The organism is Pseudomonas sp. TWP3-2 (assembly GCF_049897765.1).
GTDB lineage: Bacteria > Pseudomonadota > Gammaproteobacteria > Pseudomonadales > Pseudomonadaceae > Aquipseudomonas.
On sequence record NZ_JAFCWW010000022.1, the window covers coordinates 1 to 84,955 of the forward strand.

At 59.9% G+C, this 84,955-nt stretch carries 82 protein-coding genes, 1 rRNA gene and 2 pseudogenes; 49 read left to right on the plus strand and 36 right to left on the minus strand.

The features are described from left to right. The 3 genes from ACP7EE_RS23285 to ACP7EE_RS23295 form a co-directional block, all read right to left on the minus strand. Positions 1-194, minus strand: a 16S ribosomal RNA gene (locus ACP7EE_RS23285); the annotation flags it as partial. A gap of 585 nt (positions 195-779) precedes the next feature. Then, positions 780-2,000: a CaiB/BaiF CoA transferase family protein gene (locus tag ACP7EE_RS23290; RefSeq protein ID WP_426237042.1), complete on the minus strand. Its 1,221-nt coding sequence runs from the start codon at positions 1,998-2,000 to the stop codon at positions 780-782. 13 nt (positions 2,001-2,013) lie between these two features. Continuing rightward, complete coding sequence (locus ACP7EE_RS23295; protein ID WP_420649962.1) at positions 2,014-3,195, minus strand: acyl-CoA dehydrogenase; 1,182 nt, start codon at positions 3,193-3,195, stop codon at positions 2,014-2,016. Between the two features lie 158 nt (positions 3,196-3,353). Here ACP7EE_RS23295 and ACP7EE_RS23300 point away from each other — a divergent pair, with 158 nt between their 5' ends. The 10 genes from ACP7EE_RS23300 to ACP7EE_RS23345 all read left to right on the plus strand — a co-directional run bounded on the left by ACP7EE_RS23300 (position 3,354) and on the right by ACP7EE_RS23345 (position 13,192). Continuing rightward, entirely contained in the window at positions 3,354-4,253 is a 900-nt protein-coding gene (locus ACP7EE_RS23300; protein ID WP_426203746.1) for a LysR family transcriptional regulator, read from the plus strand. Positions 4,254-4,687: 434 nt separating this feature from the next. Next, positions 4,688-5,809, plus strand: a complete 1,122-nt coding sequence (locus ACP7EE_RS23305) for a Re/Si-specific NAD(P)(+) transhydrogenase subunit alpha (protein WP_426203744.1) — start codon at positions 4,688-4,690, stop codon at positions 5,807-5,809. 15 nt (positions 5,810-5,824) lie between these two features. Next, positions 5,825-6,145 carry an NAD(P) transhydrogenase subunit alpha gene (locus ACP7EE_RS23310; protein WP_003187417.1) on the plus strand — a complete coding sequence of 107 codons (321 nt, stop codon included), beginning with the start codon at positions 5,825-5,827 and terminating at the stop codon, positions 6,143-6,145. Next, on the plus strand, positions 6,145-7,578 hold the full coding sequence (locus tag ACP7EE_RS23315; RefSeq protein WP_420649965.1) for an NAD(P)(+) transhydrogenase (Re/Si-specific) subunit beta: 1,434 nt from the start codon (positions 6,145-6,147) through the stop codon (positions 7,576-7,578). The genes ACP7EE_RS23310 and ACP7EE_RS23315 overlap by 1 nt, the downstream gene beginning before the upstream one ends. A gap of 214 nt (positions 7,579-7,792) precedes the next feature. Continuing rightward, positions 7,793-9,286: an acetyl-CoA hydrolase/transferase family protein gene (locus ACP7EE_RS23320; protein ID WP_426203742.1), complete on the plus strand. Its 1,494-nt coding sequence runs from the start codon at positions 7,793-7,795 to the stop codon at positions 9,284-9,286. A 321-nt stretch (positions 9,287-9,607) separates the two neighbouring features. Then, on the plus strand, positions 9,608-9,823 hold the full coding sequence (locus ACP7EE_RS23325; RefSeq protein WP_007902752.1) for a DUF1127 domain-containing protein: 216 nt from the start codon (positions 9,608-9,610) through the stop codon (positions 9,821-9,823). Between the two features lie 330 nt (positions 9,824-10,153). After that, positions 10,154-10,471 (plus strand): DUF2388 domain-containing protein, encoded by a 318-nt coding sequence (locus ACP7EE_RS23330; protein WP_426203740.1) that lies wholly within the window; start codon positions 10,154-10,156, stop codon positions 10,469-10,471. A 105-nt stretch (positions 10,472-10,576) separates the two neighbouring features. Further along, positions 10,577-10,885, plus strand: a complete 309-nt coding sequence (locus ACP7EE_RS23335) for a DUF2388 domain-containing protein (RefSeq protein WP_426237045.1) — start codon at positions 10,577-10,579, stop codon at positions 10,883-10,885. A 28-nt stretch (positions 10,886-10,913) separates the two neighbouring features. Beyond that, positions 10,914-11,234 carry a DUF2388 domain-containing protein gene (locus tag ACP7EE_RS23340; RefSeq protein WP_426237047.1) on the plus strand — a complete coding sequence of 107 codons (321 nt, stop codon included), beginning with the start codon at positions 10,914-10,916 and terminating at the stop codon, positions 11,232-11,234. Then, the gene (locus ACP7EE_RS23345; RefSeq protein WP_426237049.1) at positions 11,231-13,192 is read left to right on the plus strand and encodes a DUF4105 domain-containing protein; all 1,962 of its coding nucleotides are present in this window, start codon (positions 11,231-11,233) and stop codon (positions 13,190-13,192) included. Before ACP7EE_RS23340 ends, ACP7EE_RS23345 begins: the two co-directional genes overlap by 4 nt. A 50-nt stretch (positions 13,193-13,242) precedes the next feature. Here the strand turns inward: ACP7EE_RS23345 and ACP7EE_RS23350 are convergent, their stop codons facing one another. The 3 genes from ACP7EE_RS23350 to trpB form a co-directional block, all read right to left on the minus strand. After that, a complete protein-coding gene (locus ACP7EE_RS23350) occupies positions 13,243-13,698 on the minus strand; it encodes an anti-virulence regulator CigR family protein (RefSeq protein ID WP_426237050.1) in 456 nt (151 codons plus the stop codon). Positions 13,699-13,820: 122 nt separating this feature from the next. Then, positions 13,821-14,633 (minus strand): tryptophan synthase subunit alpha, encoded by an 813-nt coding sequence (gene trpA, locus ACP7EE_RS23355; protein WP_426203731.1) that lies wholly within the window; start codon positions 14,631-14,633, stop codon positions 13,821-13,823. Continuing rightward, positions 14,633-15,865 carry a tryptophan synthase subunit beta gene (trpB, locus tag ACP7EE_RS23360; protein WP_426237052.1) on the minus strand — a complete coding sequence of 411 codons (1,233 nt, stop codon included), beginning with the start codon at positions 15,863-15,865 and terminating at the stop codon, positions 14,633-14,635. Before trpB ends, trpA begins: the two co-directional genes overlap by 1 nt. Positions 15,866-15,978: 113 nt before the next feature. Here trpB and ACP7EE_RS23365 point away from each other — a divergent pair, with 113 nt between their 5' ends. Beyond that, positions 15,979-16,896 carry a LysR family transcriptional regulator gene (locus tag ACP7EE_RS23365; RefSeq protein WP_426237054.1) on the plus strand — a complete coding sequence of 306 codons (918 nt, stop codon included), beginning with the start codon at positions 15,979-15,981 and terminating at the stop codon, positions 16,894-16,896. Here ACP7EE_RS23365 and ACP7EE_RS23370 read toward each other — a convergent pair. After that, entirely contained in the window at positions 16,869-17,195 is a 327-nt protein-coding gene (locus tag ACP7EE_RS23370; RefSeq protein ID WP_420649975.1) for a DUF883 family protein, read from the minus strand. The genes ACP7EE_RS23365 and ACP7EE_RS23370 overlap by 28 nt on opposite strands. Before the next feature lie 155 nt (positions 17,196-17,350). On the opposite strand from ACP7EE_RS23370, the gene ACP7EE_RS23375 reads away from it, so the two are divergent. Next, positions 17,351-17,566 (plus strand): dodecin, encoded by a 216-nt coding sequence (locus ACP7EE_RS23375; RefSeq protein ID WP_420649976.1) that lies wholly within the window; start codon positions 17,351-17,353, stop codon positions 17,564-17,566. Between the two features lie 126 nt (positions 17,567-17,692). After that, a complete protein-coding gene (locus tag ACP7EE_RS23380; protein ID WP_426237056.1) occupies positions 17,693-17,914 on the plus strand; it encodes a DUF1161 domain-containing protein in 222 nt (73 codons plus the stop codon). A gap of 131 nt (positions 17,915-18,045) precedes the next feature. Here ACP7EE_RS23380 and ACP7EE_RS23385 read toward each other — a convergent pair whose 3' ends face one another. After that, complete coding sequence (locus tag ACP7EE_RS23385; RefSeq protein WP_426203724.1) at positions 18,046-19,047, minus strand: LLM class flavin-dependent oxidoreductase; 1,002 nt, start codon at positions 19,045-19,047, stop codon at positions 18,046-18,048. A 241-nt stretch (positions 19,048-19,288) separates the two neighbouring features. Between ACP7EE_RS23385 and ACP7EE_RS23390 the strand changes: the two genes are divergently transcribed. Together ACP7EE_RS23390 and ACP7EE_RS23395 are read left to right on the plus strand one after the other, a co-directional pair. Beyond that, complete coding sequence (locus ACP7EE_RS23390) at positions 19,289-19,720, plus strand: OsmC family protein (protein ID WP_420649979.1); 432 nt, start codon at positions 19,289-19,291, stop codon at positions 19,718-19,720. A gap of 101 nt (positions 19,721-19,821) precedes the next feature. Continuing rightward, positions 19,822-20,061, plus strand: coding sequence for a DUF1161 domain-containing protein (locus tag ACP7EE_RS23395; RefSeq protein ID WP_426203722.1), 240 nt, complete (start codon positions 19,822-19,824; stop codon positions 20,059-20,061). A gap of 6 nt (positions 20,062-20,067) precedes the next feature. Here the strand turns inward: ACP7EE_RS23395 and ACP7EE_RS23400 are convergent, their stop codons facing one another. Together ACP7EE_RS23400 and ACP7EE_RS23405 are read right to left on the minus strand one after the other, a co-directional pair. Beyond that, positions 20,068-20,487: a hypothetical protein gene (locus ACP7EE_RS23400; RefSeq protein WP_426237058.1), complete on the minus strand. Its 420-nt coding sequence runs from the start codon at positions 20,485-20,487 to the stop codon at positions 20,068-20,070. 40 nt (positions 20,488-20,527) lie between these two features. Further along, a complete protein-coding gene (locus ACP7EE_RS23405) occupies positions 20,528-20,950 on the minus strand; it encodes a hypothetical protein (RefSeq protein WP_426237060.1) in 423 nt (140 codons plus the stop codon). Positions 20,951-21,009: 59 nt separating this feature from the next. Here ACP7EE_RS23405 and ACP7EE_RS23410 point away from each other — a divergent pair, with 59 nt between their 5' ends. Further along, on the plus strand, positions 21,010-22,086 hold the full coding sequence (locus tag ACP7EE_RS23410) for an aminopeptidase (protein WP_426237062.1): 1,077 nt from the start codon (positions 21,010-21,012) through the stop codon (positions 22,084-22,086). 123 nt (positions 22,087-22,209) lie between these two features. On the opposite strand, the gene ACP7EE_RS23415 is transcribed toward ACP7EE_RS23410, so the two are convergent. Both ACP7EE_RS23415 and ACP7EE_RS23420 read right to left on the minus strand, forming a co-directional pair. After that, positions 22,210-22,860, minus strand: coding sequence for an HAD family hydrolase (locus tag ACP7EE_RS23415; RefSeq protein ID WP_426237064.1), 651 nt, complete (start codon positions 22,858-22,860; stop codon positions 22,210-22,212). Positions 22,861-22,888: 28 nt separating this feature from the next. Next, entirely contained in the window at positions 22,889-23,434 is a 546-nt protein-coding gene (locus tag ACP7EE_RS23420; protein ID WP_426237066.1) for a gamma carbonic anhydrase family protein, read from the minus strand. A gap of 62 nt (positions 23,435-23,496) precedes the next feature. On the opposite strand from ACP7EE_RS23420, the gene prlC reads away from it, so the two are divergent. The 3 genes from prlC to ACP7EE_RS23435 all read left to right on the plus strand — a co-directional run bounded on the left by prlC (position 23,497) and on the right by ACP7EE_RS23435 (position 28,001). Further along, a complete protein-coding gene (gene prlC / locus ACP7EE_RS23425; protein ID WP_426237068.1) occupies positions 23,497-25,575 on the plus strand; it encodes an oligopeptidase A in 2,079 nt (692 codons plus the stop codon). Continuing rightward, positions 25,572-25,856, plus strand: a complete 285-nt coding sequence (locus ACP7EE_RS23430) for a YheV family putative zinc ribbon protein (RefSeq protein WP_420649987.1) — start codon at positions 25,572-25,574, stop codon at positions 25,854-25,856. Before prlC ends, ACP7EE_RS23430 begins: the two co-directional genes overlap by 4 nt. 117 nt (positions 25,857-25,973) lie before the next feature. After that, positions 25,974-28,001 carry a M3 family metallopeptidase gene (locus tag ACP7EE_RS23435; protein ID WP_426237070.1) on the plus strand — a complete coding sequence of 676 codons (2,028 nt, stop codon included), beginning with the start codon at positions 25,974-25,976 and terminating at the stop codon, positions 27,999-28,001. Here ACP7EE_RS23435 and ACP7EE_RS23440 read toward each other — a convergent pair. Further along, entirely contained in the window at positions 27,988-28,623 is a 636-nt protein-coding gene (locus tag ACP7EE_RS23440; RefSeq protein ID WP_426203699.1) for a dual specificity protein phosphatase family protein, read from the minus strand. The genes ACP7EE_RS23435 and ACP7EE_RS23440 overlap by 14 nt on opposite strands. A 304-nt stretch (positions 28,624-28,927) precedes the next feature. On the opposite strand from ACP7EE_RS23440, the gene ACP7EE_RS23445 reads away from it, so the two are divergent. The 3 genes from ACP7EE_RS23445 to ACP7EE_RS23455 are packed head-to-tail and all read left to right on the plus strand — an operon-like array spanning position 28,928 to position 32,772. Continuing rightward, positions 28,928-29,671: a gluconate 2-dehydrogenase subunit 3 family protein gene (locus ACP7EE_RS23445; RefSeq protein ID WP_426237072.1), complete on the plus strand. Its 744-nt coding sequence runs from the start codon at positions 28,928-28,930 to the stop codon at positions 29,669-29,671. A 2-nt stretch (positions 29,672-29,673) separates the two neighbouring features. Then, positions 29,674-31,458, plus strand: coding sequence for a GMC family oxidoreductase (locus ACP7EE_RS23450; RefSeq protein WP_426237074.1), 1,785 nt, complete (start codon positions 29,674-29,676; stop codon positions 31,456-31,458). Positions 31,459-31,470: 12 nt separating this feature from the next. Continuing rightward, complete coding sequence (locus ACP7EE_RS23455; protein ID WP_426237077.1) at positions 31,471-32,772, plus strand: c-type cytochrome; 1,302 nt, start codon at positions 31,471-31,473, stop codon at positions 32,770-32,772. A 61-nt stretch (positions 32,773-32,833) separates the two neighbouring features. Here ACP7EE_RS23455 and ACP7EE_RS23460 read toward each other — a convergent pair whose 3' ends face one another. Continuing rightward, on the minus strand, positions 32,834-33,136 hold the full coding sequence (locus ACP7EE_RS23460) for a hypothetical protein (RefSeq protein WP_426237079.1): 303 nt from the start codon (positions 33,134-33,136) through the stop codon (positions 32,834-32,836). A gap of 234 nt (positions 33,137-33,370) precedes the next feature. Here ACP7EE_RS23460 and ACP7EE_RS23465 point away from each other — a divergent pair, with 234 nt between their 5' ends. From ACP7EE_RS23465 to ACP7EE_RS23475, 3 genes are all read left to right on the plus strand, one after another. Beyond that, positions 33,371-34,429 (plus strand): PA0069 family radical SAM protein, encoded by a 1,059-nt coding sequence (locus ACP7EE_RS23465; protein ID WP_426237081.1) that lies wholly within the window; start codon positions 33,371-33,373, stop codon positions 34,427-34,429. A 237-nt stretch (positions 34,430-34,666) separates the two neighbouring features. Further along, the gene (locus tag ACP7EE_RS23470; protein WP_420649995.1) at positions 34,667-35,398 is read left to right on the plus strand and encodes a carbonic anhydrase; all 732 of its coding nucleotides are present in this window, start codon (positions 34,667-34,669) and stop codon (positions 35,396-35,398) included. 90 nt (positions 35,399-35,488) lie between these two features. Beyond that, complete coding sequence (locus ACP7EE_RS23475; protein ID WP_426203687.1) at positions 35,489-37,015, plus strand: SulP family inorganic anion transporter; 1,527 nt, start codon at positions 35,489-35,491, stop codon at positions 37,013-37,015. Positions 37,016-37,157: 142 nt separating this feature from the next. Here ACP7EE_RS23475 and ACP7EE_RS23480 read toward each other — a convergent pair. Further along, positions 37,158-37,789: pseudogene (locus tag ACP7EE_RS23480) on the minus strand (hypothetical protein). Positions 37,790-38,157: 368 nt separating this feature from the next. Here ACP7EE_RS23480 and coxB point away from each other — a divergent pair. From coxB to ACP7EE_RS23500, 4 genes are all read left to right on the plus strand, one after another. Further along, positions 38,158-39,285 (plus strand): cytochrome c oxidase subunit II, encoded by a 1,128-nt coding sequence (coxB, locus tag ACP7EE_RS23485; RefSeq protein WP_420649998.1) that lies wholly within the window; start codon positions 38,158-38,160, stop codon positions 39,283-39,285. Between the two features lie 82 nt (positions 39,286-39,367). Further along, positions 39,368-40,954: a cytochrome c oxidase subunit I gene (ctaD, locus tag ACP7EE_RS23490; protein ID WP_420649999.1), complete on the plus strand. Its 1,587-nt coding sequence runs from the start codon at positions 39,368-39,370 to the stop codon at positions 40,952-40,954. Between the two features lie 132 nt (positions 40,955-41,086). After that, positions 41,087-41,638, plus strand: coding sequence for a cytochrome c oxidase assembly protein (locus ACP7EE_RS23495; protein WP_420650000.1), 552 nt, complete (start codon positions 41,087-41,089; stop codon positions 41,636-41,638). 25 nt (positions 41,639-41,663) lie between these two features. Further along, positions 41,664-42,551, plus strand: coding sequence for a cytochrome c oxidase subunit 3 (locus ACP7EE_RS23500; protein ID WP_426237084.1), 888 nt, complete (start codon positions 41,664-41,666; stop codon positions 42,549-42,551). Between the two features lie 7 nt (positions 42,552-42,558). On the opposite strand, the gene ACP7EE_RS23505 is transcribed toward ACP7EE_RS23500, so the two are convergent. After that, complete coding sequence (locus ACP7EE_RS23505; protein ID WP_420650002.1) at positions 42,559-42,762, minus strand: twin transmembrane helix small protein; 204 nt, start codon at positions 42,760-42,762, stop codon at positions 42,559-42,561. Between the two features lie 70 nt (positions 42,763-42,832). On the opposite strand from ACP7EE_RS23505, the gene ACP7EE_RS23510 reads away from it, so the two are divergent. The 5 genes from ACP7EE_RS23510 to ACP7EE_RS23530 are packed head-to-tail and all read left to right on the plus strand — an operon-like array spanning position 42,833 to position 46,741. Continuing rightward, positions 42,833-43,573: an SURF1 family protein gene (locus ACP7EE_RS23510; RefSeq protein WP_426237086.1), complete on the plus strand. Its 741-nt coding sequence runs from the start codon at positions 42,833-42,835 to the stop codon at positions 43,571-43,573. Continuing rightward, entirely contained in the window at positions 43,539-44,132 is a 594-nt protein-coding gene (locus tag ACP7EE_RS23515) for a hypothetical protein (RefSeq protein ID WP_426237088.1), read from the plus strand. Before ACP7EE_RS23510 ends, ACP7EE_RS23515 begins: the two co-directional genes overlap by 35 nt. 10 nt (positions 44,133-44,142) lie before the next feature. Further along, the gene (locus ACP7EE_RS23520) at positions 44,143-45,222 is read left to right on the plus strand and encodes a COX15/CtaA family protein (RefSeq protein ID WP_426237089.1); all 1,080 of its coding nucleotides are present in this window, start codon (positions 44,143-44,145) and stop codon (positions 45,220-45,222) included. Further along, positions 45,210-46,109 (plus strand): heme o synthase, encoded by a 900-nt coding sequence (gene cyoE, locus ACP7EE_RS23525; RefSeq protein ID WP_426237091.1) that lies wholly within the window; start codon positions 45,210-45,212, stop codon positions 46,107-46,109. The genes ACP7EE_RS23520 and cyoE overlap by 13 nt, the downstream gene beginning before the upstream one ends. After that, entirely contained in the window at positions 46,106-46,741 is a 636-nt protein-coding gene (locus ACP7EE_RS23530) for an SCO family protein (RefSeq protein ID WP_420650007.1), read from the plus strand. The genes cyoE and ACP7EE_RS23530 overlap by 4 nt, the downstream gene beginning before the upstream one ends. Positions 46,742-46,954: 213 nt before the next feature. Here ACP7EE_RS23530 and ACP7EE_RS23535 read toward each other — a convergent pair whose 3' ends face one another. The 3 genes from ACP7EE_RS23535 to ACP7EE_RS23545 all read right to left on the minus strand — a co-directional run bounded on the left by ACP7EE_RS23535 (position 46,955) and on the right by ACP7EE_RS23545 (position 49,485). Continuing rightward, the gene (locus ACP7EE_RS23535; protein ID WP_420650008.1) at positions 46,955-47,728 is read right to left on the minus strand and encodes a MetQ/NlpA family ABC transporter substrate-binding protein; all 774 of its coding nucleotides are present in this window, start codon (positions 47,726-47,728) and stop codon (positions 46,955-46,957) included. A gap of 75 nt (positions 47,729-47,803) precedes the next feature. Continuing rightward, entirely contained in the window at positions 47,804-48,478 is a 675-nt protein-coding gene (locus ACP7EE_RS23540) for a methionine ABC transporter permease (protein WP_426203661.1), read from the minus strand. Next, complete coding sequence (locus tag ACP7EE_RS23545; protein WP_426203659.1) at positions 48,478-49,485, minus strand: methionine ABC transporter ATP-binding protein; 1,008 nt, start codon at positions 49,483-49,485, stop codon at positions 48,478-48,480. Before ACP7EE_RS23545 ends, ACP7EE_RS23540 begins: the two co-directional genes overlap by 1 nt. A 262-nt stretch (positions 49,486-49,747) precedes the next feature. Between ACP7EE_RS23545 and katE the strand changes: the two genes are divergently transcribed. Next, positions 49,748-51,889 carry a catalase HPII gene (katE, locus tag ACP7EE_RS23550; protein ID WP_426237094.1) on the plus strand — a complete coding sequence of 714 codons (2,142 nt, stop codon included), beginning with the start codon at positions 49,748-49,750 and terminating at the stop codon, positions 51,887-51,889. Between the two features lie 95 nt (positions 51,890-51,984). Here katE and ACP7EE_RS23555 read toward each other — a convergent pair whose 3' ends face one another. From ACP7EE_RS23555 to ACP7EE_RS23570, 4 genes are read right to left on the minus strand one after another with little or no spacing between them, the layout of a single operon-like run. Further along, positions 51,985-52,695 carry a PA5502 family lipoprotein gene (locus ACP7EE_RS23555; RefSeq protein ID WP_426237096.1) on the minus strand — a complete coding sequence of 237 codons (711 nt, stop codon included), beginning with the start codon at positions 52,693-52,695 and terminating at the stop codon, positions 51,985-51,987. 37 nt (positions 52,696-52,732) lie between these two features. Beyond that, positions 52,733-53,521, minus strand: a complete 789-nt coding sequence (gene znuB / locus ACP7EE_RS23560; protein WP_426237098.1) for a zinc ABC transporter permease subunit ZnuB — start codon at positions 53,519-53,521, stop codon at positions 52,733-52,735. Continuing rightward, positions 53,514-54,299 (minus strand): zinc ABC transporter ATP-binding protein ZnuC, encoded by a 786-nt coding sequence (gene znuC / locus ACP7EE_RS23565; protein ID WP_426237100.1) that lies wholly within the window; start codon positions 54,297-54,299, stop codon positions 53,514-53,516. Before znuC ends, znuB begins: the two co-directional genes overlap by 8 nt. Further along, entirely contained in the window at positions 54,299-54,781 is a 483-nt protein-coding gene (locus ACP7EE_RS23570; protein ID WP_420650015.1) for a Fur family transcriptional regulator, read from the minus strand. The genes znuC and ACP7EE_RS23570 overlap by 1 nt, the downstream gene beginning before the upstream one ends. Before the next feature lie 66 nt (positions 54,782-54,847). Here ACP7EE_RS23570 and ACP7EE_RS23575 point away from each other — a divergent pair, with 66 nt between their 5' ends. Then, a complete protein-coding gene (locus ACP7EE_RS23575; RefSeq protein WP_426237102.1) occupies positions 54,848-55,768 on the plus strand; it encodes a zinc ABC transporter substrate-binding protein in 921 nt (306 codons plus the stop codon). A gap of 125 nt (positions 55,769-55,893) precedes the next feature. Here ACP7EE_RS23575 and ACP7EE_RS23580 read toward each other — a convergent pair whose 3' ends face one another. Together ACP7EE_RS23580 and ACP7EE_RS23585 are read right to left on the minus strand one after the other, a co-directional pair. Continuing rightward, complete coding sequence (locus tag ACP7EE_RS23580; protein WP_426237104.1) at positions 55,894-56,847, minus strand: homoserine kinase; 954 nt, start codon at positions 56,845-56,847, stop codon at positions 55,894-55,896. Positions 56,848-56,907: 60 nt separating this feature from the next. Next, a complete protein-coding gene (locus tag ACP7EE_RS23585) occupies positions 56,908-57,198 on the minus strand; it encodes a DUF2782 domain-containing protein (RefSeq protein ID WP_420650018.1) in 291 nt (96 codons plus the stop codon). Between the two features lie 74 nt (positions 57,199-57,272). Between ACP7EE_RS23585 and polA the strand changes: the two genes are divergently transcribed. Continuing rightward, complete coding sequence (gene polA, locus ACP7EE_RS23590) at positions 57,273-60,077, plus strand: DNA polymerase I (protein WP_426237106.1); 2,805 nt, start codon at positions 57,273-57,275, stop codon at positions 60,075-60,077. A 285-nt stretch (positions 60,078-60,362) separates the two neighbouring features. Here polA and yihA read toward each other — a convergent pair whose 3' ends face one another. Continuing rightward, a complete protein-coding gene (gene yihA / locus ACP7EE_RS23595; protein WP_420650020.1) occupies positions 60,363-61,007 on the minus strand; it encodes a ribosome biogenesis GTP-binding protein YihA/YsxC in 645 nt (214 codons plus the stop codon). Between the two features lie 191 nt (positions 61,008-61,198). On the opposite strand from yihA, the gene ACP7EE_RS23600 reads away from it, so the two are divergent. From ACP7EE_RS23600 to ACP7EE_RS23630, 7 genes are all read left to right on the plus strand, one after another. Next, entirely contained in the window at positions 61,199-61,489 is a 291-nt protein-coding gene (locus ACP7EE_RS23600) for a c-type cytochrome (RefSeq protein ID WP_420650021.1), read from the plus strand. A gap of 45 nt (positions 61,490-61,534) precedes the next feature. Next, a complete protein-coding gene (locus tag ACP7EE_RS23605; RefSeq protein ID WP_420650022.1) occupies positions 61,535-62,146 on the plus strand; it encodes a c-type cytochrome in 612 nt (203 codons plus the stop codon). Positions 62,147-62,334: 188 nt separating this feature from the next. Further along, the gene (locus ACP7EE_RS23610; protein ID WP_426203640.1) at positions 62,335-62,976 is read left to right on the plus strand and encodes a thiol:disulfide interchange protein DsbA/DsbL; all 642 of its coding nucleotides are present in this window, start codon (positions 62,335-62,337) and stop codon (positions 62,974-62,976) included. 14 nt (positions 62,977-62,990) lie between these two features. Further along, on the plus strand, positions 62,991-63,869 hold the full coding sequence (locus tag ACP7EE_RS23615; protein ID WP_420650024.1) for an endonuclease/exonuclease/phosphatase family protein: 879 nt from the start codon (positions 62,991-62,993) through the stop codon (positions 63,867-63,869). Then, positions 63,866-65,950: a diguanylate cyclase gene (locus ACP7EE_RS23620; protein ID WP_426237109.1), complete on the plus strand. Its 2,085-nt coding sequence runs from the start codon at positions 63,866-63,868 to the stop codon at positions 65,948-65,950. The genes ACP7EE_RS23615 and ACP7EE_RS23620 overlap by 4 nt, the downstream gene beginning before the upstream one ends. 102 nt (positions 65,951-66,052) lie before the next feature. Continuing rightward, the gene (locus ACP7EE_RS23625; RefSeq protein ID WP_426237111.1) at positions 66,053-66,832 is read left to right on the plus strand and encodes an N-acetylmuramoyl-L-alanine amidase; all 780 of its coding nucleotides are present in this window, start codon (positions 66,053-66,055) and stop codon (positions 66,830-66,832) included. Between the two features lie 72 nt (positions 66,833-66,904). Beyond that, a complete protein-coding gene (locus ACP7EE_RS23630; RefSeq protein WP_426237113.1) occupies positions 66,905-68,521 on the plus strand; it encodes an EAL domain-containing protein in 1,617 nt (538 codons plus the stop codon). Here the strand turns inward: ACP7EE_RS23630 and ACP7EE_RS23635 are convergent. Together ACP7EE_RS23635 and algB are read right to left on the minus strand one after the other, a co-directional pair. Beyond that, positions 68,518-70,305 carry an ATP-binding protein gene (locus ACP7EE_RS23635; protein WP_426237115.1) on the minus strand — a complete coding sequence of 596 codons (1,788 nt, stop codon included), beginning with the start codon at positions 70,303-70,305 and terminating at the stop codon, positions 68,518-68,520. The two genes, ACP7EE_RS23630 and ACP7EE_RS23635, sit on opposite strands and share 4 nt — an antisense overlap. A gap of 10 nt (positions 70,306-70,315) precedes the next feature. Further along, complete coding sequence (gene algB / locus ACP7EE_RS23640) at positions 70,316-71,662, minus strand: sigma-54-dependent response regulator transcription factor AlgB (RefSeq protein WP_420650029.1); 1,347 nt, start codon at positions 71,660-71,662, stop codon at positions 70,316-70,318. 428 nt (positions 71,663-72,090) lie between these two features. Between algB and ACP7EE_RS23645 the strand changes: the two genes are divergently transcribed. The 5 genes from ACP7EE_RS23645 to ACP7EE_RS23665 all read left to right on the plus strand — a co-directional run bounded on the left by ACP7EE_RS23645 (position 72,091) and on the right by ACP7EE_RS23665 (position 76,454). Next, positions 72,091-72,375: a hypothetical protein gene (locus tag ACP7EE_RS23645; protein ID WP_426237117.1), complete on the plus strand. Its 285-nt coding sequence runs from the start codon at positions 72,091-72,093 to the stop codon at positions 72,373-72,375. Between the two features lie 64 nt (positions 72,376-72,439). Next, entirely contained in the window at positions 72,440-72,604 is a 165-nt protein-coding gene (locus tag ACP7EE_RS23650; protein ID WP_003380232.1) for a DUF1328 domain-containing protein, read from the plus strand. 2 nt (positions 72,605-72,606) lie between these two features. Then, positions 72,607-73,071: an inhibitor of vertebrate lysozyme family protein gene (locus ACP7EE_RS23655; RefSeq protein ID WP_426237119.1), complete on the plus strand. Its 465-nt coding sequence runs from the start codon at positions 72,607-72,609 to the stop codon at positions 73,069-73,071. Between the two features lie 719 nt (positions 73,072-73,790). Next, complete coding sequence (gene gltP, locus ACP7EE_RS23660) at positions 73,791-75,122, plus strand: glutamate/aspartate:proton symporter GltP (RefSeq protein ID WP_420650032.1); 1,332 nt, start codon at positions 73,791-73,793, stop codon at positions 75,120-75,122. Positions 75,123-75,224: 102 nt separating this feature from the next. Beyond that, the gene (locus tag ACP7EE_RS23665) at positions 75,225-76,454 is read left to right on the plus strand and encodes a nucleoside recognition domain-containing protein (protein WP_426203622.1); all 1,230 of its coding nucleotides are present in this window, start codon (positions 75,225-75,227) and stop codon (positions 76,452-76,454) included. A 148-nt stretch (positions 76,455-76,602) separates the two neighbouring features. On the opposite strand, the gene ACP7EE_RS23670 is transcribed toward ACP7EE_RS23665, so the two are convergent. The 8 genes and pseudogenes from ACP7EE_RS23670 to ACP7EE_RS23705 form a co-directional block, all read right to left on the minus strand. Continuing rightward, complete coding sequence (locus ACP7EE_RS23670; RefSeq protein ID WP_426237121.1) at positions 76,603-77,229, minus strand: ABC-type transport auxiliary lipoprotein family protein; 627 nt, start codon at positions 77,227-77,229, stop codon at positions 76,603-76,605. Further along, complete coding sequence (locus tag ACP7EE_RS23675) at positions 77,226-78,164, minus strand: MlaD family protein (protein ID WP_426237123.1); 939 nt, start codon at positions 78,162-78,164, stop codon at positions 77,226-77,228. The genes ACP7EE_RS23670 and ACP7EE_RS23675 overlap by 4 nt, the downstream gene beginning before the upstream one ends. A 1-nt stretch (position 78,165) precedes the next feature. Next, entirely contained in the window at positions 78,166-78,969 is an 804-nt protein-coding gene (locus tag ACP7EE_RS23680) for an ABC transporter ATP-binding protein (RefSeq protein WP_426203616.1), read from the minus strand. Then, positions 78,966-80,114 carry an MlaE family lipid ABC transporter permease subunit gene (locus ACP7EE_RS23685; protein WP_426237125.1) on the minus strand — a complete coding sequence of 383 codons (1,149 nt, stop codon included), beginning with the start codon at positions 80,112-80,114 and terminating at the stop codon, positions 78,966-78,968. The genes ACP7EE_RS23680 and ACP7EE_RS23685 overlap by 4 nt, the downstream gene beginning before the upstream one ends. 55 nt (positions 80,115-80,169) lie before the next feature. Next, positions 80,170-81,198 (minus strand): DUF5924 family protein, encoded by a 1,029-nt coding sequence (locus ACP7EE_RS23690; RefSeq protein ID WP_426237127.1) that lies wholly within the window; start codon positions 81,196-81,198, stop codon positions 80,170-80,172. Positions 81,199-81,353: 155 nt separating this feature from the next. Next, positions 81,354-82,742: a M16 family metallopeptidase gene (locus ACP7EE_RS23695; protein WP_426237129.1), complete on the minus strand. Its 1,389-nt coding sequence runs from the start codon at positions 82,740-82,742 to the stop codon at positions 81,354-81,356. A gap of 177 nt (positions 82,743-82,919) precedes the next feature. Continuing rightward, a complete protein-coding gene (locus ACP7EE_RS23700; RefSeq protein WP_426237131.1) occupies positions 82,920-84,578 on the minus strand; it encodes a Na/Pi cotransporter family protein in 1,659 nt (552 codons plus the stop codon). A 219-nt stretch (positions 84,579-84,797) separates the two neighbouring features. Further along, positions 84,798-84,955 (minus strand): annotated as a pseudogene (locus tag ACP7EE_RS23705) (IS110 family transposase); the annotation flags it as partial.

Here is an 84,955-nt window from a genome sequence, read left to right on the forward strand (position 1 = left end):
TGCTTTCTCCCGTAGGACGTATGCGGTATTAGCGTTCCTTTCGAAACGTTGTCCCCCACTACCAGGCAGATTCCTAGGCATTACTCACCCGTCCGCCGCTGAATTCAGGAGCAAGCTCCTGTCATCCGCTCGACTTGCATGTGTTAGGCCTGCCGCCAGCGTTCAATCTGAGCCATGATCAAACTCTTCAGTTCAAACATCTTTGGGTTTTTAAGAAACCCTAAACTTGGCTCAGCAATCGTTGGTTACATCTTTGATTTCTCGCGGAGTAACTTGTGATGCTGATAATCTTGTTGACTATCAGTCTGACTCCACAAGCACCCACACGAATTGCTTGATTCAGTTGTTAAAGAGCGGTTGGTTAAGATCTTTCGTCTCAACCGAGGCGCGCATTCTACAGCAGCCTCATTTGCTGTCAAGTGATTATTTTCAGAAGTTTTCGAAGAATTCTTCAACAACTTCAACCACTTGCGCTTCCGATCTCTCGTCAGCGGGAGGCGAATTCTACAGCGTTACACGCTGCTGTCAACACCTCTTTTTCAGCCACTTCCCAACTTCGATAAACTGAAGCCCTGCACTGCCGAAACCTACGCAACTCATTGAATCTCAAGGAGTTTTCCGTTTCGACTGCGCCGGAAGTGGGGCGAATTATAGACGTCTGGAATCTGCCGTCAACCCCTAATTTCGTTTCTCTTTCAATAACTTGCAGATTGGTCAAAAGACAACCAGCCCTATCTATATAGAAGACACCAAACAGCCCCCTCTATATAGAAGCACCGTCATAGCACCCCACCTTCTTTCAACGCAGCCACTGCACCAGCCCCCAAACCCAGCACCCGCTGCAACACTTCAAGGGTATGCTCACCCAATAAAGGAGGAGCACGAAGATACTCGACCGGCGTTTGCGACAGCCGAATCGGACTCGCCACCTGCGGCACCATCCCCGCCAACGGGTGTGGCATTTCAATCGCCAGACCGCGCGACTGCACCTGCGGATCAGCAAACACTTGCGAAAGATCGTTGATAGGCCCACACGGCACGCCCGCCTGCTCCAACTGAGCGACCCACTCGGCCGTGGTCTTGAACACAGTTGCCTGACGAATCAGCGGAATCAGCGTCGCCCGGTTCGCCACCCGCAGCTTGTTAGTCGCAAAGCGCGGATCATCTGCCCACTGCGGCTGCCCCGCCACTTCGGCAAACTTGCGGAACTGGCCGTCATTACCCACGGTAAGGATGAAATCGCCGTCAGCCGTAGGAAAGTCCTGATACGGGACGATGTTCGGATGAGCGTTGCCCAAACGCGTCGGCGCATTGCCCGTAGTCAGGTAGTTCATCGCCTGATTGGCCAGGCAAGCAACCTGAACGTCCAGCAATGCCATATCTATATGTTGCCCGCCGCCATCGTGATCACGATGCGCCAAAGCCGCCAGAATCGCGACCGTCGAGTACAGACCGGTAAGAATGTCGGTCAGTGCTACACCAACCTTCACCGGCCCCGCGCCCTCATCACCCTCAGGACGACCGGTCAGACTCATCAACCCGCCCAGCCCCTGAATCATGAAGTCATAACCGGCGCGCTTGGCATACGGCCCGGTCTGACCGAAACCAGTGATCGAGCAGTAGATCAGATTCGGATTGATCGCCTTCAGCGACTCGTAATCCAACCCATAAGCCGCCAGACCGCCAACCTTGAAGTTCTCGATCAGGATGTCCGACTTGGCCGCCAGCTCGCGCACCAGCTTCTGCCCCTCGGGACGCGTGAAGTCGATGGTCACCGATTGCTTGTTACGGTTGGCCGACAGGTAATAGGCGGCCTCAGTAGTATTCTCGCCGTAAGCGTCTTTAAGGAAGGGCGGCCCCCAGGCACGAGTGTCGTCGCCGTTACCGGGGCGCTCAACCTTGATCACCTCGGCCCCAAGGTCGGCGAGGATCTGGCCGGCCCAAGGCCCGGCCAGTACTCGCGATAAATCCAGTACCCGCAGATGCGACAGCGCGCCCATGGTCGCTCTCCTGTTAGTAGAACGCCTGCAGACCGGTTTGCGCACGGCCAAGGATCAGCGCGTGAACGTCGTGCGTACCTTCATAGGTATTCACCACTTCCAGGTTGACCAAGTGACGCGCCACGCCGAATTCGTCGGAGATGCCGTTACCGCCCAACATGTCGCGAGCCATGCGCGCGATGTCCAGCGACTTGCCGCAGGAATTACGCTTCATCATCGAAGTGATTTCAACAGCAGCGGTGCCCTCATCCTTCATACGACCCAGACGCAGGCAACCTTGCAGGGCCAGCGTGATCTCGGTCTGCATGTCTGCCAGCTTCTTCTGGATCAACTGTGTCGCGGCCAATGGACGACCGAACTGCTTGCGATCGAGGGTGTACTGGCGAGCGGTGTGCCAGCAGAACTCGGCAGCGCCCAGCGCTCCCCAGGAAATGCCATAACGTGCGGAGTTGAGGCAGGTGAACGGGCCTTTCAAACCACGCACGTCCGGGAAGATGTTCTCTTCCGGCACAAATACGTTGTCCATCACGATCTCACCGGTGATCGAGGCGCGCAGGCCGACCTTGCCATGAATCGCCGGAGCGCTGAGGCCTTTCCAGCCTTTTTCCAATACGAAGCCACGGATGTCGCCGGCATCATCTTTGCCCCAGACCACGAACACGTCGGCGATCGGGCTGTTGGTAATCCACATCTTGGCGCCGGTCAGGCTGTAGCCGCCTTCGACCTTGCGTGCACGAGTAATCATCGCCCCCGGGTCGGAACCGTGATCAGGCTCTGTCAGACCGAAGCAGCCAATCCACTCGCCGGACGCAAGTTTCGGCAGGTATTTCTGTTTCTGAGCCTCAGTGCCGAATTCATTGATCGGCACCATGACCAGCGAAGACTGCACGCTCATCATCGAGCGATAGCCGGAATCAACGCGCTCCACTTCGCGGGCAATCAGACCGTAGCTCACGTAATTGAGACCGCTGCCACCGTACTGCTCAGGAATGGTCGCGCCCAACAGGCCGACTTCACCCATTTCGCGGAAGATCGCCGGGTCAGTCTTTTCATGGCGGAAAGCTTCGAGCACACGCGGCGCAAGCTTCTGCTGAGCGAACTGCTCGGCAGTGTCGCGGATCATGCGCTCTTCTTCGGTGAGCTGTTGATCCAGCAGCAGGGGATCGATCCAGTTGAAGCTAGCTTTGCCGGCCATGAGTGAGTCCTCGCAAATCGGGTGAATAAACGTGGCATTGATCCTAGGCGCGGTTCGCCGTCGCGGCAAACGAGGATTTCGCATCCTGTTGTGCTAATTTCTCACTCCGAAACGTCGCCAAGTGCCAGCTATGCGATGTATTAGTGAGGTGGACGTACATGCGCAGAAAGATACCCAGCACCACGGCCCTGATTAGTTTTGAAGCGGCCGCTCGCCACGAGAGCTTCACCAAGGCTGCCGAAGAACTCTCCCTCACCCAAGGCGCAATTTGCCGACAAATCGCCAGCCTTGAGGACTTCCTCAGCGTGGAACTGTTCCGACGCTCGCGACGCGGTGTGAAGCTGACCGAAGCCGGACTTTCCTACAGCCGTCGGGTCGCCACTCAACTGGACGCTGTCGAGCGCGACACGCTTTCAGTGATGGGCCAGCAAGGCGCCAATGTGATCGAACTGGCGGTGGTGCCGACCTTTGGCACCCAATGGCTGCTGCCACGACTCAAGGATTTCCAGCTCAAGCACCCGGAAGTAACGGTCAACCTGACCAACCGTACGCGCCCCTTCCTGTTCGCCGACACCGAGTTCGATGCGGCGATCTATTTTGGTGACGCGGATTGGTCGGGTACCGAATCCCACAGACTGATGGGAGAGAATCCGATGCCGGTATGCAGCCCCGTCCTACTTGGCGACAGGACGCATCTGACAGCGGAGCAGATTGCCGAACTACCGCTCCTGCAACAAACCACCCGCCCCTACGCCTGGCGCCAGTGGTTCAACTCGCAACAGTTGAATATCCCCCGCGACATGACAGGCCCGCGCTACGAGCTATTCTCCATGCTGGCCCAAGCGGCCATGCACGACATGGGCGTTGCGTTGATCCCGCCGTTCCTGATTCAGCGCGAATTGGCCGAGAAACGCCTGGTGGTTGCCAACCCGAATGCGCTGTCCAGCATCAAGGCGTATTACCTGATGATTCCGGAGCGAAAAGTCGAATCAGCGTCACTCAAGGCATTTCGCGACTGGCTGGTGAATCAGGCACACAGCTACAACCCAGAAGACTAAAGGCTTGCGACAATACTTAACCCGGTAGTCAGAACATTCAAAGCCCTACAGATATAACTATTTGTCGCAAATCAGAAGACTGTATCCAAAAGTCGTACAGACGTCCCACAAGCGCCTGGCGACGTGGCTTTGCGCCTTGATCAACGACTCATTACTGCCTATTCACGCCACCGATGCGAAAAATTTCAATAACCAGCCAAAATCCATACAGAGCACGGCCTGTAAGGGATTAAGCCGGTCATCTGCGACATTCGGTCACGGCATGACTTGTAGTTAATTTTCCGTCACCCGTCATAATCCCTTGAAGGGCTGAAAGTTCGCCTGCAAAATGCCGCGCCCCGCCCTGATTTGGCGGGATCGTGCTGATCGGCCGCCCCAGTCGCACCATCCGCAGTGCCTGGGTTTACTCAATAAGATCACGCAGGAGATTTGACGTGCACATTGGTGTTCCTCTCGAAACCCAGACAGGTGAAACGCGGGTTGCTGCAACCCCGGAAACCATCAAAAAGCTGATCGGCCAAGGTCATCAGGTCACAGTGCAAAGCGGCGCCGGCATCAAGGCCAGTGTTGTCGACAGTGCCTATGAGGCGGCAGGCGCAACCATTGGCAGCGCCAACGATGCGTTTGGTGCCGAGCTGATTCTCAAAGTGGTTGCCCCGAGCGACGCCGAACTGCCGCTAATCAAGCGCGGTGCCGTGCTGGTGGGCATGCTCAATCCGTTCAGCAATGAAACCATCGCCAAACTGGCCGAGTGCGGGATCACCGCGTTCGCCCTGGAAGCGGCGCCACGCACTTCGCGGGCGCAGAGCCTCGATGTGTTGTCGTCGCAGGCAAACATCGCCGGCTATAAGTCGGTGCTGTTGGCCGCCCACTACTATCCGCGTTTCATGCCGATGCTGATGACCGCTGCGGGCACTGTGAAAGCGGCGCGCGTGCTGATTCTCGGCGCGGGCGTGGCCGGATTGCAGGCGATTGCCACGGCGAAACGTCTGGGCGCAGTCATCGAAGCGTCCGACGTGCGTCCGGCCGTGAAGGAGCAGATCGAATCCCTCGGCGCCAAGTTCGTCGACGTGCCGTACGAAACCGATGAAGAGCGCGAATGCGCCGTCGGTGTCGGCGGTTACGCGCGGCCGATGCCGGCGAGCTGGATGCAACGTCAGGCGCTGGCGGTGCACGAACGCGCCAAGCAGGCCGATATCGTCATCACCACCGCACTGATCCCGGGCCGCAAGGCACCGACGCTGCTCAGCGCGGAAACCGTGGCGCAGATGAAACCCGGTTCGGTGGTCATTGACCTGGCAGCCGCGCAGGGCGGCAACTGCCCGCTGACCGTGGCTGATCAGGTGGTGATCGAGAACGGCGTGACCATCATCGGCCCGACCAATCTTGCCGGTGAAGTCGCCGCAGACGCTTCGGCGCTGTACGCACGCAACCTGCTGGACTTCCTGAAACTGGTATTCACCAAAGAAGGCCAGTTTGAAGTGAACCTCGAAGACGACATCGTCGCCGCGTGCCTGATGTGCCGCGACGGCCAAGTCATCCGCAAAAACGCCTAAGCAGGGATTCAGAAGATGGAAGAGCTTATCTCCCCCGGTATCTACAACCTGATCATCTTCGTGCTGGCGATTTATGTCGGTTACCACGTGGTCTGGAACGTTACGCCTGCGCTGCACACGCCGCTGATGGCAGTGACCAACGCCATTTCGGCGATCGTGATCGTCGGCGCGATGCTCGCAGCCGCGCTGACGGTTACGCCGCTGGGCAAAACCATGGGCACCCTCGCCGTGGCGCTCGCTGCGGTCAACGTGTTCGGTGGCTTTCTGGTCACCCGCCGCATGCTTGAGATGTTCAAGAAGAAAGCCCCGAAAGTAAAAGAAGAGGCGCCGAAGTAATGAGCATGAATCTCGTCACGACGCTCTACCTGATCGCGTCGATCTGCTTCATCCAGGCCCTCAAAGGCCTGTCGCACCCGACCACCTCACGCCGCGGCAACCTGTTCGGCATGCTCGGCATGGGTCTGGCGATTATCACTACGGTGGGCCTCATCTATAAGCTCGGAGCTGAGCTGGCTACTGCCGGCATCGGTTACGTGATTGTCGGCCTGCTGGTCGGCGGCACTGCCGGTTCGATCATGGCCAAACGTGTGGAAATGACCAAGATGCCGGAACTGGTCGCCTTCATGCACAGCATGATCGGCCTCGCGGCGGTGTTCATCGCCATCGCTGCCGTGGTTGAGCCGCAGTCGCTGGGCATCGTCAAACACTTGGGCGACGCGATTCCGGCGGGCAACCGTCTGGAACTGTTCCTTGGCGCGGCGATTGGTGCAATTACCTTCTCCGGTTCGGTGATCGCCTTCGGCAAGCTCTCGGGCAAGTACAAGTTCCGTCTGTTTCAGGGCGCACCGGTACAGTTTGCCGGTCAGCACAAGCTGAATGCGGTGCTCGGTCTGGCGACGCTGGCGCTCGGCCTGACCTTCATGTTCACCGGCAACCTCACCGCGTTCGCGCTGATGCTGGCACTGGCGTTCGTGATGGGCGTGCTGATCATCATCCCGATTGGTGGCGCGGACATGCCGGTGGTGGTGTCGATGCTCAACAGCTACTCGGGCTGGGCTGCGGCGGGGATTGGTTTCTCGCTGAATAACTCGATGCTGATCATCGCTGGTTCGCTGGTGGGTTCGAGCGGTGCGATCCTCTCGTACATTATGTGCAAGGCGATGAACCGTTCGTTCTTTAATGTGCTGCTCGGTGGTTTCGGCAACACCGTGGATGCTGGCCCGGCCGGCGCGAAAGAAGCGCGTCCGGTGAAATCCGGTTCGGCTGACGACGCGACCTTTCTGCTGACCAACGCTGACACCGTGATCATCGTTCCGGGCTATGGCCTGGCGGTGGCGCGGGCACAGCACGCGCTGAAAGAGCTGACCGAGAAACTGACCCATCGTGGCGTGACCGTGAAGTATGCGATCCACCCGGTGGCCGGTCGCATGCCCGGACACATGAACGTATTGCTGGCCGAGGCCGAGGTGCCGTACGACCAGGTGTTCGAGATGGAAGACATCAACTCCGAATTCGGTCAGGCCGACGTGGTGCTGGTGCTCGGCGCCAACGACGTGGTCAACCCCGCGGCGAAGAACGATCCGAAATCGCCGATTGCCGGCATGCCGATTCTCGAAGCGTTCAAGGCCAAGACCATCATCGTCAACAAGCGCTCGATGGCCAGCGGCTATGCCGGTCTGGACAACGAACTGTTCTACCTGGACAAGACCATGATGGTGTTCGGCGACGCGAAAAAAGTCATCGAAGACATGGTCAAAGCAGTCGAGTAAATTTCGCCCGCAATGCCCAACGCCCCGACTCGTCGGGGCGTTTTTGTTTACGCAAATTGCCGGACAATTTGCCGCGTTGTTACCGATCCGGTAATGGTGTTTTACTTGAAACCCGCTGAATAGACGCCTCGTTTGCGACCTTGGTAGCGGGACAGGCGCCCGTCCAATTCACTAGACTGCGCATCCTGCTACTCGCTACCCGAGATAAACATCCATGTACCGTGACCGTATTCGCCTGCCTTCGTTGTTGGACAAAGTGATGAGCGCCGCCGACGCCGCAGCTCTGATTGAGGACGGCATGACCGTCGGCATGAGCGGCTTCACCCGCGCCGGCGAAGCCAAAGCCGTGCCCCATGCGCTGGCCGAGCGAGCCAAGGTCACGCCGCTGAAGATCACTTTGATGACCGGCGCCAGCCTCGGTAACGACCTCGACAAGCAACTGACCGAGGCCGGCGTGCTGTCGCGGCGCATGCCGTTCCAGGTCGACAGCACTCTGCGCAAGGCAATCAACGCCGGCCAAGTGATGTTCATCGACCAGCATCTGTCGGAAACCGTCGAGCAACTGCGCAATCAGCAATTGAAGCTGCCGGACATCGCGGTGATCGAAGCAGTGGCGATCACCGAGCAAGGTCATATCGTACCGACCACCTCCGTGGGCAACTCGGCGAGCTTCGCGATTTTCGCCAAACAAGTGATCGTCGAGATCAACCTGGCGCACAACGCCAACCTCGAAGGCCTGCATGACATCTATATCCCGACCTACCGCCCGACTCGCACGCCGATCCCGCTGGTAAAAGTCGACGACCGTATCGGCAGCACCGCGATCCCGATTCCGCCGGAGAAGATCGTCGCCATCGTCATCACCCAGCAGCCGGACTCGCCATCCACCGTGTCAGCGCCAGATGCCGATACCAACGCCATCGCCGATCACCTGATCACCTTCTTCAAACAGGAAGTCGACGCCGGGCGCATGACCAACAAGCTCGGCCCGTTGCAGGCCGGCATCGGCAACATCGCTAACGCGGTGATGTGTGGCCTGATCGATTCACCGTTCGAAGACCTGACCATGTACTCCGAAGTGTTGCAGGACTCCACCTTCGACCTGATCGATGCCGGCAAGCTGAGCTTCGCTTCGGGCAGCTCGATCACGTTGTCGGAACGACGCAACACTGACGTGTTCGGCAATCTGGAGAAGTACAAAGACAAACTGGTGCTGCGCCCGCAGGAGATTTCCAACCATCCGGAAGTCGTCCGGCGGCTGGGCATCATTGGTATCAACACTGCACTGGAGTTCGACATCTACGGCAACGTCAACTCGACCCACATCTGCGGCACGCGGATGATGAACGGCATCGGCGGCTCGGGCGACTTCGCGCGCAATGCGCATCTGGCGGTGTTTGTGACCAAGTCGATTGCCAAGGGTGGCGCGATTTCCAGCGTGGTGCCAATGGTCAGCCATGTTGACCATACCGAGCATGACGTCGACATTCTGGTGACCGAGGTTGGCCTGGCGGATCTGCGTGGACTGGCTCCGCGCGAACGCGCCCGCGTGATCATCGATAATTGCGTGCACCCGGACTATCGCCAGGCGCTGAATGATTACTTCACAGCGGCTTGCGCGATTGGCGGGCACACCCCGCACATCCTGCGTGACGCGCTGAGCTGGCACATCAATCTGGAAGAGACCGGGCGCATGCTTAAGGTCTGATTCACACAGATATCCCGCTGACGCAAACACAGTTTTATCAGTGGGATATCGCAAAGCTTCTTTCTTGGCAAAAACTGTACTGCTGTACCGGTCATTTCCTACAGACTCTGCCCACATATCTTGGTTAATTCGCCAAAAACGCACCACTTGAGGGCAGACAGGTACAGTTTGCACAATTTCGACCCGTACACCCCCTATAAACAGTTAACTGCTCACTCACAATACAGGTGAACTGTATCTAGAGAGTCTGGCCAAACGAGAGGATCATGGGCACCAGTCAAACCACTACCTGATCCCGCCACAAGCGGAAGGATGTCAACCATGGAACGTACACTCAGTTCCGAACTGTTCTTCGAAGACACTGCAGCAAAAACCCAGGCTTCCATGCCTTTGCGCGTTATCGCCAACCTGATGCTGTGGCAGCGCCGCATCTCCAGCCGCCATCAACTGGCTCGTCTGGATTCGCGTCTGCTGGCTGATGCCGGGATTAGCGAAGCACAACGCTACGAAGAGCTGAGCAAGCCGTTCTGGCGCTAAACAGCGTCGCTGGCTCTGGTCGTCAGACCCACCGCCAGCACCCGAATTGAACAAACAAAACCCGTCGTGGGAAACCGCGACGGGTTTTGTCGTTTCAGAGGTCTGGAAGCGCGAAGCAAGCACTCAAGAGAGCTGACAGATACAGTTTCCGGATGAGTGATATCAATAGGTACAGTTAAGAATCTTGGATTCATTCGGCATTTCAGCGCTGTGCGAACTGCACAGAGCAGCCTAATATTCATTCAGTAAGTGGCGAATGCTGCGCCGATGGCGTCTGACTCCCAGACACCGTGCCACCTCTCAAAACGGTTTATCCACAGGAGTTATCCCATGACACGTCTTCGCCTGCTCAGCGCCGCTGCCCTGTTGGCCGTGGCTGCCAACGCCAGCGCCACCAGCTTCATCGTTACCACCGACTCTATCGTCGGCGCTCTGAAAGCTTCCTCGGACGCAACCTCTGACGTGACCTCGTCGTTCCGTGACGACAAAATCGTACTCGCCGCCCGAGATGACGCTGCCAGCTTCGTCGCAAGCGAAGGCGAGATCCGTGGCGTGAAACTCGAAAGCGCACTGGATCACATCCGCCACCAGGCGCCACAATTGAACGCGACCGATGCGCAGTTGGCCCAAGCCATTCTGACTATCTGAATCGGCGCATGACGGGGCACGCTCGGTCGTGTCCCGATGTTTCGGCGCTGGCTCTGGCCCGGGCATTACGCTAGCCTTGCGGCTTGCCAACTGTTGCCGAGTCCCATGCGTTTTCTTTCAAATCTGCTCATCCCTTCTATCTTGCTGACCGCCTGTTGGGCGACGTCGGTGAATGCCTTTGATCTGTCCACGCAAAACACCGTCGTCAGCGTTTGGGCGACTGGCATGGTGTCTTCGGCGCCATTCGACCGTAAACTGCTGCTCGCCGCGCACGACGATGCGGCGGCGTTCGTTGCCAGCGACGGTCAACTGCGAGGCCCACGGCTGGAATCCGCGCTGCATTACCTGCGCAAATCCCGGCCAAAACTTCATGCTGGTGACCTTGAACTGGCAGAAGCAATTCTCGTCCAATAGCTATCTTTGTCCCTTTCGGAGTCGTTCCATGCGTAGCCCGCTGATTGCTGCCGCCCTTGGCCTGTTGTTGTTGGCCGACATGGCCCAGGCGCACACCCTGGTAGCCACCAGTAACATCATCGTTCGCGCGTCTCAGCGCACGATCGATTTCACTTCCGATACCACCACTTCGATCCGCGATTCGAAAATCATCCGTGAAGCCCACGACGACGCTGCCAGTTTTGTCGCCAGCGACGGCGATATCCGTGGCGCGCACCTCGAAGCCGCGCTCAACACGCTGCGCACCCGCGTTCCGGAAGCCCGTGACGCCAGTGATCAGGTACTCGCCGAAGCCATCCTCGCACTGTGAAGTCAGTCGGCGCCTGGCTAATGGCCGGGGCGTTGTTGCTGCTTGGCAACAGCGCCCATGCGGGCCTGCAATTACGGCTCAAGGCCGAGGGTCTGAACCCCGCTCAACAGCAGGCCAGCCAGACGCTGCTGGATGAAGCCATGCAGGCATTGCCGCCAAGCTTCATCGAGCGGCTGGATCGACGCATCGATGTCGGCTGGACCGACGACATGCCCTCCAACGCTTACGGCCAGGCAACGCTGGTCTCCGAGCTCGATCTCAATCGCAAGTTGCTCGCCGGCCTCACCGACGGCAGCGCGGCGAAGGAAAAAACCAGTCGCCCCCACGGTACCGTGCGCCAGGAACTGCTCGCCACGGTGCTGCACGAAATCACCCACATTTACGATCGCGCGCGCTTATGGCCAGACGCCGAGCGCACGCTGATCCAGCGCTGCACCCGTCGCAGCAACAGTGCCGGACTGATCGGCATCCCCGACGACTGTCGGGGCCAGAACGGCCGGCGCTTCACCCTCAGCGATGACCCGCGTCTGCTCGACCTCGCCGGTTGGCAGCAATACGTCGGCCGTCGCGGTGAACGTGAACAGCACAACCGGCAGATCGTCCGTAGTCCGGATCTGTACGAGATCTCCAGTCCGAAAGAGTTTGTCGCGGTCAATATGGAGTATTTCCTCCTCGACCCAAGCTATGCCTGCCGCCGCCCGGCGCTGTATCGCTATTACCAACAGCACTTCGGCTGGGCACCACCGGCCAAGGACGAGTGCAGCAAATCGTTCTCCTTCCTCAACGCTGGCAACGATTTTGCCAAACAGCCGTTGGGCCAAGTCGATCCGGAACGCGTTTACGCCGTCGATTACCTGCTGGCCGAGGCCAACCAGAACTGGGTCAGCCGTTGGGGTCACAGCATGCTGCGGCTGGTGATCTGCGCGCCGGGACGGCCACGCGGCCCGGATTGCCGACTCGATCTGGATCAGCATCTGGTGCTGTCCTACCGCGCCTTCGTCGGTGATGTGCAGTTGTCGAGCTGGGACGGACTGGTCGGCAAGTACCCCTCGCGACTATTCGTGCTACCACTGGCGCAGGTGATCGATGAATACACCAAGACCGAACTGCGCAGCCTCGCCTCGGTGCCGCTGAACCTGTCGCGCAGTGAAATTGAAGGCGTGGTCGAACACGCCGCCGAAATGCACTGGAGCTATGACGGCAACTACTTCTTCCTGTCCAACAACTGCGCGGTCGAGGGCCTGAAACTGCTGCGCAGCGGCACCGACAACGCCAAGCTCGTGGGCCTCGACAACATCATGCCCAACGGTTTGCTGGAAGTGCTCAAGGGCCGAGGCCTGGCGGACACCAGCGTGCTGGATGATCCGAAAGAAGCGCTGCGTCTGGGTTATCGCTTCGACTCTTTCCGTGATCGCTATCAGGCGATGTTCGATGTGCTGAAAAAGCAGCTGCCGATCAAACAGAACACGGTCGAGGAATGGCTTTCGTTGACTGCCGAAGAACGCCGAGCGTGGTTCGAGCGCGCCGACCTGCGCACCAGCGCGGCGTTGTTGCTGCTGGAGCAGGCGAGTTTCCGCCGTCAGTTGCTGCTGGCGCAGGATGAGGTCAAGCAACGCTACCTCGGCGCCCGCGAGCTGGAGAACGGCGGAATGGACAAGGCCAACGCGACGTTGCAGCAGATCCTCGCCAACAGCGGCTTCCTCAGCCGCCCGGCGGAATTGCTCGACAGCCGCGGTTATGGTCTGCCGCAGCCGGATGAGTTCAAGCGACTGGAAGCGGAAAGCAGCCAGCGTCAGAAACAGTTGCTGGCGCTGACCGGGGATCTGGACAAGGAAGTACGCAAGTTGCTGGAGCCCCAGCGTGCTGCCGAGATCGCCGCAAGCGAGGCCAATGTGAAGCAGATCGGCGAGCATCTGCGCAAATTGCACAAGGCCTCGGGTGGGTTGGAATTGCCGTAGAACAGCAGCTTCGGAGTTATCCGAATGATGTGGCGAGGGATCTTGTCAGATCAGTACAAAACGCCATCCAGAATTTCATAGACGATCCCGGTGCCCACCGCGATCAGCACAATATCGCCACCGGCCCGGCGCCATTCATAGCCTGGGTAATACGGCAGGCGCTCCAGCGCGCGGTTATCCAGACGCTCGCCGTAATAGCCATGCGGTAACGGCCGACCGCGCTCCAGGCGCATACCCGGCGGCGGCGGTGCACCACGCACGAAGTAGCCATGGTTATCGCGAATGGTCTGCCGCACCGGCCCAAAGTCGCGCGGCGGCGGGCCACCTCGGTGGTTGTTTTGCGGGCCACGGTGATCGTTACCGCGATAGTCAGGTTGGCCCTGCTGCGGGCCGCCGCGGTCGTGATCGTTGCGTTGATCATCACGCTGATCGGCGCTGGCCAGCAGCGGCGTCGCACTGATCATCAGGATGCCCAAGCTGGCAATCAGACGTTTCGGCATTTTCATCGAGTCTTTCCTCACTGCACTGACAGCAAAAAGGGATCCAGAACGTGGTTCTGAATCCCTCGGTCTTGCTGGATTAGTCTGTGCCGCGAGGGGCTAATTCCTCTGTATCAGGAACTTTACCTTCAGCTGACGCGGGCCTTACGCACGCCTTCGGACAATGCCGAACACAGGCTCAGCACGCCGTCGATGGCTTGCGCCGGAGTGGTCGCGTTGGCGATGTGATCGATCAGCGCCGAACCCACCACCACGCCGTCCGCCAGCCGCGCGATTGCCGCTGCTTGCTCCGGCGTGCGGATGCCGAAACCGATGCTGATCGGCAGATCGGTATGCCGACGCAGACGCGCCACGGCTTCTTCGACATGTTCCAGAGTCGCGGCACCGGCGCCAGTCACGCCGGCCACCGACACGTAATATACAAACCCGGAACTGCCATTGAGCACGCGCGGCAAACGCGCATCATCGGTGGTCGGTGTGGTCAGGCGGATGAAGTCGATGCCCGCGGCCTGGGCCGGGTCGCACAGTTCTTCGTTATGTTCCGGCGGCATGTCGACCACGATCAGACCGTCAACGCCGGCCTCCTTCGCGTCAGCAATGAAACGAGGCACACCGTACATGTGAATCGGGTTGAAGTAGCCCATCAGCACCAGTGGGGTTTCGCTGTTTTCCTGACGGAACTCGCGAACCATTTGCAGGGTTTTGAGCAGATTCTGCTTGGCGCCCAAGGCGCGGATGTTCGCCAGTTGGATCGCCGGTCCGTCGGCCATCGGATCGGTGAACGGCATGCCCAACTCGATCACATCGGCGCCGGCCTTCGGCAGGCCCTTGAGGATCGCCAGCGAAGTGTCGTAGTCCGGGTCACCGGCCGTGACGAAGGTCACCAGTGCGGCGCGATTTTGTTGTTTGAGTTCGGCAAAACGGGTTTGCAGGCGGCTCATCAGTGTTTCTCCTGCTTAGCGGTTTCCATATGGTGCATGACGGTCTGCATGTCTTTGTCGCCGCGACCGGACAGGTTGACCACCATCAGGTGATCCTTCGGCAGCTTCGGTGCGCGTTTGAACACTTCAGCCAGCGCGTGAGCGCTTTCCAGTGCAGGAATGATCCCTTCCAGACGGCAGCATTTGTGGAACGCATCCAGCGCTTCGTCGTCAGTCACCGAGGTGTACTGGACGCGGCCGATGTCATGCAACCATGCGTGCTCAGGGCCGATGCCGGGATAGTCGAGGCCGGCGGAAATCGAATGCGCGTCGATGATCTGGCCATCGTCGTCTTGCAGCAGGAAAGTGCGGTTACCGTGCAACACTCCCGGTACGCCGCCGTTGAGGCTGGCCGCGTGCTTGCCGGTTTCGATGCCATAACCGGCAGCTTCGACGCCGATGATTTCCACGCTCTTGTCATCAAGGAACGGGTGGAACAGGCCCATGGCGTTGGAACCGCCACCGATGCACGCCACCAGACTGTCCGGCAGACGACCTTCCTGCGCTTGCAACTGATCGCGGGTTTCCTTGCCGATCACGGCCTGGAAATCACGCACCATGGCTGGATACGGATGCGGGCCGGCCACGGTGCCGATCAGGTAGAAGGTGCTGTCGACGTTGGTCACCCAGTCACGCAACGCTTCGTTCATCGCATCTTTCAGAGTACCGGTGCCGGCGACTACCGGGATCACTTCGGCACCGAGCAGTTTCATGCGGAACACGTTGGCCTGCTGGCGCTCGATGTCGGTGGTGCCCATGTAGATCACGCAATCCAGACCGAAACGCGCAGCCACGGTCGCAGTTGCCACACCGTGCATGCCGGCGCCGGTCTCGGCGATGATGCGTTTTTTGCCCATGCGCCGCGCCAGCAGGATCTGGCCGATGCAGTTGTTGATCTTGTGCGCGCCAGTGTGATTAAGCTCTTCGCGCTTGAGGTAAATCTTCGCGCCGCCGCAGAACTCGGTCAGACGCTCGGCGTAATACAGCGGGCTAGGACGTCCGACGTAATCGCGCTGGAAGTAGGCCAATTCCTCTTTGAACGCCGGATCTTCCTTGGCCACTTCGTACTCACGGGCGAGGTCGAGGATCAACGGCATCAGGGTTTCAGCTACGTAGCGGCCACCGAACGAGCCAAACAGGCCGTTGGCGTCAGGGCCGTTACGCAGGTCGGAAGTGTTCGAAGTCTGGGTCATGGGTCGCTCCAGCTGATTTTCAAAAGAAGGCAATGGCGCCCACTCTACCCCTGACCTTCCAGACTGAAAACCGATAAGATCGCCGCAACCTGTCAGGAAAACTCACAGATCCCATGAGCCACGACCTTCCCCCGCTGAACGCCCTGCGCGCCTTCGAAGCCACCGCCCGTCTGAATAGCGTCAGTCAGGCTGCTGAACAGCTGCACGTTACTCACGGTGCAGTCAGCCGTCAGCTCAAGGTGCTTGAAGAACACCTCGGCGTCAGTCTGTTCATCAAAGATGGCCGCGGCCTGAAACTCACAGATGCCGGCATTCGCCTGCGTGACGCCAGCGGCGAGGCTTTCGAGCGTTTGCGCAGTGTTTGCGCAGAGCTGACCCAAAGCACCGCGGATGCGCCGTTCGTGCTCGGCTGCTCCGGTAGCCTGTTGGCGCGCTGGTTCATTCCACGTTTGGGACGCTTGAATGTTGATCTGCCGGATTTGCGCCTGCACCTGTCGGCCGGCGAAGGCGATCTCGATCCACGCCGTCCCGGATTAGACGCGTTGCTGCTGTTCGCAGAGCCGCCATGGCCAGCGGACATGCAGGTTTACGAACTGGCGAGCGAACGCATCGGCCCGGTCATGAGCCCGCTGTTTGGCGGTTACCGACAGCTCAAAGACGCCCCCGCCAGCGCATTGCTCGGCGAACCGTTGCTGCACACCACTTCGCGCCCGCAAGCCTGGCCAAGCTGGGCACAGCAAAGCGGCCTGGACGCCAAGGCGTTGAAGCTCGGGCAAGGGTTTGAGCATTTGTATTATTTGCTGGAAGCAGCGGTCGCTGGCCTCGGGGTGGCAATTGCACCCGAGCCGCTGGTGGCGGAGGACTTGAAGGCCGGTCGCCTGGTTGCGCCGTGGGGCTTCTGTGAAACCCCGGCGCAACTGGCGTTGTGGCTACCCAAGCGCGCCGCGGACGGGCGCGCTCGGCAACTGGCGCAATGGCTCAAACATGAGCTGCGCCAGACGGATCACTCGCCGCGTTTGAACAGCAAGTAAGCAGCGACCAGACCCAGGGCGCCGACGGCTACACCGGCGGTGGTCCATGGATGTTCCTGAGCGTAATCACGGGTGGCGATCCCGGTTTCGCGGGTTTTCACTTTGACTTCTTCGTAGGCATCGCTGAGCAAGCTGCGCGAATGCTTCAGCGCGCTTTCAGCATTGCCTTTGAGCGCCTTGAGGGTCTTGCGCGACTCGTCCGAAGCGTCATCTTTGAGGCTTTCCAACGACTTGAGCAGACTCTCGATCTCCGCTTCCATGCTTTGCAATGAGGCTTTACGTAGAGAAGTGTTGGCCATGGTGGCTCTCCTGCATTGGTGATGAGTGGCGTGTGTTGATTGGGACTTCAGCGGTTCGAGAAAGTGCAGAAAATCTGAACTTACCTTCGCCGGAGCCACCGAAATCAACACGGCAAATCGCTGCTAGGCTTTATTCACACTTCAAGGAGAACACCATGAGTGACCATCACACGTACAAGAAAGTCGAGCTGGTCGGGTCGTCCGAGAACAGCATCGAAGAGGCAATCAACAACGCGTTGGCCGAAGCCAACAAGAGCATCAAACATCTGGAATGGTTTGAAGTGACCGAGACCCGTGGCCACATCAAGGATGGCAAGGCTGCGCACTTTCAGGTGACCCTGAAAGTCGGGTTCCGGATCGCCAGCAGCTGAGTTTGGTCAGTCTTCTGAACTTGCGCGCTGGCGGAGTGCCATAGGAATGGCAAAGCGCTACAGGGTGGCCGCGTCGGGTGAACAACCCGATGCCCGCCTCTTTTAATCCGACCAGGGGTGCGACCGATGAAGAAGTTTATGTTGGCTGTAGGTTTGTTGAGCCTTGCGGGTGGTGCGTTTGCTGCCGGCAAGCCTTGTGAAGAGCTGAAAGCCGAGATCGCGGCGAAGCTGGATGCCAAGGGTGTTTCCGGGTATTCGCTGGAGGTTGTGGACAAGGGCGCAGCGGCTGACGGCAAAGTCGTCGGCACCTGCGAGGCCGGTGCCAAGGAAATCGTTTACAAACGATAAGTCCAGATCACCTCTGTGGCGAGGGAGCTTGCTCCCGCTGGACTGCGAAGCAGGCCCCTGTTTTGGGGTCGCTGCGCAACCCCGCGGGAGCAAGCTCCCTCGCCACAATTCATTCAGAGGCCGCGCAAACATCAGCCCTTCATGACTTGCGCCAACAGCTCATAAGAACGCAGCCGATCCCCATGCTCATACAGGTCGCTGGTAAAAATCAGCTCATCAGCCTGAGTCTGCTCAACCAGCACCTCCAGCTTCGCGCGGATTTTTTGCGGGCCACCGACCATCGCCAAGCCAAGGAAATCCCCCACCGCCTCGCGTTCATGCGGCAACCACAAGCCATCCATCGTTTTCACTGGCGGACGCTGAACCAGACTCTGTCCACGCATCAGCGCCAGAATCCGCTGGTACACCGAGGTCGCCAGATAGTCAGCCTGCTCATCAGTATCTGCAGCCACCAGTGGCACACCGAGCATCACGTACGGTTTATCCAGCACCGCCGACGGCTTGAAGTGATTGCGGTACACGCGAATCGCCTCGTGCATGAAGCGCGGGGCGAAATGGGAGGCAAAGGCGTAGGGCAAACCGCGCTCACCGGCCAGCTGCGCACTGAACAGACTCGAGCCGAGCAGCCAGATCGGCACGTTGGTGCCGGTGCCCGGCATCGCGATGACTCGTTGATCCGGAGTGCGCGGGCCGAGGAAGCGTGCCAGTTCGGCAACGTCTTCGGGAAAGTCATCCGAGCTGCCGGAACGCTCGCGGCGCAAGGCACGGGCGGTCATCTGATCGGAACCGGGCGCGCGACCCAGACCGAGATCGATACGCCCCGGATACAGGCTTTCGAGGGTGCCAAACTGCTCGGCGATCACCAGCGGCGCATGATTGGGCAACATCACCCCGCCGGAGCCGACGCGGATGGTCGAGGTGCCGCCGGCCAGATAACCGAGCAGCACCGAGGTGGCGGAACTGGCGATGCCATCCATGTTGTGGTGCTCGGCGACCCAGAACCGCGTGTAGCCGAATTTCTCGACATGCTGCGCCAGATCCAGCGAATTGCGCAGCGCCTGCGCCGGGCTGCCGTTCTCGCGCACCGGCACCAGATCAAGAGTGGAAAATTTTACGTCGGACAGTTGCTTCATAAACCTGCTTCTCCGAGTGAGGACGCAGGTTTGTTCTTGCCGAACGAAAACCTGCCGAATGCATAAGCGTGTTCTATGGAATGAGGGCATATACCCGAGTTTCAATAGCCGACCGGAAATTTCCTACTAAAAAAGTCAACGATTCACCTGAGCTGAACTTTGACCCCGGGTCTATCCTCAGAACCCTTGCAAGCAAAAACCGCAATGGCGCGGCATTTCGCGCCTTATTCGAGGAGGCAACATGGCTATCGTGAAGAAGGCATCCGCACATTGGGAAGGTGACCTGAAAACCGGCATCGGCTCGATCTCCACTGAAACCGGCGTCCTGCGAGAAGCGCCGTACGGCTTCAAGGCGCGCTTCGAAGGCGGCAAAGGCACCAACCCGGAAGAATTGATCGGCGCGGCGCACGCCGGCTGTTTCTCCATGGCATTTTCGATGATCCTCGGCGATGCCGGCCTCAAGGCTGACAGCATCGACACCCAGGCTGAAGTCACTCTGGATCAGGTCGAGGGCGGTTTCGCGATCTCTGCGGTGAAGCTGATCCTCAAAGCGAAGATCCCGGGCGCCACTCAGGCGCAGTTCGAAGAGCTGAGCAACAAGGCCAAAGAAGGTTGCCCGGTCTCCAAGGTATTGAATGCCAAGATCAGCCTGGACGCGTCTTTGGTCAGCTGATGGCTTGAGCCGGATCAGAACCCGCCGGGCAAAAATGTGGTCGAATAGACGACAGCAGCTATCGCGCAACTTCGCGCGCGCTGTTCCAAGGAGCTTCAACCATGAAACGTTTTGCTTTGGCGGTTATCTGTGGCGTGCTGGCGACCTCAGCCTTCGCTGCGCCCAAGGATTGCGAAGAACTCCGGAAGGAGATCGAGGTAAAGATTCAAGCCAGAGCCGTGCCCTCCTACACTCTGGAAATAGTCTCGAGAGAAGAGGCCGCAAAACACGATATCGCCATGGTCGTCGGAACCTGCGATTACGGACGGAAGAAAATCATCTACCAAAGAAACGACAGCTGAGTCGCACTACGGCACGCAGTTGATTCGCCGTTCTTCGGCAACGATCCGGCCTTCACGGTTGATCAGTCGGGCACTGGGGGTGAACGCCAGCGATCGTGCTTCGAGCCGGTAACGCTGGCCCGCTTGGAAATGCTCGTAAGGAATCGTCATGTAGCACAGACGTTCCTGCGGATCGGTGTCCATGCCTTGGCCACCGCCGAAAATCTCGAAATCGAAACGCACCGTCAGCTCATGACTGCCGGGCGCGAATTGAAAAAAGCGCCCGTCACGCAGGCGCTGATTGTCCAGTCGCTCGGCCATCAGCACCTTGCCGCCCGGCGTGGGCATGGCGAAATCGACCCAGGCCATGCCTGGGTCGGCGGGTGGCAACGGTGTCTGGCAACCGGCGATCACGCCAGCGGTCAACAACAGCATCAACTTGCGCATGATGGATGTCCGTAAGTCTGGGCATCCAGCATAACGCCGATCACGTGCGCTGACAGCCAGCGGGTATGCCTTGGCCGACCACGTTGCGCTGCTCATCGTAGAGCCTGGCCCATGGGCGGAAACCGATGCTGCCGGCCTGCAACTGATAACGCTGGCCTGCGTTGAAATCCTTGAATTTCACGTTCAACTGGCAATCGCGCCACAGCGGCTCGGCATCGGGACCGATGTTGGTTGCCGCCACCGGGAATTGATATCGCACCGTCAGCTCATGGCTGCCGGGCTGCACCTCGAAATAGCGTTGGTCTTGATTAGCCTGGTTGTCGACTTCCAGCGCTTGCAGCGCGGTGTCCTGCTGCCGGGGATTCAGATCAATCCAGGCTTGAGTGGGGTCGGGGGCGGGCATGCCGAACCCGGCACAACCGGCCAGCGTCAGCACGCCTCCTGTGAGTATCAACATGCGCATAGCGAAGCTCCAATGGGCGGGATAGTCTTGCGGGCAGACTTTCCGAAGGATTTCTTATTTTGAGCAGGCCGCTTCCAAGCCATGGGTTACTTGATCGCGTTTTGCCGATTTTGTTTCCGGCTATGTTGTTTTTGTTGCTCAACGGTTGTGCCAGCGTCAGCTACTACGGCCAGTTGGCCAGCGGTCAGCTGCAACTGCTGCGGGCGCGCGAGCCGGTGGAAAAGGTGATTGCCGATCCGGCCCGCGACGCGAAACTGCGCAGCCATCTGGCCCAGTCGCAGAAGGCCCGAACCTTCGCCAGCGAGCACCTGCACCTGCCGGATAACCAGAGTTATCGCCTGTACGCCGACATCGGCCGGCCGTTTGTGGTGTGGAATGTGTTCGCCACAGCGGAGTTTTCCCTGAGTCCGCAGAATCATTGCTTCCCGATCGCCGGGTGCGTGGCCTACCGCGGCTACTACAGTCAGAGCGCCGCACGCGGTGAAGCGGCGCTGCAGCAGTTGCAAGGCATGGACGTGTCGATTGGCGGGGTCGAGGCTTACTCGACGCTGGGCTGGTTCAACGATCCGATCCTCAACTCGATGATGGGCTGGGGCGATGAACGACTGGCCACGCTGATCTTTCATGAACTGGCGCATCAACGCTTCTATGTGCCGGACGACACTGAATTCAACGAGTCCTTTGCCACGTTTGTCGAGCAGGAAGGCACCCGGCAATGGCGGGCGTTTCGCGGATTGCCGGTGGAAAACGATTCCCGGCTGAAGCAGCGTGATCAGTTCATCCAGCTGATTATCGACACCCGCGCAAGACTGGAAAAGCTATACGCCCAGCCACTGCCCGCCGGGCAGATGCGCGAGCGCAAAGCAGCGGAGTTTGAACAATTTCGTCGGGATTATCGGGTGGTGCGTGATAGCCAGTGGGCGGGGGACAAGCGCTACGACGCTTGGGTCAACACGCCGCTTAACAACGCGCGGCTGCTGCCGTTTGGGCTGTATGACCAATGGGTGCCGGCGTTTGCGGCGTTGTTCAGGCAGGTTGGGGGGGATTGGGTGAGGTTTTATGCAGAGGTCGAGAAACTCGGTGATATGCCAGCTCAACAGAGGAAGGCAGCGCTGAAGGCTTTGGCAGGTTCATAGCTGTTTATGGGCTGAACTGGCCTCATCGCTGGCAAGCCAGCTCCCACAGGTTTTGTGTTGTACACAACGTTTGTGTTCACCAACGATCCTGTGGGAGCTGGCTTGCCAGCGATGACATTCTGATCAGCGCTGCAAAAATGCCTGATGCAACTCGGCGAGCGTTTCAAAGTGATAAGCCGGCGCCTCGGCACTCAGCTCTTCACGACTGCCAAACCCATACCCCACCGCCGCCGCATCCATCCCATTGCTGCGCGCCCCGATCAGGTCATGCTTGCGATCACCAATCATCAGCGTGTTCGTCGGGTCCAGCCCCTCTTCAGCAATCAGATGCGCAATCAACTCGACCTTGTTGGTGCGCGTGCCATCCAGCTCACTGCCGTAAATCACTTTGAAGTGCCTGGCGAAATCGAAATGCCGAGCGATCTCGAGCGCAAATACCCAAGGCTTGGACGTCGCGATATACAGCTGCCGTCCCTGGCTACTCAAGGTTTCCAATAACGGCGTGACGCCATCGAACACGCGGTTCTCGTACAGCCCGGTGACCTTGAAACGCTCACGATAGAAATTCACCGCTTCCCACGCCTTGGCTTCGTCGAAGTCATAGAACTGCATGAACGCCTGCAACAGCGGCGGGCCGATGAAGTGTTCGAGCTTGGTCAGGTCTGGTTCGTCGATGCCGAGCTTGGCCAACGCAAACTGAATGGAGCGGGTAATGCCCTCACGCGGGTCGGTCAGGGTGCCATCGAGGTCGAACAGTACGGTCTGGTAATGCATGAAAATTCCTGGGTAATCGAGAGAACGGTCAGATCTGGTCGTAGCCTTCGGCCAGATGCAGATCCTTGAGCTTCACGTAGTTCGCCGCGCTGTAGGTGAAAAAGGCGTTTTCCTTGTCGGACAGCGGCCGAATCTGTTTCACCGGACTGCCCACGTAGAGGAAACCGCTCTGCAGGCGCTTGCCCGGCGGCACCAGACTGCCGGCGCCGATGATCACATCGTCCTCGACCACCGCGCCGTCCATAACGATGCTGCCCATGCCGATCAACACGCGACTGCCAACTGTGCAGCCATGCAGCATGACTTTGTGCGCGATGGTCACGTCGTCGCCAATCAGCAGCGGGAAGCCATCCGGGTTGAACGGGCCGGCGTGGGTGATGTGCAACACGCAGCCGTCCTGCACGCTGGTGCGCGCGCCGATGCGGATGCGGTGCATGTCGCCGCGGATCACGGTCAGTGGCCAGACGGAGCTGTCTTCACCGATTTCGACGTCGCCGATCACCACCGCCGAGCCGTCGACAAATGCACCTTTGCTCAAGTGCGGGGTGTGATTCTGGTACTTGCGAAGGGACACGATTAGTTCTCTCTCTGTCGCCGATAGCTGCGGTGGATGTCGATTGTAATTAAGATGGGCGCATGTTTCTTCCAGCCAAGGTGCCATCCGTGAGCGTGAACAATCCTCTTTTGCAGTCCTACGACCTGCCGCCGTTCTCGACGATCCGCGCCGAACACGTGCTGCCAGCGATCGAAACCATCCTCGCCGACAACCGCGCGGCGATCGCCGAAATCCTCAAAACCCAAGGCCAGAACCCGACCTGGGCCGGGCTGATTCTGGCGATGGACGAACTCAACGATCGCCTCGGCGCAGCCTGGAGCCCGGTCAGCCACCTCAACGCCGTGTGCAACAGCGCCGAACTGCGTGAAGCCTACGAGTCGTGCCTGCCAGCCCTGAGCGCCTACTCCACCGAGATGGGCCAGAACCGCGAGCTGTTCCAGGCTTATGAAGCCTTGGCCAACAGCCCGGAAGCCGCCGGGTTCGACGTGGCGCAAAAAACCATTCTGGAACACGCCCTGCGCGATTTCCGTCTGTCGGGTATCGACCTGCCGCCAGCCGAGCAGCAGCGTTATGCCGAAGTGCAAAGCAAACTGTCCGAGCTGGGCAGCCGCTTCTCCAATCAACTGCTCGATGCCACGCAAGCCTGGACCAAACACATCACCGACGAAACCACCCTCGCCGGCCTGACCGACTCGGCCAAGGCGCAAATGGCTGCGGCCGCCCAGGCCAAAGAACTCGACGGCTGGCTGATCACCCTGGAATTCCCGAGCTACTACGCGGTGATGACCTATGCGCAAGACCGCGCACTGCGCGAAGAAGTCTACGCCGCCTACTGCACCCGTGCGTCGGATCAAGGCCCGAATGCCGGGCAGAACGACAACGGCCCGGTGATGGGCGAGATTCTCGACCTGCGGCAGGAACTGGCGAAATTGCTCGGTTTCAGCAGTTTCTCGGAGCTGAGCCTGGCAACCAAAATGGCCGAGTCCAGCGATCAGGTGCTGAGCTTTCTGCGCGATCTGGCCAAGCGCAGCAAGCCGTTCGCCGCGCAGGATCTGCAACAGCTCAAGGCCTATGCTGCCGAGCAAGGTTGCGCCGATCTGCAAAGCTGGGACGTGGGTTTCTACGGTGAAAAACTCCGCGAACAACGCTACAGCGTCGCTCAGGAAGCCCTGCGTGCCTACTTCCCGATTGATAAAGTCTTGGGCGGCCTGTTCGCCATCGTTCAGCGTCTGTACGGCATCGAAATCGCCGAACTGAAAGGCTTCGACACTTGGCACCCGGACGTGCGTCTGTTCGAGATCAAGGAAAACGGCCAGCACGTCGGCCGCTTCTTCTTCGACCTGTACGCCCGAGCCAACAAGCGTGGCGGCGCGTGGATGGACGGCGCCCGCGACCGTCGCCGTACCCTCGATGGCGTGCTGCAAAGCCCGGTGGCCAATCTGGTGTGCAACTTCACCCCGGCCGACAGCGGCAAGCCCGCGCTGCTGACCCACGATGAAGTCACCACGCTGTTCCACGAATTCGGCCACGGCCTGCATCATCTGCTGACCCGCGTCGAGCATGCCGGCGTGTCCGGGATCAACGGCGTGGCGTGGGATGCGGTCGAGTTGCCGAGCCAGTTCATGGAAAACTGGTGCTGGGAGCCGGAAGGCCTCGCGCTGATTTCCGGCCACTACGAGACCGGCGAGCCACTGCCGCAGGATCTGCTGGAGAAAATGCTCGCCGCGAAAAACTTCCAGTCCGGACTGATGATGGTGCGTCAGCTGGAGTTCTCGCTGTTCGACTTCGAATTGCACGCGACTCACGGCGATGGCCGCAGCCCGCTACAAGTGCTTGAAGGCGTGCGCGACGAGGTTTCGGTGATGCGTCCGCCGGCCTACAACCGTTTCCCTAACAGCTTCGCGCACATCTTCGCTGGCGGTTATGCGGCGGGTTACTACAGCTACAAGTGGGCGGAAGTGCTGTCGGCCGATGCCTTCTCGAAGTTCGAAGAAGACGGCGTGCTCAACGCAGAAACCGGTCGCGCGTTCCGCGAAGCGATTCTGGCGCGTGGCGGCTCGCTGGCGCCGATGGTGCTGTTCGTCGACTTCCGTGGCCGCGAGCCTTCGATTGACGCACTCTTGCGTCACAGCGGCCTGAGTGAGGACGCGGCAGCATGAGTGAGGCACCTGTGATTACCAAGAAGCGCTTTATCGCCGGGGCGGTCTGCCCGGCGTGCAGCGAGCCGGACAAGCTGATGATGTGGAACGAAGACACGGTTCCGCATCGTGAGTGCGTGGCCTGCGGGTATTCCGACACGCTCAACGAACAAGGCTTGTCGGTACCCAAAGAACTGGGCACGCGGGTCAACGTCAGCGCCATCAAGCCTGCGCCGGACAAAAAGGTGCAGGCGGTGCAGTTTTTCCCGAACCCCAAGCTCGCGAAAAAGCCTGACGCGTAACAATCCAGCAAACCCGCCTTGCACCGTTCATCGGTGCAGGGTGGTATCCGAGTAACACCTTCACCCTGCACTTGCTTCGTAGGCTGGCCGTTTCGCCATGCCTCGAAGGAAGCTGCCATGCCTGACCCAAATCCCCTCCTGCAACATTGGACGCTGCCGCCGTGGTCGGCGATCCGCGCCGAACATCTGCTGCCCGCGATCAACAGCATCATTGCCGATAACCGACGGATCATTGCCGAGGTCATTGCCAGCCAGGCCGACCTTCCCTCTTGGGATGATCTGGTGCTGACCGTCAACGAAACCGATGCGCGTCTGAGCGAGGTGAACTCGATCCTCGAAACCTTCTCGATGGTCAAAACCGACGATGCGCAATGGTTGGTAGAAAGCGCCAAAGGCCAGCTCGCCATCGCACAGTACCGAACCGAGAAAGCCAGCAATCGCTCGTTGTACCGAATTTTTCAGCGCTTGGCGCACAGCTCGATCGCGGCCAATTTCGATGGGCCGCGCAAAGCGGCGCTGGCGCGAATCCTGAGCAAGTTTGAAGCGTCGGGCATTCAACTGCCCACTGCACAGCAGCAGGAGCTGGCACGACTGAATCGCGAGATCAGCGGATTGGAGCAGGTGTTTTTGCACCACCTCGAGGGCTGGACGCAGACGTGGAGCAAGCGCATCGACAACGTCACTCTGCTCGCGGGCGTATTGCCGGCGATGCGCGAGCGTCTGGCGCTGGCGGCCGGCCAGGCCGGACATGATGGCTGGCTGATTCAGCTCGACCAGAATACCTTCCAGCACATTCTCAAATACGCCGAGAACCGCGCGTTGCGCCAAGAGTGCTTCATCGCCTACTCGACCCGGGCTTCCGACCAAGGACCGCTGGCCGGCCAGTTCGATAATGGTTCGGTACTGTCATCACTGCTCGCGCGGCGCCAGCAGAAAGCCCGATTGCTCGGCTATCAAAGCTTCGCGCAGATGCGCCTGGCCACGGAAATGGCCGATGACACCGGTACCGTCAGTGGTTTTCTGCAACGGCAGGTTGCGCTGCTGGCGCCGACACTTGAGCGCGATGCACAGACTCTGAAAACCTTCGCGCTGGAACGCGGGATCAGCCAGATCGAGGCATGGGATCAGGATTTCCTCGCCGAACAATGGCGGCAACAGCACTTCCCCGGAGCGCTGGAAAACCTGCGTGAGTTTTTTGCACTGGACGGCACTCTGCGCCGGCTCTGCCTGTTCTGCGAGCGCATGTTCGGCATCCGCATCGTTGAGCAGACCGGCTTCGAGCGTTGGCATGACGGTGTGCGGTTGCTGGAAATCAGCGAGCACGAACAGGTCATCGGCTATATCTACTTTGATCCCTACCATCAGGAAAACGCGGCGGATTACGCCGGAACCGCGACCTTGCGCAATCGTCGGATCAGCGCCGAAGGCCGACCGGCGCTGCCGATTGCGTTGCTCTACAGCAACTTCACCGCACCGACCGACGCTCATCCGTGCTTGCTGGAGCATCTGGATCTGCGGGTGCTGTTGCATGAATTTGGCCATTGCCTGCAACAGGTGCTGACACGTTCGCCGCATCACAATCTGTCGGGCATTCTGCAGCTGGGGCATGACGCCGCGGAATTTTCCGGGCAGTTGTTCGAACAATGGTGTCAGTCGCGGGAGTTTCTGCTGTGGCTCGGCGCGCATTTTCAGACTGGTGAGCTGCTGAGCGAATCACGCGTCGACGCAGCGCTGGCTGCCATTCAGGCTCATTCCAGCCGCCCCAGCTCAATGCTGCTGATGGGTGCAATGCTCGACTTCGAGCTGCACCGATCCCATGGCGATGGACGCACCGTCCAGCAGGTCTGCGCCGATGTGCAGCGCGCATTTCCACACCTGCAACTGCCCGAACCGAACAGATTCGCCAACAGTTTCGACTACATGGTGACCAATTACGACGCCAGGGTTTACGCCTACGCATGGTCGGGGGTGCTGGCCAGCGAGGCGTTCCAGCGCTTCACGGCGGACTGGGTGTTCAATGCGCAAACCGGTCGGGATTTTCGCGAAACGTTCTTCTCTCCCGGCGCGGCGCGCCCACTGCAGGAAGCCGTCGCAGCGTTCCTTGGCCGGCCAGTCAGCCTGCAACCAACAGCTACTTCAGATTGACCGTCTGAAACCAACTCTTCAGCGAACAGGTGGCGAAAGCGCTGGTGCTGCAATCACCATTGGCCAGCGCCGTGCGCAGCTTGTCGACATCAGCCTGCATCACGTAGCGAACATCATCCCGGAAATGGCCACTCTCGCCGAAACCGCCCTGGGTCATTTCACTCAGCGCGTCTTCCTTGCTCCAGCCCTGAATCACCACGCGATACATGGCCGCCATCAGGCCAGTGCGGTCGGAGCCGTGCTTGCAGTGCATCAACACCGGGCCGGTGGCTTCGGCAGCCTGAATCGCGCGCAGGGTCTTGAGTACGTCGCTGTCGTCGACGTGATTGGTGCGATAGGGCAACTGCACCTGGTTGATACCGGGCGTCTGCAGCCAGTTCGAATCGGATTCGGGCAGAAAGTTGATGACCGTCGCAACCTTGAGATTTTTCAGCAACGGCACCGCTCCGCTGTCGGGGAGTGCACTGCGGTAAAGAGTCGGTGACATCTGAAACAGGTTGTATTGCACCTCGACCGGTTGCGCCCATTCAGTCGGCCGCACGGGCGCAGCCTCATCGGCCTGAACTGGAACGAGATGCAAAACTGCAAACAGCGAAAAACACACAGCGAAGACAGGACGCATGCTCGGTGGACCGTATAGGGATTGATCAATGGAGGCCTGAAGCTTGGGCCTGCGCCGGTCAAATCTCCGTGAGGCACTCGTCAAAGAATCGTGAATCACCGCCGTCCGGTTCGACTTTCATCGCAAATACCGGCTTTTTTCCGCTGAATCGGTTCATCGAGAAGCTTAGCCTGCTACCATTTGTCACACGATGTTGCAGAAGCCTGACTTGTTCCCCGGACATTACGGCCACGTCGCAACCAAAAATTCTGAAGCTGTTCGCAGAAACGGCTGACAAACACCAATGCCTGATGAGGTGCACCCCATGTCTGATGCAGATCGAGACAACCCGCGGCGTGAGTTTTTGCGCAAATCCCTGACCCTGATTCCGGTAGTCACCCTTGCGGGCACCGGACTGGGCAGCAGCATGTTGCAAGCGGCGCCTGAAGCCGCACCTGCGCCACACCCGGCACCAGCCAAAGCCAGCAGCGGCAAGTACGAGCCGAACTACTTCACAGCCGAAGAGTGGGCCTTCATCAACGCCGCCGTGGCGCAGTTGATCCCCAGCGATGCGCAAGGCCCAGGTGCCCTTGAGGCTGGCGTGCCGGAATACATCGACCGTCAGATGAACACGCCGTACGCCGCCGGTGCTCTGTGGTACATGCAAGGCCCGTTCAATGCCGACGCCGCGCCGGAAATGGGCTGGCAGAGCAAACTGGTGCCCAAAGACATCTATCGCCTCGGCATCGCCGCCACGGATCAGTGGACCAAAGCGCTCAACGGTAAAACATTTGCCGAGCAAGACAGCGCTACCCGAGACGATCTGCTCAAGCAACTCGAAGCCGGAAAACCGCAGTTCGACAGCGTTCCAGCGAAGATTTTCTTCAATCTGCTGCTGCAAAACACCAAGGAAGGGTTTTTCTGCGATCCGATCCATGGCGGCAATAAAGGCATGGTCGGCTGGACCATGATCGGCTTCCCCGGCGCCCGCGCCGATTTCATGGACTGGGTAGAACGCAACGAGCAGTACCCCTTCCCGGCAGTTTCAATTCGCGGCGAGAGGGCTTGAGCATGGCAACCGTAATGAAGAAGGTCGACGCAGTGATCGTCGGTTTCGGCTGGACTGGCGCGATCATGGCCAAAGAGCTGACCGAGGCCGGCCTGAATGTGTTGGCGCTGGAGCGCGGGCCGATGCAGGACACCTACCCCGACGGCAACTATCCGCAGGTGATCGACGAACTCACCTACAGCGTGCGGAAAAAACTCTTCCAGGACATTTCCAAAGAGACCGTCACCATCCGCCACAGCGTCAACGACATCGCCCTGCCGAACCGCCAGTTGGGCGCGTTCCTGCCGGGCAACGGCGTCGGCGGCGCCGGGCTGCACTGGTCGGGCGTGCATTTTCGGGTCGATCCGATCGAACTGCGTATGCGCAGTCACTACGAAGAACGCTACGGCAAAAGCTTCATCCCCAAGGACATGACCATCCAGGACTTCGGCGTCAGCTATGAAGAGCTGGAGCCGTTCTTCGATTTCGCCGAAAAAGTCTTCGGCACCTCGGGCCAGGCGTGGACGGTCAAAGGCCAACTGGTCGGTCAGGGCAAGGGCGGCAACCCTTACGCGGCGGATCGCTCCAACCCGTTCCCGCTCGAAGCGCAGAAAAACACCGTTTCCGCACAGCTGTTCGGCAAAGCGGCTACCGAAGTCGGTTACAAACCCTACAACCTGCCTTCGGCGAATACCTCGGGGCCGTACACCAATCCCTACGGTGCACAGATGGGTCCGTGCAACTTCTGCGGTTTTTGCAGCGGCTATGTTTGCTACATGTACTCCAAGGCTTCGCCGAACGTGAACATTCTGCCGGCGCTCAAGCCGCTGCCGAATTTCGAGCTGCGCGCCAACGCCCACGTGCTGCGGATCAACCTCGACAGCAGCAAGAGCAAAGCTACCGGCGTTACTTACATCGACGCTCAGGGTCGCGAGATCGAGCAACCGGCGGATCTGGTGATCCTCGGCGCCTTCCAGTTGCACAACGTGCGACTGATGTTGCTCTCGGGCATCGGTAAGCCCTACGACCCGGTCAGCGGCGAAGGTGTGGTCGGGCGTAATTTCGCCTACCAGAACATGGCGACGATCAAGGCGTTCTTCGACAAGGACACCCACACCAACAACTTCATCGGTGCCGGCGGCAACGGCGTGGCGCTGGATGACTTCAACGCCGACAACTTCGACCACGGGCCGCACGGCTTCGTCGGTGGTTCGCCGATGTGGGTCAACCAGGCTGGCAGCCGGCCGATTGCCGGCACCTCCAATCCACCGGGGACTCCGGCTTGGGGCAGCGCCTGGAAACGCGCGACCGCCGATTACTACACCCACCAGGTGTCGATGGACGCCCACGGTGCGCATCAGTCCTACCGGGGCAACTACCTCGATCTCGACCCGGTGTACCGCGATGCCTACGGCTTGCCGTTGCTGCGGATGACATTCGACTGGCAGGAAAACGACATCAAGATGAACCGCTTCATGGTCGAAAAAATGGGCAAGGTCGCCGAGGCCATGGGCCCGAAAGCCATCGCCGTGATCGGCAAGAAAGTCGGTGACCATTTCAACACCGCGTCCTACCAGACCACCCACCTCAACGGTGGCGCGATCATGGGCACCGATCCGAAGACCAGCGCCCTGAACCGCTACTTGCAGAGCTGGGACGTGCACAACGTCTTCGTGCCGGGCGCGTCGGCTTTCCCACAAGGCCTGGGCTACAACCCTACAGGGCTGGTCGCCGCACTGACTTACTGGTCGGCGAAAGCGATCCGCGAGCAATACCTGAAAAACCCCGGCCCGCTGGTTCAGGCTTAAGGAGCGATGACCATGAAAAATTTCGTTATCGCAACTTTGGCCTTGCTCGGCAGCGCTTCGATTCACGCTGCCGAAGTTGATCAAGCGTTGATCAAACAAGGCGAATACCTAGCCCGTGCTGGCGACTGCGTAGCCTGCCACACCGCGAAGAATGGCAAACCGTTCGCCGGTGGCCTGCCGATGGAAACCCCGATTGGTACGATTTACTCGACCAACATCACCCCGGATAAAACCGGGGTCGGCGATTACAGCTTTGAAGACTTCGACCAGGCCGTGCGCCATGGCGTCGCGAAAAACGGTAGTACTTTGTACCCGGCGATGCCGTATCCGTCCTACGCGCGCGTCAGCGAAACCGACATGCAGGCGCTGTACGCCTACTTCATGCACGGCGTACAACCGGTGGCGCAGGACAACAAGGCCAGCGACATCCCGTGGCCATTGAGCATGCGCTGGCCGCTGATGGGCTGGCGCTGGATGTTTGCGCCGAAGGTCGAGGATTACAAAGCCGTGTCGGACGATGCCGTGATCAGCCGTGGGGCGTATCTGGTGGAAGGCCTCGGACATTGCGGCGCCTGCCATACACCGCGTGCCCTGACCATGCAGGAAAAATCCCTTAGCGCAGCCGATGGCAGCAGTTTTCTGTCAGGCAGTGCGCCACTGGAAGGCTGGATCGCCAAAAGTCTGCGCGGCGACCACAAGGATGGACTCGGCAGCTGGACCGAAGAGCAACTGGTGCAATTCCTCAAGACCGGCCGCAGTGACCGCAGCGCGGTATTCGGCGGCATGAGCGATGTGGTCACCCACAGCATGCAGTACATGACCGACGCCGACCTGACGGCGATTGCCCGCTACCTGAAATCGCTGCCAGCCAACGACCCGGCCGACCAGCCGCATCAATACGATGAGAAAGTCGCCAAAGCATTGTGGAACGGCGACGACAGCCAACGTGGCGCATCGGTGTATATCGATAACTGCGCGGCCTGTCACCGCACCGATGGCCATGGCTACACGCGGGTATTCCCGGCGCTGGCGGGTAATCCGGTGCTGCAATCGGAAGATCCGACCTCGCTGATTCACATCGTACTCAAGGGCGGCACCCTGCCGGCGACTCACACCGCGCCATCGACCTTCACCATGCCCGGTTTTGCCTGGCGTTTGTCGGATCAGGAAGTGGCGGATGTGGTGAGTTTTATTCGTGGCAGTTGGGGTAACAATTCTTCAGCTGTAACCGCAAAGGAAGTTTCCAGGTTGCGCAGCGACGATATGACCACAACATCATCCGATGACCTTGGACAAGTGACTGATCACAACTAAGCACAATAACCCCTGCATGGAAAAACATGCAGGGGTTATGGTTTTTATCGAACAGGCTTAATCAAGGATTGATAATGCTGGCGTAAGCCTTTGCCAGTGCAGCCAATTTGGCTCGATCTTGCTCGCCCACTTCGCCGTCTCGATCCACATCGTGCTCAAGACGACCGATGCTGAAGGTGTGCCCAGCGTCTTTGGAGGTCGCGGTGACGAAAATCGGGTCGACCAGCATTTCAGTCTGCACGCCGGCCTCGGCATCCCAACCCAGTTCTTTGCGAGCAAGTTGCATGGACACCAGAGTATTGGGCTCCGATGGACCAGGCTGCATAAGTTGCAGAAAAATACCGCGCGAATTAAAAAACGACATCATCAAATCCTTTTGTCTTTAATCTAATTAATTGTTGTGAAGCGAGGTGGATACTACGAACTTGATAGACATACGACCAGCCAACTTATGTTTCTTTAATTTACGCCGCTTTCAAACTTTCTATTTAAATAATTCATTTAACTAACTTGGTATTTTTGACCAATGGCCGAACGGTAGTGGATCACTCGGGGCTTTGCGGATACTGTATGGATGTACAGACCAAAGGATCCCCTGATGTCCAGTCTTTTGCCCCCGCGCGGTCGTGGCACCGCTACCAACCCGCACAATCGCTTCGCGCCGAACCGTTCGGTGGCCGAGGACGATGGCTGGTATCAGGAAGTGCCGCAAACCCAGGGCACCGAGGTGCGCATCGAAACCGCGAAAACCATCATCACCCGCAACACTTCGCCGGACCTGCCCTTTGATCGTTCGATCAATCCCTATCGCGGCTGCGAGCACGGCTGCATCTATTGCTACGCGCGGCCGAGCCACGCCTATTGGGACATGTCGCCGGGGCTGGATTTCGAGACCAAGCTGATCGCCAAGACCAACGCCGCCCAAGTACTGGAAGAGCAGTTGGGCAAGAAAGGCTATCAATGTGCGCCAATCAATCTGGGGTCCAACACCGACCCCTATCAGCCAATCGAACGCGAACACAAAATCACCCGCCAGACCCTCGAAGTGCTGCTGCGCTACCGGCATCCGGTGACCATCATCACCAAAGGCTCGCTGATCCTGCGCGACCTCGACCTGCTCACCGAACTGGCGCAACAGCGGCTGGTGGCGGTGATGATCAGCCTGACCACGCTCGATGACGAACTCAAACGCATCCTTGAACCGCGCGCTGCTGCGCCCAAGGCCAAGTTGCGCGCGATTCGGGTCATGCGTGAAGCCGGTATTCCGGTGGGCGTTTTGTGTTCGCCGATGATTCCGATGATCAACGACAGCGAAATCGAAAGCCTGCTCGCCGAGGCGCACGCGGCTGGTGCGCAAAGTGCGGCCTATATGATGCTGCGCCTGCCCCTGGAGGTGGCGCCGCTGTTCGAAGAATGGCTGCAGGCGCACTATCCGCAACGCGCCGCCCATGTGTTGAGCCTGATCCGCCAGAGCCGTGGCGGCGAGCTATATGACAGTCGTTTTGGCACTCGCATGCGTGGTGAAGGGCCGTTTGCCGATCTGCTGGCCCAGCGCTTCGCCAAGGCGCTGAAACGACTGGGTCTGGATCGACGCGAAGGCTTCAATCTCGATTGCACTGCCTTCTGTCCGCCGGGTCGCCAGATGGCGCTGATTTAGAGACAATTGGCCTATGGTTGAGTGGAGGGATGTACTTGCCCGGTTAACGCCGGTCACGTTTTTTGTGACCTGGAACACAGGTTCTAGAGCGCTTGATTCAGTTTGAGTTAAGTTTCGGCGGTTACCTTGTTCATCGAGTGACTGACGGGTCGGGATGACCCGGATGTTGAAAACAGCCACTGGCTTCATATCGGACTACAGGGGAAGAATCCCCGAATCCGCCAAAGAGGATGAATCATGAGTGACAAGGATAAACAGCCGTTGGCTGCGTCGGCGCAATCGCTCCCTGTGGCGGAAACCGCTGATGCAGCATTGAAGAATATCGTCGACGGCTTTTTGCATTTTCATCATGAGGTCTTTCCACAGCAGGAAGAACTCTTCAAAAAACTCGCCACGGCGCAACAGCCGCGCGCGATGTTCATCACCTGCGCTGACTCGCGCATCGTCCCCGAGCTGATCACCCAAAGCTCCCCCGGCGATCTGTTCGTGACGCGTAACGTCGGCAACGTTGTTCCGCCCTACGGTCAGATGAACGGCGGCGTTTCCACCGCGATCGAATACGCGGTACTGGCACTCGGCGTGCATCACATCATCATCTGCGGCCACTCCGATTGCGGCGCCATGCGTGCGGTGCTCAACCCGGACAGCCTGGAAAAGATGCCGACGGTCAAAGCCTGGTTGCGCCACGCCGAAGTGGCGAAAACCATGGTCCAGGAAAACTGTAACTGCGCCGACGAAAAAGAAAGCATGCCGATCCTCACCGAGGAAAACGTCATCGCCCAATTGCAGCACTTGCGTACCCATCCTTCGGTAGCCTCACGCATGGCGAACGGTCAACTGTTCATCCATGGCTGGGTCTACAACATCGAAACCAGCCAAATCAAAGCTTACGACGCGGATCAGGGTTGTTTCCTGCCGCTCGATGGCAGCCATCCGATCCCGGTGGCGACGCCCAAAGCGCGCTTCTAAGTCCTCCTAAAAATCTGTGTGGTTTGACGCCGGCCGCTGTTTCAGCGGCCCGGCCTCGCCATGCCTGAAGAAAGCTTCGGGAGAATCACCATGCGTGCTGCTCAATTGAAAGCTGTACTGCCACGGGAGCTGCTGGCCTCGGTGGTTGTGTTCCTGGTGGCCCTGCCGTTGTGCATGGGCATCGCCATTGCTTCCGGGCTGCCGCCGGCCAAAGGTCTGATCACCGGGATCATCGGTGGTCTGGTGGTCGGTTGGCTGGCGGGTTCACCGTTGCAAGTCAGCGGGCCGGCGGCCGGGCTGGCGGTGCTGGTGTTCGAACTGGTGCGCCAGCACGGCATCGAGATGCTCGGGCCGATTCTGCTGCTCGCCGGTTTTCTGCAACTGGTGGCCGGGCGGCTGAAGCTCGGTTGCTGGTTCCGGGTCACGGCGCCAGCGGTGGTCTATGGGATGTTGGCGGGGATTGGCGTGCTCATCGTGCTGTCACAGGTGCATGTGATGCTCGATGCTTCGCCCAAGCCTTCCGGGCTGGATAACCTCACGGCGTTCCCCGCTGCGGTGGCGCAGGCGTTGCCGTCACTGGGCTGGCAGGCTGGTTTGCTTGGCCTTTCGACGATTGCGGTGATGTGGCTGTGGGAGAAATTCCGTCCGCACTCGCTACGCTTCATTCCGGGTGCGTTGCTTGGCGTGGGTCTGGCGACCGGCGCGAGTTTGCTGCTGGCGTTGCAGGTCAAACGCGTTGAGGTACCGGAGAATCTGGCCGAAGCCATCGACTGGCTGAAACCGGCTGACTTGCTCAGTCTCGCCGACCCAACGCTGCTGATCGCCGCGTTCGCCGTGGCGTTCATCGCCAGCGCCGAAACCCTGCTGTCCGCCGCTGCGGTGGATCGCATGCACAACGGCGTACGTTCGGACTTCGACCGTGAACTGTCGGCGCAAGGTGTCGGCAACATGCTCTGCGGCCTGGTCGGCGCGCTGCCGATGACCGGGGTGATCGTGCGCAGTTCGGCCAACGTTCAAGCTGGCGCGACCACGCGTTACTCGACGATTTTCCACGGTCTGTGGCTGCTCGGTTTCGTCTTGCTGCTGTCGAGCGTGCTGCAAAGCATTCCGGTGGCGAGTCTGGCCGGTGTGCTGGTCTACACCGGATTCAAACTGGTCGACCTCAAAGCCTTCCGCGGTCTGGGCCGATATGGGCGGATGCCGATGTTCACCTATGCCGCGACGGCGCTGGCGATCATCTTCACTGACCTGCTGACGGGTGTGTTGATCGGTTTTGGCCTGACGCTGGTGAAGCTGGCATTCAAGGCTTCACGCCTGAAAATCAGCCTGATCGATCTGCCGCAGGACGGCGAAATGGAGCTGCGTCTGATCGGCGCGGGGACATTCCTGAAGGTGCCGGCGCTGACTCAAGTACTGAGCACCATTCCAGCGGGCACGACAGTGCATGTGCCGCTCAACAATTTGAGCTACATCGACCATTCGTGTCTGGAGTTGCTCGAAGAGTGGGGCCGGGCGAATGCGGCCAAGGGTTCAAAACTGATGATCGAGTCGCGCGGGTTGAAGCGCCGGCTTGAGGGGCGGATTCGCACCACTACCGGGATCGGTTCGGCCGCTTGAAAAACCAGTGTGGCAAAAATGGCAAAAAACCCTGTGGGAGCTGGCTTGCCAGCGATGGCGGAGTGTCAGTCACCAAAGATGTCGACTGATCCGACGCTATCGCTGGCAAGCCAGCTCCCACAGGTGTTGAGGTGGTTCCGGATTACGCAGCAGGCTGGTCGAGTTCCAGGCCCACGCCCAAACGGCGGCTCATGCACGGCCAGCGCTTCCACGCAGCGCCGGTATCCGGGCTGCTGAGTTTTTCGCGGTAGGCTTCCACCGACTCCTGCGAAAAGCTCTCGTCGTTGAGCATGCTGTCCACCGCGTGATGCACGACTTCATCCAGTTCATTGGCAAATTTCTCACCGAGCAACTGGTGAGCAATCAGGTTGGCGACCGTCATGTCCAAAGGGATCAGTGGCTGGCCGAAATGCTTGATGTACAGATCGTTGACCTCTTCGACAAAACGGTGCGCCAGGTAGGCTTCGTCCAGCAGTCGATCCAGACCGACCGGCGGCTGGAGAAAGTACTGTTCGGCGATTTTCAGCACCGGTTTGATCTGTGACTCGATTCCCGCTTCCTTGGCGACTGCATTGGCTGCTTCCAGCATGTCAGGTACTTCGTCGATGTAGGTTTCGACAAAACGCGTCAGTACAGCCTTGGCGCCTGTCTCAGGCAATTGGATCGACGGGTGCAGGTGTGGCAGTTGTTCTTCCAGCTGACGAGTCAGCCGTCCGGTTTCGTTTCGTGTTGTCGGGCTATTTGGATCTGCTCGCGCAATGCGGCGGTGTTCATGAAAACTCCAGGAAACAAGGCAATGAAATAGGGAAGACATAAGTTAGCTGGCTTACGAAAAATGCTAAGACGCATTTGTCATAATTATTTCATCCTTGAGACACCTGCGTTATATCGGTTTGCCACCACTCGTCTGCATCCTTCTCCATTCGTGCCCTTCAACGCAAGCTCCGGCTGTATCGATCATTTGCCTGCGCACATTGCAATTCCCAGCCGCTGTCTATACTCGCCAATGAATGGAGTTAGCTGATGACGCCCGACTGCCCACGCAGCAAGGCCCGGCGATTCAAGTTCGTAGTCTGATGCAGCCGCTCCCTTGCCGCAGGTGAAAGCCGGCGGGATAACAAGAACGATAAGGGGAACCCGCAATGATGCGACATCCACATGTCTGGATGGGCCTCCTGTTGTGGTCGATTTTCAGCCAGGCACAAGCGGCCTGGACTGTGAATATGGCGCCTGGAGCGACTGAAATCAGTCACGCAGTATTCGACCTGCACATGATCATTTTCTGGATCTGTGTGGTGATCGGGGTCATCGTCTTCGGCGCCATGTTCTGGTCGATGATGGTGCACCGCCGTTCTACCGGGCAGGTCGCCGCGAAATTCCACGAAAGCACCACCGTCGAGATTCTCTGGACCGTCGTCCCGCTGCTGATTCTGGTGGTGATGGCGGTACCGGCGACCGCCACCCTGATCAAGATGTACGACTCCAGTGAGCCGGATATTGATATCCAGATCACCGGTTATCAGTGGAAGTGGCATTACAAATACCTGGGCCAGGATGTCGAATTCTTCAGCAACCTGACCACTCCCGCCGAGCAGATCCACAACAAGGAAGCCAAGGGCGAGCACTATTTGCTCGAAGTCGACAAGCCGTTGGTACTGCCGATCGGGGCCAAGGTGCGTTTTCTCGTGACCTCGGCCGACGTGATTCATTCGTGGTGGGTGCCGGCCTTCGCGGTCAAGCGCGATGCGATCCCCGGGTTCGTCAACGAAGCCTGGACCCGAGTCGACAAGCCCGGCATCTACCGTGGCCAGTGCGCCGAACTCTGTGGCAAGGATCACGGCTTCATGCCGATCGTGGTCGAGGTCAAGGAACAGGCCGACTACGAGAAATGGCTTGGCGAGCGCAAAGCCGAAGCCGCGCAACTCAAAGAGCTGACCAGCAAGGAATGGACCCTCGACGAACTCAAGGAGCGCGGCGACAAGGTCTATCACACAGCTTGCGTGGCCTGTCACCAGGCTGAAGGCCAAGGCTTGCCGCCAATGTTCCCGGCACTCAAGGGCTCGAAAATTGCCACCGGCCCGATCAAGGATCACTTGGGCATCGTCTTCCACGGCAAGCCCGGCACCGCCATGGCGGCATTCGGCAAACAGCTCTCGGAAGTCGATATCGCAGCGGTCGTGACCTATGAACGGAACGCCTGGGGCAACAACAAGGGCGACATGGTCACGCCAAAAGAAGTGCTGGAGCTGAAACAGGCGGAAAGCCAATGAGCCGGTCTATCGCGTACTTCGTGAACCGGCCGGGGCAACGCGCCCCGGCCAGCCCAGCCCACTCACGTAAAGGAGACCGGCCATGAGCGCTGTAATCGATGACCACGGTCATGCCGACCACGCCCACGGCCCGGCCAAAGGCCTGATGCGCTGGGTGCTGACCACCAACCACAAGGACATCGGCACGCTATACCTGTGGTTTGCGTTCTGCATGTTCCTGCTCGGCGGCTCGTTCGCCATGGTGATTCGCGCCGAGTTGTTTCAGCCCGGACTGCAAATCGTCGAGCCGGCGTTCTTCAACCAGATGACCACCATGCACGGTCTGGTGATGGTGTTCGGCGCGGTGATGCCGGCGTTCGTCGGCCTCGCCAACTGGATGATCCCATTGATGGTCGGCGCGCCGGACATGGCCCTGCCGCGCATGAACAACTTCAGTTTCTGGCTGCTGCCGGCGGCATTCCTGATACTGGTTTCAACGCTGTTCATGCCCGGTGGCGGCCCCAATTTCGGCTGGACCTTCTACGCGCCGCTGTCGACGACCTACGCGCCGGAAAGCGTGACGTTCTTCATCTTTGCCATCCACCTGATGGGCATCAGCTCGATCATGGGCGCGATCAATGTGATCGCCACCATCCTCAACCTGCGCGCCCCCGGCATGACCTTGATGAAAATGCCGCTGTTCGTCTGGACCTGGCTGATCACTGCGTTCCTGTTGATAGCGGTGATGCCGGTGCTGGCCGGGTGCGTGACGATGATGCTGATGGACATCCACTTCGGCACCAGTTTCTTCAGTGCTGCCGGTGGCGGTGATCCGGTGTTGTTCCAGCATGTGTTCTGGTTCTTTGGCCACCCCGAGGTGTACATCATGATCCTGCCGGCCTTCGGCGCCGTCAGCCAGATCATCCCGGCCTTCGCGCGCAAACCGCTGTTCGGCTACACCTCGATGGTCTACGCCACGGCGAGCATCGCGTTCCTGTCGTTCATCGTCTGGGCGCACCACATGTTCGTGGTTGGCATTCCGCTGGTGGGCGAGCTGTTCTTCATGTACGCGACCATGCTCATCGCGGTGCCGACCGGGGTGAAGGTGTTCAACTGGGCCAGCACCATGTGGCAAGGCTCGATGACCTTCGAGACGCCGATGCTGTTCGCAGTGGCGTTCGTGATCCTGTTTTCGATTGGCGGTTTCTCCGGACTGATGCTGGCCATCGCTCCGGCCGACTTCCAGTATCAGGACACCTACTTCGTGGTCGCGCATTTCCACTACGTGCTGGTGCCGGGAGCGATTTTCGGGATCTTTGCTTCGGCTTATTACTGGCTGCCGAAGTGGACCGGGCACATGTACGACGAAACCCTCGGCAAGCTGCACTTCTGGCTGTCATTCGTCGGCATGAACCTGACCTTCTTTCCGATGCACTTCGTGGGTCTTGCGGGGATGCCGCGACGGATTCCGGACTACAACCTGCAGTTCGCCGACTTCAACATGGTCTCGTCGATCGGCGCATTCATGTTCGGCGCCACGCAGATTTTCTTCCTGTTCATCGTGATCAAGACCATTCGCGGCGGCGTGCCGGCACCGGCCAAACCGTGGGATGGCGCCGAAGGTCTGGAATGGAGCGTGCCGTCGCCGGCGCCGTATCACACCTTCACCACACCGCCGGAAGTGAAATGAACAACCACCTCCCGGCTGACGCAATCCCTGTGGGAGCTGGCTTGCCAGCGCTGGCTGCCTGTCTGACACACCGCACTGGCCCCATCGCTGGCAAGCCAGCTCCCACAGGGTTCTCCGTAGAAGGCAAAGATCATGGCTGACTCGATCTCGCTAAAAAAACTCGTCACGCGGCTGCTGGCTGTGGTGCTGGCGATGTTTGTTTTCGGGTTTGCCCTGGTGCCGATCTACGACGTGATGTGCAAGGCGTTCGGCATCAATGGCAAGACTGGTGGGCAGTACGCGGGCGAGCAGACCGTCGACACTTCGCGCCAGGTGCGCGTGCAGTTCCTGTCCACCAATACGGCCGACATGCCATGGGAGTTCTATCCCAAACATGACGAGCTGACGGCCAACCCCGGTGCGGTCAACGAGATGATTTTCATCGCGCACAACCCCACTGACAAACCGATGAGTGCGCAAGCCGTGCCGAGCATCGCGCCGAGCAATGCCGCCGCGTATTTCCACAAGACCGAATGCTTCTGCTTCACCCAGCAAGTGCTGCAACCGGGCCAGCGCATCGAGATGCCGGTGCGATTCATCGTGGACCGCGACATGCCCAAGGAAGTGAAGCATCTGACGCTGTCCTACACGCTGTTCGATATCACCGCCCGACATCCACCGGTGGCTGTAAACACTGGCGGTTAAGCGTGCCCGATAAGGAGAACAATAAATGGCAAGTCATGAGCACTATTACGTTCCGGCCCAGAGCAAGTGGCCGATTATTGCCACGGTGGGTATGGCGGTCACCGTGTACGGCCTGGCCGTCTGGTTCAATGATCTGAAGGCGGCGCGCCCGGAATCCCACGGCCCGCTGATCTTTTTCATCGGCGGCCTGCTGGTGGCGTACATGCTGTTCGGCTGGTTCGGCACGGTGATCAAGGAAAGCCGTGCGGGGTTGTACAGCGCGCAGCTGGATCGTTCGTTCCGCTGGGGCATGAGCTGGTTCATCTTTTCCGAGGTGATGTTCTTCGTCGCGTTCTTCGGTGCGCTGTTTTACGTGCGGCACATCTCCGGCCCGGCGCTCGGCGGTGAAGGCCCGAAAGGCGTCGCACACATGCTCTGGCCGAACTTCCAGTTCACCTGGCCGCTGCTGCACACGCCGGATCCGAAACTGTTCCCGCCGCCCAAGGACGTCATCAGCCCGTGGGGCCTGCCGCTGATCAATACGATTCTGCTGGTCAGCTCCAGCGTGACCATCACCATCGCCCACCACGCGCTGAAGAAGGGCAATCGCGGCGCGCTGAAAATCTGGCTGGCGATCACCGTGCTGCTCGGTTGCGCGTTTCTCGGCTTCCAGGCGGAAGAATATATCCACGCTTACAAGGAGCTGGGCCTGACCCTCGGTTCCGGCATCTACGGCGCGACGTTCTTCATGCTCACCGGTTTCCACGGCGCCCACGTGACCATCGGCACGATCATTCTGTTTGTGATGCTGATGCGCATCATGAAGGGCCACTTCGACAACGAGCATCAGTTCGGCTTCGAAGCGGCGAGCTGGTATTGGCACTTTGTCGATGTGGTGTGGATCGGTCTGTTTATCTTCGTCTACGTGCTCTGAGGCTTACTTACCAAGGCGCATGCGACACCAGCTGGCCGCTGTAGAAACCCCAGGCGATCAGGCCGACGGTGATCGCAGCGCAGGCCACCCGAACACTCAGGGCGAGCACCAGCCGATTCGAGCTGCTGTCGTCCTTGACCAGGAAAAACAGGCCGCTGAACAGGCTGATCACCGTGGCAATCAGCATCAGGACGATGGCTGCTTTGAGCATGGCAAGACTCCGGGGGACGGGCGATGCATTGGAGTATAGCGAGCGTGATGCCTGACTTTGTGGCGATGCCATGAAGCGCTTCCGCCCGGGCGTCGTGCCAACGCTGGTAGTGGCTTTGTTGCTGCCGCTGCTGGTCTCGCTGGGCTTCTGGCAACTGGGGCGTGGCGCCGAGAAAACTGCCCTACTCGCCAGTTACGCCGAACGCCGCGCCGCCGCGCCGATGGCCAGCAGCGAATTGCTGCACAGCGCCGATCCAGCCTTTCGCCGCGTGCATCTGCACGGCCAGTTCGATGGCGCCCACAGTTTGTTGCTGGACAACCGGCAGCGTGACGGTAAGGTCGGCGTCGAGTTGCTGCAACCGTTTCACGATCAGGCCAGCGGGCTGTGGCTGCTGGTCAATCGCGGCTGGCTGCCGTGGCCGGATCGGCGCGTGCCGCCGCAATTCAGCACGCCGGGCGATGCGGTAAGTGTCGATGCGTGGGTCTACGTCGCCCCCGGCACAACCTTCCAGTTGCACGCCGACCCGGCCAGCCAGAGCTGGCCGCAAACCATCACCGCCGTCGAACCGGCCAAGCTCTGGCAAACCCTCGAACGCGATGGCTTCGCCTACGAATTACGCGCAGAACCCGGCCCCGCCAGCTATCAGACCGATTGGCCGGTGGTGGCTATGGGCCCGGAAAAACACCTCGGTTACGCCGTGCAATGGTTCGCCATGAGCATCGCTCTACTCGGTCTCTACCTTTATCTCGGCTGGCACAACGCCAAGGAGCACCACCATGGGAACGGCCATGAATCCACCCAGCATGTCTGACGCCAAGGCGCCGACCAGTCGCCGCCGTGGACGCATTCAATTGCTGTTGATCGTACTCGGCGTGGTCGGTCCGATGATCCTAGCCACCGGCATGTACAAGTTGCAGTTCTGGGTGCCGGAGGGTCGCAGTTATCACGGTGAACTGATCGGTAATGGCCAGACTCGCGCCGACCTTGGTGTGCAGGCTGATGAAAAGCGCTGGCAGATGCTGGTCACTGCGCCGAAAGATTGCGCGGTCGATTGCCAGCAGTTGGTGTATCTGGCGCGGCAGATTCAGGTCGGTCTTGGCCGCGAAGCCGGGCGCGCCAGCCACGCTCTCGCCGCCGCGCAACCGCTGAGCGCCGATTACGAAGCCAAGCTGACCCGCGAATATCCGCAGTTGCAGCGTTATCCGCTGGACGCCGCGACCTTCAGCAAGACTGCCGGCGACAAAACCACGCCACAGCTGTGGATCATCGATCCGCACGGCAATCTGGTGCTGCGCTACGACCCGAATGTCAAAGGCAAGGATCTGCTCAACGACCTGCGCCACCTGCTGAAACTGTCGAACATCGGATAAGGGCATTGTCATGGCCAAACCTGGATTTCGCCTCGCGCTGTTTGCCACCCTGCTGGCGCTGATTGTGGTGCTGCTCGGCGCCTACACGCGCCTGACCCACGCCGGCCTCGGCTGCCCGGACTGGCCGGGTTGCTACGGGTTTATCAGCGTGCCCAAAAGCGAAGCCCAACTGGCGCATGCCGAACTGCATTTTCCCGACACGCCGGTCGAAGCGCACAAAGGCTGGAACGAGATGATCCACCGCTACTTCGCCGGCACTCTTGGGCTGTTGATCTCGGTGTTGGCCGGACGTGCGTGGGTCAACCGTCGGCATCCGGGGCTGCCACTGAAACTGCCATTGTTCTTGCTGGCCGTGGTGATCGCCCAAGCCGCGTTCGGCATGTGGACGGTGACGCTCAAACTCTGGCCGCAAGTGGTGACCGGGCATTTGCTCGGCGGCTTTGCGACTTTGAGCCTGTTGTTTCTGCTGACGCTAAGGCTGTCCGGCGTGCTGCCGGCCCTGACCGTGCCCAAGCGTTTGCAGCACTGGGCGACGGCGGGATTGTTAATGGTGATCGGCCAGATTGCTCTGGGCGGTTGGGTCAGTTCCAACTACGCGGCAGTGGCCTGCATCGACTTTCCAACCTGCCACGGTCAATGGCTGCCGCCCGCCGATTTCGCCAACGGCTTTCACCTGACGCAACACATCGGCCCGAATTACCTCGGCGGCCAACTCGACAGCGATGCACGCACGGCGATTCATCTGACTCACCGCGTCGGTGCGCTGCTGGTGACGCTGGTGCTGCTCGGTCTGGCCTGGCAACTGAAAGTGGTCGGCATGACCCGACTGGCCGGGCTGGTGCTGATCGCCCTCGCCGCACAAATCACCTTGGGCATCAGCAACGTGGTGTTTCATCTGCCACTGCCGGTCGCCGTGGCGCATAACGCGGGTGGCGCGGCGTTGTTGCTGAGCATGGTGCTGGTCAACTATCACGCGCGTACCAGTCTGGTTCGGGTCAGGCAGCCGCTGATTGCGCGCTGGCGACTAAGCCCGCGTAAACATTCGGCCGCGCCAATAACTATAAAAGGAGAGACGCCATGGCGATTCTGATCGGCGAACGTCCCGCGCAGGCGCTGTGGCGAGATTATCTGGAGCTGACCAAGCCGAAAGTGGTGGTGCTGATGCTCATCACCTCGCTGGTGGGGATGTTTCTCGCGACCCGCGCCGGCGTGCCGTGGACGGTGCTGGTGTTCGGCAATCTGGGTATCGCCCTGTGTGCCGGCGGCGCGGCGGTGGTCAATCATGTGGTGGATCGGCGGATTGATGCGCTGATGGCGCGCACGCACAAACGACCGCTGGCTGAGGGTCGCGTTTCGCCGGCCGCTGCGCTGACGTTTGCGCTGGTATTGGCGCTGCTCGGTCAGGCGTTGCTGCTGACCTTCACCAATCCGCTGACTGCATGGCTGACACTGGCGTCATTGCTCGGCTATGCAGTGGTCTACACCGGTTTCCTCAAACGTGCGACACCGCAAAACATCGTCATCGGCGGACTGGCCGGGGCCGCACCGCCGCTGCTTGGCTGGACCGCCGCTACTGGCCATGTCAGCGCCGAACCGTTGCTGCTGGTGTTGATCATCTTCGCCTGGACCCCGCCGCACTTCTGGGCGCTGGCGATTCATCGCAAGGAGGAATACGCCAAGGCTGACATTCCGATGCTGCCCGTCACCCACGGCGAGCACTACACCAAAGTGCACATTCTGCTGTACACCTTCACGCTGCTGGCGGTGAGTCTGCTGCCGTATGTGATTCACATGAGCGGCGTGTTGTACCTGATTTGCGCGCTCGGTCTGGGCGCGCGGTTTCTGCAATGGGCCGTGGTGCTGTACCGTGGCACTCGGCCGCACGCGGCGATCAACACGTTCAAGTACTCTATTTATTACTTGTTCCTGCTGTTCATCGCCCTGCTCGTAGACCACTACTTATTGTTGAACCTATGACTCGAACTCAGAAAACCGTCTTCGTCCTCGTCGCCGTGATCGCACTGATCCTCGGCCTTACCGTCAATAAAGTGCTGAGCGGCAAAAGCCAGGGCGACCCGACCGCGCTGATCGACGCCGGCATTATCCTGCTGCCGCAGAGCCGCAATCTGCCGGACGTGACGATGACCGATCAGGACGGCAAACCGGTCGCGATCAATGAGCTCAAGGGTAAGTGGAGCCTGCTGTTTTTCGGTTACACCTTCTGCCCGGACATCTGCCCGACCACCCTTGCCCAATTGCGCCAAATCAAAAGCGAGCTGCCGAAAGACGCTGTGGACAAGTTGCAGATTGTGCTGGTCAGCGTTGACCCGAATCGTGACAACCCCAAGCAACTGAAGCAGTACCTGGGCTATTTCGACCCGCAGTTCATCGGCCTGACGCCGACCTCTATTGAAGAGCTGCAGAAGGTCGCGAACGCGGTGAGTATTCCGTTTATTCCGGCGGATACCAGCAAGCCGAATTACACGGTTGATCACAGTGGGAATCTGGCGGTAATCGGCCCGGACGGGACGCAGCGCGGGTTTATTCGCGCGCCGTTGAATAATGCGAAGTTGGTGGCGCAGTTGCCGGTGATGCTTAATCGCAAGTAAGCAAAGTCAAAAGCTTACCCTCACCCTAACCCTCTCCCAAAGGGAGAGGGGACTGACCGAGGTGTTTAGGCGGAATACATCGACCTGAAATATCCAGCCGAACTCAGGTTTTGAACGGCACGAATTTCGGCTCCCTCTCCCTCGGGAGAGGGCTGGGGTGAGGGGCGAATCCAACGCAGTCCCCCCAAGCCGAACAATTCACAACAACCTTAATCAGAACGCCGGCAACACAGCACCCTTGTACTTCTCGGTAATGAACTTCTTCACTTCCGGGCTATGCAGGGCAGCCGCCAGTTTCTTCATCGCATCGCTGTCCTTGTTGTCCGCGCGGGACACCAGGATGTTCACGTACGGCGAGTCGTTGCCTTCAATCACCAGCGCATCCTTGGACGGATCGAGCTTGGCTTCCAGCGCGTAGTTGGTGTTGATCAGCGCCAGGTCGACCTGGGTCAGCACGCGTGGAATGGTCGCGGCTTCCAGTTCACGGAATTTCAGGTCTTTCGGGTTCTGCGCGATGTCTTTGATGGTCGACAGGATATTGCTCGGGTCCTTCAAAGTGATTACGCCCGCCTTGGCCAGCAGCAACAGCGCACGGCCGCCGTTGGTGGCGTCGTTCGGGATGACCACGTTGGCGCCGCCTGGCAGTTCTTCGATTTTCTTGATCTTGCTCGAGTACGCGCCCAGCGGTTCCAGGTGCACGCCGGTCACGGCGACCAGGCTGGTGCCTTTGGCCTTGTTGAACTCATCGAGGTACGGCTGGTGCTGGAAGAAGTTCGCGTCCAGACGCTTCTCGGCAACCTGCACGTTCGGCTGAACGTAGTCAGTGAAGACTTTGACCTTCAGATCCACGCCTTCTTTGGCCAGTGCCGGCTTCACGAACTCGAGGATTTCCGCGTGCGGTACCGGGCTCGCAGCCACGGTCAGGGTTTCGTCGGCGTGGGCCGAGAACGCTGCAACGGCAGCGAGGGCAACGATCAGTTTTTTCATTCAGCTAACTCCTTTTTGCGGCGCCCGTCTGGCACCTGCCAGCGAATGGCCGGCTCATGTCATTACAAAACCGGTTTACTTGCGCGAGAAGTGCACGACCAGTCGGTCGCCCACCATTTGCAACACTTGCACCAGGATCAACAGCAATACCACGGTCACGATCATCACGTCAGTCTGGAACCGCTGGTAGCCGAAACGGATCGCCAGGTCACCCAGACCACCAGCGCCAACCACACCGGCCATCGCCGTGTAGGAAACCAGTGTAATCGCCGTCACCGTAATCGCCGCGAAGATGCCCGGACGCGCTTCTGGCAGCAAGGCGTTGACGATGATCTGCCGCGTGGTCGCGCCCATCGACTGGGTCGCTTCGATGATGCCGCGATCGACTTCACGCAGGGCCGTTTCCACCAGCCGTCCGAAGAACGGCGTGGCGCCCACCACCAGTGGCGGGATCGCACCGGCCACGCCCAGCGACGTGCCGGTGATCAGCACGGTGAACGGGATCATCACGATCAACAGAATAATGAACGGCAGCGAACGCAGGATGTTCACCACCAGCGACAGGATCGCGTAGACACCGCGGTTTTCCAGCAACTGACGCGGGCTGCACAGGAACAGCAACACACCCAGCGGCAAGCCGAGCAGCACGGTGAACAACAACGAACCGCCGAGCATCAGCATGGTGTCGCCAGTGGCCAGCCAGATTTCGTACCAGTCGATATTGGCGAAGAAACTCATCAAGGCTTCCATTAACGCAGGACCTCCATGTGAACGTCAGCGGCGGTGAAGCGGGCGAATGCCGCTTCCATGTCGCCACCGGTGACGGCGAGGGTCAATTGCCCGTAAGGAATGTCTTTTATGCGGTCGATACGGCCGGCGAGGATGCTGTAGTCGACGCCGGTTTCCCGAGCGACGGTGCCCAGCAGCGGCGCGTAGGTTGCTTCGCCCTGGAACGTCAGACGCACGATGCGCCCCGGCACGTGAGCGAAGTCATCGCGCTGCTCGTTCTCGTCGACCTGCTCGCTTTCTTGCACAAAACGCTTGGTGGTCGGGTGCTGCGGATGCAGAAACACGTCTGCAACCGAACCGTGCTCGACGATCACGCCAGCGTCCATCACGCCGACCTGATCGCACACGCGGCGGATCACGTCCATCTCGTGGGTGATCAGAACGATAGTGAGTTTCAGCTCGCGGTTGATCTCAGCCAGCAGTTGCAGGACCGACGCCGTGGTCTGCGGGTCAAGGGCGCTGGTGGCTTCGTCGCACAGCAGGATTTTCGGCTTGGTCGCCAGGGCGCGGGCAATGCCGACGCGCTGCTTCTGGCCACCGGACAACTGCGCGGGGAATTTCTTCGCGTGGTCGGACAGACCCACGCGCTTGAGCAACTCGGCCACACGCTGGTCGATCTCGGCACGGGACAGTTCACCGGCGAGGGTCAGCGGCAGCGCGACGTTGTCGGCCACGGTCTTCGATGCCAGCAAGTTGAAGTGCTGGAAAATCATCCCGACCTGCTGACGGAAACGGCGCAGGCCGTTGGCGTCGAGCGCGGTGACTTCTTCGCCGTCGACGAAAATCTTGCCGCCGCTGGATTGCTCCAGGCGATTGATCAGACGCAGCAGAGTACTTTTTCCCGCACCGGAATGGCCAATCAGGCCGTACACCTGACCGTTCTCAATCGTCAGACTGGTCGGGTGCAGGGCGGGGATGTCCTTACCGGCGACGCGGTAAGTCTTGTGGACGTTTTGAAACTCGATCACGTAGCGAACCTTGTGGGGCGCGTTGAAATGGGATCAGCGTTTAGCCGGGCGCGCATTTTAGCCTGTCCGTATAGAGGTTATTAGCATTTATTCCGCATGCAACCTTTGATTTGGCAATAACGCGATCAAAGGTCATAAAAAAGGAACGGCTGTTCTAACTCGTCGGTCACTAGTTAAGCGACTTGAAACCCTGGGTGCCGTGCCCGGGAACCACTCAAGAGTCCTCGGCATGCCCCGGGGTCAAACGAGGAGTTTACGTCTGATGAGTACCAAGAAACCCGCTACCGACAAGAGCCAAATGGCCGGAACCGATGCCCCGGATCGCGCCAACACCAATACCAAGCTCGACAGCCTCGAGACATTCCGTTCCGATGCCACCGGCCAGGCCCTGCGCACCAATCAGGGCGTGAAGATTGCCGACAACCAGAACAGCCTCAAGGTCGGCGCGCGCGGGCCGTCGCTGCTGGAAGATTTCATCATGCGTGAAAAGATCACGCATTTTGACCATGAACGCATCCCGGAGCGCATCGTCCACGCCCGTGGCACTGGCGCGCATGGTTTCTTTCAGACCTACGAGAACCATTCGGCGCTGACCAAGGCCGGTTTCCTACAGGATCCGGGCAAAAAGACGCCGGTATTTGTGCGTTTTTCTACGGTGCAAGGGCCACGCGGCTCCGGCGACACCGTGCGCGACGTGCGCGGTTTTGCCGTGAAGTTTTTCACCGACGAAGGCAACTTCGACCTGGTCGGCAACAACATGCCGGTGTTCTTCATTCAAGACGCGATCAAGTTTCCCGACTTCGTTCACGCGGTGAAACCCGAGCCGCACAACGAAATCCCGACCGGCGGCTCTGCCCATGACACGTTCTGGGACTTCGTTTCGCTGGTGCCGGAATCGGCGCACATGGTGATCTGGGCAATGTCCGACCGGGCGATCCCGAAAAGCCTGCGCAGCATGCAGGGCTTCGGCGTGCACACCTTCCGTCTGGTCAGCGCCGACGGCAAATCGCGCTTCGTCAAATTCCACTGGCGGCCTACTGCCGGTACTTGCTCGCTGGTGTGGGACGAGGCGCAGAAGCTTGCCGGTAAGGACACCGACTATCACCGTCGCGACCTGTGGGAAGCCATCGAGATGGGCGACTACCCGGAATGGGAACTCGGCGTACAGGTCATCGAAGAGGAAAACGAGCACGACTTCGATTTCGACATTCTCGATCCGACCAAACTGATTCCCGAAGAGATCGTACCGATCGTGCCGCTGGGCAAAATGACCCTCAACCGCAACCCGGACAACTTCTTCGCCGAGACCGAGCAAGTCGCGTTCTGCCCGGGCCACATCGTGCCGGGGATCGACTTCTCCAACGATCCGCTGCTGCAAGGTCGGCTGTTTTCCTACACCGATACGCAAATCAGCCGACTCGGCGGGCCGAACTTTCATGAGCTGCCGATCAACCGCCCGGTCGCGCCGTTCCACAACGGCCAACGCGATGCGCAGCACCGCACCACCATCGACAAGGGTCGCGCGTCCTACGAGCCGAACTCGATTGATGGCGGCTGGCCGAAAGAAACCCCACCGGCCGCGCAGGATGGCGGTTTCGAAACCTACCCGGAACGCATCGACGCGGCAAAGATCCGTCAGCGCAGCGAGTCGTTCGGCGATCACTTCTCCCAGGCGCGGTTGTTCTTCAACAGCATGAGTGCGCACGAGAAAGAGCACATCATCTCGGCTTACAGCTTCGAACTGGGCAAGGTTGAACGCGAGTTCATCCGTGCGCGCGAGGTGAACGAGATTCTGGCCAACATCGATCTGGAACTGGCCAAGCGTGTGGCCGAGAACCTCGGCTTGCCAGCGCCAACCAAAGGCACAGTCGAGGTGCGCAAGACTTCGCTGGATAACTCGCCGGCACTTAGCCAGGCCAACCTGCTGCCGGAAGACATCAAAACCCGAAAAGTCGCGATCCTGGCGGCGAACGGCGTCGATGGTGCGGCGATTGATGCCATGAAGAAGGCTTTGGCCGCAGAAGGCGCGCACGCGAAACTACTCGGGCCAACGTCGGCGCCAGTGAAGACTGCCGATGGCAAAAGCCTGCCGGTGGATGCATCGATGGAAGGCATGCCTTCGGTGATTTTCGATGCGGTGTTCGTGCCGGGTGGCGCGGCGTCGATCAAGGCATTGAGCGGTGACGGCGTGGCGCTGCACTACGTGCTCGAGGCTTACAAGCATCTGAAGGCGATTGCCTTGCAGGGTGAAGCCAAACAGCTGCTGGATGTGCTGAAGCTGGAGGCGGATGCCGGGTTGCTTGAGGGCAAGGATGTCGGCGCGTTAACCAAGCCGTTCTTTGCTGCGATTGGACAGCATCGGGTCTGGGCGCGGGAGCCTAAGGCCAAAGCCATTCCGGCCTGATGGTCATGTAGCGTTTGAGAGATAGCCATCGCGGGCAAGCCCGCTCCCACAAGGATCACGCGGTTCCTGTGGGAGCGGGCTTGCCCGCGATGCTTTTAGGGCTTACGCGGACTCAGAACAACTTGCGCCGGAACGCTGCGCAAAATCTGCTTCTTCAGCTTCAGCTCGAAATCCGGGTTCAATTTCTTCACACGCTTGCTGATCAAGTTCGCCAGCCACGGGTAATCGTTGGTACGCGGCGCCTGAATGGTCACAGCGCACTCATAATTCACCACATCGGCGGCAATCGCATCCAGTTGTCGGCGAAGTTTGTGGCTATCGGTGATATTCAACGCAACCGTGGTGCTTTCAGCAGTCGGATCAATCACTCGCGCTTTCGGCTTGGCTTCAGCTGCGAGCAGCGCCGCTTCGGCTCTTTCCAGCTCAGCCTTGCGTGCTTCGGTGATCGCACCATTCACGCCGCCAGTCAGCGCCGGCGCTTTGGGCATCAGCGCACGAGCACGGCTCAACGCGGTAGCAGCAGCATTCACATCACCCTTCTGCAGGACGATCTGGCTACGGCGCAGATAGGCTTCGGCCAACTGCCGCTGGTATTGCTCAAGGGATTGATCGTTTGGTGTTGCGGTCTGCAACGTCGCCAATTGGGCTTCGGCGGTGGCCAGTTCGCTGCTGGCCAGGCTTTGCTCCAGCTGTGCGATGGCCGTGGCCCGCGCATCGGGGGCTTCAACCACCGGCGGCGTGCTTTGGCAGGCACCCAGCAGCAAGAATGCGACAAGGAGCAGATAACGGGAGGCGAACGGCTTCATTCCTGCGACTCTCTATTTGCGCAAAAAACGAGCAAGTCTACACCCCTCGACGGGGCAGAACAAAACTCAGCAGAAACAGTGCGGCCGCCGTCACAACGATTGACGGCCCGGCCGGGGTGTCCTTGAACCACGACAACGCCAGCCCGCCACACACCGCGAGCATGCCCAGCAGGCTCGCGCCCAGTGCCATCTGTTCCGGCGAGCGGGCGTGACGCTGTGCCGCAGCCGCCGGGATGATCAGCAGCGAAGTAATCAGCAACACACCGACGATTTTCATCGCCACTGCGATCACTACTGCGATCAACAGCATCAGCGCCATGCGCAGACCGGCCACCGGCAGGCCTTCGACTTTGGCCAGCTCCTCATGCACGGTGATCGCCAGCAGCGGACGCCACAGCGTCACCAGCAATACCAGCACCGCCGCGCTGCCGCCGAGGATCCACGCCAGATCGCTCGGGCTGATCGCCAGCAGGTCGCCGAACAGATAGGCCATCAGGTCGATCCGCACTTCATGCATGAAGCTTAGTACGACCAGGCCGAGGGAGAGCGTGCTCGGTGCGAGAATTCCCAACAGTGTGTCGGACGCCAGCGGTTGCCGTTGCTGCAAAGTCACCAGCAATACCGCCAGCAGCAGACAGCCAACGGTCACCGCAACGGTCGGGCTGACATCCAGCAAAAAGCCCAGCGCCACGCCGAGCAATGCAGCATGGGACAAGGTGTCGCCGAAATACGCCATGCGCCGCCAGACCACGAATGACCCCAACGGCCCGGCCACTATCGCCAGCGCCAGACCTGCAAGCAGGGCGTAAAGCAGAAAATCAGCCATGCTTGCAGCCATCTCCATGAACGTGAGGTTGGCCCGATACCGGACCTTTGACCACCGAGCCGTGCAGGTCGTGAGCGTGGTCGTGATGGTGGTGATAGATCGCCAGGCTCTGGGCGTTCTTGCCGAACAGCTCGACGAACGCCGGATCGCCGCTGACTTGCTCGGGATGCCCGGAGCAGCAGACGTGACGGTTGAGGCACACCACCTGATCGGTGGTACTCATCACCAAATGCAGATCGTGGGAAACCATCAACACGCCGCAGCCGTGACGGTCGCGCAGACGGGTGATCAGGCTGTACAGCTCGGCTTGACCGGCAACGTCCACACCTTGTACCGGCTCGTCGAGCACCAGCAATTGGGGCTCACGCAGCAGTGCCCGAGCGAGCAGCACGCGCTGCATTTCACCGCCGGAAACGCTCTGCACCGGGCTGTCGATCACGTGCTCGGCGCCGACTTCCTTGAGCGCCGCCAACGCGCGCGGACGGTCGACGCCCGGCACCAGCCGCAAAAAGCGCAGCACTGACAGTGGCAGGGTTGGATCGACGTGGAGCTTTTGCGGCATGTAGCCGACGCGCAGTTTCGGCTTGCGCCAGACGCTGCCGCTGTCCGGTTTCAACAACCCGAGCACGGCGCGCACCAGCGTGGTCTTGCCGGCGCCGTTGGGGCCGATCAGGGTGACGATCTGCCCCGGCTCGACGCTCAGGTGAATATTGTCCAGCACGTTCTGCCCGGCGAACCGCACAGACACCTGCTCCAGACGGATCAACGTGTCGCTCATCAAGCCCCCCGGCAACCGGAGCACAAGCCGACCACTTCAACGGTCTGGGCTTCAACGATAAAACCGACGTCCTTGGCACTGTTGATGATCGCGTCGCTGATGGATTTTTGCTCAAGCTCAATCGCAGCGTGGCATTCACGGCAGATCAGGAACTGGCCCTGATGCGCGTGTTCCGGATGCACACAGCCAACGAAGGCGTTGAGCGAGGAGATGCGGTGCACCAGGCCGTTTTCCAGCAGAAAATCCAGCGCGCGGTACACGGTGGGTGGCGCAGCACGGCGGCCATCTTGCTCGCTGAGTACCGCGAGAATGTCGTAGGCGCCCAGCGGCTTGTGGCTTTGCCAGACCAGTTCGAGCACCCGCCGGCGCAGGGCAGTCAGGCGCAAGCCTTTCTGAGCGCACAAGGTATCGGCCTCGGACAGAGCGCTGTGCACGCAATGTGAGTGGTCGTGGGGACGGCTGGCAATCGGTGTAATAGGCATGGGCGGCGACGAGTTTTGATAGAGACGTTATTATGTTACCCGTTCTCGCCTACTTGAGTGGTCACCGTGTCCCGACTTTTTTCTGTTTTTGTCGCATTCGTCACCGGTTTTCTGTTGATCGGTTCAGCTCAGGCCGAGGTAAAAGTCCTCACCAGCATCAAGCCGTTACAGCTGATTGCCGCAGCAGTGCAGGACGGCGTGGCGATTCCCGAAGTGCTGCTGCCGCCAGGTGCCTCGCCGCATAACTACGCGCTGCGTCCATCCGACGTACGGAAGGTGCAGTCGGTGGATCTGTTGTACTGGATCGGCCCGAGCATGGAAGGTTTCCTGCCGCGCGTGCTCAACGGTCGTACGCTGCCGAGCATCGCGGTGCAGGATCTGCCGGGGATGAAACTGCGGCACTTCGCCGAAGACAACCACTCGCATGCTGAAGAGGCTGATGAGCACGATCATGACCATCGTCCCGGCAGCCTCGATGCGCATTTGTGGCTATCACCGGTTAACGCACGGGTTATTGCCGACAAAATGGCCGCTGACCTGAGTGCTGCCGATCCAGCGAATGCCGAGCGCTATCAAAGCAACGCCAAGGCCTTCGACGAGCGCCTGGATGCTCTTGATGCGCGTTTGAAGAAACGTCTGACCGCCGTCGAAGGCAAGCCCTACTTCGTATTCCACGAAGCCTTTGATTACTTTGAAGAGGCCTATGGCCTGAAACACACTGGCGTGTTCAGTGTGGCAGCGGAAGTACAGCCGGGTGCCCAGCACGTTGCGGCGATGCGCACGCGTCTGAAGGAAGTGGGCAAGACTTGCGTGTTCAGCGAACCGCCGCTGCGGCCGCGTCTGGCGGAGACGCTGGTGGCGGGTTTGCCGGTGAAACTCGCGGAGCTGGACGCGCTAGGCGGGTATACCCCAGCGACTGCTCAGGGTTATGAGCAGGTGTTGGAGAAGCTGGGAAATGATCTGGCGGGTTGCCTCGAGTCTTTGTAGCAACGCATAACCTGTGGCGAGGGAGCTTGCTCCCGCTGGGCTGCGAAGCGGCCCCAAAATCTGGCAGTCCACCAGATTTTGTGAGTGCTGCGCACTCAAGCGGGAGCAAGCTCCCTCGCCACAATTCAGAGGGCGAAAGGCAAATGAATGCTCACAGCCTGACGCTGCGCCAACCGATGCTCGAATTCCTGCGGATCGTGAATCAACACGTCCTGCCCGGCAAACGTCTCCGCCGCGATCAAGCGCGATAGCCAGAACCGTACGCACGCCACGCGCAGCATGGTCGGCCACAACTCGGCTTCAGCCGCTGTAAACGGTCGTAGCGCCGCATAGGCACCGAGGAACGCTCGGGCACGCGGGCCGTCGATCAAACCATCGTCATCCGAACACCAATCGTTCAACGCAATCGCCACGTCGTAGAGCATCGGCCCGGAGCAGGCGTTGTAGAAGTCGATCAACCCGGTCAGGTGCGTGCCTTCAAACATCGCGTTGTCGCGAAACAGGTCGGCGTGGATGTTCGCCCGTGGCAGCGCGAGAATCTTTTCTTTCTGCCGGGTGATTTCATCCAGCGCCGTTTGCAGCAGCGCGCGCGGCTCGTCGCTCAGGTGCGAAAGAAACTGCGTGCCCTCCTCCAGCATCCAGTCCAGCCCGCGATCAGTCTTGCGCTTGATCATGTTCGACCCTTGAGTCGCCAGGTGCAGATGCGCCTGCAACTCGCCGACCTGCGCACAATGCTGGGCATTGGCCTGCTTGATGTGCTTGCCGGCCAGACGCGGTTGCAGCAGCGCCGGTTTGCCTTTCAGCTCACGCAAGGCTTCGCCGTCAGTGGTGCGCAGCGCGTATGGCACCGGCAAATCGGCGTTGTGCAGCACGTCGAGCAGGTCGATGAAGAACGGCATTTCCTGTACCGGGCCGCGCTCGACCAGGGTCAGGACGAACTCGCCTTGCTCCATGCTGATAAAAAAATTGGTGTTTTCACTGCCGGCGGCGATCCCCTGAAAATCCAGCAGACGGCCAAGCCCGTAAGGGGCGAGAAAAGTTTCCAGCTCGGGCCGAGCCAGCGGGGTGAACACAGACATGGTTAAAAACTGCTCAGTTCTGGCGCCGGGGTCGAACCGGCGCCGGTTGAATTTAAGAAACTACTTCCACTCGAAAATCTTCCACGAAGGAATCAGCATATCCGGCTGATCCGAGCGGATGAAATTTGCATCCGTACCGTCCGCGCGCACCAGAAAGTACGGCGGGAAACCCTTCTGGGTGACTTTGATCGCGTACAAAAAGCCATTCTGACGGTATTCCTGAATGGTCTTGTCGCCTTCCGTGCGAATGGTTACCTCGGGCTCCCCACCCGGCGCGTCATCTGCCGCCATCGCAGGCAATGGCGAGAGAGCAATCAAACTGACCAGCAGCAAGCGATTTAACGTACGCATGATAACCTTGTCCCTTTGTCGTCAACGGTCCCGCTATTCTAGCGCCGGACCCGCCGAAAAGGTTGATCCTGCTCATGAGCCAAGCCCCCCTCGTCCTGGTGGACGGTTCGTCTTACCTGTACCGCGCTTTCCACGCCCTGCCCCCGCTGACTACGTCCAAAGGCCTGCCGACCGGCGCGGTGAAGGGCGTGTTGAACATGCTCAAGAGTCTGCGCAAGCAGTATCCCGACAGCCCGTTCGCCGTGGTATTCGACGCCAAGGGTGGGACCTTTCGCGATGACATGTACGCCGAATACAAGGCCAACCGCCCAAGCATGCCGGATGACATGCGCGTGCAGATCGAGCCGCTGCATCAGAGCGTGAAAGCGTTGGGCTTCCCGCTGCTGTGCGTCGAAGGCGTCGAGGCCGATGACGTGATCGGCACCCTGGCGCGCAGCAGCGCGGCGGCGGATCGCCCGGTGATCATCTCCACCGGCGACAAGGACATGGCGCAGTTGGTCGACGGTCACATTACCTTGGTCAACACCATGTCCGGCAGCTCGATGGACGTGGAAGGCGTGAAAGAGAAATTCGGTGTCGCTCCTGAGCAGATCATCGATTATCTGGCGCTGATGGGCGATTCTTCCGACAACATCCCGGGCGTTCCCGGCATTGGCCCGAAGACCGCTTCCGGCCTGCTGGTCGGCGTCAACGGTGGCCTGACCGAGCTTTACGCGCAGCTCGACATCGTGCCGACCCTGCCGATTCGCGGCGCCAAGACCTTGGCCGCCAAGCTCGAAGAGCACAAGGAGATGGCGTTCCTGTCCTATCAACTGGCAACGATCAAGATCGACGTGCCGCTGGACGTCGAACTCGACGACTTGCAGATGGGCAAGGAAGACACGGCCAAACTTTACGAGCTGTACACGCTGCTGGAATTCAAAAGCTGGATCAACGATCTGGATCGCGACGCGAAACGCCAGGAACTGAGCAGCGCTCCCGCGCCTGAGCCGGCCGGCGATCTGTTCAGCGCGCCGGAAGCCGAAGCGCCGGCCGCCGCCGCTGAAGCCGCTTATGAAATCATCCTCGATCAGGCGCGTTTCGATGTCTGGCTGGAAAAACTCAAGCAAGCCAAGCTGTTCGCTTTCGTCACCAAAACCACTGGCATTGACGCGCAACAGGCGCAACTGGTCGGCTTGTCGTTCGCTGTGCAGCCCAACGAAGCCGCCTACATACCGCTGACTCACTCCTACATCGGCGTGCCGGATCAGCTGGATCGCGACAGCGTTTTGCGTGCGCTCAAACCGATTCTGGAAGACCCGAACAAGCTCAAGGTCGGCCAGCACACCAAGTTCGACATGAACATTCTGGCCAACTGCGCCATCGGCGGGGACCAGAACGAAGGCATCACCGTACGCGGCATTGCCTTCGATACGATGCTTGAGTCTTACGTACTCAACTCCACGGCCACTCGCCATGACATGCCCAGCCTCGCGCAAAAATACCTGGATCACGCCACCGTGAATTTCCAGGATATCGCCGGCAAGGGCGCCAAGCAGTTGACCTTCGACCAGATCGCTCTGGAACAAGCCGGGCCTTACGCCGCCGCAGACGCCGATGTCACCCTGCGTCTGCATCAGACGCTGATCGAAAAGCTCGACGCGATTCCGAGTCTGGCCAGGGTGCTGACCGACATCGAAATGCCGCTGGTGCCCGTGTTGGCGCGTATCGAACGTCAGGGCGCGTTTGTCGATGCCGAGCTGCTCGGTATTCAAAGCATTGAGCTGGGCAACAAGATGGTTGCGCTGGAGCGCGAAGCGTTCGAGATCGCCGGTGAAGAATTCAACCTCGGCTCGCCGAAGCAACTCGGCGTGATTCTCTACGAAAAGCTCGGTCTGCCGGTGTTGAAGAAAACTGCCAAGGGCCAGCCGTCGACCGCTGAAGAAGTGCTGGCAAAGCTTGCCGAAGACGATCACCGCCTGCCGAAAGTGCTGATGGAACACCGTTCCATGAGCAAGCTGAAAAGCACTTACACCGATCGCCTGCCGGAGCAGATCAACCCGCGCACCGGGCGCATCCACACCTCGTATCAGCAGGCTGTGGCATCTACCGGGCGCCTATCGTCCAGCGATCCGAACCTGCAAAACATCCCGGTGCGCACCGCTGAAGGCCGGCGCATCCGCCAGGCGTTCGTCGCGCAAAAAGGCTACAAACTGCTGGCGGCCGACTATTCGCAGATCGAACTGCGGATCATGGCCCACCTGTCCAAAGACGAAGGTTTGATGAACGCCTTCCGCAACAATCTCGACGTGCACACCGCCACCGCCGCCGAAGTGTTCAAGGCCGAACTGCACGAAGTGACCTCCGATCAGCGCCGTGGCGCCAAAGCGATCAACTTCGGCCTGATCTACGGCATGGGCGCACAGAAACTTGGCAAGGACATCGGCGTCGACACCAAGACCGCCAAGGCTTACATCGACACTTACTTCGCTCGCTATCCGGGGGTTCGTGAATACATGGATCGCACCCGCGCACAGGCTGCGGATCAGGGCTACGTGGAAACCTTCTTCGGCCGTCGCCTGTACTTGCCGGAGATCAACTCCAACAAGCCCCAGGAACGCGCAGCCGCTGAACGCACGGCGATCAACGCGCCGATGCAAGGCACGGCGGCAGACATCATCAAGAAAGCCATGGTTGCAGTGGATAACTGGTTGAGCACTTCCGGGCTGGACGCCAAAGTCATCCTGCAAGTGCACGATGAACTGGTGCTGGAAGTTCGCGAGGACCTGGTCGATCAGATCAGCAAGGAAATTCGCGTGCACATGAGCGAAGCGGCGAAGCTGGACGTGCCGCTGCTGGTGGAAGTCGGGGTTGGCAACAACTGGGACGAGGCGCACTAAGCCTCGCTGGTGCGCGGTTCTGCTGTGACATGCAGTCGCAGCAGAACCGTTGAAGGGCGCTTAGTCCGGATCGCTCTGGGGCTTATTCCAAAGCTATTTGAAAAAAATCTGAACTAATCTTGCGCTGCGCCACTCAGAGTTACTGAATGGCTGGTGAAGCCCTTCAATGCTCCTATGTTGTGTTAAGTGTTGGCAGATATCTGAACCCCGCCCTAGCGGTTCGGAACTTAAACCCCGGAACTTCTCCCTCCCCAATTGAAGTCCGGGGCTTTTTTTGCCTGCGATTTACTCAGCAGGCAGCTCCGTGCCCTTATCCGCCAGCTCCATCCAGCCCGCCAATACAGTGTAGGCGTCTTCCAGGCCCATACGCTTGGGCGCGGAAAACAGCTGGATGGTGACGTGATCACCCCAACCCTTACGAATTTCCGTCTGCACTTTGAGCAGCGTGTTCTTGGCTGCGCCGTAAGTCAGCTTGTCGGCTTTGGTCAGCAGGATGTGCATCGGCATGCCGGCCGCAACAGCCCAATCGAGCATCAGCAGGTCGAAATCGGTCATTGGATGACGAATGTCCATCATCAGAATCAGACCTTTCAAACTCTCGCGGCCGCCCAGATAGGCTTCCAGGTGACGCTGCCAGTGCATCTTCAGCGGGATCGGTACTTTTGCATAACCGTAGCCCGGCAGGTCGACCAGACGGCGTTCATCGTCTAGCTTGAAGAAGTTCAAGAGTTGCGTGCGACCTGGAGTTTTCGAGGTCCGCGCCAGGCTGGCGTGAGTCAGGGTGTTCAGCGCGCTGGATTTACCGGCGTTGGAACGACCGGCAAACGCCACTTCGAAGCCTTCGTCGTCAGGGCATTGATCGACTTTGGCGGCACTGAGCATGAACGTGGACTGTTGGCACAGGCCGAGGATGGGATTTTTGAGCTGCATGGGATTTCCGATGTGGGCGGCGCCGGGATTGGGCGCGGAACGCGGTGTCGCTTCCGTTTCAGTGACGCCAGTATATAATGCCGCAGATTTTGTGTGTGCTTTGTCCCAGCGTAGGATGAAGTCCACGGGAGCGACAGACCTTGATTGCGCATTAGAACGCAGAACGCTCTCAACCCTGAAAAGGTCGTTTTATGACGAAATGGCTGCTGGCAGCCGGAGTCTTGATGCCGCTTTACAGCGCGCAGGCTACACAAGATCCGGAAGCAGTGTACAACCGTGTTTGTGGTGCCTGTCATTCCGGCCAACTACCCATGGCGCCCGCAAGAGGCGATCAGGCAGCTTGGACGCCGAGGTTGGCGAAAGGTATGGAGACGCTGGTGCAACACGTGACCCAGGGTTTCAAGGCGATGCCGCCGCGTGGTTTGTGCATGGACTGCAGTGCCGAGGATTACCAAGCCATCATCCTTTGGATGAGCGAGTAAGCCCGGTCCATAACTCTTAACCCTTAGCCGTAGTTGGATTAGCTGATGAACAAATTGATCGTGAGTCTGCTGTTGACCGTGGGAATCACCGGCATGGCCCATGCCGCAGGCGATGCAACCGCAGGCCAGGCGAAAGCCGCCGTGTGCGGCGCCTGTCATGGCCCGGATGGCAACAGCATGGCGCCAAACTTTCCCAAACTGGCGGGCCAGGGTGAACGCTACCTGACCAAGCAGTTGCACGACATCAAGTCGGGCAAGCGTGTCGTGCTGGAAATGACCGGCCTGCTGACCAACCTGAGCGATCAGGATCTGGCCGACATGGCCGCCTGGTTTGCCAGCCAGAAAGGCAGCGTCGGCGCCGCCGATCCAAAGCTCGTCGCTCGCGGTGAAGCGCTGTTCCGTGGCGGCAACCTCGCCAAAGGCCTGCCAGCCTGCACCGGCTGCCACTCGCCGAACGGCACCGGCAACGCCGCCGCCGGTTTCCCGCACCTGGGCGGCCAACACGCTCAATACATCACCAAGCAACTGACCGATTTCCGCAAGGAAGAAGGCGGCCGTACCAACGACGGCGACACCATGACCATGCAGACCATCGCCAAACGCCTGAGCGACGAAGACATCGCCGCGGTGTCGAGCTACATTCAGGGCCTGCACTAAGCGCGTCTCCTGCGGCGGACATCTCGCGTTACGTTAACGCTCGATTAATCCGTCGCAGCAAGTATAAAAAGGGTGGCTTTGGCTGCCCTTTTTTGTGGCTGCTGCCGTTACACTACAGAACTCATGCCCGCCAGGATCTGTCTGAAAACAGGTCGCGCGAGGCGACCAAAATTGTCCAGGAGTAAAGCATGCGTAATCTGATCATCAGTGCCGCCCTCGTCGCTGCCAGCCTGTTCGGCGTGACCGCTCAAGCTGCCGAAGCCCCTGCCGCTCCATTCGTCGAACTGAGCAATCCGGTACCGGTTGCCGTGCCGGGCAAGATCGAAGTGGTAGAGCTGTTCTGGTATGGCTGCCCGCACTGCTACGCGTTTGAGCCGGTGATCAATCCGTGGGTCGAGAAACTGCCGTCCGACGTCAACTTCGTGCGCATTCCTGCCATGTTCGGCGGCCCGTGGGACGCTCACGGCCAGATGTTCCTGACCCTCGAAGCCATGGGCGTCGAGCACAAGGTGCACAACGCCGTGTTCGAAGCGATCCAGAAAGAACACAAGAAGCTCACCGACAAGAACGACATGGCCGACTTCCTCGCCACTCAAGGCGTAGACAAGGACAAGTTCCTCGCGACCTTCGACTCGTTCGCCATCAAAGGGCAGATCGTCAAAGCTCGCGAACTGGCGAAGAAGTATCAAGTCACCGGTGTTCCAACCATGGTCGTGAATGGCAAATACCGTTTCGACATCGGCTCGGCCGGCGGTGCTGAACAAGCGCTGAAACTGGCTGACCAACTGGTCGCCAAAGAGCGAGCGACCAACAAGGCAGCTGCCAACTAAGCGCGGCAATCGCCATGCGCCGCTGGGGAACTGAACGTCTCGTTGGCCTGCACGATCCGCAGGTCAACGAGCATCACCTGGAATCCACGGGCCTGCCCGCAGACAGTCGTCTGCGCTTGCTCAGTTTCAACATCCAGGTCGGCATCAGCACCGAGCGTTATCGGCACTATCTGACCCGCAGTTGGCAGCATTTGCTGCCGCACACCGGGCGCTCCAACAATCTGCAAAAGATCGGCAACCTGCTCGGCGACTTCGATCTGGTCGCCTTGCAGGAAGCCGATGGCGGCAGCCTGCGTTCAGGCTACGTCAATCAGGTCGAGCACCTGGCGCACCTTGGTGCGTTTCCCTATTGGTATCAACAACTCAATCGCAACCTCGGGCGACTCGGCCAGCACAGCAATGGCGTGCTCAGTCGTCTGAAGCCGTGGGCGATTGAAGATCACCCGCTGCCGGGGCCGAAAGGTCGCGGTGCGATTCTGGTGCGTTTCGGCGAAGGTCCGGAAGCGCTGGTGGTAGTGATGATGCATCTGGCCCTCGGCGCCCGTGTGCGCAGCATGCAACTGGCGTACATTCGCGAGCTGATCGGCGGCTACAAGCACCAGATCCTGATGGGTGACATGAACACCCACGCCAGCGACCTGCTGCAAAATTCGCCACTGCGCGACCTTGGCCTGCTGGCCCCGCAACTCGAAGCGACGTTCCCCAGCTGGCGCCCGCAGCGCTGTCTGGATCATATTCTGCTGAGTCCGACCCTGACCCTCGAAAAGGTCGAAGTACTGGCTCAGCCTATTTCCGATCACCTGCCGGTCGCGGTAGAGATTCGTCTGCCGGGTTCGCTCACGGCTGATGCATTGCCCGCGTTGAGTCCTGCCCCTCGCGGAACCCCTGAATGAGCGACGAAGCCCAGCGCTGGAAAGAGAAGTACCTCAAAAGCATCGAACAACAGGAAAAGCTCGAACGTCGATGGGACGCCCGGCTCGACCTGCTGCGCCGTGGCCTGGTGCGCAGCACACTGGCAGCCGAGGGCACCGACCGCGTGGTTGACCAGTGCATGAAAGAGATGCGCGATGTGGTGCGCACCGACGAGATGGATGCCGGCCTCGCCGCTTTGCTGCCACGTCTGGAAAAAGCCGTGCTCGATTCCGAGCAACGCCGCGAAACCCGCATTGATCAGATGAGTACCGCGCTGACTTCGCTGGTCACGCAGTTGCAAGCCTTGCCGTTACCGCGCGAAGTCGCCCAGCCGCTGAAGAAGTTCGCCAAACAGCTCGACGGCCGAGTCGGCCAGGCGCGCGAGATGCCGCTGCTGCTGGGTGAGCTCAGCGGTCTGCAGGGCAAGGCGTTGAGCCTGTTGGAGACACCGGCCGAGCCAGGGCGTCCGGGATTGTTGCAGCGGCTGTTTGGTGGTCGGGATAACGAGCAAGCGCCGGCGTCCGAGGCGCACGCTCCAGCTGTGACACCTGTGGCACCTGTGGCACCTGTGGCACCTGTGGCACAACAGCAACATACGCCCGCAGCCGAAGAGCTTGTCGCGCCGCCAGCAGCCACTGCCGCAGTCGCCGAGCCGGTAATGGTCGTTGCAGCCAAGGAAGCTCCAGCCGTAGTACCCGTCGACGTCCACGCACCAACGCCCGCGCCGCGTCCAGCGCTGGAGCCAGAGCCGGAGGTTGTCGCGTTCGAACCTCCAGCGATCACCCCTGAAATCGTCAGTAAACCGGTCGAACCCGAGCCAGAACTCTCCACAATAGCTCCGGTAACCGCCACAGCTTTCAACCCCGACGAACTGATCCACCCCGGGGATGCCCCGCCGCCATTGATCCTCGACAGCCTGCCCCTGCCCGAACCCATTGCTCAGGCATTGGCTGCCATCGATCCGGAGCAGTCCGAGCAAGACATCCTCTATGCGCTGCCGGATTCCCCCGAGCCGTCCTACAGCTCGGTGGCCAAGCACATCGAAGACACTCTGCTCGGGCTGCTCGACGACCTGACCTTGCCGGAGCGTCATCGCCCACAAGCCGAAGCCATGCGTGATCGACTGAAAAACGGTCTCAACTGGTACGAACTGCTGCCGATCCTCGACGATCTGGCAACTCTGATGCTGGCGATCACCGACAGCGGCCAGCACGAATTCGAAGCCTACTTGCAGCAACTCAACGAGCGCCTCGAAGCGTTCCAGAGCAATCTGCAAGCCGCCAGCGACGGGCACGCCGACAACAGTTCCGCCGCGCGGGAGATGGAGTCGCAGATCCGTGAGCAAGTCGACGGCCTGCAAACCAGCGTGCAGGACGCAGCGGATCTGGAGGACCTCAAGCAAGTGCTGGAGAACCATCTGGAAGGCCTGCTTGGCACCATGGATCAGCATCAGAAGCAGCGCGACGCCCGCGAACAGGAAGTCGCCGGTCGCTTGAAAAGTCTGGCCGAACGCGTCGCACACATGGAACAGGAAGCCCTCGGCTACCGCGAACACCTTGAAGAACAACGTCAGAAAGCCATGATCGACCCGCTGACCGGGCTGCCCAACCGTGCAGCGTGGAGCGAACGCCTCGAACATGAAATCAGCCAGTGGCAGCAGCACGGCAACACCCTGAGCCTGGCGATGCTCGACCTTGATCACTTCAAACGCATCAACGACAACTATGGCCATCTGGCCGGCGACAAAGTGTTGAAGATCATCGCCACAGTGCTGCGCAAACGTCTGCGCGGCAGTGACTTCATCGCGCGCTTCGGTGGCGAAGAGTTTGTCCTGCTGCTACCGGCAACGCCGCCAGCTATCGGCGCCAAACTGCTGGAAACCCTGCGCGCGGCGATCGAAGCCTGCCCGTTTCACTTTAAAGGTGAACGGGTGACCATCACTATCTCGATGGGACTTGCCTCGTTCAAACCGGGAGAACACAGCGATCTGGTACTGAAAAGAGCCGATCAGGCGCTATACCGCGCGAAAAATGCCGGACGCAACCGGGTCGAGCTGGGCTGAGGGCAATTGTTCCATATTGTTTAATTCAGCCCGCAAGCCTTTGAAGCTCAGGGCAGTACGTTACACTGTTGCATTATTGTCCTGTGCGTACTGCCCTTTATCATGAAATTTTTAGCCCTCATTGCTTCTCTTTTGGTACTCGCCGGTTGTGCCAGCGGCCCGCGTTTCGACACCAACCATCCTTCGGTCAATCACGACAGCCGCGTGCAGTTCGTGATCGTGCATTACACCTCTGCGTCCCTTGAGCGCTCGCTGCAATTGCTGACTCATGGCGAAGTCAGCAGCCATTACCTGATCGGCGACGACAAAACTGCCACCACCTACAAGCTGATGGATGAAAATCAGCGCGCCTGGCATGCCGGTGAAAGTGAGTGGGATGGCCGTACATGGCTCAACTCGAGTTCGATCGGCATCGAGATCGTCAATCCCGGCTTCAAGGACACCCCGACCGGACGCGTCTGGTATCCATACAGCGAAGCGCAGATCCAGAGCCTGATCGTCCTGCTCAAGGACATCAGCCAACGCCAAGGCATCAGCCCGCGCCATATCATCGGCCACAGCGACATCGCACCGCTGCGCAAGCTTGATCCGGGGCCGCTGTTCCCGTGGAAGCGACTGGCCGCTGAAGGTCTGGGCCTGTGGCCGAATGAGCAAGCCGTGGCGCGTCAGCAAGTGCAGTTCAATAACGAACTGCCGAGCATCAGCTGGTTTCAGTCGCAGCTCGCACGCGTGGGCTACGCGACGCCGCAGACCGGCGAACTGGATGTCGCCACCCGCCATGTCCTCGCAGCCTTCCAGATGCACTACCGCCCTACCCGCTTCGACGGTACGCCGGATGCGCAAACCGCAGCGCTGCTACTGGTTTTGAATCAGACAAAATAATGACACCCGCCCGACGGTCAGGGCGAAACGGCAAACAGCAGCTATAACTCATTGGTAATTCTTCGGAAATCCATGATGGTAGCTACCCGAGAAACGCTGCGTAGCTGGTTTTATCGCCCTTGGTTTTTGGCGATGATCGCGGCTGTTCTCAGTGCGAGCCTGTTGATCACTGGTGGGCTGTTCGTCGCCATGCGCCAGGTCGAACAAAGCGAAAGCCGGGAAATGAATGCTCAGGGCGAGCGCTTCCTCGCCCGCCTCGAACAATTGTTCGGGCAATTACGTGAAAGCCTCGACGATCTCGAGGCCCAGCCTCTGCGCAGCTGTGACGACGATATGATCGCCACGTTGCAGCAAGTCACCTTCAATTACCGCTTCGTGTATGAAGCGGCCTACATGGACGCTGCGCGAATCTGCTCCAACCGTCCGCGCCAGGAAGGCCTGACGGTGGTTCGCGCTCCAGATATCAAAGGCCCGACTTACAGCTATTGGCTGAACACAACGACCGAACCGGATGAAAACCGCGCCGCGCTGATGCTCGGCCGGGGCAATTTTCGCGTGGCCACCTCGCGCGGGCATCTGACCGACATGGTCGATCTGTCGCCCGGCAGCAGCCTGCTGGTGGTACTCGATCACGGCACGCGCGCAATTCCGGTGCTGGGCACACCGCAAGCCTGGCCACCCACCGAACCATGGCCCCCCATAAACCCTGAAGCACTGCAAATTACCCAGGCCAATCTGATTTACCGCATGCCGACCAATAATCCGGAATATCAGCTGGTGCTGATCACGCCGCGCACCGGCATGCACATTCCGGAAGTGTGGTGGTGGATGGTGCCCTTCTGCCTGATGCTCGGTGCCTTTGTTGGAGCATCGGTGTTCTGGCTGGTACGCCAGCGCCAGTCGCTGGATGCCGAACTGCATGGAGCGATCCGCCGTGGCGAGTTGCAAGTGCTGTATCAACCGATCTTCGATCTCGACAGCCGCAACTGCGTGGGTGCCGAGGCGCTGCTGCGCTGGCGTCGGCCGGACGGCACGCTGACCAGTCCCGATCTGTTCATTCCGATGGCGGAAAACACCGGGCAGATCCGCCAGATGACCGACTTCGTCCTGCAGCGTCTGCTCGAACAATTGGGCCAACTCCTGCGCGCCAATCCGCAGCTGTATATCTCGGTGAACCTGGCGGCGTGTGACGTGATGGTGCCGCGCATCGGCCAGGTCATGGCGCGACTGCTGACCCTGCACCGGGTCGCGGCGCGGCAGATTGCTTTCGAGGTAACCGAACGCGGTTTAATTGACGTGGTGGTAGCCCGGGAAAACCTGCAAGCCTTGCGCGATGTCGGGCATCAGGTGCTGATCGACGACTTCGGCACCGGCTATTGCAGCCTCGCGTACCTGCAAACCCTGCCGGTGGATTGCCTGAAGATCGACAAGGCGTTCATCGACGCCCTCGGCCATGACGCCGCCAGCAGCGGCGTCGCGCCGCACATCATTCACATGGCGCAGGCGCTGGACCTGAAAGTGATTGCCGAAGGCATCGAGCTCGAATCACAAGCGGCGCTGCTCAGTAGCGAAGGCGTGAAATTTGGTCAGGGCTGGCTGTTCGCGCATGCGCTGAGCGCTGTGCAGTTCATCGAACTGATCACCCGCGGCAGACGCCTCGCGGGCCGGCGCATCGACGACGAAGCCTAAACGGCCAGCGCCATGTAGAACTGCGTACCCTGCCCCGGCCGCGAATAAACGCCCATGCGGCCGCCATGCAGCTGAACGATTTCCTTGCACAGCGCCAAGCCAAGCCCGGCGCCGCCCTTCTTGCGCCCGACCTGCACGAACGGCTCGAAAATCCGCCCCTGCTGGCCGTAGGCAATGCCCTCGCCGTTGTCTTCGACGCTGATGATCACCCGCTCGCCATGGCGACGTGCCTGCAAACGGATCCGTCCGTCGCGGGCAGTGTGGCGCAAGGCATTGTCGATCAGGTTATCCAATACTCGATCAAGCTGCGCCTGATCAGCCTGCAAGCGCGGTAGCGGCCCCTGCACTTCCACATTCAGCGCGATGCCTTTTTCAGCGGCCGAGTCGACGAAGCGCGACTGCGCCTGCGTCAACAGATCCTCGATGCAGCACGGTGCCAAAGTGAGTTTCTGCAGGCCGCTCTGGTACCGGGAAAAATTCAGCAGATCGTTGATCAGCTGCATCAAGCGCTGCATCTCTTCATTGACCGTATCCAGCAGGTCAGCCTCGCGCGACTCTGGCGGAAATTTCGCCCGCTCGCGAAACAGGCCGAACGCCATGTGCATGCCGGTTACCGGCGTGCGCAACTCGTGGGATGCGCGCAGCACGAATTCGCTGCGCACCCGCTCGAAGGCGCGCTGCTCGGTGACGTCGTGCAGCACCATCACCGCACCAAGAATGTGGCCCTCGGTGTGGCTGACCGGGGTCAGGCTGTAGGTCAGCAGGCGCGACTCGCCATCGACCTCGATGCTCAAATCTTCCGGCGCGCGTTCCAGGCTGCCGCCGCGCAACACCAGCTGCAACTGATCGTCCAGCTCCGGGCGTTCCAGCGCGGTGCCCAAGCCTTGCCCGAAGCGGTCGCTGTCCCAACCCAATTGGCGCTGGGCCACCGGGTTGAGGTGCTCCAGATGGCCTTCGCGGTCGATCATCAGCAAGCCGTCGTCGATACTGTCGAGCACCGCTTGCAAACGTTGCTGACCGGCCAGCAGTTCATCGACATTGGTGGCCTGGTGCTCGCGCAGGGCTTCAGCCATCAGCCCGAAGCGCCGCGATAACAGATTCACCTCCATCGCCGACGATGCCGGCAAGATCACCTCAAAGTTGCCCTGACCGATATTGTCAGCCGCTTTGGCCAACGCCTCGATCGGCGCGCCGAACCTGCTGGCAATCCCGTGCGCGGTAACGAACCCGATGATCAACACCGCCAGCCCCACCAGTCCGAGCAGACCAGCCACCAGCAGCGCCCGATCACGGGCCACGTGTTGTACTGAGTTGATATTGTCCAGCGCATGCTTGTGTTCGGTGATCAGCCCGTTGCGCAGGGTGTTGAAGCGCTCGCGCAGGTCGCCGCCGCTTAGAGCAAGGCCCGGATCGCGTGACGCATCGAAAGCCTCGAGGAACTTCAGATAATCTGACTTCGCCTGACTGAATCCATAATGCCGACCGTCATCTGTTTGTTCTTGGGCGATACCTTCGTCCAGCAGCTGGAAGTAGTGCTGCCTGGAAGCCTCGAAAGCCGCCGGATCGCGCTTTTCGGCGAGCATCATGATCAGTTGATCGCCGAGGGTCTGACGCAGCTTGAGGCCCAGATCAAGGGTGACGAAGTTGTTGCGGATCGTCGCCTCCTGAGTGCCGGCCATCTGCATCACGCTGACCAGCCCGAGCAACAACCCGAGCAGGGCCACGGTGATCAGTGCGGAGATACTGAGGAACAACCGTGTCCGCAACTTCATCGCCAGCTTCATCGCCGGGCGCTCACAAGTTGTACTGCTTGCGCTTGCGATACAGCGTCGAGGCGTCAATACCCAAGGTCTTGGCGGCTTGATCGAGGGTGCCGGCAGTAGCCAGAACCGCGCCGATGTGCGCCTTCTCCAACTCGTCCAGACTCAGCGCCGCGCCGACCCGTGGCGCGTTATTGGCCGGTTGTTCGGCCATGCCGAGGTGGCTGATCTCAACGCGTTCCTGCGGACAGATGATGCTCGCGCGCTCGACCACGTTGCGCAGTTCGCGAATGTTGCCCGGCCAGCGGTAACCCAACAGGGCTTCTCGCGCTTCATCACTGAAGCCTCGGGCCGGGCGCGCGTATTCTTTGACGAAACGCGCGAGGAATCGGTCGGCCAAGGTAAGAATGTCCTCGGTCCGCTCACGCAGCGGCGGCAGATGCAGGGTGATGACGTTCAGGCGATACAACAAGTCCTCACGGAATCGCCCGTCGCGCACCATGTCTTCAAGGTTCAGGTTGGTCGCAGCGAGGATTCGCACATCGGCCCGGCGGGTCACTGGATCGCCTACCCGCTCGTATTCTTTGTCCTGAATGAAGCGCAGTAACTTTGGCTGCAACGTCAGGGGAAAATCGCCGATCTCGTCGAGAAACAGCGTACCGCCGTCAGCCTGATTGACTCGACCCAAGGTGCTTTCGCTGGCGCCGGTAAATGCGCCGCGACTGTGACCGAACAGTTCACTTTCCATCAATTCAGCGGTCAGCGACGGGCAGTTGATGGTCACGCAAGATTTCTTCTCGCGCTTGCTCCAGCCGTGAATGGCACGGGCCAGTTCACCTTTACCTGTGCCGGATTCGCCGAGGATCAGAATGTTGGCGTCGGTGCCGGCGACTTGCCGCGCCGTTTCGAGTACGACTTTCATCGCCGGGCTGTGGGAATCGAGACCGTCCTTCGGTTTGCGGATCTCGCCTTCCAGCGCTTCGAGGCGCGCCGAGAGTTGGCGCACTTCCAGTTGCTTGGCGGTGGCCAGACGCAATTGGTCTGGGCTGCACGGCTTGACCAGATAGTCGGCGGCACCCGCCTGGATCGCATCTACCGCCGTATCGACCGCCGAGTGGGCAGTGACGATCACCACACGCATCCACGGCGCCTGAATGCGCATCTGCGCCAATACATCGAGGCCGTTGTCTTCGCCCAGACGCAGATCGAGGAAGCACAGATCGAAAACCTGACGCTGCAATAACGCATCAGCCTGGGCCGCACTGTTGGCGGTCGCGACGGTATAGCCTTCGTCTTCAAGGCAGTAACGGAATGTTCGCAGGATGGCGGATTCATCATCCACCAGCAGAATGCGGCCTTGGTGCTCAGTGGCAGATTCCATTATTCCTACGCTCCAAAAGTGAATGTCCTGGGTTAGTCCCGGAAAAATCGGGCAAGTTGCATGGTTGATTCTGAACGATGCTGGCCATTGGAGGGTAGCCCTCTCCTGCGCTCATGGCTAATACGCTGATTTTGTTGATTTTTTAAACAAATTTCGAGTTACAGGCGATTGCCTGTGTTCTTTTCTGACATCCGCGCCCTGCCCTCAATTCAAAAAGAATCAATTCTCCTGCGAAATAATCGTGCAATCCGCACGACCACGAACGACCCATCGTGCAGGATGCGTCGTGCAAGATTTGCGTATCACACTCAAGCTATTGATTTTATTGATATTTTTGTAAATAAAAAACTGGCATGCAGGCTGCAATACATAAGTCAGCCCGGGCAAAACAACAATTGCCCCAACCGAACAAGAGTGAGGAACTCAGGATGACTCGCCAACGTGCCGCCCAAATGCGTATCTCGCCACTGCATATCCAGCAGGGCTTGTTTGCTGTACTCGCATTGTTGATCACGTTGATCGCTTGTCAGCAGTACCTGCGCTGGGAAAACAGCCAGCAGCCTGAGCCTTTGATCTCGATCCAGCACACCACGCAGAAGCACTTCAGCGCCGTCAGCAGCACTCAGGCAGACAACGCCTCGATGCGCATGATGGACGTCGACCAGCCGCAGCCGCTGGGCGACATGCCACGTGAAGAGCGTTGGATCTTTTAACCGAATCTGGACGTAACCGCGTCGAGACCAGCACTACCCCTAAATAGAAGCAAGGAGAATCACCATGTTGAGTTGGGCAATCACTTTCCTGATCATTGCCATCATCGCTGCAGTACTGGGCTTCGGTGGTATCGCGGGCACCGCCACGGGTATCGCCAAGATCCTGTTTGTCGTGTTCCTGGTGATGTTCGTTGTGTCGTTCTTCTTTGGCCGTCGCGGTCGAGGTTGACCATGAGTGCTTTAAAGACACTGGCAGCCGCCCTGCTTATGGGCGGTAGTGCCATGGCGATGGCGGCCAATGATGGCCAGACGCGGGTCAACGAGATACTGAACACCGACCCGCAGTACCGCGAAACCTGGCAAGGCGTGGTCAAGAACGAAGAACGCCTGCCGGAATGGGTGATGAACCTGTCCGGTACCTCGGAACAGCAGATGAACGCTGTGACTGAGGACGGTGACAAGTATCTGGTCGGCCCGCTCTGCGAAAGTGCCGACAAGTGCCTGAACCACCGCTTGATCGTGGCCTTCAGTTTCGACAAGGACGATGCCTACGGCATGCTGGTCGATGTGCCTGAGGCTCTGCCCGCCGACAAGTCGCCGACGCGCCACGCAACTTATCGGTTCTTCGGCAAACCTGATCAGGGCATGCAGGATCTGTTGATGGAAACATTGAAGAAAGATCCGCACTGGTACTGATTTCGAGTGCTGGTCTGAGATTCGAACATGAGGGCAGCTCCCCGCTGCCCTCTACTGCGCCCACCCGATGAAGGCCGGCGCATGACCATGGGGCCGGGATGTTCTGACTGTTGCAGGGTCGGAGTGACCTACGGGTACAGGGAGTGCCTGCGCTGAGGGCCGGGTCAGGGTAAAAGCTGCGCCGCAGGTTCGCCCACCCCAGGTGGTGAGACGGACTTGCGCAGGGCTTGGCCGGAACAAAACGTTGATCTAGAGCGTCCTGCTCAGAATTTTCCCAAGCAAAATGCCGACGAAAACATTTCGCAGTGTTTCGTGGCGACCGTATATCGAGAAAGCTTCGATTTAAACAGACGGACTTTTCGCCTTCGAATGTAGGCTTTTTCCGAAATTTCGGACTGAATTCAGTTGTTTAAAAATCAGCCAACCTGCGCTGAAATGGCCGGTTCACGGCACTTATGCCTGCTGAAATGTCATATTCGAACCGGTTGGGACGCCAGTTTCGTTTAAAAAAGCTCATGCCGATTCGGCATAGGGTAGGCGTTTACGGCATTAGACGTCGCAACCTTGCATCGGAATAGTTGCGCCTTTTTTCGCCTGCCGGAGAGCCGCTAATGCGCGTCCCGGGGCACCTTATACGGAGGCAGATGCACAGACTTTTCCGCTAAAGAGCGTTCCAGTTCCTGCATGTGCCTGAGTCAAACGCAAGTAAGGGTAAAGATATGAAGAAGGCAAAGCTTAGCCTCGCCTGGCAGATCCTCATCGGTCTGGTATTGGGGATTGCAATTGGTGCGTTGCTCAACCACTTCAGTGCCGAGAAGGCGTGGTGGATCAGCAACGTCCTGCAACCAGCAGGCGATATCTTTATCCGTCTGATCAAGATGATCGTGATTCCGATCGTCATCTCGTCCCTGATCGTCGGCATCGCCGGTGTCGGTGACGCCAAGAAGCTCGGGCGCATCGGCCTGAAGACCATCATCTACTTCGAAATCGTCACGACCATCGCGATTCTGGTCGGTCTGGTGTTGGCCAACGTGTTCCATCCGGGCACCGGCATCGACATGAGCACCCTGGGCACTGTGGATATTTCCAAGTACCAGGCAACTGCCGCCGAGGTTCAGCATGAACACGCGTTCATCGAAACCATCCTCAACCTGATCCCGTCGAACATCTTCGCGGCCATGGCCCGCGGCGAAATGCTGCCGATCATCTTCTTCTCCGTGTTGTTCGGTCTCGGTCTGTCGAGCCTGCAATCGGACCTGCGCGAGCCGCTGGTGAAGATGTTCCAGGGCGTTTCCGAGAGCATGTTCAAAGTCACTCACATGATCATGAACTACGCGCCAATCGGCGTGTTCGCGCTGATCGCAGTGACCGTGGCCAACTTCGGTTTCGCCTCGCTGGTGCCGCTGGCCAAACTGGTGATTTTGGTTTACGTCGCCATCGCCTTCTTCGCCTTCGTGGTACTGGGCCTGATCGCCAAGCTGTTCGGCTTCTCGGTGCTCAAGCTGATGCGCATCTTCAAGGATGAGCTGGTGCTGGCGTACTCCACCGCTTCGTCGGAAACCGTGCTGCCACGCGTGATCGAGAAGATGGAAGCCTACGGCGCGCCGAAGGCCATTTGCAGCTTCGTGGTGCCGACCGGTTACTCGTTCAACCTCGACGGTTCGACCCTGTACCAGAGCATCGCGGCAATTTTCATCGCGCAGCTGTACGGCATCGACCTGTCGATCAGCCAGCAATTGCTGCTGGTACTGACGTTGATGGTCACCTCCAAAGGCATCGCCGGCGTACCGGGCGTGTCCTTTGTGGTGCTGCTGGCCACCTTGGGCAGCGTGGGTATTCCGCTGGAAGGCCTGGCATTCATCGCCGGTGTCGACCGCATCATGGACATGGCACGTACCGCACTGAACGTGATTGGCAACGCCCTGGCCGTGCTGGTCATCTCGCGCTGGGAAGGCATGTACGACGACGCCAAGGGCGAGCGCTACTGGAACTCCCTGCCGCACTGGCGCAGCAAGGAAAAGCTGCCGGCTGGCGAGATTTCCAAGCACTAAGCAACTGCCGCCAGGCACACAGACAAACCCCGGAGAAATCCGGGGTTTGTCGTTTCTGGCGACCCCGTTATCATTCGCCGCATCTTCCGGGGGATTTGACTGATGCTTAATGGCCTGTGGCTTGGCTTCTTCATCGTGGCAGCCGTGTCGGCGCTGGTGCAGTGGCTGGTCGGCGGTAACGCCGGGATCTTCGCGGCGATGGTCGAAAGCATTTTCGCCATGGCCAAGCTCTCGGTCGAAGTCATGGTCCTGCTGTTCGGCACGCTGACTTTGTGGCTGGGCTTTCTGCGGATTGCCGAGAAGGCCGGGATCGTCGACTGGCTGGCAAAAGTGCTCGGGCCACTGTTTCTGCGGCTGATGCCGGAAGTCCCGGCCGGTCACCCGGCACTGGGCCTGATCACCCTGAACTTCGCGGCCAACGGCCTGGGGCTGGACAACGCCGCCACGCCGATCGGCCTGAAGGCCATGAAGGCGCTGCAAGAACTCAACCCAAGCGCGACCATCGCCAGCAACGCGCAGATTCTGTTTCTGGTGCTCAATGCCTCATCCCTGACGCTGCTGCCGGTAACGATCTTCATGTACCGCGCCCAGCAAGGCGCGCCGGATCCCACGCTGGTGTTCCTGCCGATCCTGCTGGCGACCAGTTGCTCGACCATCGTCGGCTTCCTCTCGGTGGCGTTCATGCAACGCCTGCGCGTGTGGGACCCGGTGGTGCTGGCGTATCTGATCCCCGGCGCGCTGCTGCTTGGCGGCTTCATGGCGTTGCTGGCGACCATGTCGGCCACCGCGCTGGCGGGCCTGTCGTCAATCCTTGGCAACCTCACGTTATTCGGGCTGATCATGCTGTTTCTGGTGATCGGCGCGCTGCGCAAGGTCAAGGTTTACGAAGCGTTCGTCGAAGGCGCGAAAGAGGGCTTCGACGTCGCCAAGAACCTGCTGCCGTATCTGGTGGCGATGCTTTGTGCGATCGGTGTGCTGCGTGCGTCGGGCGCGCTGGACTTTGGTCTGGACGGCATCCGCCACTTGGTGGAGTGGGCCGGCTGGGACACACGCTTTGTCGATGCGCTGCCAACCGCGATGGTCAAACCGTTCTCCGGCAGCGCCGCGCGGGCGATGCTGATCGAGACCATGAAGACCTCGGGCGTCGACAGCTTCCCGGCGCTGGTGGCGGCGACGATTCAGGGCAGCACCGAAACCACGTTCTATGTGCTGGCGGTGTACTTCGGCGCGGTGGGCATTCAGCGCGCACGGCACGCGGTGGGTTGTGCGTTGCTGGCCGAGTTGGCCGGAGTAATCGGCGCCATCGCGGTCTGCTACTGGTTCTTCGGCTGATCACAATCCTTTGGCCAAACAGATCCCCTGTGGCGAGGGAGCTTGCTCCCGCTGGGTCGCGAAGCGGCCCTCGCTTCACCTTAAAAGCGAGGACTGCTGCGCAGCCCAGCGGGAGCAAGCTCCCTCGCCACAAAGGCAGTAACTGACTTCAAGGACGCGGTGAGGGCGCGAGTTTCTGCCCTTGATCGACCGCCCAAGCGACGACTTTCGCGGTGAGACGATCACTCGCCTGGCCAAACCCGGCAACTACCGCCGGCACTTGCACATCGTTCAGCGGCTGGCGTTCCTCGAAGCGGCGGCTGGCGAGGATGCGCTGGTCGTAGCCGCGCACCAGCAGCGCGTCGAGGCGCACCACGACGCTGGCCTGCGTGCCCTGATATTCGGTCTGAAACGCCTGCAAGTTGCCGCCCAGCTCGAGGTCCGCCTGGAAGTTGCTGTCGTCGGTACTCAACAGCGTCACCCGGCCGTCACGCTGAAAGCCGTCGAGCAGCCGATTGCGCAGCAGCACCGGCGCCGGATCGCTCCAGCGTGAAGCCTTGTAGCTGCTGAGCAGATCACCCTGCGGAATCACCGCGATGGTCGGCCGGTTCAACGCTTCGCTGGCCTGCAATTTATTCAACCGCAGCGACCAATGCTGAGCCGCCGCCGAACTGGCCAAGGCGGGCGCCTGAGCCACCGGCAAGCGATAAACATCCAGCGGCTCGGACTTGGGCAGGATCGAACACGAACCGAGCAGGGTGACGCCAGCGAGGAGGGCGAGGTGCGACAGCTTCATGGCGTGAACTCCTTGTTCTTGTCACTGCCCAGCAGGTAACCACTGGGGTTGGCCTCCAGACGTTGAGAGATGGCGCGTAGCGAAGACAACGTTTCGCGCAGTTCACGCACGGCCGGCGCCAGGCCATTGAGGCCTTGCATGCCACTGTCGAGAGAGTTCTGATTCTTGCTCAGCAGGCCGTTGATGGTCGCGCTGCTTTGTTCCAGCGACTTCATGGCCTGCTCGGCACTGCCCAGCGCCTGTTTGCCCTGATCGTTGAGCAGGCCATTGGCGTTGCGCATCAGCGCCGAGGTCTGTTCAAGCATGCTGCCAGCCTGTTTGCCGACGGTCGCCAATTGCTGCATCGCCTGGCGCAGATCACCGCGCTGGTCGTTGATCGCGCCCGTGGTCTGTTCAAGGTGGGCGAGGGTGGCGCTGATGCGCGTGACGTTCTCAGCGGAAAACATCTGGTTGGCGTTGTTCAACAGTGTGCTGATCCCGCTCATCAAGTCATTGCTGTCATTGAGCAGCCGCGAGATCGGCGAGGGCGAGGCGACGATCACCGGCAGCTTGCCGTCGTGGCCCTTGAGCTGAGGACTTTGTGGCGTGCCGCCGCTGAGCTGGATGATCGAAGTGCCGGTGATCCCGGTCAGGGCCAGTTTGGCCTGAGTGTCTTCCTTGACCGGCGTGTCGCCACCCAGGCGAATCCGCGCCAGCACCCGGCGCGGGTCCTGCGGATCGAGGCGCAGGCTGACCACGTCGCCGACCTTGATCCCGCTGTACTGCACCGAACTGCCCTTGGACAGACCGCTGACCGCCTCGTTGAACACCACGTTGTAATCCTTGAACTCGGTATCGACACTGGACTTGGCCAGCCACAGGCCGAAGAGCAGGGCGCCCGCCACCACAATCACGGTGAACAGGCCGATCAATACATGATGGGCTCGGGTTTCCATGTCAGACCTCGTTAAGCAGTTTGGCGGCGTCCAGCGCCGAGCGGCCGCGAGGGCCATGGAAGTATTCGTGAATCCACGCGTCGTCGGTTTCCGAGACCACGTCGATGGCATCGGCCACCAGCACTTTCTTCTGCGCCAGCACCGCCACGCGGTCGGTGATGGTGTAGAGCGTGTCGAGGTCGTGGGTCACCAGAAACACGCTCAGGCCCAGCGCATCGCGCAGGGTCAGGATCAGTTGGTCGAACTGCGCCGCGCCAATCGGATCGAGGCCGGCCGTCGGTTCGTCGAGAAACAGGATGTCCGGATCCAGCGCCAGCGCGCGGGCCAGCGCTGCGCGTTTGATCATGCCGCCCGACAAGGACGCGGGGTATTTGTCCGCCGCCGATAACGGCAGCCCCGCCAGCGCCAGTTTGACGGCGGCCAGATGCTCGGCATCTTCGCGACTCAGGCCGGCGTGTTCGATCAGCGGCAGGGCGACGTTCTCGGTGACGGTCAGCGAAGAAAACAGCGCGCCTTTCTGGAACAGCACACCGAAGCGTCGTTCGATCAGCGAGCGCTCATGCTCGGACAGGCTCGGCAGGTTCTGGCCGAACACTTTGACGATTCCTTCGCTGGGTCGGCGCAATCCGACGATGCTGCGCAACAACACCGATTTTCCACTGCCGGAACCACCGACCACAGCCAGAATCTCGCCTTTGTACAAATCCAGATCGAGGTTTTCGTGCACACTCTGGCTGCCAAAGCGATTGCACAGGCCACGGACTTCGATCACCGCCTCGGCGGGCGCGCGGGGTAAACGACTCACCAGCCCATCTCCATGAAGAACAGCGCGGCTACCGCGTCGAGCACGATCACCACGAAAATCGACTGCACCACGCTGGAGGTGGTGTGCGCTCCGACCGATTCGGCGCTGCCGCTGACTTTAAAGCCTTCCAGGCAACCAATCGCCGCGATCAGGAAGGCGAAGATCGGCGCCTTCACCAACCCGACCAGAAAATGCTGAATGCCAATGTCCGATTGCAGCAGCGAGAGGAACATCGCCGGCGAGATATCCAGCGACACCGCACACACCACCGCACCGCCGACGATGCCGCAGAGCATCGCCAGAAAAGTCAGCATCGGCAGCGCCACCAGCAACGCCAGCACGCGTGGCACCACCAGCAATTCCATCGGGGCGAGGCCCAGCGTGCGGATCGCGTCGATTTCCTCGTTGGCCTTCATGGAACCGATCTGCGCAGTGAAGGCACTGGCGGTGCGGCCGGCCATCAGGATCGCGGTAAGCAGCACGCCGAACTCGCGCAGGAACGCGAAGCCGACCAGATCCACGGTGAAGATACTCGCGCCGAAACTGGCCAATACGGTGGCGCCGAGAAACGCGACGACGGCGCCGACCAGAAACGTCAGCAGCGCCACAATCGGTGCGGCATCGAGGCCGGTCTGTTCGATGTGCGCGACCATCGGCGTAATGCGCCAACGCTTGGGCCGGAACAGATTACGGGCGATGGTTTCGAGGATCAGGCCAACGAAGCCGAGCAGTTGCAGGGTGTCTTGCCAGACCGTGTCGACGGCGCGACCGATGCGCGTCAGCAACTGCACGCTGACGCTGACTTCCGCTTCCCTGACCGGCACGCAGAAGTCGGTCATCGACTGGTAAACGGTTTGCAGCAGCGCGCGGTCAGCATTGGAAATCGTGCAATCGGGATGTTCGGCGGATTTGCCCAGCCGCTCGCTGCCGAGCAATTCAACCAGCAGCGACGCACCCGCGGTATCGAGGGCGCCGAGGCCGTTGAGGTCGATGGCGGCGTTGCCGTCGTACTGCCCGCGCAGGGTGGCGCTCAGTCGCTTGAGCTCGGCGTAATGCGCAAGCGTCCAGTCACCGCTAACCCGAAGCTGCGCAGGGGAGGTCGAGGTGTCGAGTTGGGCACTACCGGTGATCGAGCTGCTGGTCATAAGCTCCGTGCTTTTTCGGCTAAATACGCTGGCATAGGTAATAGCACGAACCCGGTTACTTTTCTTTGACCGGTGTGCTGTCGGTCACTTCGAAGCGCAGCACGCCGATCAGTTGACCGTCCTCGGTCAGCACCCGCACCTGCCATTTGCCCGCCGGGTTGCCGGGGAAATTCTGCTTGTGCGTCCACGCCCGGTAGCCTTCCTTGCGCCCACCGTGGATATCGAGAGCGATTCGATCGACCTCTTTACCGTTGAACTTCCACACGTGGTAAATCCGCTCGTCCAGCCCGCGCGGCGCGTTGATCGCGGTGTAGGCGTAGAGCCCGCTGCCGCGAATCTGCTCGGCGCTGACTTTCTCCAGGCTCGCGCCGGGCGTGCGATCCTGCAATTGCGTGCTGATCGCCACGTCGGTCATCCACAACGTGGCTGGCGGTACCCAGGAGCGCAGTACCCAACCAAGGCCACCGATGCCGACCGTGATACAGAGGATCGCCAAGGCGTTACGCACGGTGCGGATCGGGAAGATCGACGCCAGGCTCGGGAACGACAGCACCACGGCAATCCCCAGCGCCCATTTGAAACTCTGCGCAGTAGTCAGGTGCATGATCACCGGCAGCGCGGTGAGCAGGGCGGCGAACAGCGTCAGCGTGTGCAGCGCGAGAAACGCCCAACGCCGTGGTGCCAGCCATTTGTAATACAGCGGGTCGACAATCGAAATCAGTGCCGAGATGCACAGCATCCCGGTGAAGAATAGCTGGCCGCTGTTCCACGTCGTGGTGATGAAGAAGAACGGCAGGACGAAAAACAGGCTTTCCTGGTGGATCATCTGCGTCGCGTAGCGCAGCAGCGGCGGCGGGATTTCGCGCTTGAAGATCCGCGTGAACAGCTTGGTCAGGCTGTTTTCCAGCATCAGCCAGATCCAGCTCAGGAGCATGATCGTGGTGATCCAGCTCGCCAGCCCCTGTTGCCGGTCGACCAGAATGAAACTGCCGACCCCGGAGATAAATCCACCGAGCGCAATGACCCCCGGATAGCGCTTCATAAGCTCGAGAATGCGCTGGATCAGCAGGGTCAGTTTGGACATTTGGGCGCTTCGCTACACATTAGGAAAAAACCCCGACAGAGTACCTCCCGCAGGACATTGTGGCGAGGGAGCTTGCTCCCGCTGGGCTGCGTAGCAGACCCAGGATTTTTATGGGCGCTGCGCACCCAAGCGGGAGCAAGCTCCCTCGCCACAGGTCAGTGTTTGGCTGATTGACGGTGGTGCAGGCGCCAGCCGAGCAGGAGCAGGATCAACACGCCCAATCCACCCGCCGCCAGCCACAGCACTTGATCATCACTGAGCAACGGCTTCTCGATTCGCAAATAACCCGGTTGCAGCAGCAACTCGCGCATGGCCTTGTTCGCCGCTTCCAGCGTCACGCCTTGCAGCTCTCTGGCGGGATCGGCGAAACGGCCGTCATCGTAGTCACCGAGCGCGCTCCAATAATAGTCGGCCATGGCACTGTTGCCTTGCACCGCCCAGGCCTGATGGGCAATGGCTGCCTGTTTGAGGCGAGCGAACGTCTCAGGATCAAGCCCGTTTTTCAGCAGATCGGCCTTGAGGTCTTCGAGCACCTGCTCAGCTTGGGCAACGTCATCCCGATCAAGGTCAGCGTTGAGGCTCATGAAACCTACACCGCCGAACACCTGTCGATCAGCCCACGGCCCGTAAGACAGTGCATGTTGCAGGCGCAATTGGCGATAGAGCGCCCAATCCAGATAATCCTTGAGCAGGTCGAAGGTTTCGTCGTGCCGTTCCTCCAGCACCGGCTCCGGCACCAGCCAGTGCAGCTTGGCGCTGTCGCCGATGAAGCCGCGCGTCAGCGTGCGCTCATGGGCGGCACTGACGCGGATGTCCGGCAATGGACGGTGCTCGCTCGGATCGACCGCTTCGAGCGCACCCCAGGCGCGTTCCAGATAGGCCGGCAGCAGTTTGTCCAGCTCACCGACCACGATCAAAGTCATGTTGTTCGGCGCGTACCAGGCCGCGCGCACCTTCTCCAGTTGCTCCTGGGTCAGGCCGCCGACTTCGGCGCGCTGCGGGCATTTCAGACCCAGTTCGACCGCCAGTTGATTACTCGCGGTGTGGCCCAGATCCTGGCGGTCAAGGAAGCGTTGCAGACGCGTGTAATGCCCGCCGTCCTCGCGCTCGACCACACGTTTGGCGGCGTTGATTGCGTTGTCATCGATGCGGGTTTGCGTCAGCAGAGCCAGCAACAGATCGAGGACTTTGCGCTGGTTTTTCGCCGGGGCTTCGATCACGAAGGTAGTGTCGGCGTTGCTGGTGAAGGCGTTCCAGTCGCCGCCCAGCGCTTGCATGCGTTCTTCGAGGCCGCCTTCGCCCGTGGCGTCGATGCCGCTGAAGAGCAGGTGTTCGAGCAGGTGCGGCAGCTCTTTGTCAGCGCAATCGAAGTCATCGAGGCCGACGCCGACCACCAGCCGGATCGCCACATGCCCGCGTTCGGTGCCGGGTTTGAGCATCAGCTGCAAGCCGTTGGGCAGGGCATAGCCTTCAACCTGAAAACGATCCAGGGCAAACGCGGGCAAGGAACCGAGCAATACACAAGCGAACAACAGGCAACGCATAACGAGCTTCCATACGGCTGAATTGGAGATCCGTGTTGTCAGTCAGGGCCCCATCGCTGGCAAGCCAGCTCCCACAAGGATTTACGGCGCTCACAAAACCCTGTGGGAGCTGGCTTGCCAGCGATGAGGCCCTTGAGACTGAACTCTGTGTTACTGACTGGCCCCAGCCCCAGACGTTCAAGGCGAATGCGTAATGTCAGCCATATCATCCGCCGCCAGTGCACCCGTATCAGCCGTCTCCAGCACCACATAAGCACTGCTGCAAAACAGCGAATTCAAGCGCTTCATGTCGGCAATCAGCTCCAGATGCAGCGAACTGGTCTCGATACTCTGCACGATCCTGCGTTGCAAACGGCTGACATGCGCGTGGGCCAAACGCCTTTCCTGTGCGCGAAAACGGCGTTTTTCGCGCAGCAACTGGCGGGCGCTTTCCGGGTCGGCGCTGAGAAACACCGACAACCCCAGCCGCAGGTTGGCAATCAACTGACTGTGCAGATCCGCCAGCTCTTCCAGCCCCACTTCGGAGAACGAACGACGCTGCGAAGTCTTCTGCTGCTGCACCTTGCGCAGCATGCGCTCAATCAGATCACTGGCGAGTTTGAGGTTGATCGCCAGCTCGATGATCTCGGCCCAGCGTCGACTGTCGCGCTCACCGAGATCCTCGCGTGGCATTTGCGCCAGATACAGCTTGATCGCGCTGTACAACGCCTCGACGTCATCGGTCATGCGGCGCATTTCCTGAGTGACGGCAGTCTGCTTGCCGCGCAGCACATCGAGCATCGCTTCGAGCATATTGTCGATCAGGTCGCCCAGACGCAGGGTTTCCCGGGCCGCGTTGGCCAGCGCCAGGCTCGGCGTGAGCAGCGCGGTCAGATCCAGATGGCGCGGTTTGGCCGTGCCGTTGACTTCGCTGCGCTCCGGCAGCAACCAGGCACACAGCCGCGCCATCGGCCCGACACTTGGCAGCAAGATCAGGCATCGCGTGGTGTTGTAGAGCAGGTGGAAGCCGATGACCATTTCCTGCGGGCTGAAATCGAGGCTGTCAATCCAGTGCACCAGCGGGTCGAGCACCGGGATGATCAGCAGCAGGCCAATCAGCTTGTACAACAGACTGCCGAGCGCCACTTGCCGGCCGGCGGCGTTCTGCATGCTGGTGCTCATGAACGCCAACACGCCGCTGCCGATATTGGCGCCGATGACCAGACCGATCGCCACCGGCAGACTGATCACCGCAGCCCCGGCCAGAGTCGCGGTGAGCAACACGGCGGCCAGACTCGAGTAGGAAATCATCGCGAACAACGCGCCGACCAAGGCGTCGAGCAGGATGTCGCCGGTCAGCGAGGCGAAAATCACCTTCACCCCTTGGGCGTGGGTGATCGGCGCAGCGGCTTCGACGATCAGTTGCAGCGCGAGAATGATCAGGCCCAACCCGATGCTGACGCGCCCCATCTGCCCGAGCCGCGTCTGTTTGCGCGACAGAAAGAAGATCACCCCGACGAAAATCAGCAGCGGCGACAACCACGACAGATCGAGCGTCAGCACCCGCGCCATCAGCGCCGTACCGACGTCGGCGCCGAGCATGGTGGCCAGCGCCGGGGTCAGCGCCATCAGGCCCTGGCCGACGAACGAGGTGACGAGCATGGCCGTGGCGTTGCTGCTCTGCACCATCGCGGTGACGATGATGCCGGCAATGAACGCGAGCCCACGCTTGGACATGTTCTGGCCAATCACATGGCGCAAATTGGAACCGTAGACCCGCAGGATGCCGGTTCGGACGATGTGCGTGCCCCAGATCAGCAGGGCCACGGCGGAGAGCAGATTGAGCAGGGTGAGCATACTGGCCCCCTGTGATTGCAGGCGCCCCAGAGGGGCAAGTTGACGGTGCCGCGCGTTTTCTACTTTGTGTACTTAAGCTGTAGTTGGCTAACGGTCTGCGCGCCAGCATTGCACAGCTAAAGTGCCGATTGAAACAAAACTGTCATGAAAACCGGTTCATCCGCACATTCTGAAATCAACAAAAAACCTGTGGGAGATTCTATGGTTGAGGGGAAGCCCTCAACCGACTTTCGGTTGGTATTCGTCCTCCCCCTTCAACAGTGCAAATACCACTCGGGCAAGCTTGCGGGCCAGGATCACCAGGGCCTGTGTCGTACTGAGCCCGCGACCTCTTTGCTTTTCATAAAATCCTTTCCACGTCGGCGTACGGCTGGCCG

Bases quoted from the DNA above. Each gene is read 5' to 3' on its own strand.
- ACP7EE_RS23580 (WP_426237104.1), bottom strand. From the start codon at position 56,847: ATGTCTGTGTTCACCCCGCTGGCTCGGCCCGAGCTGGAAACTTTTCTC.
- ACP7EE_RS23315 (WP_420649965.1), top strand. From the start codon at position 6,145: ATGAGCATGAATCTCGTCACGACGCTCTACCTGATCGCGTCGATCTGC.
- cyoE (WP_426237091.1), top strand. From the start codon at position 45,210: ATGGCGATTCTGATCGGCGAACGTCCCGCGCAGGCGCTGTGGCGAGAT.
- polA (WP_426237106.1), top strand. From the start codon at position 57,273: ATGAGCCAAGCCCCCCTCGTCCTGGTGGACGGTTCGTCTTACCTGTAC.
- ACP7EE_RS23625 (WP_426237111.1), top strand. From the start codon at position 66,053: ATGAAATTTTTAGCCCTCATTGCTTCTCTTTTGGTACTCGCCGGTTGT.
- ACP7EE_RS23570 (WP_420650015.1), bottom strand. From the start codon at position 54,781: ATGCCTATTACACCGATTGCCAGCCGTCCCCACGACCACTCACATTGC.
- ACP7EE_RS23630 (WP_426237113.1), top strand. From the start codon at position 66,905: ATGATGGTAGCTACCCGAGAAACGCTGCGTAGCTGGTTTTATCGCCCT.
- ACP7EE_RS23375 (WP_420649976.1), top strand. From the start codon at position 17,351: ATGAGTGACCATCACACGTACAAGAAAGTCGAGCTGGTCGGGTCGTCC.
- ACP7EE_RS23520 (WP_426237089.1), top strand. From the start codon at position 44,143: ATGGCCAAACCTGGATTTCGCCTCGCGCTGTTTGCCACCCTGCTGGCG.
- ACP7EE_RS23615 (WP_420650024.1), top strand. From the start codon at position 62,991: ATGCGCCGCTGGGGAACTGAACGTCTCGTTGGCCTGCACGATCCGCAG.
- ACP7EE_RS23600 (WP_420650021.1), top strand. From the start codon at position 61,199: ATGACGAAATGGCTGCTGGCAGCCGGAGTCTTGATGCCGCTTTACAGC.
- trpB (WP_426237052.1), bottom strand. From the start codon at position 15,865: ATGACCCAGACTTCGAACACTTCCGACCTGCGTAACGGCCCTGACGCC.
- ACP7EE_RS23400 (WP_426237058.1), bottom strand. From the start codon at position 20,487: ATGCGCAAGTTGATGCTGTTGTTGACCGCTGGCGTGATCGCCGGTTGC.
- ACP7EE_RS23435 (WP_426237070.1), top strand. From the start codon at position 25,974: ATGCCTGACCCAAATCCCCTCCTGCAACATTGGACGCTGCCGCCGTGG.
- ACP7EE_RS23365 (WP_426237054.1), top strand. From the start codon at position 15,979: ATGAGCCACGACCTTCCCCCGCTGAACGCCCTGCGCGCCTTCGAAGCC.
- ACP7EE_RS23475 (WP_426203687.1), top strand. From the start codon at position 35,489: ATGCGTGCTGCTCAATTGAAAGCTGTACTGCCACGGGAGCTGCTGGCC.
- ACP7EE_RS23470 (WP_420649995.1), top strand. From the start codon at position 34,667: ATGAGTGACAAGGATAAACAGCCGTTGGCTGCGTCGGCGCAATCGCTC.
- ACP7EE_RS23385 (WP_426203724.1), bottom strand. From the start codon at position 19,047: ATGAAGCAACTGTCCGACGTAAAATTTTCCACTCTTGATCTGGTGCCG.
- ACP7EE_RS23290 (WP_426237042.1), bottom strand. From the start codon at position 2,000: ATGGGCGCGCTGTCGCATCTGCGGGTACTGGATTTATCGCGAGTACTG.
- ACP7EE_RS23325 (WP_007902752.1), top strand. From the start codon at position 9,608: ATGGAACGTACACTCAGTTCCGAACTGTTCTTCGAAGACACTGCAGCA.
- ACP7EE_RS23670 (WP_426237121.1), bottom strand. From the start codon at position 77,229: ATGAAGCTGTCGCACCTCGCCCTCCTCGCTGGCGTCACCCTGCTCGGT.
- ACP7EE_RS23500 (WP_426237084.1), top strand. From the start codon at position 41,664: ATGGCAAGTCATGAGCACTATTACGTTCCGGCCCAGAGCAAGTGGCCG.
- katE (WP_426237094.1), top strand. From the start codon at position 49,748: ATGAGTACCAAGAAACCCGCTACCGACAAGAGCCAAATGGCCGGAACC.
- ACP7EE_RS23495 (WP_420650000.1), top strand. From the start codon at position 41,087: ATGGCTGACTCGATCTCGCTAAAAAAACTCGTCACGCGGCTGCTGGCT.
- ACP7EE_RS23330 (WP_426203740.1), top strand. From the start codon at position 10,154: ATGACACGTCTTCGCCTGCTCAGCGCCGCTGCCCTGTTGGCCGTGGCT.
- ACP7EE_RS23340 (WP_426237047.1), top strand. From the start codon at position 10,914: ATGCGTAGCCCGCTGATTGCTGCCGCCCTTGGCCTGTTGTTGTTGGCC.
- ACP7EE_RS23335 (WP_426237045.1), top strand. From the start codon at position 10,577: ATGCGTTTTCTTTCAAATCTGCTCATCCCTTCTATCTTGCTGACCGCC.
- ACP7EE_RS23465 (WP_426237081.1), top strand. From the start codon at position 33,371: ATGTCCAGTCTTTTGCCCCCGCGCGGTCGTGGCACCGCTACCAACCCG.
- ACP7EE_RS23450 (WP_426237074.1), top strand. From the start codon at position 29,674: ATGGCAACCGTAATGAAGAAGGTCGACGCAGTGATCGTCGGTTTCGGC.
- ACP7EE_RS23405 (WP_426237060.1), bottom strand. From the start codon at position 20,950: ATGCGCATGTTGATACTCACAGGAGGCGTGCTGACGCTGGCCGGTTGT.
- ACP7EE_RS23530 (WP_420650007.1), top strand. From the start codon at position 46,106: ATGACTCGAACTCAGAAAACCGTCTTCGTCCTCGTCGCCGTGATCGCA.
- ACP7EE_RS23690 (WP_426237127.1), bottom strand. From the start codon at position 81,198: ATGTCCAAACTGACCCTGCTGATCCAGCGCATTCTCGAGCTTATGAAG.
- ACP7EE_RS23655 (WP_426237119.1), top strand. From the start codon at position 72,607: ATGAGTGCTTTAAAGACACTGGCAGCCGCCCTGCTTATGGGCGGTAGT.
- ACP7EE_RS23645 (WP_426237117.1), top strand. From the start codon at position 72,091: ATGACTCGCCAACGTGCCGCCCAAATGCGTATCTCGCCACTGCATATC.
- ACP7EE_RS23390 (WP_420649979.1), top strand. From the start codon at position 19,289: ATGGCTATCGTGAAGAAGGCATCCGCACATTGGGAAGGTGACCTGAAA.
- algB (WP_420650029.1), bottom strand. From the start codon at position 71,662: ATGGAATCTGCCACTGAGCACCAAGGCCGCATTCTGCTGGTGGATGAT.
- ACP7EE_RS23455 (WP_426237077.1), top strand. From the start codon at position 31,471: ATGAAAAATTTCGTTATCGCAACTTTGGCCTTGCTCGGCAGCGCTTCG.
- coxB (WP_420649998.1), top strand. From the start codon at position 38,158: ATGATGCGACATCCACATGTCTGGATGGGCCTCCTGTTGTGGTCGATT.
- ACP7EE_RS23300 (WP_426203746.1), top strand. From the start codon at position 3,354: ATGCGCAGAAAGATACCCAGCACCACGGCCCTGATTAGTTTTGAAGCG.
- trpA (WP_426203731.1), bottom strand. From the start codon at position 14,633: ATGAGCCGCCTGCAAACCCGTTTTGCCGAACTCAAACAACAAAATCGC.
- ACP7EE_RS23350 (WP_426237050.1), bottom strand. From the start codon at position 13,698: ATGAAAATGCCGAAACGTCTGATTGCCAGCTTGGGCATCCTGATGATC.
- ACP7EE_RS23650 (WP_003380232.1), top strand. From the start codon at position 72,440: ATGTTGAGTTGGGCAATCACTTTCCTGATCATTGCCATCATCGCTGCA.
- ACP7EE_RS23395 (WP_426203722.1), top strand. From the start codon at position 19,822: ATGAAACGTTTTGCTTTGGCGGTTATCTGTGGCGTGCTGGCGACCTCA.
- ACP7EE_RS23700 (WP_426237131.1), bottom strand. From the start codon at position 84,578: ATGCTCACCCTGCTCAATCTGCTCTCCGCCGTGGCCCTGCTGATCTGG.
- ACP7EE_RS23430 (WP_420649987.1), top strand. From the start codon at position 25,572: ATGAGTGAGGCACCTGTGATTACCAAGAAGCGCTTTATCGCCGGGGCG.
- ACP7EE_RS23415 (WP_426237064.1), bottom strand. From the start codon at position 22,860: ATGCATTACCAGACCGTACTGTTCGACCTCGATGGCACCCTGACCGAC.
- ACP7EE_RS23370 (WP_420649975.1), bottom strand. From the start codon at position 17,195: ATGGCCAACACTTCTCTACGTAAAGCCTCATTGCAAAGCATGGAAGCG.
- ACP7EE_RS23320 (WP_426203742.1), top strand. From the start codon at position 7,793: ATGTACCGTGACCGTATTCGCCTGCCTTCGTTGTTGGACAAAGTGATG.
- ACP7EE_RS23665 (WP_426203622.1), top strand. From the start codon at position 75,225: ATGCTTAATGGCCTGTGGCTTGGCTTCTTCATCGTGGCAGCCGTGTCG.
- znuB (WP_426237098.1), bottom strand. From the start codon at position 53,521: ATGGCTGATTTTCTGCTTTACGCCCTGCTTGCAGGTCTGGCGCTGGCG.
- ACP7EE_RS23515 (WP_426237088.1), top strand. From the start codon at position 43,539: ATGGGAACGGCCATGAATCCACCCAGCATGTCTGACGCCAAGGCGCCG.
- prlC (WP_426237068.1), top strand. From the start codon at position 23,497: ATGTTTCTTCCAGCCAAGGTGCCATCCGTGAGCGTGAACAATCCTCTT.
- ACP7EE_RS23555 (WP_426237096.1), bottom strand. From the start codon at position 52,695: ATGAAGCCGTTCGCCTCCCGTTATCTGCTCCTTGTCGCATTCTTGCTG.
- ACP7EE_RS23445 (WP_426237072.1), top strand. From the start codon at position 28,928: ATGTCTGATGCAGATCGAGACAACCCGCGGCGTGAGTTTTTGCGCAAA.
- ACP7EE_RS23505 (WP_420650002.1), bottom strand. From the start codon at position 42,762: ATGCTCAAAGCAGCCATCGTCCTGATGCTGATTGCCACGGTGATCAGC.
- ACP7EE_RS23695 (WP_426237129.1), bottom strand. From the start codon at position 82,742: ATGCGTTGCCTGTTGTTCGCTTGTGTATTGCTCGGTTCCTTGCCCGCG.
- ACP7EE_RS23585 (WP_420650018.1), bottom strand. From the start codon at position 57,198: ATGCGTACGTTAAATCGCTTGCTGCTGGTCAGTTTGATTGCTCTCTCG.
- ACP7EE_RS23610 (WP_426203640.1), top strand. From the start codon at position 62,335: ATGCGTAATCTGATCATCAGTGCCGCCCTCGTCGCTGCCAGCCTGTTC.
- ACP7EE_RS23460 (WP_426237079.1), bottom strand. From the start codon at position 33,136: ATGTCGTTTTTTAATTCGCGCGGTATTTTTCTGCAACTTATGCAGCCT.
- znuC (WP_426237100.1), bottom strand. From the start codon at position 54,299: ATGAGCGACACGTTGATCCGTCTGGAGCAGGTGTCTGTGCGGTTCGCC.
- gltP (WP_420650032.1), top strand. From the start codon at position 73,791: ATGAAGAAGGCAAAGCTTAGCCTCGCCTGGCAGATCCTCATCGGTCTG.
- ACP7EE_RS23685 (WP_426237125.1), bottom strand. From the start codon at position 80,114: ATGACCAGCAGCTCGATCACCGGTAGTGCCCAACTCGACACCTCGACC.
- ACP7EE_RS23635 (WP_426237115.1), bottom strand. From the start codon at position 70,305: ATGAAGCTGGCGATGAAGTTGCGGACACGGTTGTTCCTCAGTATCTCC.
- ACP7EE_RS23620 (WP_426237109.1), top strand. From the start codon at position 63,866: ATGAGCGACGAAGCCCAGCGCTGGAAAGAGAAGTACCTCAAAAGCATC.
- ACP7EE_RS23540 (WP_426203661.1), bottom strand. From the start codon at position 48,478: ATGGAAGCCTTGATGAGTTTCTTCGCCAATATCGACTGGTACGAAATC.
- ACP7EE_RS23440 (WP_426203699.1), bottom strand. From the start codon at position 28,623: ATGCGTCCTGTCTTCGCTGTGTGTTTTTCGCTGTTTGCAGTTTTGCAT.
- ACP7EE_RS23295 (WP_420649962.1), bottom strand. From the start codon at position 3,195: ATGGCCGGCAAAGCTAGCTTCAACTGGATCGATCCCCTGCTGCTGGAT.
- ACP7EE_RS23310 (WP_003187417.1), top strand. From the start codon at position 5,825: ATGGAAGAGCTTATCTCCCCCGGTATCTACAACCTGATCATCTTCGTG.
- yihA (WP_420650020.1), bottom strand. From the start codon at position 61,007: ATGCAGCTCAAAAATCCCATCCTCGGCCTGTGCCAACAGTCCACGTTC.
- ACP7EE_RS23510 (WP_426237086.1), top strand. From the start codon at position 42,833: ATGAAGCGCTTCCGCCCGGGCGTCGTGCCAACGCTGGTAGTGGCTTTG.
- ACP7EE_RS23535 (WP_420650008.1), bottom strand. From the start codon at position 47,728: ATGAAAAAACTGATCGTTGCCCTCGCTGCCGTTGCAGCGTTCTCGGCC.
- ctaD (WP_420649999.1), top strand. From the start codon at position 39,368: ATGAGCGCTGTAATCGATGACCACGGTCATGCCGACCACGCCCACGGC.
- ACP7EE_RS23675 (WP_426237123.1), bottom strand. From the start codon at position 78,164: ATGGAAACCCGAGCCCATCATGTATTGATCGGCCTGTTCACCGTGATT.
- ACP7EE_RS23380 (WP_426237056.1), top strand. From the start codon at position 17,693: ATGAAGAAGTTTATGTTGGCTGTAGGTTTGTTGAGCCTTGCGGGTGGT.
- ACP7EE_RS23605 (WP_420650022.1), top strand. From the start codon at position 61,535: ATGAACAAATTGATCGTGAGTCTGCTGTTGACCGTGGGAATCACCGGC.